Source organism: Pelagibius sp., assembly GCF_965227505.1.
In the GTDB taxonomy this organism is placed as follows: Bacteria; Pseudomonadota; Alphaproteobacteria; order Kiloniellales; family Kiloniellaceae; genus Pelagibius.
The window spans coordinates 3,532,072-3,644,153 of the sequence record NZ_OZ245757.1 but is presented as its reverse complement, the minus strand read 5'-3'; the positions used below and the strand labels follow the sequence as shown (position 1 = coordinate 3,644,153).

General features: G+C 66.6%; 107 protein-coding genes and 1 tRNA gene (2 of these 108 only partly in view). 44 read left to right on the top strand and 64 right to left on the bottom strand.

The features are described 5' to 3' along the window. On the top strand, positions 1-13 hold the 3' end of the coding sequence (locus ACO06P_RS17190; RefSeq protein ID WP_420346450.1) for an NnrS family protein. It extends 1,208 nt beyond the left edge of the window; only the last 13 of its 1,221 coding nucleotides appear in the window; its start codon lies beyond the left edge, outside the window; the stop codon is at positions 11-13. Positions 14-34: 21 nt separating this feature from the next. Here ACO06P_RS17190 and ACO06P_RS17185 read toward each other — a convergent pair whose 3' ends face one another. Next, the gene (locus ACO06P_RS17185) at positions 35-337 is read right to left on the bottom strand and encodes a BolA family protein (RefSeq protein WP_420346449.1); all 303 of its coding nucleotides are present in this window, start codon (positions 335-337) and stop codon (positions 35-37) included. Positions 338-408: 71 nt separating this feature from the next. On the opposite strand from ACO06P_RS17185, the gene ACO06P_RS17180 reads away from it, so the two are divergent. From ACO06P_RS17180 to cobT, 4 genes are all read left to right on the top strand, one after another. Further along, positions 409-1,359 (top strand): DMT family transporter, encoded by a 951-nt coding sequence (locus ACO06P_RS17180; RefSeq protein WP_420346448.1) that lies wholly within the window; start codon positions 409-411, stop codon positions 1,357-1,359. 56 nt (positions 1,360-1,415) lie between these two features. Then, positions 1,416-1,985 (top strand): J domain-containing protein, encoded by a 570-nt coding sequence (locus ACO06P_RS17175; protein ID WP_420349657.1) that lies wholly within the window; start codon positions 1,416-1,418, stop codon positions 1,983-1,985. Between the two features lie 75 nt (positions 1,986-2,060). Further along, on the top strand, positions 2,061-3,065 hold the full coding sequence (gene cobS, locus ACO06P_RS17170) for a cobaltochelatase subunit CobS (protein WP_420346447.1): 1,005 nt from the start codon (positions 2,061-2,063) through the stop codon (positions 3,063-3,065). Between the two features lie 64 nt (positions 3,066-3,129). Beyond that, positions 3,130-5,004, top strand: coding sequence for a cobaltochelatase subunit CobT (gene cobT / locus ACO06P_RS17165; RefSeq protein WP_420346446.1), 1,875 nt, complete (start codon positions 3,130-3,132; stop codon positions 5,002-5,004). A 347-nt stretch (positions 5,005-5,351) separates the two neighbouring features. Here cobT and ACO06P_RS17160 read toward each other — a convergent pair whose 3' ends face one another. Beyond that, complete coding sequence (locus tag ACO06P_RS17160) at positions 5,352-6,119, bottom strand: dienelactone hydrolase family protein (protein WP_420346445.1); 768 nt, start codon at positions 6,117-6,119, stop codon at positions 5,352-5,354. 215 nt (positions 6,120-6,334) lie between these two features. On the opposite strand from ACO06P_RS17160, the gene ACO06P_RS17155 reads away from it, so the two are divergent. Next, a complete protein-coding gene (locus ACO06P_RS17155; protein WP_420346444.1) occupies positions 6,335-7,390 on the top strand; it encodes an esterase-like activity of phytase family protein in 1,056 nt (351 codons plus the stop codon). A 15-nt stretch (positions 7,391-7,405) separates the two neighbouring features. Here ACO06P_RS17155 and ACO06P_RS17150 read toward each other — a convergent pair whose 3' ends face one another. Next, positions 7,406-7,555, bottom strand: coding sequence for a hypothetical protein (locus tag ACO06P_RS17150; protein WP_420346443.1), 150 nt, complete (start codon positions 7,553-7,555; stop codon positions 7,406-7,408). Between the two features lie 327 nt (positions 7,556-7,882). Between ACO06P_RS17150 and ACO06P_RS17145 the strand changes: the two genes are divergently transcribed. Beyond that, positions 7,883-8,266: a hypothetical protein gene (locus ACO06P_RS17145; RefSeq protein ID WP_420346442.1), complete on the top strand. Its 384-nt coding sequence runs from the start codon at positions 7,883-7,885 to the stop codon at positions 8,264-8,266. Between the two features lie 258 nt (positions 8,267-8,524). Here the strand turns inward: ACO06P_RS17145 and rpmB are convergent, their stop codons facing one another. The 3 genes from rpmB to ACO06P_RS17130 all read right to left on the bottom strand — a co-directional run bounded on the left by rpmB (position 8,525) and on the right by ACO06P_RS17130 (position 10,499). After that, positions 8,525-8,818 carry a 50S ribosomal protein L28 gene (gene rpmB / locus ACO06P_RS17140; protein ID WP_299398866.1) on the bottom strand — a complete coding sequence of 98 codons (294 nt, stop codon included), beginning with the start codon at positions 8,816-8,818 and terminating at the stop codon, positions 8,525-8,527. A gap of 211 nt (positions 8,819-9,029) precedes the next feature. Continuing rightward, entirely contained in the window at positions 9,030-10,022 is a 993-nt protein-coding gene (meaB, locus tag ACO06P_RS17135; protein ID WP_420346441.1) for a methylmalonyl Co-A mutase-associated GTPase MeaB, read from the bottom strand. Between the two features lie 42 nt (positions 10,023-10,064). After that, positions 10,065-10,499, bottom strand: a complete 435-nt coding sequence (locus ACO06P_RS17130; RefSeq protein ID WP_420346440.1) for a VOC family protein — start codon at positions 10,497-10,499, stop codon at positions 10,065-10,067. 315 nt (positions 10,500-10,814) lie between these two features. Here ACO06P_RS17130 and ACO06P_RS17125 point away from each other — a divergent pair, with 315 nt between their 5' ends. Beyond that, entirely contained in the window at positions 10,815-11,063 is a 249-nt protein-coding gene (locus ACO06P_RS17125) for a hypothetical protein (RefSeq protein WP_420346439.1), read from the top strand. Then, on the top strand, positions 11,053-11,433 hold the full coding sequence (locus tag ACO06P_RS17120; RefSeq protein ID WP_420346438.1) for a hypothetical protein: 381 nt from the start codon (positions 11,053-11,055) through the stop codon (positions 11,431-11,433). The genes ACO06P_RS17125 and ACO06P_RS17120 overlap by 11 nt, the downstream gene beginning before the upstream one ends. Positions 11,434-11,678: 245 nt before the next feature. Here ACO06P_RS17120 and ACO06P_RS17115 read toward each other — a convergent pair whose 3' ends face one another. The 3 genes from ACO06P_RS17115 to scpA all read right to left on the bottom strand — a co-directional run bounded on the left by ACO06P_RS17115 (position 11,679) and on the right by scpA (position 17,487). After that, on the bottom strand, positions 11,679-12,827 hold the full coding sequence (locus tag ACO06P_RS17115; protein ID WP_420345314.1) for an IS4 family transposase: 1,149 nt from the start codon (positions 12,825-12,827) through the stop codon (positions 11,679-11,681). Between the two features lie 232 nt (positions 12,828-13,059). Further along, on the bottom strand, positions 13,060-14,907 hold the full coding sequence (locus tag ACO06P_RS17110; protein ID WP_420346437.1) for an ABCB family ABC transporter ATP-binding protein/permease: 1,848 nt from the start codon (positions 14,905-14,907) through the stop codon (positions 13,060-13,062). Between the two features lie 423 nt (positions 14,908-15,330). Next, positions 15,331-17,487, bottom strand: coding sequence for a methylmalonyl-CoA mutase (gene scpA, locus ACO06P_RS17105; RefSeq protein WP_420346436.1), 2,157 nt, complete (start codon positions 17,485-17,487; stop codon positions 15,331-15,333). 217 nt (positions 17,488-17,704) lie between these two features. Between scpA and ACO06P_RS17100 the strand changes: the two genes are divergently transcribed. Beyond that, positions 17,705-18,994 (top strand): AAA family ATPase, encoded by a 1,290-nt coding sequence (locus ACO06P_RS17100; protein WP_420346435.1) that lies wholly within the window; start codon positions 17,705-17,707, stop codon positions 18,992-18,994. Then, on the top strand, positions 18,991-19,881 hold the full coding sequence (locus ACO06P_RS17095; RefSeq protein WP_420346434.1) for a hypothetical protein: 891 nt from the start codon (positions 18,991-18,993) through the stop codon (positions 19,879-19,881). The genes ACO06P_RS17100 and ACO06P_RS17095 overlap by 4 nt, the downstream gene beginning before the upstream one ends. A 321-nt stretch (positions 19,882-20,202) precedes the next feature. Here the strand turns inward: ACO06P_RS17095 and nrtS are convergent, their stop codons facing one another. Next, positions 20,203-20,436 carry a nitrate/nitrite transporter NrtS gene (gene nrtS / locus ACO06P_RS17090; protein ID WP_420346433.1) on the bottom strand — a complete coding sequence of 78 codons (234 nt, stop codon included), beginning with the start codon at positions 20,434-20,436 and terminating at the stop codon, positions 20,203-20,205. 82 nt (positions 20,437-20,518) lie between these two features. Next, positions 20,519-20,710: a helix-turn-helix domain-containing protein gene (locus ACO06P_RS17085; protein WP_420346432.1), complete on the bottom strand. Its 192-nt coding sequence runs from the start codon at positions 20,708-20,710 to the stop codon at positions 20,519-20,521. Positions 20,711-20,907: 197 nt separating this feature from the next. On the opposite strand from ACO06P_RS17085, the gene ACO06P_RS17080 reads away from it, so the two are divergent. From ACO06P_RS17080 to ACO06P_RS17070, 3 genes are all read left to right on the top strand, one after another. Then, the gene (locus ACO06P_RS17080; RefSeq protein WP_420346431.1) at positions 20,908-21,267 is read left to right on the top strand and encodes a helix-turn-helix domain-containing protein; all 360 of its coding nucleotides are present in this window, start codon (positions 20,908-20,910) and stop codon (positions 21,265-21,267) included. Between the two features lie 288 nt (positions 21,268-21,555). Next, positions 21,556-22,425, top strand: coding sequence for an AraC family transcriptional regulator (locus tag ACO06P_RS17075; RefSeq protein ID WP_420346430.1), 870 nt, complete (start codon positions 21,556-21,558; stop codon positions 22,423-22,425). A 150-nt stretch (positions 22,426-22,575) separates the two neighbouring features. Next, the gene (locus ACO06P_RS17070) at positions 22,576-22,959 is read left to right on the top strand and encodes a hypothetical protein (RefSeq protein WP_420346429.1); all 384 of its coding nucleotides are present in this window, start codon (positions 22,576-22,578) and stop codon (positions 22,957-22,959) included. 11 nt (positions 22,960-22,970) lie between these two features. Here ACO06P_RS17070 and ACO06P_RS17065 read toward each other — a convergent pair whose 3' ends face one another. The 5 genes from ACO06P_RS17065 to ACO06P_RS17045 form a co-directional block, all read right to left on the bottom strand. Then, positions 22,971-24,146, bottom strand: coding sequence for a YbfB/YjiJ family MFS transporter (locus ACO06P_RS17065; RefSeq protein ID WP_420346428.1), 1,176 nt, complete (start codon positions 24,144-24,146; stop codon positions 22,971-22,973). A gap of 87 nt (positions 24,147-24,233) precedes the next feature. Beyond that, complete coding sequence (locus ACO06P_RS17060; RefSeq protein WP_420346427.1) at positions 24,234-24,821, bottom strand: histidine phosphatase family protein; 588 nt, start codon at positions 24,819-24,821, stop codon at positions 24,234-24,236. A gap of 72 nt (positions 24,822-24,893) precedes the next feature. Beyond that, positions 24,894-26,729, bottom strand: a complete 1,836-nt coding sequence (locus ACO06P_RS17055) for an adenylate/guanylate cyclase domain-containing protein (RefSeq protein ID WP_420346426.1) — start codon at positions 26,727-26,729, stop codon at positions 24,894-24,896. A 42-nt stretch (positions 26,730-26,771) separates the two neighbouring features. Continuing rightward, a complete protein-coding gene (locus tag ACO06P_RS17050) occupies positions 26,772-27,647 on the bottom strand; it encodes a TIGR01459 family HAD-type hydrolase (protein WP_420346425.1) in 876 nt (291 codons plus the stop codon). A gap of 81 nt (positions 27,648-27,728) precedes the next feature. Then, on the bottom strand, positions 27,729-29,090 hold the full coding sequence (locus tag ACO06P_RS17045) for an EAL domain-containing protein (RefSeq protein ID WP_420346424.1): 1,362 nt from the start codon (positions 29,088-29,090) through the stop codon (positions 27,729-27,731). A gap of 299 nt (positions 29,091-29,389) precedes the next feature. Here ACO06P_RS17045 and arsC point away from each other — a divergent pair, with 299 nt between their 5' ends. Further along, on the top strand, positions 29,390-29,737 hold the full coding sequence (gene arsC, locus ACO06P_RS17040; protein ID WP_420346423.1) for an arsenate reductase (glutaredoxin): 348 nt from the start codon (positions 29,390-29,392) through the stop codon (positions 29,735-29,737). Positions 29,738-29,909: 172 nt separating this feature from the next. Here the strand turns inward: arsC and ACO06P_RS17035 are convergent, their stop codons facing one another. Beyond that, on the bottom strand, positions 29,910-31,016 hold the full coding sequence (locus ACO06P_RS17035) for a quinone-dependent dihydroorotate dehydrogenase (protein ID WP_420346422.1): 1,107 nt from the start codon (positions 31,014-31,016) through the stop codon (positions 29,910-29,912). A 17-nt stretch (positions 31,017-31,033) separates the two neighbouring features. Next, on the bottom strand, positions 31,034-31,384 hold the full coding sequence (locus ACO06P_RS17030) for a DUF952 domain-containing protein (protein WP_420346421.1): 351 nt from the start codon (positions 31,382-31,384) through the stop codon (positions 31,034-31,036). 231 nt (positions 31,385-31,615) lie between these two features. On the opposite strand from ACO06P_RS17030, the gene ACO06P_RS17025 reads away from it, so the two are divergent. Both ACO06P_RS17025 and ACO06P_RS17020 read left to right on the top strand, forming a co-directional pair. Further along, positions 31,616-32,158: a S24 family peptidase gene (locus ACO06P_RS17025; RefSeq protein WP_421938135.1), complete on the top strand. Its 543-nt coding sequence runs from the start codon at positions 31,616-31,618 to the stop codon at positions 32,156-32,158. A 144-nt stretch (positions 32,159-32,302) separates the two neighbouring features. Next, positions 32,303-33,148 (top strand): branched-chain amino acid aminotransferase, encoded by an 846-nt coding sequence (locus tag ACO06P_RS17020; RefSeq protein WP_420346419.1) that lies wholly within the window; start codon positions 32,303-32,305, stop codon positions 33,146-33,148. A 55-nt stretch (positions 33,149-33,203) separates the two neighbouring features. On the opposite strand, the gene ACO06P_RS17015 is transcribed toward ACO06P_RS17020, so the two are convergent. The 9 genes from ACO06P_RS17015 to ACO06P_RS16975 all read right to left on the bottom strand — a co-directional run bounded on the left by ACO06P_RS17015 (position 33,204) and on the right by ACO06P_RS16975 (position 42,675). Then, positions 33,204-33,881 carry a response regulator transcription factor gene (locus ACO06P_RS17015; protein WP_420346418.1) on the bottom strand — a complete coding sequence of 226 codons (678 nt, stop codon included), beginning with the start codon at positions 33,879-33,881 and terminating at the stop codon, positions 33,204-33,206. Positions 33,882-34,180: 299 nt separating this feature from the next. Next, entirely contained in the window at positions 34,181-35,776 is a 1,596-nt protein-coding gene (locus tag ACO06P_RS17010; RefSeq protein ID WP_420346417.1) for an ATP-binding protein, read from the bottom strand. Between the two features lie 18 nt (positions 35,777-35,794). Then, a complete protein-coding gene (locus ACO06P_RS17005; RefSeq protein WP_420346416.1) occupies positions 35,795-37,474 on the bottom strand; it encodes an ATP-binding cassette domain-containing protein in 1,680 nt (559 codons plus the stop codon). Then, positions 37,471-38,568 carry a hypothetical protein gene (locus ACO06P_RS17000; RefSeq protein ID WP_420346415.1) on the bottom strand — a complete coding sequence of 366 codons (1,098 nt, stop codon included), beginning with the start codon at positions 38,566-38,568 and terminating at the stop codon, positions 37,471-37,473. The genes ACO06P_RS17005 and ACO06P_RS17000 overlap by 4 nt, the downstream gene beginning before the upstream one ends. A 136-nt stretch (positions 38,569-38,704) precedes the next feature. Then, positions 38,705-39,625 (bottom strand): alpha/beta fold hydrolase, encoded by a 921-nt coding sequence (locus ACO06P_RS16995; protein WP_420346414.1) that lies wholly within the window; start codon positions 39,623-39,625, stop codon positions 38,705-38,707. A gap of 29 nt (positions 39,626-39,654) precedes the next feature. Further along, complete coding sequence (locus tag ACO06P_RS16990) at positions 39,655-40,227, bottom strand: aspartyl/asparaginyl beta-hydroxylase domain-containing protein (protein WP_420346413.1); 573 nt, start codon at positions 40,225-40,227, stop codon at positions 39,655-39,657. Between the two features lie 249 nt (positions 40,228-40,476). Next, complete coding sequence (locus ACO06P_RS16985) at positions 40,477-41,130, bottom strand: hypothetical protein (RefSeq protein WP_420346412.1); 654 nt, start codon at positions 41,128-41,130, stop codon at positions 40,477-40,479. Between the two features lie 274 nt (positions 41,131-41,404). Continuing rightward, the gene (locus ACO06P_RS16980; RefSeq protein WP_420346411.1) at positions 41,405-42,178 is read right to left on the bottom strand and encodes a hypothetical protein; all 774 of its coding nucleotides are present in this window, start codon (positions 42,176-42,178) and stop codon (positions 41,405-41,407) included. Further along, a complete protein-coding gene (locus ACO06P_RS16975; RefSeq protein WP_420346410.1) occupies positions 42,178-42,675 on the bottom strand; it encodes an RNA polymerase sigma factor in 498 nt (165 codons plus the stop codon). Before ACO06P_RS16975 ends, ACO06P_RS16980 begins: the two co-directional genes overlap by 1 nt. A gap of 129 nt (positions 42,676-42,804) precedes the next feature. On the opposite strand from ACO06P_RS16975, the gene ACO06P_RS16970 reads away from it, so the two are divergent. After that, on the top strand, positions 42,805-44,232 hold the full coding sequence (locus ACO06P_RS16970; RefSeq protein WP_420346409.1) for a S8 family serine peptidase: 1,428 nt from the start codon (positions 42,805-42,807) through the stop codon (positions 44,230-44,232). A gap of 34 nt (positions 44,233-44,266) precedes the next feature. Here the strand turns inward: ACO06P_RS16970 and ACO06P_RS16965 are convergent, their stop codons facing one another. From ACO06P_RS16965 to ACO06P_RS16950, 4 genes are all read right to left on the bottom strand, one after another. Beyond that, positions 44,267-44,995 carry a hypothetical protein gene (locus tag ACO06P_RS16965; protein ID WP_420346408.1) on the bottom strand — a complete coding sequence of 243 codons (729 nt, stop codon included), beginning with the start codon at positions 44,993-44,995 and terminating at the stop codon, positions 44,267-44,269. A 144-nt stretch (positions 44,996-45,139) separates the two neighbouring features. After that, positions 45,140-45,910: an isocitrate lyase/PEP mutase family protein gene (locus tag ACO06P_RS16960; RefSeq protein WP_420346407.1), complete on the bottom strand. Its 771-nt coding sequence runs from the start codon at positions 45,908-45,910 to the stop codon at positions 45,140-45,142. Between the two features lie 50 nt (positions 45,911-45,960). After that, a complete protein-coding gene (locus tag ACO06P_RS16955; protein WP_420346406.1) occupies positions 45,961-46,542 on the bottom strand; it encodes a bifunctional transcriptional activator/DNA repair enzyme AdaA in 582 nt (193 codons plus the stop codon). A gap of 103 nt (positions 46,543-46,645) precedes the next feature. Beyond that, a complete protein-coding gene (locus ACO06P_RS16950; RefSeq protein WP_420346405.1) occupies positions 46,646-50,278 on the bottom strand; it encodes an ABC transporter ATP-binding protein in 3,633 nt (1,210 codons plus the stop codon). 151 nt (positions 50,279-50,429) lie between these two features. Between ACO06P_RS16950 and ACO06P_RS16945 the strand changes: the two genes are divergently transcribed. Next, complete coding sequence (locus ACO06P_RS16945) at positions 50,430-51,368, top strand: LysR family transcriptional regulator (protein ID WP_420346404.1); 939 nt, start codon at positions 50,430-50,432, stop codon at positions 51,366-51,368. Positions 51,369-51,596: 228 nt separating this feature from the next. Here the strand turns inward: ACO06P_RS16945 and ACO06P_RS16940 are convergent, their stop codons facing one another. From ACO06P_RS16940 to ACO06P_RS16915, 6 genes are all read right to left on the bottom strand, one after another. Continuing rightward, positions 51,597-52,181 carry a hypothetical protein gene (locus ACO06P_RS16940; RefSeq protein ID WP_420346403.1) on the bottom strand — a complete coding sequence of 195 codons (585 nt, stop codon included), beginning with the start codon at positions 52,179-52,181 and terminating at the stop codon, positions 51,597-51,599. Between the two features lie 98 nt (positions 52,182-52,279). After that, positions 52,280-52,708: a hypothetical protein gene (locus ACO06P_RS16935; protein ID WP_420346402.1), complete on the bottom strand. Its 429-nt coding sequence runs from the start codon at positions 52,706-52,708 to the stop codon at positions 52,280-52,282. Between the two features lie 172 nt (positions 52,709-52,880). After that, positions 52,881-54,464: a lysine--tRNA ligase gene (locus ACO06P_RS16930; RefSeq protein ID WP_420346401.1), complete on the bottom strand. Its 1,584-nt coding sequence runs from the start codon at positions 54,462-54,464 to the stop codon at positions 52,881-52,883. An 87-nt stretch (positions 54,465-54,551) separates the two neighbouring features. After that, positions 54,552-55,040, bottom strand: a complete 489-nt coding sequence (locus tag ACO06P_RS16925; protein ID WP_420346400.1) for a periplasmic heavy metal sensor — start codon at positions 55,038-55,040, stop codon at positions 54,552-54,554. 8 nt (positions 55,041-55,048) lie between these two features. Then, positions 55,049-55,477, bottom strand: coding sequence for a hypothetical protein (locus ACO06P_RS16920; RefSeq protein WP_420346399.1), 429 nt, complete (start codon positions 55,475-55,477; stop codon positions 55,049-55,051). 231 nt (positions 55,478-55,708) lie between these two features. Next, positions 55,709-56,272: an RNA polymerase sigma factor gene (locus ACO06P_RS16915; protein ID WP_420346398.1), complete on the bottom strand. Its 564-nt coding sequence runs from the start codon at positions 56,270-56,272 to the stop codon at positions 55,709-55,711. A 167-nt stretch (positions 56,273-56,439) separates the two neighbouring features. Between ACO06P_RS16915 and ACO06P_RS16910 the strand changes: the two genes are divergently transcribed. Further along, on the top strand, positions 56,440-59,292 hold the full coding sequence (locus ACO06P_RS16910; RefSeq protein WP_420346397.1) for an ATP-dependent DNA helicase: 2,853 nt from the start codon (positions 56,440-56,442) through the stop codon (positions 59,290-59,292). An 18-nt stretch (positions 59,293-59,310) separates the two neighbouring features. Here ACO06P_RS16910 and ACO06P_RS16905 read toward each other — a convergent pair whose 3' ends face one another. Next, positions 59,311-59,850: a PAS domain-containing protein gene (locus tag ACO06P_RS16905; RefSeq protein ID WP_420346396.1), complete on the bottom strand. Its 540-nt coding sequence runs from the start codon at positions 59,848-59,850 to the stop codon at positions 59,311-59,313. 83 nt (positions 59,851-59,933) lie between these two features. Continuing rightward, entirely contained in the window at positions 59,934-60,908 is a 975-nt protein-coding gene (locus ACO06P_RS16900) for an AEC family transporter (RefSeq protein ID WP_420346395.1), read from the bottom strand. Positions 60,909-61,094: 186 nt separating this feature from the next. On the opposite strand from ACO06P_RS16900, the gene ACO06P_RS16895 reads away from it, so the two are divergent. The 4 genes from ACO06P_RS16895 (at position 61,095) to ACO06P_RS16880 (ending at position 64,409) form a co-directional block, all read left to right on the top strand. Next, positions 61,095-61,499, top strand: coding sequence for a tellurite resistance TerB family protein (locus tag ACO06P_RS16895; RefSeq protein WP_420346394.1), 405 nt, complete (start codon positions 61,095-61,097; stop codon positions 61,497-61,499). A 219-nt stretch (positions 61,500-61,718) separates the two neighbouring features. Beyond that, positions 61,719-61,982 (top strand): usg protein, encoded by a 264-nt coding sequence (locus ACO06P_RS16890; RefSeq protein WP_420346393.1) that lies wholly within the window; start codon positions 61,719-61,721, stop codon positions 61,980-61,982. Between the two features lie 232 nt (positions 61,983-62,214). Beyond that, positions 62,215-63,297, top strand: a complete 1,083-nt coding sequence (locus tag ACO06P_RS16885) for a COX15/CtaA family protein (RefSeq protein WP_420346392.1) — start codon at positions 62,215-62,217, stop codon at positions 63,295-63,297. A gap of 23 nt (positions 63,298-63,320) precedes the next feature. Next, positions 63,321-64,409 (top strand): CobW family GTP-binding protein, encoded by a 1,089-nt coding sequence (locus tag ACO06P_RS16880; RefSeq protein ID WP_420349656.1) that lies wholly within the window; start codon positions 63,321-63,323, stop codon positions 64,407-64,409. 14 nt (positions 64,410-64,423) lie between these two features. Here the strand turns inward: ACO06P_RS16880 and ACO06P_RS16875 are convergent, their stop codons facing one another. From ACO06P_RS16875 to ACO06P_RS16860, 4 genes are all read right to left on the bottom strand, one after another. After that, positions 64,424-64,849 carry a hypothetical protein gene (locus ACO06P_RS16875; RefSeq protein WP_420346391.1) on the bottom strand — a complete coding sequence of 142 codons (426 nt, stop codon included), beginning with the start codon at positions 64,847-64,849 and terminating at the stop codon, positions 64,424-64,426. 117 nt (positions 64,850-64,966) lie between these two features. Continuing rightward, entirely contained in the window at positions 64,967-65,116 is a 150-nt protein-coding gene (locus ACO06P_RS16870) for a hypothetical protein (RefSeq protein WP_420346390.1), read from the bottom strand. A gap of 224 nt (positions 65,117-65,340) precedes the next feature. Further along, positions 65,341-65,598, bottom strand: coding sequence for a hypothetical protein (locus ACO06P_RS16865; protein WP_420346389.1), 258 nt, complete (start codon positions 65,596-65,598; stop codon positions 65,341-65,343). A 143-nt stretch (positions 65,599-65,741) separates the two neighbouring features. Then, positions 65,742-69,224, bottom strand: a complete 3,483-nt coding sequence (locus tag ACO06P_RS16860; RefSeq protein ID WP_420346388.1) for a pyruvate carboxylase — start codon at positions 69,222-69,224, stop codon at positions 65,742-65,744. A 290-nt stretch (positions 69,225-69,514) separates the two neighbouring features. Here ACO06P_RS16860 and ACO06P_RS16855 point away from each other — a divergent pair, with 290 nt between their 5' ends. Together ACO06P_RS16855 and ACO06P_RS16850 are read left to right on the top strand one after the other, a co-directional pair. Further along, a complete protein-coding gene (locus ACO06P_RS16855) occupies positions 69,515-70,645 on the top strand; it encodes a serine hydrolase domain-containing protein (RefSeq protein WP_420346387.1) in 1,131 nt (376 codons plus the stop codon). A gap of 161 nt (positions 70,646-70,806) precedes the next feature. After that, positions 70,807-71,226 (top strand): hypothetical protein, encoded by a 420-nt coding sequence (locus tag ACO06P_RS16850; protein WP_299394007.1) that lies wholly within the window; start codon positions 70,807-70,809, stop codon positions 71,224-71,226. A 205-nt stretch (positions 71,227-71,431) separates the two neighbouring features. Here ACO06P_RS16850 and ACO06P_RS16845 read toward each other — a convergent pair. After that, positions 71,432-71,505 (bottom strand) — tRNA-Gly (locus ACO06P_RS16845). A 172-nt stretch (positions 71,506-71,677) separates the two neighbouring features. Here ACO06P_RS16845 and ACO06P_RS16840 point away from each other — a divergent pair. After that, positions 71,678-72,667 (top strand): 2OG-Fe(II) oxygenase, encoded by a 990-nt coding sequence (locus ACO06P_RS16840; protein WP_420346386.1) that lies wholly within the window; start codon positions 71,678-71,680, stop codon positions 72,665-72,667. Positions 72,668-72,676: 9 nt separating this feature from the next. On the opposite strand, the gene ACO06P_RS16835 is transcribed toward ACO06P_RS16840, so the two are convergent. After that, positions 72,677-73,429, bottom strand: coding sequence for an RDD family protein (locus ACO06P_RS16835; RefSeq protein ID WP_420346385.1), 753 nt, complete (start codon positions 73,427-73,429; stop codon positions 72,677-72,679). Positions 73,430-73,787: 358 nt separating this feature from the next. Here ACO06P_RS16835 and ACO06P_RS16830 point away from each other — a divergent pair, with 358 nt between their 5' ends. The 9 genes from ACO06P_RS16830 (at position 73,788) to argE (ending at position 83,472) form a co-directional block, all read left to right on the top strand. Further along, positions 73,788-74,375, top strand: a complete 588-nt coding sequence (locus ACO06P_RS16830; RefSeq protein ID WP_420346384.1) for a c-type cytochrome — start codon at positions 73,788-73,790, stop codon at positions 74,373-74,375. Between the two features lie 244 nt (positions 74,376-74,619). Beyond that, positions 74,620-75,846 (top strand): ABC transporter substrate-binding protein, encoded by a 1,227-nt coding sequence (locus tag ACO06P_RS16825; protein WP_420346383.1) that lies wholly within the window; start codon positions 74,620-74,622, stop codon positions 75,844-75,846. A gap of 61 nt (positions 75,847-75,907) precedes the next feature. After that, the gene (locus tag ACO06P_RS16820) at positions 75,908-77,605 is read left to right on the top strand and encodes an ABC transporter permease (RefSeq protein WP_420346382.1); all 1,698 of its coding nucleotides are present in this window, start codon (positions 75,908-75,910) and stop codon (positions 77,603-77,605) included. Then, positions 77,602-78,303: an ATP-binding cassette domain-containing protein gene (locus ACO06P_RS16815; RefSeq protein WP_420346381.1), complete on the top strand. Its 702-nt coding sequence runs from the start codon at positions 77,602-77,604 to the stop codon at positions 78,301-78,303. The genes ACO06P_RS16820 and ACO06P_RS16815 overlap by 4 nt, the downstream gene beginning before the upstream one ends. A gap of 230 nt (positions 78,304-78,533) precedes the next feature. Beyond that, positions 78,534-79,409, top strand: a complete 876-nt coding sequence (locus ACO06P_RS16810) for an OmpA family protein (RefSeq protein ID WP_420346380.1) — start codon at positions 78,534-78,536, stop codon at positions 79,407-79,409. Between the two features lie 232 nt (positions 79,410-79,641). Then, positions 79,642-80,034 (top strand): Co2+/Mg2+ efflux protein ApaG, encoded by a 393-nt coding sequence (gene apaG, locus ACO06P_RS16805; protein WP_420346379.1) that lies wholly within the window; start codon positions 79,642-79,644, stop codon positions 80,032-80,034. Positions 80,035-80,112: 78 nt separating this feature from the next. After that, positions 80,113-80,742, top strand: coding sequence for a GTP cyclohydrolase I FolE (gene folE, locus ACO06P_RS16800; RefSeq protein WP_420346378.1), 630 nt, complete (start codon positions 80,113-80,115; stop codon positions 80,740-80,742). A 116-nt stretch (positions 80,743-80,858) separates the two neighbouring features. Continuing rightward, positions 80,859-82,304, top strand: a complete 1,446-nt coding sequence (locus tag ACO06P_RS16795) for a TrkH family potassium uptake protein (protein WP_420346377.1) — start codon at positions 80,859-80,861, stop codon at positions 82,302-82,304. 10 nt (positions 82,305-82,314) lie between these two features. Continuing rightward, entirely contained in the window at positions 82,315-83,472 is a 1,158-nt protein-coding gene (argE, locus tag ACO06P_RS16790) for an acetylornithine deacetylase (RefSeq protein ID WP_420346376.1), read from the top strand. A gap of 292 nt (positions 83,473-83,764) precedes the next feature. Here argE and murI read toward each other — a convergent pair whose 3' ends face one another. The 7 genes from murI to ACO06P_RS16755 form a co-directional block, all read right to left on the bottom strand. Further along, complete coding sequence (gene murI / locus ACO06P_RS16785; protein ID WP_420349655.1) at positions 83,765-84,625, bottom strand: glutamate racemase; 861 nt, start codon at positions 84,623-84,625, stop codon at positions 83,765-83,767. Positions 84,626-84,640: 15 nt separating this feature from the next. Then, positions 84,641-85,231 carry a hypothetical protein gene (locus ACO06P_RS16780; RefSeq protein ID WP_420346375.1) on the bottom strand — a complete coding sequence of 197 codons (591 nt, stop codon included), beginning with the start codon at positions 85,229-85,231 and terminating at the stop codon, positions 84,641-84,643. 63 nt (positions 85,232-85,294) lie between these two features. Beyond that, on the bottom strand, positions 85,295-86,230 hold the full coding sequence (locus tag ACO06P_RS16775; protein ID WP_420346374.1) for an Hsp33 family molecular chaperone HslO: 936 nt from the start codon (positions 86,228-86,230) through the stop codon (positions 85,295-85,297). Then, entirely contained in the window at positions 86,215-87,153 is a 939-nt protein-coding gene (argF, locus tag ACO06P_RS16770) for an ornithine carbamoyltransferase (protein WP_420346373.1), read from the bottom strand. The genes ACO06P_RS16775 and argF overlap by 16 nt, the downstream gene beginning before the upstream one ends. Position 87,154: 1 nt before the next feature. Further along, positions 87,155-88,333 carry an aspartate aminotransferase family protein gene (locus ACO06P_RS16765; protein ID WP_420346372.1) on the bottom strand — a complete coding sequence of 393 codons (1,179 nt, stop codon included), beginning with the start codon at positions 88,331-88,333 and terminating at the stop codon, positions 87,155-87,157. Between the two features lie 206 nt (positions 88,334-88,539). Further along, positions 88,540-90,954 (bottom strand): GcvT family protein, encoded by a 2,415-nt coding sequence (locus tag ACO06P_RS16760; protein WP_420346371.1) that lies wholly within the window; start codon positions 90,952-90,954, stop codon positions 88,540-88,542. A gap of 41 nt (positions 90,955-90,995) precedes the next feature. After that, on the bottom strand, positions 90,996-92,459 hold the full coding sequence (locus tag ACO06P_RS16755) for a trimethylamine methyltransferase family protein (protein WP_421938134.1): 1,464 nt from the start codon (positions 92,457-92,459) through the stop codon (positions 90,996-90,998). Between the two features lie 162 nt (positions 92,460-92,621). Between ACO06P_RS16755 and ACO06P_RS16750 the strand changes: the two genes are divergently transcribed. Continuing rightward, positions 92,622-93,530: a LysR substrate-binding domain-containing protein gene (locus ACO06P_RS16750; RefSeq protein WP_420346370.1), complete on the top strand. Its 909-nt coding sequence runs from the start codon at positions 92,622-92,624 to the stop codon at positions 93,528-93,530. Positions 93,531-93,590: 60 nt separating this feature from the next. Continuing rightward, positions 93,591-94,070, top strand: coding sequence for a GNAT family N-acetyltransferase (locus ACO06P_RS16745; protein ID WP_420346369.1), 480 nt, complete (start codon positions 93,591-93,593; stop codon positions 94,068-94,070). On the opposite strand, the gene ACO06P_RS16740 is transcribed toward ACO06P_RS16745, so the two are convergent. From ACO06P_RS16740 to ACO06P_RS16725, 4 genes are all read right to left on the bottom strand, one after another. Continuing rightward, complete coding sequence (locus tag ACO06P_RS16740; protein ID WP_420346368.1) at positions 94,067-95,011, bottom strand: TraB/GumN family protein; 945 nt, start codon at positions 95,009-95,011, stop codon at positions 94,067-94,069. The genes ACO06P_RS16745 and ACO06P_RS16740 overlap by 4 nt on opposite strands. A gap of 126 nt (positions 95,012-95,137) precedes the next feature. Next, positions 95,138-96,061, bottom strand: coding sequence for a TraB/GumN family protein (locus ACO06P_RS16735; protein ID WP_420346367.1), 924 nt, complete (start codon positions 96,059-96,061; stop codon positions 95,138-95,140). Positions 96,062-96,092: 31 nt separating this feature from the next. Continuing rightward, positions 96,093-96,932 (bottom strand): ABC transporter permease, encoded by an 840-nt coding sequence (locus tag ACO06P_RS16730; protein WP_420346366.1) that lies wholly within the window; start codon positions 96,930-96,932, stop codon positions 96,093-96,095. Between the two features lie 24 nt (positions 96,933-96,956). Beyond that, entirely contained in the window at positions 96,957-97,772 is an 816-nt protein-coding gene (locus ACO06P_RS16725; RefSeq protein ID WP_420349653.1) for an ABC transporter permease, read from the bottom strand. A gap of 92 nt (positions 97,773-97,864) precedes the next feature. Between ACO06P_RS16725 and ACO06P_RS16720 the strand changes: the two genes are divergently transcribed. After that, positions 97,865-98,485, top strand: coding sequence for a regulatory protein RecX (locus ACO06P_RS16720; protein WP_420346365.1), 621 nt, complete (start codon positions 97,865-97,867; stop codon positions 98,483-98,485). 10 nt (positions 98,486-98,495) lie between these two features. Here ACO06P_RS16720 and ACO06P_RS16715 read toward each other — a convergent pair whose 3' ends face one another. After that, entirely contained in the window at positions 98,496-99,236 is a 741-nt protein-coding gene (locus tag ACO06P_RS16715) for a sulfite exporter TauE/SafE family protein (protein ID WP_420346364.1), read from the bottom strand. 159 nt (positions 99,237-99,395) lie between these two features. Between ACO06P_RS16715 and ACO06P_RS16710 the strand changes: the two genes are divergently transcribed. Continuing rightward, entirely contained in the window at positions 99,396-100,007 is a 612-nt protein-coding gene (locus ACO06P_RS16710) for a glutathione peroxidase (RefSeq protein ID WP_420346363.1), read from the top strand. A gap of 147 nt (positions 100,008-100,154) precedes the next feature. After that, complete coding sequence (locus ACO06P_RS16705) at positions 100,155-100,631, top strand: tetratricopeptide repeat protein (RefSeq protein WP_420346362.1); 477 nt, start codon at positions 100,155-100,157, stop codon at positions 100,629-100,631. A 21-nt stretch (positions 100,632-100,652) separates the two neighbouring features. Here ACO06P_RS16705 and ACO06P_RS16700 read toward each other — a convergent pair whose 3' ends face one another. Further along, positions 100,653-102,323 carry an adenylate/guanylate cyclase domain-containing protein gene (locus tag ACO06P_RS16700; RefSeq protein ID WP_420346361.1) on the bottom strand — a complete coding sequence of 557 codons (1,671 nt, stop codon included), beginning with the start codon at positions 102,321-102,323 and terminating at the stop codon, positions 100,653-100,655. Positions 102,324-102,539: 216 nt separating this feature from the next. Between ACO06P_RS16700 and ACO06P_RS16695 the strand changes: the two genes are divergently transcribed. Continuing rightward, on the top strand, positions 102,540-102,848 hold the full coding sequence (locus ACO06P_RS16695; protein ID WP_420346360.1) for a DUF1289 domain-containing protein: 309 nt from the start codon (positions 102,540-102,542) through the stop codon (positions 102,846-102,848). A gap of 87 nt (positions 102,849-102,935) precedes the next feature. Here the strand turns inward: ACO06P_RS16695 and ACO06P_RS16690 are convergent, their stop codons facing one another. The 6 genes from ACO06P_RS16690 to ACO06P_RS16665 all read right to left on the bottom strand — a co-directional run bounded on the left by ACO06P_RS16690 (position 102,936) and on the right by ACO06P_RS16665 (position 109,058). Next, the gene (locus ACO06P_RS16690) at positions 102,936-103,367 is read right to left on the bottom strand and encodes a hypothetical protein (protein WP_420346359.1); all 432 of its coding nucleotides are present in this window, start codon (positions 103,365-103,367) and stop codon (positions 102,936-102,938) included. Between the two features lie 198 nt (positions 103,368-103,565). Beyond that, positions 103,566-103,784: a hypothetical protein gene (locus ACO06P_RS16685; protein WP_420346358.1), complete on the bottom strand. Its 219-nt coding sequence runs from the start codon at positions 103,782-103,784 to the stop codon at positions 103,566-103,568. A gap of 308 nt (positions 103,785-104,092) precedes the next feature. Next, positions 104,093-104,554 (bottom strand): hypothetical protein, encoded by a 462-nt coding sequence (locus tag ACO06P_RS16680; protein ID WP_420346357.1) that lies wholly within the window; start codon positions 104,552-104,554, stop codon positions 104,093-104,095. Between the two features lie 126 nt (positions 104,555-104,680). Further along, positions 104,681-105,898: an efflux RND transporter periplasmic adaptor subunit gene (locus tag ACO06P_RS16675; RefSeq protein ID WP_420346356.1), complete on the bottom strand. Its 1,218-nt coding sequence runs from the start codon at positions 105,896-105,898 to the stop codon at positions 104,681-104,683. Positions 105,899-105,941: 43 nt separating this feature from the next. Further along, positions 105,942-108,305 carry an ABC transporter permease gene (locus tag ACO06P_RS16670; protein WP_420346355.1) on the bottom strand — a complete coding sequence of 788 codons (2,364 nt, stop codon included), beginning with the start codon at positions 108,303-108,305 and terminating at the stop codon, positions 105,942-105,944. A 9-nt stretch (positions 108,306-108,314) separates the two neighbouring features. Next, entirely contained in the window at positions 108,315-109,058 is a 744-nt protein-coding gene (locus ACO06P_RS16665) for an ABC transporter ATP-binding protein (RefSeq protein WP_420346354.1), read from the bottom strand. Positions 109,059-109,220: 162 nt separating this feature from the next. Here ACO06P_RS16665 and ACO06P_RS16660 point away from each other — a divergent pair, with 162 nt between their 5' ends. Continuing rightward, complete coding sequence (locus ACO06P_RS16660) at positions 109,221-110,468, top strand: alpha/beta fold hydrolase (RefSeq protein ID WP_420346353.1); 1,248 nt, start codon at positions 109,221-109,223, stop codon at positions 110,466-110,468. Between the two features lie 277 nt (positions 110,469-110,745). Beyond that, positions 110,746-112,082: the 5' portion of an alpha,alpha-trehalose-phosphate synthase (UDP-forming) gene (locus ACO06P_RS16655; RefSeq protein WP_420346352.1), read on the top strand. 70 nt of this gene lie beyond the right edge of the window; 1,337 of the gene's 1,407 nt are visible here — the first part of the coding sequence; the start codon lies at positions 110,746-110,748; its stop codon lies off the right edge, out of view.

Below are 112,082 nucleotides of genomic sequence, written 5' to 3'. Positions count from 1 at the left end.
CCAGAAGCCTTAACCCCGGTCTCAGACCCCGGCCCTAGCCCTTGCGCCGGCGGCGGCCCGCGTCCGCCTCGTCTTCCGAGGGCGTCAGCGTTTTCAGCTGCAGGGCATGCAGGCCGGCATCGATTTCCGCCTTGAGGATCTCGTAAACCCTGCGCTGCCGGGCGACGCGGCTGAGGCCCGCGAAGCTTTCGGAGACCACCTCGACCCGGAAATGGGTCTCGCCGCCTTCCCGGTATCCGGCGTGGCCCTTGTGCTTTTCCGAATCATCAACGATCCTAAGGCGTTGCGGTTCCAAAGCCGCCGTCAGTTTCCGCTCGATAGTCTCTGCAACAGCCAAGGGCCCGCTCCTTCAGGTGGTACGACAACCCTGAAGGTGTGACCGCGCCCACGCTCTGTCAACGTGGCGCCATGTCCGACAGCCCCCTTAGCCCCGCCCGCCTCAGCCCCGCCCCCCTGAGCCCAAACGCCGCCCGCCTGCTGCTGCTGGCCCTCGTCGTGCTCTGGGGCGCCAACTGGCCGATCATCAAGGTCGGGCTGGAATTCATGCCGCCGCTGTGGTTCGCCGCAGCGCGCATGATCCTGGGCGTGCTCTGCTTCTTCGTCCTGCTGGCGGCACTCGGCCGCCTGTCCCTGCCGACGCGCCGGGATCTGCCCGTGGTGCTGTCCATCGGCGTGGTGCAGATGATCGGCTTCGTCGCCCTCATCAACTTCGGCCTGCTTTACGTGGACGCCGGGCGCTCGGCGATCCTCGCCTACACCACGCCGCTCTGGGTCACTCCGGCGGCGGTCTGGCTGCTGGGAGAGGTCCTGAACGGCCGCAAGCTGGTCGGGCTGGCGCTCGGGCTCGGCGGCGTCGCCGTGCTGTTCAATCCCCTGGGCTTCGATTGGGGCGACCGCCAAGCGCTCATCGGCAACGCCTATCTGCTGGGCGCGGCGGTGGCCTGGTCCATCGGCATCCTGCACGTGCGCGCCCACGACTGGGACTCCTCCCCCCTGCAGCTCGCCCCCTGGCAGATGCTGCTCGCCGTCCCGCCCCTGACCGTTCTCTCCTGGCTGCGGGAAGACTGGGGCGCAGTTTCCTGGACGCCCGAGATGCTGGGCGCCCTGATCTACAACGGACCCATCGCGACGGCCTTCTGCTTCTGGGCTTCGGTCGCGGTCACCCGCGCCCTGCCGGCCATCACCACGTCGCTGTCGTTCCTGGCGGTGCCGGTGGTCGGCGTGCTGTCCTCGGCGCTTTTCCTGGGAGAGGCCATGACCGCGACCCTGATCGGCGGGCTCGCCCTCATCCTCGGCGGCATGGCCCTGGTGAACCTGCCGGAGCGCGGCGCAGCCCCCGTTTCGCAAGGCAACCGCTAACTCGGCAACCCTGCCTTGCCTTGCGCCCCGATGACGCCATCTTCATACTTCGCGTGATGATCCAACCGGGCAAAAACAGCGCTTTCGGGCACCAGGACGGCAGCGACAGCGGGCAGCGCCGCTGCGACCGGCCGGGCTGCGAGGCCGAGGGCCTGCACCGGGCCCCGCGTTCGCGCGAGTCGCTGAACAGCTACTACTGGTTCTGCCTGGAACACGTGCGCGAGTACAACCAGGCCTGGGACTATTTCAAGGATCTGAGCGAGGAATCGATCGAACAGATCCGCCGCCGCGACGCGGTATGGCAGCGGCCCTCCTGGCCGTTCTCCGGGCGCGAGAAGGCGCGCAACGGGACCACGGCCGGCCAGTTCCGCGACGACTTCGGCTTTTTTGCGGAGGAGGCGGCGGAGACTGCCGCCAGCAGCGGCCGCTTTCCGCCCAACAGCAAGCAGGCCAAGGCGCTGGCGGCGCTCAACCTGGGGCCAAACGCCTCCCTGCAGGAGGTCAAGGCCCGCTACAAGACCCTGGCCAAGGAGCTGCATCCGGATCGCAACGGCGGCGACAGCGCGGCGGAAGAACGGCTGAAAATCATCAACTTGGCTTATTCGGACTTGAAGGCCGCCTTCTAGTGATGTTCAACAGAGGGGGCGCAGGTCCGACCCCCCAATCTTGCTTTCATGACTGAACGACGGAATTCCTAATTCATGGCGACTGCAGACCCTACGGCCCAGGCTGGCGAAATGCCGGAGCAGGGCCCGGATATCGAGGTTTCGGTGCGGCAGACCTTCGGCATCGACAGCGATATCCAAGTGCCGGCCTATAGCCAGGCCAGCGACTATGTGCCCGACATCGACGAGTCCTACCGCTTCGACCACGACACCACGCTGGCGATCCTGGCCGGCTTCGCCCACAACCGGCGTGTCATGGTCCAGGGCTATCACGGAACCGGCAAGTCGACCCATATCGAGCAGGTCTCGGCGCGCCTCAACTGGCCGTGCATCCGCATCAATCTGGACAGCCACATCAGCCGTATCGATCTGGTCGGCAAGGACGCCATCGTACTGAAGGACGGCAAGCAGATCACCGAGTTCCGCGAGGGCCTGCTGCCCTGGGCGCTGCAGCGGCCGACGGCGCTGGTGTTCGACGAGTACGACGCCGGGCGCCCGGACGTGATGTTCGTCATCCAGCGCGTTCTGGAGGTCGAGGGCAAGCTGACGCTGCTGGACCAGAACCGGGTCATCCGCCCGCATCCGGCCTTTCGCCTCTTCGCCACCACCAACACCATCGGCCTGGGCGACACCACCGGGCTCTACCACGGCACCCAGCAGATCAACCAGGGCCAGATGGACCGCTGGAACATCGTCGCCACCCTGAACTATCTGCCGCACGACGAGGAAACCGACATCGTGCTGTCGAAGTGCCCGGACTACGATTCCACCGAGGGGCGCGAGAGCATTGCCGCTATGGTCTCCCTGGCGGACTTGACGCGCAGCGGCTTCGTAAACGGCGACATCTCCACCGTGATGAGCCCGCGCACCGTCATCACCTGGGCCGAAAACGCCAAAATCTTCGACGATGTCGGCTTCGCCTTCCGGGTCACCTTCCTGAACAAGTGCGACGAGATCGAGCGGCCCGTCGTCGCCGAGTACTACCAGCGCTGTTTCGGCAGCGACCTGCCGGAGTCCGGGGTCAAGGCGACGCTGGCCTAGATGATGTTCGCCTCGCGTCGAGACGGCTCCAGCCCGCGGCAGGGAACGAAGGGCAGGTAGGCCGATGAGTCAGCCGGAAAACCCGCTCGACCTCTTCCGGCGCACCACCGCGGCGACGGTGCGCGCCATTGCCGAGCGCGACGACGTCAACGTGAACTTCGCCCCGCGCGGCCAGGGCCTGGTGGGCAAGGAGGTGAAGGTCACTCTGCCGGCGCGCAACCTGCCGGCGGAGGACGCGGCCCTGGTGCGCGGCGAGGCCGACGCCGCCGCCTTGCGCCTGCGCCACCACGACGGCGGCCTGCATGCCTCCAGCCGTCCGCGCACGCAGGAAGCGCGGGAGATCTTCGACGCCGTCGAGCAGGCGCGCTGTGAGGCGCTGGGCATGCGCCGCATGTGCGGCGTCGCCCAGAACCTGGACGCGGCGCTGACCGAGCAGTACCGCAACCGCGGCCTCAACCGCGCCGCCAGCCGCGAGGACGCGCCGCTCTGCGAGGCACTGCGCCTCCTGGCCCGCGAAGCCATGACCGGGATGCCGCCACCGCCGGCCGCACGCTCCCTGGTCGACCTCTGGCGCCCGGTGCTGGGGCCGGAGATCATCCAGGACATCGCCGAGCTGGCCAGCCGCGCCGAGGATCAGGCGACCTTTGCCGAAAAGGTGCGCGACATGCTGAGCCACCTGGACATCGACATCGGCCTGGAAGACGAGCTGGAGCAGGACGACGACGAGGACCAGCAGCAGCAGGACGAGAGCGAGCAGGACGACAGCGGCACCCAGACCGACGGCGACGAGTCCGCCGAGACGCCGACCACCCTCGACGGCGAGGACAGCGACGGCAGCGAGGCGGAGACCAGCGACCCGCAGACCGCCGAATCCGATGCCGAGATGATGGAGGGCGAGGGCGAGGACGACCCGGGCCGCCCGGGCCAGCTGCCCGAGCTCTTCGGCCAGAACGCGCCGGACAACGAGGCCTATCGTGCCTTCACCCAGGAGTTCGACGAGACCATCGAGGCCGACGAGCTCTGCGACCCGGACGAGCTGACCCGCCTGCGCCAGTTGCTCGACCAGCAGCTTGCGCACCTGCAGGGCGTGATCGCACGTCTCGCCAACCGCCTGCAGCGCCGCCTACTGGCCAAGCAGACCCGCGCCTGGGACTTCAATCTGGAGGAAGGCATCCTCGACACCGCGCGCCTCGCCCGGGTGGTGGTGAATCCCATGCACTCGCTCAGCTACAAGCAGGAGCGCGACACGGATTTCCGCGACACGGTGGTCAGCCTGCTTATCGACAACTCCGGCTCGATGCGCGGGCGGCCCATCACCGTGGCGGCGATGAGCGCCGACATTCTGGCCCGCACCCTGGAGCGCTGCGGCGTGAAGGTCGAGATCCTCGGCTTCACGACGCGCATGTGGAAAGGCGGCCAGTCCCGCGAGCGCTGGATCGCCGCCGGCAAGCCATCGACGCCGGGGCGCCTCAACGACCTGCGCCACATCGTCTACAAGCCCGCCGACGCCCCCTGGCGCCGCGCGCGCAAGAACCTGGGCCTGATGCTGCGCGAAGGAATCCTCAAGGAGAACATCGACGGCGAGGCCCTGCTCTGGGCCCACAACCGGCTGATCGGCCGGCCCGAACAGCGGCGCATCCTCATGGTGATCTCCGACGGCGCGCCGGTAGACGATTCCACCCTTTCGGTGAACCCGGGCAACTATCTGGAGCGCCACCTGCGCGACGTCATCGGCTATATCGAGAACCGCTCGCCGGTGGAACTGCTGGCCATCGGCATCGGCCACGACGTCACCCGCTACTACCGCCGGGCCGTGACCATCGTCGATGCCGAGCAACTCGGCGGCACGGTGATGGAAAAATTGGCCGAACTCTTCGACGAAGAGGGCCCGGCCATCGCCCAGCCCGCCCCGCGCCGCCGCCGTGCGGCCGGACGGTAGGCAAGCCTCCGCGCTGATCTTTCCGCCAACACTGCTTTGTCACGTCAGGGCTTTTTTGTCACGTTAGGGCTTTGCCCTTCCTTGGCTTCTTGGGGGTCGATGGAGCAGCAGCCCGGCATGCTTCGAGACGCACCCTTTACGGGTGCTCCTCAGCATGAGGAAGAGAACGGCCTCACCCTGAGGAGCCGCGCCAGCGGCGTCTCGAAGGGTGGCTGTCCGGAACAAGCCCGGGCATGACTGCAAAGGGTGCGAGAGTCCCCCCACCCTCCCTCTCCCGCACGGGGAGACGGAATGGCAACGGCGGCGCCGCACAATACAAACCCTCTCCCCAGCGGGGAGAGGGGGATCTACCCCAGGTGCTTCTTGAAGAAGGTCAGCGTGCGGCTCCAGGCCAGCGCCGCGTCCTCCTCGTCGTAGCGCGCCGAAGACGGGTTCGCGAAGGCGTGGTTGGCGACGTACCAGTGGTTCTCGAAGGTCTTGCCGGCCTTGGCCATCTCCGCCTCGAAGCCGCCGACCATGGCCTCGTTGATGAAGGCGTCCTCGGTGCCGAAGTGGCCGAGCACGGGGCCGGCCAGATTCTGCAGATCCTCCGCCGGGCGGTTGACCCGGCCATAATAGACCACGGTGGCATCCACCGGGGCGGCGATGGAGGCGTTCAGCGACCAGCCGCCGCCGAAGCAGAAGCCGACGGTGCCGACCTTGCCGGTGCTGTTGGGGTGCTGCTTCAGCCAGGCGATCCAGGAGGTGAGGCTGTCGGTCGCCTCGTCCGGGTCGGTGGCCTGCATGAGGGCGCGGGCGCCGTCCGGATCGTCGGCCAGCTGGCCGCCATAGAGATCGACCGCCAGCGCGACGAAGCCTTCCTTGGCGTACTCCGCCGCCACCGTCTTGATCTGGTCGTTCAGGCCCCACCACTCGTGGATCACCACGATGGTCGGTGCCGGCGTGGTCTCCGGCAGCGCCAGGGAGGCGGTGACTTCGCGGCCGCCCGCGGTGGTGATGGAGACCTCCTCCAGCCCTGCCGCGGCGGCCCGCGCCAGTTGGGGGTTGGCCAGAATGGTCGCCAGCGGAATCCCCGCCAGAGAGGTCAGCACCTGACGGCGCGCAACGGATGGCATGTCTGTTCTCCCTCGATCGATCATGAAATCGCCCAGATCTGCAATTAGCCAGGGGCGGTAGTCGAGCTTGATCTGGCCGCGGTTACCTGAAAAGCGATATAGAGCCGACAGACTATAGATCGAGAGCCCGCTCCGGACGAGCGGCGCTCGCGGCCTTTTGATGGTCCGGATCGGCGATGGCCGGCGCCGTGCAGCAGCCAAGGAAACGATCACGCGTGAGACCTCTGCGTTCCGGCCCCGCGCCGCTGTTCATCGCCCTGGCCCTGATCGCGCCCGTCCTGACTGCGCTCTTCATCGCCGTCCTGGCGCCGCCGCTCGTGCGCCCGGCGGAGGGCGCGGTCGGCGCCCTGAACCTCAGCGTCCGCGCCCTGCCGCTGAACCCGGAGGACAAGGCGCAGCAGACCGTCGGCGCGCTGATCTGGCGCGGCGGCCTGGTGGTCACCACCGACGACCGCGCCTTCGGCGGACTGTCCGATCTGGTGATCGACCCTGCGGGCCGCGAGATCCTCGCCGTCAGCGACAGCGGGCGCTGGCTGAGCGCGACCCTCAGCTATGACGGCACCGGCCATCTCTCCGGCATGACCGCGACGCGCTTCGGGCATCTGCGGGGCGTCGACGGCGCTCCGCTGCAGGGCAAGCGGCGCCAGGATGCGGAAGCGCTGACCCGCCTGCCCGACGGCGGCGGCCTGGTGGTCGGCTACGAACGCGACCACCGCTTCCGCCTCTTTCCGTCCGGCGACGACCTTGTTCGTCCTCCACAGGCGCTCGCCGCGCCGCCGCGCCTCGCCGCTGCCGCTCTCAACTCCGGTGTCGAGGCCCTGGTGGCGCTGGCCGACGGGCGGCTGCTGGCCTTCACCGAGAGCCAGGCGGCGTCGGCCGCCAACGGCGCGGAGAACTACGCCGTCTATCGCTGGAAAGAGGGCAAAGGCTGGGCCGAGTTGGCGCTGAAGCCGGCGGGGCTGTTCCGGCCCACCGGCGCCGCCCTGCTGCCCGGCGGGGACGTCCTGCTGCTGGAGCGGCGCTTCACCCTCCTGGGTGGGGTCGGCATCCGGCTGCGCCTGATACCGGCGGCGGCGATCGGCCCTGGCGCGGTGCTGACCGGCCGGGAAATCGCCGAGCTGCGCCTGCCGCTCACGGTCGACAATTTCGAGGGCATCGCCGTCCACCAGACGCCGGCGGGCGCCACCCGCCTCACCCTCATCTCCGACGACAACTTCAATGCCCTGCAGCGCACGCTGATCGTGCAGTTCGAGTTGGCGGAGACGCCGTAAGGCCGCAGGCGCGACTCAGTCCACCGGCTTGGCGAGGCGGGCGCCGGGGCCCTCGTCGTCGGGGTCGAGAAAGACCACGCCGGCCTCCTGAAAGGTAAACCGCACAAGACGTGCTGTGCTTTCCTTCAGAACACTCCGGCCCAGTTCGAAGTTGCGAATGGTCACGGTGCTTATGCTGGTCCGCTCCGCCAAGTCGCCTTGGCTCCAACGCAAGAGGGCGCGCGCCGCGCGGCACTGTTCACCTGTGATCATCCCCTGCGAGAAATGCCGCCAGCCTGTGGCAAGCGCAAGTGGTTTTACATTATGAGTTCAAACACTGTTTTGAAGAGAAGAAGTGAGTTTTCATTTTCGAAAGAAATAATTCGCTTTTGGAAAGTTTTAACTGAGACGAGCGGTTCTCTCTGCTGCGGATTCTCCCTAAAATCGAATCCAATGCTTGCGTTGCGCGCGACATTGGCAGGTGGGAAGGCCAGACATTGAGGGACGGTAAACATGAGCGAAGACTTCGGACCGCCGGACGGGACGTCGACGGACAGCCACCGGGAGGCGGTGCCGGAGGCAACCGTGGTGGCGCTTTTCGGCGACACCGTTGCAACGGCGGCGGCGGGTATGCAGCCGCCGATGAGCGATGCGGAATTCCTGGAGCGGCTGCGCGGCAAGAGTGCCGCGCAGGACAGACGCCCCATCGGCATCCGCGAACGCCCCCTCAGCGCCGCCGTCCTGGCCGCCGTGCTGCTGCCCCACCCCTTCGAACGGATCGTCCGCTTCCGCCATCAGGCCCAGCGCCAGGGCGTGACGGTGGACGTGGCCTTCTGGGAAGAGGCTCTGCACCAACTTGTCCTCATCACCAGCCCCAGCGGTAGCGAAGAGGATTGAGGACCGGGGCGCGCCGGATGGTTCGAGACGGCGGCTGGGGCGGCCTCCTCACCATGAGGCCCGATAATGCCTCACCCTGAGGAGGGCCAGCGGCCCGTTTCGACCTGCCTTCGCCGAAGCGAAGCCGCTTTGACTTCGCACAGGCGGGAGGGCGAGGCCCTCCTGACCAGCCGCTTCGTGTCCGCCAAACGAAAAAGGCCCGCCGGAGCGGGCCTTTTCTGAACGCTGTAAGCCGGTCGGCTATTACACCGCCTGCTTTCAGGCCGCCTTCTTCTCCAGCGCCTTCTTGATCTGGCGCTTCAGATCGCGGGCCCGCTTGCCGAGCTTTTCCGAGCTGGTCGAGAGCAGGTAGGCGTCGATGCCGCCGCGCTTTTCGATGGTGCGGATGGCGCGGGTGGAGAGGCGCAGCTGCACCGTGGTGCCCAGCGCGTCGCTCAACAGGCTGGTCTCCTGCAGGTTCGGCAGGAAACGCCGGCGCGTCTTGTTGTTGGCGTGGCTCACGTTGTTGCCGGCCTGAACGCCCTTGCCGGTGAAGTCGCAACGTCGTGCCATGATGGTCATCCCAAGGCTGTCAGAAAAAGGTTACCGGGCGGCAGGCCGCCCGGTGCGCCGCAGGTTCTAAGGCAGCACCGCCGGGCAGTCAAGCCGAAAGCCGGGGCTGTGGAAACCGGCGGTCCCCCTCACCCTCCCGCTTTGCGGGCCCCTCCCTCTCCCCCGCGGGGAGAGGGTCGGGGTGAGGGGGAGTCGCAATAGGACTTTTCGCCTATTTTCCCAGAAACAGGCGGATCAGGCGGCGGGCGGCGGCGGTCGGCGGGGTCTGGCCGGCGCGGACCTCGGCCTCCAGGCCGGCCAGCGCGGCGGAGACCTCCGGATGCTCGCGGAACTCCCGCAACAGGCCCTCGCGCACCTCGCTCCACATCCAGGCGCCGGCCTGGGCGGAGCGCTTGGCGGCACGGGCGCCGTTGGCCTCCATAACCGCCCGGTGCTTCTGCACGGTCTCCCAGACCGCGGCGATGCCGGCGCCGGTGAGGGCCGAGCAGCGCAGCACCGGCGGGCGCCAGTTGGGGTTGGGCGCGCGCAGAAGGCCGAGGGCCGCATGATACTCCGCCGCCGCCCGCTCCGCCGCCGCGGCGAGGTCGCCATCGGCCTTGTTCACCACCACCACGTCGGCCAGTTCGACGATGCCCTTCTTGATGCCCTGCAGCTCGTCGCCGCCGCCGGGCAGCAGCAGCAGGAGGAAGATGTCCACCATCTCCGCCACCGCGGTTTCCGACTGGCCGACGCCCACGGTCTCGACGATCACCACGTCGAAGCCGGCAGCCTCGCAGATCAGCATCGCCTCGCGGGTGCGCCGGGCGACACCGCCCAGGGTGCCGCCGGTGGGCGAGGGGCGGATGAAGGCTGCCGGATGGCGGGACAGTTCCTCCATGCGGGTCTTGTCACCGAGGATGGAGCCGCCGCTGACCCGCGAGGAGGGATCGACCGCCAGCACCGCCACCTTGTGGCCGGCGGCGACGAGGTCGAGGCCGAGGCGTTCGATAAAGGTGGACTTGCCGACGCCCGGCACGCCGGAGATGCCGACCCGCACCGACTTGCCGCTGTGGGGCAGCAAGGCCTCCAGCAGCGCCTCCCCCTCCCCCAGATGATCGATCTTGGTCGATTCGATCAGGGTGATGGCACGGGCCAGCGCCCGGCGGTCGCCGGCGCGCACCTGCCCGGCCAGATCGGCGGCTTTCGCGAGAGAGGCATCCGTCATGCCCCGCTTATGGGCCGCTCCGGCGCCTCAAGGCAAGCCCCGTCATGCCTCGACAGGCTTTTCCGCGCCGGGTCCGAGCGGCTGGCCGTAGCTGAACTCGACGAAGTTGCCGTCCGGGTCCTTCAGGCCGCAGTAGTAGCCGACGGGATAGGGCTCCTGGCGGGGCGCCCAGGCGAGGCAGCCTGCGGCCTCGGCCCTGTGGGCGATGGCGTCCACCGCCGCTTTGCTTTCGAGGGCGAAGCCGAAGTGGCTGAAGTCCCCTTCCGCCTGGTCGCGCCCGGGCCCGCCGGGCAGCAGCACGATGATGAACTCGCTCTCCCGCCCCGGCTCCGCCAGCCAGACCACGCGCCCCTCTCCCTTGACGCCGCCGTCGTCACGCTCGTGCACCGTCTTCATGCCGCAGTAGTCGCGGTAGAAGGCGATACAGGCGTCCAGGTCGCGCACGTGCAGCGCCAGGTGGGTAAAGGCGGGTGTCATGGGAGAAGGCTAGCGCGGGTAGCCTCCTCCGTCACGTCAAGGCTTGATCCCTTGTTTCCTGAGGGGTCGTGCATGCAAGCGGCTCAGCATGCTTCGAGACGCGCCCTTTGCGGGCGCTCCTCAGCATGAGGAAGAGAACGGCCTCACCCTGAGGAGCCGCGCCAGCGGCGTCTCGAAGGGTGCATGCCCGAGCCAAACCCGAGCATGACAACCAAGCAACCCCCGACCTCGCGCAAAGGGGAACCGCCGCCCGCTCTGGACATAGCGCTTGATTTAGGGTACATTGGTACATAGATAACATACGAGACGGCAACCATGATCGAACGCGTGCAGACCGGCGTGCGGCTGGAAAGGCGCCTGCTGAAGGTCCTGAAGGGCCTGGCGGAGCTGAAGGACATGAGCCTGGGCGACCTGCTGGAAGGCATCGTCCTCCATGCCTTCGAGGGCAAGGCGCCCTTCGATGCCGACACCCTCAAGGCCGTCGACGACCTGAAGCGGGTCTACGGCCTGGACCTCACCGCCGCCGACAGTCACAAGCTGAAGGAAAACACGCATGACCGATGAAGACTTTCTGCGCCGCCTGGCGGACTGCAGCCTGCCGGTCGAGGCCTTCGACCACCGCGGCCACGTGCGCGCCGCCTATCTGGTGCTCGGCGAGACGGGCAGCTTCGGCGCGGCGCTGGAGCGCATGCGCGCGCTCATCACCGCCTACGCCGCCAGCATCGGCAAGGCCGGGCTCTACCACGAGACCATCACCGTGGCCTTCATGGCGCTGATCAACCAGCGCCGCGCGGAGAGCGGCGGCGCCCTTTCCTGGGAGGCTTTCGCCGAAGCCAACCCCGACCTCTTCGAAAAAGAGATCCTCACCGGCCGCTACGACACCTCTGTTCTGAAAAGCGATCTTGCGCGCCAGGTCTTCGTGCTGCCGGGATAAGGAAGCGAACTCCCCCTCACCCTCCCACTGCGTGGGCCCCTCCCTCTCCCACAAGGGGAGAGGGAACCAAAAAGCACCTCTCCCCTGCTTTTAAATCCCTCTCCCCTGGTGGGAGAGGGTTGCGCAGGCTTGGTGAGCGCAGCGAACCTAGCCAAAGCTGGGTGAGGGGGCTTTGGTTTTCCGCTGCAAGCAGGCAAAGAAACATCGTCATGCTCGGGCTTGACCCACTGGTGTCCGGTTTAGATTCAAACCCATAGCAAGGCCATTTGATTTGGGTTTTCGCGTGGATCGGGTTGGGCGGTTATCAGCCGATCTATACGGCGTCGGTGCATGAGGTTTGCGCGGACGAGACGGGCGAACTTGAGCGGGCTTTGGATGGTTTTCTGGTCGCCCTGAGCCATGCGCAGGATCAGGAAAGCGATGAGGGCGACGGCAATCTGGATGCGTAGGGCGTTCTCGCTGGCTCCGAGGCAGTGGCGGATTTTGAGGGTTTGCTTGACCCATCGGAAGAACAGCTCGATGGCCCAGCGGCGCTTGTAGAGATCGGCGATTTCCCTGGCTGGGGCCTTGAGATCGTTCGAGAGAATGCGCAAGATCTTGCCGGTGTGGGTCTTGACGCGCACCTCGCGAACCGGGCTGCTGAAGGGGTTCTTGCGGCTGTTAGCCTGACGCTGCGGCAACAGCCCGATGCGGTCGGAGAGGATGCTGGTGCCTTCCACTACGTCGAGTTCAACGGCTCCAGCCAGGGGCGTATTGGACTTGAAGCGGGTGACGATGCGGCAACCGGCGGCATCCATCCTGGCCCACCAGCCGTAATCGTAGTAGGCGAGATCGAAGACGTAGGTAGCTCCTGCCTCTATCGGCATCGTCTGGGCGACGGTGATGTCGTTGACCTTGGCCGCGGTGACCGCCGCATAGATCGGCCGGTCAGCGGCGGGATCATAGATGACGTGCGCCTTGGCGCCGCAGGCTTTGGCTGAAAAGTGCGCCCACTCGCAGCCAATCCCGCTGAGGCGGATACTGGTGGAATCAATCAGATAGACCGCCTCACCGACTTTGCGGCGCAGGCCCCGCTGGGCTTGACCAACCATCGCCGCAAAGAGATCGCTGAATACCGCGCTCGGGCGCAGGGCATTGGCGTCCGACAAAGTCGAGCGTGACACTGGTCGCCCACCCAGGTGGTAGAGCCGCCTGGCATGGCTCTCCAGGCCGCCAACGATCTCCCGCAGGCTCGTCGACCCGGAAAGCTGCCCGTAAAGCAAGGCTATAAACTGGCTCTTGGTTGGCAGACGGCGAACCCGATGGTCCGCTCCGTGCTCAGCCACCAGGCGCTCGAACTCTCCCCAGGGAACCCGCTTTAGAAGATCGTGAAAAACGCTATTCTGGTGTCGCACGGTGTTGTTCCTTTCTCGTGTCCCAGGACGTCGCCAAACGCTTGGACACAAGTAGAATCAACACCGTGCGCTCAGTCCACCAAATCTAAACCGGACACCAGTGGGCTTGTCCCGGGCATCCATGTAACCGGAGGTCCCAGACCTCTCCGCCGAGGGTTCCAGCGCGTGGTCCGATGGACCCTCGGGTCAAGCCCGAGGGTGACACCCAAAGAAGCTGGACCGAGGGAACTCGTTACTCCGCCGCGGTCTCGGCCGGCTTGTCGCCGCTTTCGTCCTCGGAGCGCGCGGCCTGCTGTCTCGCCCACATCTGGGCGTAAACGCCGTGCTGGGCGAGCAGGGTCTCGTGCTTGCCGCGCTCGACGATGCGGCCCTGTTCGAGGACCAGGATCTCGTCGGCCTCCACCACGGTGGAGAGGCGGTGGGCGATCACCAATGTGGTCCGATCGCGGGAAACCTCCTTCAGGCTCGCCTGAATCTCCCGCTCGGTCTTGGTGTCGAGGGCCGAGGTGGCCTCGTCGAAGAGCAGGATCTGCGGACCCTTGAGGATGGTCCGCGCGATGGCGACACGCTGCTTCTCGCCGCCGGAGAGCTTCAGGCCGCGCTCGCCCACAGTGGTGGCATAGCCGTCCGGCAGGCCCTCGACGAAGTCGTGGATCTGCGCCAGCTTGGCGGCCCGCACCATCTCCTCCTCACTCGCCTCCGGGCGACCGTAGGCGACGTTGTAGCCGACGGTGTCGTTGAAGAGCACGGTGTCCTGGGGGACGATGCCGATGGCCGCGCGCAGGCTGTCCTGCGTCACGTCGCGCAGGTCCTGGCCGTCAATCTTCACCGACCCTTCCAGCACGTCGTAGAAGCGGAAGAGAATGCGCGAGATGGTCGACTTGCCGGCGCCCGAGGGCCCGACGATGGCCACGGTGTCGCCGGCCTTCACGGTGAAGCTGACGTCCTTCAGGATTGGCCGCCGCGGATCGTATCCGAAGCTCACATGGTCGAAGGCCACTTCGCCGCCCTTCAGTGCCAGGGCCGGCGCGCCCGGCTTGTCGGTCACCTCCGCGTCGGACTTCAGCAGCTTGAACATGGTCTCCAGGTCGATCAGCGACTGCTTGATCTCCCGGTAGACCGTGCCCAGAAAGTTCAGCGGCATGGCCAGCTGCAGCAGGTAGGCGTTCACCATGACGAAGTCGCCCACCGTCATGGTGCCGGCCACCACGCCCTGGGCCGCCAGGATCATCAGGAGGGTGATGCCGATGGCGATGATGATCGACTGGCCGACGTTCAGCAATGAAAGCGAGGTGCGGCTCTTGATGGAGGCCTTTTCGTAGCCCGCCAGCGCCACGTCATAGCGCGCGGCCTCGTGCCCCTCGTTGCCGAAGTACTTCACCGTCTCGTAGTTCAGCAGGCTGTCGATGGACTTGGTGTTGGCGTCGTTGTCCGCATCGTTCATGCGCTTGCGGATTTCGATGCGCCACTCCGTCACCTTGAAGGTGAAGACCACGAAGCCGGCGATGGTGACGAAGGGCACGACGGCGAAGCGCCAGTCGAAGAGCGCCCAGAGAATGCCGCAGGCCAGCAGGATCTCGATCAGCGTCGGTATCACCGAGAAGGCGGTGAAGAACAGCAGGAACTCGATGCCCTTGGTGCCGCGGTCGATGGCGCGGCTGAGGCCGCCGGTCTGGCGTTCCAGGTGGAAGCGCAGGGAGAGGGCGTGGATATGGCGGAAGGTGGCCAGCGCCACGCGCCGGACCGCGTTCTGCGCCACGCGGGCGAAGAGGGCGTCGCGCAGTTCGCCGAAGGCCAGCGCCGCCACCCGCACGGAGCCGTAGGCGAGCAGCAGGCCCAGCGGCAGCACCAGGATCAGGTTGCTGCCGTCCTCCGCCGTCAGGGCATCGACGGCTTCGCGCAGCACCAGGGGCACCGTCACCGTGGCGACCTTGGCGCAGACCAGCAACACCAGCGCCGCAAGGACACGGGTCTTCAGATCCGCCCGCCCTTCCGGCCAGAGGTAGGGCAGAAGGTTGGTCAGCACCTTCAGTTGGCCGAGGGTCGCCTTCTGCCCCGGCTCTATGGTTGTGGCACGCATGGTCTCTCCTGCGCTCCAGGATATAGAGCGCGACGCCGATTGCCCAAACTTTCTGTGGTCCCTGCGGCGCCACCCCCACCCCATCCCTCCCCCATCAAGGGGGAGGGGGGAACAAAGGGCGCCTCGCCCCTGCAGACTTATCCCTCTCCCCTGGTGGGAGAGGGTTGCGCAGGCTTGGCGAGCCGAGAGGCGAGCCTAGCCGAAGCTGGGAGAGGGGGAGCAAACACCGCATACAGCCACGACAGGACAGCCACTGCAGCATCGTCATGCTCGGGCTTGACCCGAGCATCCATGGCTCCGGCAAGCCGGGACGCCGGCACAATAGACCCTCGGATCAAGTCCGAGGGTGACACATGAACAGACGCGACGATCCCGTTTGTGACCCGGCGCAGGGTCGGGATGATGGCGTGTTTGGTTTTCTGCCTAAGCAGCCGCCGTGCGGCGCTGCTGGACGATGCCGAGGATTTCGCTGGCGGCGTGGGGGATGTTGGAGCCCGGGCCGTAGATGGCCGAGACGCCGGACTTCATCAGGAAGTCATAGTCCTGGGGCGGGATCACGCCGCCGCAGACGACGATGATGTCGTCGGCGCCCTGCGTCTTCAGCGCCTCGATGAGCTGCGGCACAAGGGTCTTGTGGCCGGCGGCCTGGCTGGAGACGCCGACGATGTGGACGTCGTTCTCGATGGCCTGGCGGGCGCCCTCTTCCGGGGTCTGGAACAGCGGGCCGACGTCGACGTCGAAGCCGATGTCGGCGAAGGCGGTGGCGATCACCTTGGCGCCGCGGTCGTGGCCGTCCTGGCCCAGCTTCACCACCAGCATACGCGGGCGGCGGCCCTCCTCCGCCTCGAAGGCCTTCACCTCGGCCTGTATCCGCTGGAAGCCCTCGTCGCCCTCGTAGGCCGAGCCGTAGACGCCGGTGACCGAGCGGATGACGGCACGGTGGCGCGTATAGACCTTCTCCAGCGCGTCGGAGATTTCGCCAACGGTGGCACGGGCGCGCGTTGCTTTCACCGCGAGGTCCAGCAGGTTGCCGCTGCCATCCTGCGCCGCGGCGGTCAGGGCGTCCAGCGCCGCGCTGCAGGCCGCCGCGTCGCGGCCGCCGCGGATGGTCTCCAGGCGCCGCACCTGCTGTTCCCTCACAGCGGTGTTGTCGATGTCGAGGATCTCGACCGGGTCATCCTCCTCAGCGACGTACTTGTTGACGCCGACGATGACCTCCTCGCCGCGGTCGATGCGCGCCTGACGGCGCGCGGCTGCCTCTTCGATGCGCAGCTTCGGCATGCCGGACTCGACGGCCTTGGTCATGCCGCCCAGCTCCTCCACTTCGGCGATCAGCTTGCGCGCCTCGGCGACCAGGGAGGCCGTGAGGCTCTCCACGTAGTAGCTGCCGGCGAGCGGATCGGCCACCTTGGTGATGCCGGTCTCCTCCTGCAGGATGAGCTGGGTGTTGCGGGCGATGCGGGCCGAGAAGGGCGTCGGCAGGGCGACCGCCTCGTCCAGCGCGTTGGTGTGCAGCGACTGGGTGCCGCCCAGCGCCGCCGCCAGCGCCTCGACCGCTGTGCGCACCACGTTGTTGTAGGGCGACTGTTCGGTGAGCGAGACGCCGGAGGTCTGGCAGTGGGTGCGCAGCATCAGGGAGCGCGGGTCCTTGGGCTGGAAATGCGTCTGCATCAGATCGGCCCAGAGGAAGCGCGCGGCGCGCAGCTTGGCGATCTCCATGAAGAAGTTCATGCCGATGGCGAAGAAGAACGAGAGCCGCGGCGCGAAGGCATCGACGTCGAGGCCCTTGGAGAGCGCCGCGCGCACGTACTCGACGCCGTCGGCCAGCGTGAAGGCCAGTTCCTGCACGCAGGTCGCCCCCGCCTCCTGCATGTGATAGCCGGAGATGGAGATGGAGTTGAAGCGCGGCATGTTCTGGGAGGTGTAGCCGATGATGTCGGCGATGATCCGCATCGAGGGTTCGGGCGGATAGATGTAGGTGTTGCGGACCATGAACTCCTTCAGGATGTCGTTCTGGATGGTGCCGGAGAGTTTCTCCGGCCCGACGCCCTGTTCCTCGGCGGCGACGATGTAGCCGGCCAGCACCGGCAGCACCGCCCCGTTCATGGTCATGGAGACCGACATCTCGTCTAGCGGGATGCCGTCGAAGAGGATCTTCATGTCCTCCACGGAATCGATGGCCACGCCCGCCTTGCCGACGTCGCCGACGACGCGCGGATGGTCGGAGTCATAGCCGCGGTGGGTGGCGAGGTCGAAGGCCACCGACAACCCCTTCTGCCCGGCCGCCAGGTTGGCGCGGTAGAAGGCGTTGGAGGCCTCGGCGGTGGAAAAGCCGGCGTACTGGCGCAGCGTCCAGGGCCGGCCGGCGTACATGGTGGCGCGTGGCCCGCGGGTGAAGGGCGCGAAGCCGGGCAGGCTGCCGACCGTTTCCAGGCCCTCCAGGTCTTCCGCCGTGTAGAGCGGCTTGACGGCAATGCCCTCCGGCGTCTCCCAGCTCAGGGACTCCGCCTCGGCGCCCTTCAGCTCCTTCGCCGCCAGGGCCTGCCAGTCCGCCAGGGTCTTCTCCGGCCAATCGCTCATCGTCTCCGCCCTCTTCTCATCGCCGGCCAAGCCGGCGCAGGCTGCCATTTCGCAGGTGCAGTATAAGCGGACGAACGGTTTGGGGCAAAGGCGGCGGCTATAGACCAGAAACCCCTAGCATCCAGTGATTTTTAGAAACGATAACTCTTGCAAACTCTAGTTGATTTGGGAAACCTGATATATCGAGCTATCGCCCTTCACATTGAGATCAGAAGATATGCACTTGGTCGACCGCATTCATGTTGAGGGTTTCTGGGATAGCTATGACTTTGAGCTGAAGATCAATCCAGATGTAACGTTTCTTATTGGGGCAAACGGAACTGGCAAAACGACGCTGGTCAATCTTATCGCCGCAGCTCTGTATGTAGATATTCCAACACTGAACAGACTGCCCTTTCGGGCTATCGAGATTGTTCTGCAGCCACTAGCTGGAACAAAGAAGCCTTCAATTCGTGTTTCTAAAGATGCTGACTTCGAAGGCCCACTGGGGGGTGTTAAGTACGAGATTAGACATTCGAGGTCGGGCGATAGGTATCTGTTTGACCTAGACGAGGTCATGGAAAGAACGCTGCTTGTGCGTAGGGACACGCCGTCGAGAGTGATGCGCGACCGACTTAGGCGGAGCATGCCTCAGTTGTATGAGTTGGTTCGAGAACTCATTAGCGTCAGTTGGCTTTCAATTCATCGCACCGAGACTCCTCGACGCGCCAGCGAAGACCGAAGCTTCGAATCGACCGTCGATAGGAAAATCGATGATCTCAGCAACGAGCTTGTTCGGTATTTTTCGACGCTTTCGAGGCAAAAAGACGAGGAGATGCAACGATTCCAGGAGTTTGTATTTCTATCGCTCCTTGATGAAAGGAGCGAGGAGGAATTGTTTGACCCCCGAAGAAAGAGAAAGCTTAAAGAACAACAAGATACCCTTGCTGAGGTATTCGAAGAACTCAACATCAAGAATCAAGGGCTCAATAACAAGATCAGAAGGTATTTTTCTAAAGCAGATCAAACCTTCAACAGGATCGAAAGCGAGAAAGCAACGGAAGTCACGACAGACGAGTTTGTAAATCTATTGGGGGTTTGGCGAATCGAAAGCATTGTTGATCGATGGAACGAGCTCCAGGATAGGCTTTCCGAAATCTTCGAAAGGAGAGACAGGTTCGCGAAGGAAATAGATGAACTGTTTCTCAGAAAGAACATGCACATTGACGAAAGAAACGAAATTTTCTTTCTGAGCCGAACCAACAAAACCCTCAAGCCAACCATGCTATCGAGCGGCGAAAAGCAGCTACTGATTCTCCTTGGTGAGCTACTGCTTCAGAGAAATAGACCATACATCTTCATAGCCGATGAACCGGAGCTTTCTTTGCATGTAACGTGGCAAGAAAGACTCATAACCAGCCTAGTTAATCTGAACGAAAACGCTCAGATTATTGTTGCCACTCACTCTCCGGACATCATTGGGCACAGGTCTGATAATGCCGTGAAAATGGAGAACTTGATTCCATGACGTTGCGCAGAACCACAGGGGGTCTGCAAAGTCTTCATTTGTTCTACGACGCAGAGAAAGTCGTGTTCTGCGAGGGAGGTAAGTCAATAACTTACCGAGACGTTATGTCTGGCCAGGGCGATTCGGAGACTTGTGACACACACTTTTGGGCTACGGTGATTGGCACCTTTGTTGAACTAAACGAAGTCCACTTCAAATCAGTTGGAAGCAAGTCAACCCTCGAAGGGATCGCAAGCGATATTATATCGAACAACATCACAAGTATTATTGTTTGTCTTGACAAAGATTTTGATGATTTCAAAAAAAATATGCTCGAGCACTCAAATGTATTGTATACGCATGGATATAGTTGGGAAAACGATATCCTGTGCATGGAATTCTTGGAAGACTTTTTCTTTACTTACAAAAACAAAAATCCAGGAAATCAAATAATATATGATGTGATTTCAAAGTCAGTATTTAATTTTATTGTATCTTCTAAAAGATATTGTGAATTTGACATTCATTTTGCATTGAAACATTCAGAATTTTATTTTGATCGAGGGCGGCCAACACGACACCTAGAAATTGGGAATCAGACCGTCCCAAAACTGAACGTGTCGGCTTGCCAACTACGGCTCTCAGAACTCGGTTACAAGCGAGGCCCGGTAACCCAAATCAAGCTCGATCAGAGTGAAGTTCAAAGGCATTTGTACGGAAAGCTGTTCGCGAGATTCACTTTCCATTTGATGAAGCACTACCTTGGCAGACCTCCAAAAAAAGTACCTATGCACTTTGAGTCTATGATGAGAGCTGGCATCAAGTTTTTTGGAGGTGCATTGGCCAGCGGGAGCCTTGCAAAACAAGAGAGGTACTACAGGAGCTTGGCGCAAGGTGCATTTGCATAGGCCGGGTGAAGGATTCGCAACTTGGTTCTGCATCTCCATACCTCTGCATTTGCAGATGCGAGATCCTGCCATGCCCCCCTGAATGCTCCTGCATGGCCCAAATCATCTCTTCCTCGTGCTAGTGCGACACCGCATCAGTGCCAAGGGGACTAACCCTCGGCCATTTTCGTCTTCTATGCTCACTTGGTAGTGCCGAGGATCGATGACTACATCATCGACGTGCAAGTCAGTCCTTGGCAGCGCAGGCACGGATAAAGTGAGGTCAGGCAATGCTCAGGATGGCAGCTACAACACCTAGCGGAGGCCGATTAGCGTGCCTCATCAATCACTGCTTCCAGCACCCCCCTGCCCCAGCAGCGCGGAAACAGCACCGTAAGTGGCGACGCAGTAGGGGACGAGGTAGGTGAGCACAGCCTTCATCAGCTCGAGGCCCTGGCCGGCGACGAGGCGGTCGCCCTGGTTGATGGCCACCAGCGCAGTACCGACGACCAGCGCCACCATAGTCGAGCGGCGCACGACGGCGGGGCGCAGGGCGGTGGCGATCCATCGGTTCATTCAACCGCTTCCTTCGTGCTCTCTTCGCAACGGCTCAGTGAAGTAGCTCGCCTTCGACTTGCCGCATATTGAGACGCGTCCGCTAGTCCTTCAGGCGCACGCCGACACCGCCGCCGTTGGCCTCGATGAAGACGATGCCGGCGGCTTCGAGGGCAGCTTGAATGGCCAGAAGATTGTTCTTCAAAGGTTTGCGGGCGCCTGACTCGAAGTCGGCGAGCGTTCGCGGGGCGATCCCGGCTGCGCTGGCGAGTTGGTCGCGCGACATGTCGATCATCGCCCGCGCTCCCTTACACTGAGCTGGAGTCACATCAAATACCACTATGTTGCATGAAATACGTTGACATTTTAGAGGCAAGATTGCATGATCAACGTATATTACTGATCGCTTCCAAACTCGACAAGCGGCGCGTGCGAGTGCGCCAACACCCGCCCGCGCCTGACCACACCCCGACTTGCAATAGGAGTCAGGCCATGGCTGAGCACAGCCTTATCACGGATTCGGCTTCTCCCGACACTCAGGCCCCCGGCAACGGCACCCAGAGCCCCGACAGCGATAGCACGGGCACGCTCCCGGCCCCGCCGGAGCCGGCGCGGATCACCGGCCCGCAGTGCCGCGCGGCGCGGGCCATGCTGGGGTGGAGCCGCGAGGAGCTCGCCGAGCGCAGCAGCCTTCACTACATCACCCTCTGCAACTTCGAACTCGGCCACAACGCGCTGAAGCCGGCGTCGCTGCGGCTGCTGCGCCTTACCTTCGTGTCCGCCGGCCTGCTGTTCATCGACGCCGACGCAGGCGGCGGCCCCGGCGTCTGCCTCGCCAAGGCGGCCCGCTAGCTGCGGTCACTCCTCTCATGCGTCACCCTCGGACCTGATCCGAGGGTCCATGGGGCCGCACGCTGGAGCCCTGTCGGAGAGGCTCAGGTGCGCCGCTGCCGTGGATGCTCGGGTCAAGCCCGAGCATGACGGTTGCTGGATGACGGAGCAGACGATGCGTATTGCTCCTGTCAGCGCGCCCTCACTCTCCCACTTCGCGGCCCTCTCTCAATTCCGCAAGACAAATCAAGCGGGCTTCGGATAGGTCTTGGGGCGCACCCAGAGACCGTGAACAAAGGAGCCCGCCCCATGAGCCAAAGAGAGACCACGCAGCAGGCCTGGCTGGGCCGCTTCGTCCGGGTGAGCGACTACATCACTGCGCATCTGGAGGAGGATCTGGACCTGGACCGCCTGGCCGAGGTGGCCTGCCTCTCGCCCTACCACTTCCACCGCTGCTGGCACGCCTTCACCGGCGAGACCCTGGCCCAGATGGTGACCCGCCTGCGCCTGCACCACGCCGCCAACGCGCTGATCAAGGACGACGACCCGGTCGAGACCGTGGCGCGCGCGGCGGGTTACGGCTCGGCCGCCGCCTTCACCCGGGCCTTCTCCCGCGCCTTCGGACGCAGCCCGGCGGTCTACCGCACCGAAGGGCGGCTCGACCCGCCCATCACCCTCAGCCCCCCGAAAGAAGGAAACGCCGCAATGCATGACGTCCGTATCGAAGAGGTGCAGCCGGTCACCCTGGCCGCGATCCGCCACGTCGGCCCCTACCTGGAGGTCGAGAAGCCCTTCAACCAGGTCTTCGCCTGGGCCATGGGCGCCGGCCAGATGGGACCCTCGACCCGCGTCATCGGCATCTACCACGACGACCCGGGTGCAGTGGCGGAAGAGGACCTGCGCTCCGACGTCGGCATCTCGGTGGAACCCGGCACGCCGGTGAAGCAGCCGATCCAACTGGTGGACGTGCCCGGCGGGCGCCATGCCATCCTGCGCTTCAAGGGTGCTTATGCCGAACTGCTCGGCGCCTACAACTGGTTCTTCGGCACCTGGCTGCCGCAAAGCGGCGAGGAGCCGGGCGATGCCCCCTGCATGGAGTACTACCTCACCAACCCGCGTGAAGTGGCGCCCGCGGACAACATCACCGAGATCCACATGCCCCTGAAGGGCTGTCGCTGAAGGGCTGTCGCCGAAGGGATGGCAACAATGGGCTAGGGAATCCTATCCCCGCAAAACGCTTGATCCGCGTCATGGACGCCCGGCGGGCCGCAGGCAAGACTGCGGCCCGTCCCCTTTTGTGCCGGACCGAACCGTGGGAGGGCCTGCCCAATGGATGTGTCGATACTTCTCGCAAGACTGATGGGGCCGCTGTTCCTGGCCGTGGGCGCAGGGCTGCTGATCAATCAGGACCACTATCGCAAGATGCTGCAGCGCTTTCTGACCGACACTGCGCTCTATTACTTCTCCGGCGCGCTGGCGCTCACCGGCGGTGTGGCGATCCTGCTGTTCCACAATCTCTGGGTCGCCGACTGGCGCGTACTGCTCACCATCATGGGCTGGCTGTCGGTGGCGAAGGGGCTGACGCGGCTGCTGGTCCCGCAGGCGGGGCTGCAACTGGCCGGCAGCCTGGAGTCCCCTGCCCTGATCCGCGGCGGCGGCATTCTGGCCGCCGGGCTCGGCGTCTGGCTCTGCGTTATGGGCTACGCCGTCTGACCCACCCGGCGCTAACCCGCGCGCCGCCAGTCCATGGTGAGGGCGAAGGCGATAAGCAGCGCCGCAGCGGCCACCAGGCTGGGCAGCAGGAAGGACTGGCCGAAGCCGTAGGCATATCCGGCGAAGCTGGGGCCGATCATCTGGCCGAGGCCGAAGGCCGCCGTCATCAGGGCGATGGAGCGGCGCGGATCGCCGGCGGTGAGGCTGCGGGCGTAGACCAGGCCCAGGGCCGTGATGCCCATGAAGGTCCCGCCCAGCAGCGCCGCGGCCAGCAGGACCGAGAGGGCGCCGCTGCCGAGCACGGAGAGCGCGACGCCGAGCCCCTCCGCCAGGCAGGCCAGCGCGAAGCCGCGCGCCTTGCCGAGGCGCCCGGCCACCCAGGTCCAGAAGGCGACCGAAGGCACGGCGGCGAGCCCGACCGTCAGCCAGACGTAGGGCTCCAGCCAGCGGATCTCCGGCGTCAGGCGCACCAGGGTGGAGATAAAGGTCGCGGTGATGACGTAGCCGAAGCCGAAGAGGCCGTAGGCGACGATGAGGGCGACCAGACGGCGGCGGTCGCCGTCCTGCGCGGCGCCGCGCGGGGGCGATGAGGTTCCCTCCGGCTCCGGCGGGATCAGCCTGACCGCCGCGGCCAAGGCGAGCAGGGAGACCGCCCCGCTGGCCAGCCAGAGGCCACGCCAGTCGCTGCCTTGCGCCGCCATCCAGGCCACCAGCACGGCGGAAACGGCGATGCCGCAGCCGACGCCGGCGAAGTGCAGCGCGGAGAACCCGGGCTTCCCCGCCGCGGCGAGGCGGTCCAGCACCAGCGCCGAGGAAAACACCAGCACGAAGGCGCTGGCCACGCCGCCGGCAAAGCGCAGGACGAGGAACAGGATCAGCGCCGTCTCGGCGGCCATGGCCGCCGTCGTGAGCGCCGAGACCGCGAGCGCGGCCAGGAACCAGCGCCGCCGCCCGCCGGGCAGCGCCGCCTTGGCGGCGGCAAGTGCGCCCAGCAGATAGCCGAGGAAATTGGCCGAGGCGACGATGCCGGCCTGCGCCTGGCTGAGGCCCAGGCTCTCCACCATGAAGGGCAGGATCGGTGTGTAGACGAAGCGCCCGATGCCCATGGCCGCGGCCAGCGCGATGCAGCCGCCCAGCGCCACCGCCGCCGCACCCTCTGCCGAAACCGTCCCACTATCGCTGGTCATGGATGCAAGGCTAGCACGCGCGGCAAGGGGCGGAGGTGCAAATCCCGCCGGGCAGGGTCCTGTGATCGCGGGTCGGCGCCCCTCGTTTCAGGGCGCCGTGATCGCGCCGACGACTTCCGGCCGGTCGCTGCCGTTGGGCCGCAGGACCAGACCGCCGCCCGCGTCCACCGCTTCGCGCCCGATGATGTTGAAGGCGTGGGTGTGGCCGACCAGAACCAGCGGCGGACCGTCGCGGGGCGCTTCCAAAGTGACCATGAAACGGCGCAGCGCTTCGTAGACCGCGTCCTTGTCGCCCGTACTCCAATGGTAGTAGTTCAGCGCCGATTCCTCGGTGACTGTGCCGAGGTCCAGCAACTCGGCGGTCTGCAGAGCCCGACAGTACTGGCTGCTGAGCAGCCGCAGTTCGGCGATCCCTGCCGCGAGGAAGCGTTGCTTCAGTTCCGCCGCCTGCTTGCGGCCGGCTGCGCCGACCTGCCGCTGTGTCAGGCAGTCCGCCAGGTCGAAGTCGTCGGAGTCGCTGCCGCCCGCTTTAACATGGCGCAGCAGCACCACATAGCCGCCGTCCTTCAGTTTGGAGAGATCGAAGTCCTCGGCCTGCGCCGGTATGGGACTCAGGGCAAACGACACCACGAGCAGCGCTGCCGCAAGAACACGTGCGAAGAAACCGGCCCCCATATCCCCCACTCCAGTCGTGACTGATTGTCGGGCCCTTTTAGCGCCAATCCCCTGGCAGCGCCACTGCCAGGGCTAGAGGCGCACCCGGCAGTAGGCGACCGGCCGGTCAAAGCCCTTGAGCTTCGTGGTCTCGTGAACGCAGTCCTGATCCTGGAGCAAGGACGCAACCGCGCCCTCCTCGCTGACCGACTGCGACAGGACGAGGTCGCCGCCTTCGCTCTTGCCCTGCAGGCGCGCGGCCATGTTGACCGTGCTGCCGAAGTAGTCGAGGCGGCCGTTCAGGGTGACGGCGATGCAGGGACCTTCATGCACACCGAGCTTGATGACCACCGGCAGGTCCTCGCCCGCGTTGGCCCCTTCGCGTGCATTGAAGGCCGCAACCTCGCGCTGGATCGCCAGCGCCGCCGCGACCGCATCGGCCGGCGCGGCGAAGGCGGCCATGACCGCATCGCCGATGGTCTTCACCACCGCGCCGTTGTGGCGCCGCACGATGGCGCCGAGAAAGGCGAAGTGATCGCGCACCAGGTGATAGGCCGCGGCATCGCCGATGCGCCCGTAAAGCTCCGTCGAACGCCTGAGGTCGGTGAACAGCAGGGCGATGCGCGCGACCGCCACCTCGTCGCCCGGGCGCAGCACCTGATCGGAGAAGAGGTCGCGGAAGGCCTGCAGCGCCGTCACCCGGTCGGCGGTCAGGGCATCGCGCACCCAGCGCCGCTCCTCGACGATCGCGGTCAGCGGCCGATCGGTCCGGTTGTGCAGTTCGATCTGCCCGGCCTGCCCCGCCTGCCCCGCCTGCTCTGCCGGAGCGGCGGCGATGCCGTCATCGCTCAGCGTGACCGTCGGCGGCGCCGCGCCTTCGGCCAGGTCCACCAGGCACTCCGGTCCCGGCTCCAGGGTGCGCAGGGCGTAGCGGCCCGGCGGCAGGTCGCAGGCTTCGCGCAGACTCTCCCCCGGCGCCAGGCTGCGCTGCAGCCAGATGTGCGGTGTCGACATCGGCCCGAAGAGACAGTGCTCGCCGCTGCCCAGGGGGCGAACAGCCGCAGCCGGCTGGAAGCTGAGCTCGACATTGCGCGAGAAGTCGCGGTCGTAGTCGATGTTACAACTGTCGCAGTGGGCGCCCTGCGGCAGGCCGTCCAGCGCCTCCACCGCCGCCTTGGGAATGCGGCAGCGCGGGCAGAGCAGGTCCCAGCGCATGTCGAGCAGGCCGGCGCGCACCGCCTCCAGGCAGAGCTCGATGGCGGCGCGCTCCTCCACCTGCCAGGCCCGGGCCAGGCCGAGCGGGCGCAGGTGGACGAGATCGGCCTCCTGCGCCGTCAGCAGATGCTCGGCCAGGCGCGCGGCGAGACCGTTGCCATGGGGTCCGGCCTCAATCGCGCTCACCAGTTCGGCCACCTTTGTTCGCACCTCAGGGCTTGGAGCCGGCGCCTTGAAGGAAAAGGGCTGGACCGAAAGGCCGCCGGCGAAGCGGTCCGCATCGGCGGCCAGCGTGGCGAAGGTCTTGGCGGTGGACTCGAAGAACCCGGTCTTCAGGATCACGCGGCCGAGCAGGTTTGCCGGGGTCGCCGTAAGGGTATAGTCGCCACGGCACCCCGCGCCGTCCTCGCGGGGTGAGAGCACCAGGCGCGCCGTCAGGTCCTGCAAGGGACCGTTCAGGAATTCGCGGCGATGCTCGAACCAGCGCCCGGCCACCCAGTTCACCGGGATCTCGCGCCAGGCGATGGTGACCGGTCCGCGCTTCATGCGGCCTTCGTAGAGCACCGATCCGTCCGGCTGCGCCGTCTCGCTCACCTCGTAGCGCGGCAGACCGGCGGCCTCGTTGAAGCGCACGGTATCGGCCAGCAGCGGCCAGATGGCCCCGGCCGGGTTGTCGAACTGCCAATGAAAGGTGCGGCTCTGCGGCTGTGCCATCCCTCGGGTCCTCTGGGCGGCAGCGCCGGACGGAACCCGGCCCTACCAGCGCATGAAAGGCATGACCGCGCTGGGCTCGGCCGGCGCGTCCGCGATCATGGCAGCGTAACGTTCGGGATCGATGGTCCCGTCCTTATCTACGCCCAATTCCTCGCCGTGGATGCCGGCGGCGACGAAAATGCAGTCGATTCCCGCTGCCGCGGCACCGGCCACGTCGGTGCGCAGGGAATCGCCGATGGCGGCGATCCGCTCCGGCGCAACCTCCGGCAGCAGCGCAAAGCAGGTCCGGTAGACCTCCGGGTGGGGCTTGCCGTGCCAGCGCACCTCGCCGCCGCGCTGCTCGAAGGCCACGGCGATGGCGCCGGCGCAGATCTCCCGCTTGCCGCCGCGCACCACCACCAGATCCGGATTGGTGCAGATCATCGGCAGACCGAGCGCAAGAGCCTCTGCAATGAAGTCGTCGTAGGTCTCCACGCTGTCGAGCGGGCTCAGGTTGCCGGTGTTGAGGATAAAGTCGGCGTCTTCCAGGCGCTCGACAAAGTCCAGATCCAGCCCCTCGCGCATGCCGTAGTCGCGCTCCGGGCCCAGGTGGTAGCAGCGCCGACCCAGGGCCCGATACCAGGGGTCCGGCCGCTGGTCCAGGTGCTGCCAGGCATCCTCGCCGGAGGACATCAGCGCATCGGGCAGACCGGGGTCGATGCCCAGTTCGGCGTTGCGCGCCACGATGACGTCAGCCCGCCGCGGCGCGTTGGAGAGAATGACCGAACGCTTTCCGGCGGCCTTCAGCGCCTCGAGGGCGGCCACCGCGTCCGGGAAGGCGGCAATCCCGTCGTGCATGACCCCCCAGAGGTCGACGATGAAGGCGTCATAGCGGTCGGCCAGGGCGGCGAGGCCCGGGTAGAAGGACGGATGGGACATGAAAGCTCCGCGAGGCCACTGAGGCGTGTCGGCGCCCTTCTGCCACAGCGGCGGCGCCATGCAAAGGGGATAGGGCGGGCTTTAGGCCGCCGGGCGGGCGAGGCGCGGCTCGCCGAAGAGGTAGCCCTGGGCGCAGTCGATGCCGAGGTCGAGCACCTCCACAAGGGCGTCCTCGTCCTCCACCTTCTCGGCCACCAGGCGGATGCCATGTTCCTCAAGGCCGGCCTGCAGGCGCTCGCCCTTGTCGGGCTCGGCGAGCAGGGCTTCGGCGCGCACCTTGACGAAGTGGAACTGACGCGCCGCCAGGGCGGCCGGATCGATATCCAGGTCGATGACGCCGTCCAGCGAGAAGCGGCAGCCGAGATCGGCGAGACGTTTCAGATAGATCCCGGCACTGGCATCCCAGGCGTTGTAGTCGCTCTGCGAGAACTCAAAGATGAGGTTGCGGGTCAACGCCCGATTGCTGTCCAGGAAGTCCACGAAGTCGGCGAAGAAAACATCGTCGCCCAAGGTCAGGCTGGAAATGTTGCAGAAGAAGTCGAGCTTCTCGTTGCGCCTTTGAATCTTGCGGATGAGCTGGATGCAGCGGATCAGCAGCATGTTGTCGATGGCCGTCACCAGGCCTTCGCGCTCGGCGAGATTGATGTACTGCTCCGGCAGGATCATGAAGCCGTCGGTGGTGCGCAGGCGCGAAAAGCACTCATAGTAGCGGCGCTTGCGCTGGGGCAGCAGCACGATGGGCTGCAGGACGAGGTCGATACGGTCGTCGCGCAGCGCCTGGCGCGCAACCTCCAGCACCGCCGCCTCGTCGAGGCCGAGGGCAACCGGCGGCAGCACGCCGGCCTTCTTCTCAGCCTGGTTGGCGTTGGCGGCGGCCGGTGCAGGCGCCGCGGCGTCTTCGCTGTCCACGTGACTGCTTGCCGGACGCGGGCGCAAGGGATGGGGTTTCGCGGTCAGGCGCCTGACCGCCGCCGCGTCCTGCGCAGCTTCGGCCTCCGTTTCAGACACCGCCGCTTCGGCCACCGCCGCTTCACCCGGCGCCGCGGTCTGGCGGGGCGCTTTGGAAGACTTGGCGAGCCGTGTGATCAGTGACTGCAACACCTTCACTTCGGCGATCACCTCGTCCACCGACTTGCCGGACTTGCTGACGCCGCCGGCGGACTCCAGGGCTTCGCGCAGCACCGCCAGTTCCCGGCGGGTCCAGCTCAGCTCTTCCAGGGCGTCGCCCTGGGCAACCCGAAGGGAGAGCAGCTTTTGCGCCAGGAAGGTCTCGCGGCCCAGGCGCGCATAGACCTCGTGCAGCAGCCCGCCGCCCAGCAGGACTGCCAGCGCCAGGCCGATGGCGCTGCGGACATCGATCAGCGGATGCCAGCCGGGTCCGTAGAGCAGCACAGCCGCCGCCGCCGCGGCGTAGCAGAGGAAGATCGCCAGGTGCCTAAGCATCGCGGCGATCCTACAGTGCTGCAGGCCGCCGGCGGGCGGGCAGGGGGGTGTCGAGGAAGGGCCGATCCATGGCGCCTACTCTGCCGGGCCAGTCTTGAAAGAGGGTTAACGGAGTCTTGCCCCTCCTGCGTGACCCCCCGGGTGCGTGACATCGGGTGCTTGACCCCCGGGATGCTTGACGCAGCACCGTCATCGGATCAGAAAGCTGGACTGCCCCGGGAAACCCGGGGAAGCCTAGGAAAGCCCAGGAAAGCCCAGGAAAGCCAACAGGAGCCCAAAGAAGGCGCGAGGACGGAACAATGACGGTTACCATCTATCACAACCCGCGCTGCAGCAAGTCCCGCCAGACGCTGGCGCTGCTCCAGGAGCGCGGCATCGAGCCCGAGGTCGTCGAGTATCTGAAGGACCCGCCCGATGCGGCAACCCTCGATGCGATTCTGGAGCGGCTGAAGATGGAGCCGCGCGACCTCATGCGCCGCAGGGAGGAACCCTACAAAGCGCTCAACTTGCAGGACGAGGGCTTGAGCCGGCAGGCCCTGATCGCGGCCATGGTGGAGCATCCGATCCTGATCGAACGCCCGATCGTCACCAAGGGCTCGAAGGCGGCACTGGGCCGGCCGCCGGAAAGCGTTCTCGCAATCCTCTAGCACGCCGACCAAAACCGAAGGCAGCGGCACGATGCTTGGAGACGTTCGCTGCGCTCACTCCTCAGCGTGAGGATCAGCCGTTTCACCCTTTCGATCCTCATCCTGAGGAGTGTGCCGGAGGCGCGCGTCTCGAAGGATGGACGGCCGGTAAACCTTACCCTTCAGCAACGTCCTAGCCGCTGTAGCGGTGGTCGGCGCCGACGGCGGCGGAAAGCGAGTCGAAGCCGTCATCGCGCAGCAGGCGGGCGAGTTCCCGCTTGATGCGCGCCACCAACGCCGGGCCCTGATAGATCAGCGCCGTGTAGAGCTGCACGAGGGAGGCCCCGGCGCGGATCTTGCGATAGGCATCGGCGCCGGAAGCGATACCGCCGACCCCGATCAGCGGCAGCCTGCCTTCGGTGAGGCGATAGAGGTCGGAGAGGACTGCGGTGGAGGCGGCAAACAGCGGCTTGCCGGAAAGCCCGCCGCCTTCGGTCTTTGCGGCGCCGCGCAAGCCGTCGGGCCGCGCAATGGTCGTGTTTGTGGCGACGATCCCCGCCACCCCGGCGGCGAGGCAGACGGCGGCGATGTCCTGCTTGTCTTCTTCGGTCAGGTCCGGCGCGATCTTCAGCAGCAGCGGCGGCGCCGGCGCCGGCAGCACCGCCATAACGCGGCCGAGCAGGTCCTCCAGTTCCCCGCGCCCCTGCAGCGCGCGCAGGCCGGGGGTGTTGGGCGAGGAGACGTTGACCACCAGGTAGTCGGCCAGCGGCGCCAGGGCCGCGGCGCCGGTGGCATAGTCGCCTGCCGCATCGACGCTGTCCCTGTTCTTGCCGAGGTTGATGCCGACGAGCCCTGTCGCCCGCCCTGTCGCCCGCCCTGTCGCCCGCCCTGTCGCCGGGGCGGCACGATAACTCTTCAGGCGCTCCACCGCGGCTTCCAGTCCGCCGCTGTTGAAGCCGAGCCGGTTGATGACCGCTGAGTCTTCCGGCAGGCGGAAGATACGCGGCTTCGGGTTGCCGGCCTGCGGGCGCGGCGTGATGCTGCCGACCTCCACGAACCCGAAGCCGAGCGCCAGCATCGGCGCCATGACCTGCGCGTCCTTGTCGAAGCCGGCGGAAAGACCGACCGGGTTGGCGAAGTCGCGCCCCCAGAGCTGCATTGCCAGTACAGGGTCGTCCGGGTCCGTCGCGCGCGGCGCCAGGCCCGCGGCCAGAGCCCTCAGGGTCAGACCGTGGGCCGCCTCCGGATCCAGCAGCCGCAGCCCCGGTCCGATCAGCCGGTCGAACAGAAAAGACGTCACAGCCGGAAGCCCCTGACCTAATCCACCAGAGGTGGAAAGCGATGGCGTCCGTCGGATCCCAACGGCAGATCGTCGACCCGGCGCACAGCCGGCAGGGGGAGCGGCCCGTAAAGGTGGGGAAACAGCGCACCGCCGCGCGAGGGTTCCCACTTCAGCGCCGGGCCGAGGGCTTCGGCGTCGACGGCCAGCAAGACCAGCCCATCCTGGCCGGCGCGGTGCTTGGCGGCCGAGGTCTCGACCTGGGCGGCGGTGGAAAAGTGGATGAAACCGTCGGCCCGGTCCTGGGAGGAGCCCGCATAGCGCCCGCTGGCCTGCGCTTCGGCCCACTCGTCCTTGCGGCAGATATGGAAGATCACTTTGTCCTGCATGGCCGCCAAGGTAGTTGCACAACTGCAGCTTGACCAGCTTCGCCTGAAGCGGGTCTCAAAGCCGCAACATCTTTTCGATTTGACTAGGATTAAGACTATGTTCTTGCTGCATTAGGCGTCGTTTTATAAGACAATGTTCCCATGCTCCAGCATCACAGTGTATGGCACGCAATCGACCGCCTTGCGGCGCGATACGGCCTCTCGCCCTCCGGCCTTGCACGGCAGGCAGGGTTGGATCCGACCACGTTCAACAAGAGCAAGCGGATCACCAAGGAGGGCAAGCAGCGCTGGCCGAGCACGGAATCGCTGGCAAAGGTGTTGAACGCAACCGGCGCCTCGCTTGGGGAGTTCGTCAGCCTGATCGAGGCGCAGGACGGGTCGGCGGGCCTGCGCCGGCTGCCAAAGCTGCGCTTTGCGCAGGCGGCACAGCCCGGCTACTTCGATGCCACCGGTCGCCCGGTGCGCGCGCAGTGGGAGGAGACCAGCTTTCCCGACATTGCCGATCCTCACGCCTATGCCCTGGAAGTCACCGGCGAAGGTCTGTTGCCGGTCTACCGTCACGGCGATCTCGTGGTGGTCTCGCCGGAGACGCGCGCGGCCCAGGGCGACCGCGTGCTTGTCAGAACCCAGCAGGGCGAGATGCTGATCGCCGAATTGCAGGCGCGCAGCGAACACGAACTGCTGCTGAAATCGCTCGGCCGTGAACAGGCCACGCGCAGCCTGGCATCCGGCCAGGTGCAGTGGGTCTCCCGCATCGCCTGGTCGAAGCACTAGTCCGGCAGCGCACCGCTGGGATGGCGGCGCAAGAACCGCCAAGACGTCGCGGCGCGGCGTGTGCTTTCCCTGGTCGTATCGAGCGGCTAGGCTCAGCCGCAGTCTTCCAAGTCAATCCGCATTACAAGAGGGAACCTTCGAGGCATGACACACCCCAAGGCCGTGCACTTCCTGGATGGTGAATGGGTCGAGGGCAATCCGCCCATCATGGGTCCCATGACCCACGCGGCCTGGATGGCCTCGGTGGTCTTTGACGGCGCCCGCGCCTTCGAAGGCGTGACGCCAGACCTGGACCTGCACTGCGAACGCCTGGTGCGCTCGGCGGAGCGGTTCGGCCTGGGCTTCGTGCACAGCGCCGGGGAGATGCTTGAGATCGCCCAGGACGGTCTCGCGAAGTTCGACAGGAACGCAGCGCTCTATCTGAGACCAATGCTCTGGGCCGAACAGGGATTCGTCGACTGCGATCCGGAGAGCACGCGCTTCTGCTTCACCCTCTACGAGGCGCCGCTGCCGTCGGGGGACGGCTTTTCGGTCTGCCTGTCGAGCTTTCGCCGCCCGATGCAGTCGATGGCGCCGACCGACGCCAAGGCCTCATGCCTCTATCCCAATTCGGCGCGCGCCCTGCGCGAGGCCGGCAAGCGCGGTTTCGACAACGCGGTGGTGCTGGACGCCCTCGGCAACGTGGCGGAGCTGGCGACCGCCAACATCTGGATCGCCAAAGACGGTGCCGCCATCACGCCAGCGCCCAACGGCACTTTCCTCAACGGCATCACCAAGCAGCGCGTGGCCAAGCTGTTGGAGCAGGCCGGGATCAAGGTGCACGAGGCGCAGGTGACCTGGAGCGACGTCATGGAGGCCGATGAGGTGTTCTCGACCGGCAACTACGGCAAGGTGGTACCCGTCACCCAGGTCGAAGACCGCAGCCTGCAACCGGGTCCCGTCTTCAGCACGGCGCGCGAGGCCTACTGGTCCTGGGCGCACGGCGGCTGAAGAAAGAACCCGGCAAATCCGGGCCGGAGGGAACGGGGCCTGCCGACGGCCGCGCTTACTTGGCGCGCAGGCGATAGCCGGCACCGCGGACGGTCTGCAGGTCGCTGCCGTGGGTGCCGAGCTTGCGCCGGAGCCGGCCCACGTAGACATCGACGATGTTGGTCAGGGGGTCTTCGCTGGCGCCCCAGACGGAGTTCAGAATGCGCTCACGGGAAAAGACGCGGCCCGGCTTCGACAGAAAGAGTTTGAGGATTTCGCGCTCCTTGGCCGTGAGCTCCATGGGCGCCCCTCCGACGGTCGCTTCCAGGGTTTCCAGATCCAGGGCGATGACGCCGGCTTGCAGCACCGCCGCGGAAGAGTCCTTGGCAAACTGGCGGGAGCGGCGGGCCAGCGCCTCGATCCGTGCGATCAGTTCGTCAAACTCGAAGGGTTTGACCATGTAGTCGTCGGCACCGATCCGCAGCCCCTCGACCCTCTCGTCAAGGGCATCCAGCGCAGACAGGATCAGGATGGGCGTCAGGTCGCTGCGCGCGCGCAGCTTGCGGCAAAAGTCCTGGCCCGGCAGGCCGGGCAGCATCAGATCAAGAACAATCACATCGAAGCTTTCCTGCATTGTCAGTTCAAGCCCCATGTCCGCATCGGCGGCGTGGGTGACGGTCCATCCTTCGGCCCGTAGGCCACGCAGCACGAAATCAGCGACGCGCGCCTCGTCTTCGACCAGAAGTATGTTCATTGGCTTTGCCCCATCCGCGATATGTCTCTACAGAAGTTGTGCCGCTTCGACGGGCCTTGGCCTCTGGAGTGCATGCCGCCGTTCCTGTTGATTGCTGAAATCGTTTGTCAGTAGGACAACGAAGCACGGCATCCGCTATTCCCCTGAAGCTGTGACAAAGTTGAGACGACCCCGGACGTCCCTGCATCTTGTCTGAAGTTTGAACGGGCCGGCAGGACGGCACGCCCAAGCGCGGGCGAAAGACGCCCGGCGCTAAACAGAATCGAAAGAATAAAGCTGCGCGGTTCCCGAGAATCAGATCAGCAGGCCGTTGCGGCCAGGGGCGGGCGGCCCGGCAGGGTAAAGCGCGCCTGCACGCCCTGACCGGGCCGGCTGGTCAGGGCGATGCGCCCGCCATGAGCCTCAACGATGGCCTTGGCCATTGGCAGTCCGAGACCGGCGCCGCTGTCGTAGCGGATCGCCGCGTTGGAGCCGCGAAAGAAGCGCTCGAAAACATGCGCCAGTTCCTGTTCGGTCAGGCCGGGGCCGTCATCAGAAACCGTAACGGCATAGCCGCTCGGCGCCGGGTCGAGGCGCACCCAGATCTCCGCACCGCCGTAGCGCAGCGCGTTTTCAAGCAGGATGGTCATGACCTGGTGGACACGGTTGGGATCGGCGTTCAGCCGCGCGGCATCGACCGCGGACTCGAAGTGAACGGTCTTCACGGTGTTGTCGTCGTTGGCATCGTCCAGGGCGCGGCTGGCGATCACGGCGCGATCGACGATTTCCGCCAGGTCGGTCTCCTGCGGCTGTATGCGGATCTCGCCGCTTTCCTGGCGCGCCACGAAGAGCAGATCGTCGACGATCCGTGCCGTATGGTCGGCTGCCTCGCGCGTGCGCATCAGAACCTCGCGGTATTCTTCCACGTCGCGCTTGGCGCCGCGCAACGCCACATCGGCTTCACCGCGTATGATGGTCAAAGGCGTGCGCAGTTCGTGACTGACATCCGCCAGCAGACGCTTACGGTTGGCTTCGGTCTGGCGCAGCGTCTGCAGCAGTTTCTCGAGCTGCGCAGTGCGGCGCGAGACCTCGCGTTCCAGTTCGCCATGCGAAGCGGCCAGCAGGTCCTGGCGCTCCGCCACCTTGGCGATCATATGGTTGAAGGCCTGGGCGACACGGTCCAGTTCGGTATCGCCAGGCACCTCGATCCGATGATCCAGGTCGCCCCGCCCAACGGCTTCCGCTCCGGCCAGCAGGCGTTGCAGCGGACGCGTCAAGCCGCTGCGCAGCAGATAGGTGCCGAAGATCGCGGTGAAGGCCGCAAAGAGCGCTGCAAAAACGGCGGTGCGCTGAAAGGCGGCGACCGCCGCACGCATTTCCGCTTCCGCTTCCTCGACTTCTTCCTGCTCCTCGGCAAGCGCCTCGGCGATCTTCGCGCGCAGTTCGGCATCGATGCGCTCGTCCAGGATCGCAGCCAGGCGCGCTGTGTACTCCGGCGTTCCGGGTTCGAGAGTCGAAGACTGCAGGCGGGCGAAGTCGCGCAGGATATAATCGATCTTGCGCTCGATCCGCGCGAGAAGGTCGAGTTCCTCGATCTCCTCCTCGCCGACCATCTGGACTTCGGCGCCGATGAGGCTGCGCAGTTCGCTGATGTCTCTGCGGATCTCCGCGCGCAGCAGGGCCTCGCCGGCGCCGCCGTCGCGGTCACCGATCAGAAGGGCATCGCCATACTGCTTGAACAGCTGGTAGGTGTGGGTGGACAGCGACAGATACTGTTCGTGCACCTGGTGCGCCAGGCGGGACCGCTCCAGCAGATACTCGGCCGTGCGCGCCGACCAATACGCAACCCCCGCGCTGAGCAGCGCCATGGCCAGCAGGCCGCCGATGGCGAGATTGAGCTTGGTCAGATAGCGCAAGGCCGGCCTCGCAGAGGGTCACGCCGCCCAACGCGGCGCAAAGAAGCGCGCTGCCGGACCAGACCCGGAGAAGACATCCTCCGGAGTCCCCACCTCGACGATACGCCCGTTTTCGACGAACCAGATTTCATCCATGCGGCGGGCGAGCGCCAGGTTGTGGGTGATCATCAGGGTCGTCGCGTCGGTCTTGCGGATCAGGCTCTCCACCAGAGCCGGCCCGTCGACGTCCAGCGCATCGTCCGGCTCGTCCAGCAGCATGAGGTGCGAACCCGACAGCGCCGCCCGGGTCAGCAGGACACGGCGGATCTCACCGGCCGAGAGGTTGCGGCCGCCTTCGGAGAGCCTGCCGTCGAGGCCGCCGAGGCGTTCCAAGACATCACCCAGGCCAAAGGCTTCGGCCATGGCGGCGACGGCATCGTCGTCCTGCTGCTCGGCAGCCCCCATGGTGAGGGCGCGCCGCAGGCTGCCGGCAAGAATGGGCGAACGGGTGCCCACCAGCGCGATCATGCGGCGGCGTTCGTCCGCCGTGAGGTTGCCGGGGGCGCGGCCGCCCAGGCTCACTTTGCCCTGCTTCGGCTGCTCCAGACCAGCAGCGAGGCTCAGCAAGGTCGACTTGCCGGCCCCGTTGCCGCCGACGATGGCGATCTTGCGGCGGGCCGGCGCTTCGATCTCGATGTCCTTCAGGGCGCCGGCGGACACGCCGGCAAAGCGCAGCGACTGCGGCGCATCGCCCAGCGGCGTGCCTTCGGCCGCGCGGCGGCGCGTCAGGGTCGGCGCGGCGAGCAGGGCGTCGCACTTGTCGCGCGCGGCAACCCAGGCCCGGTGACGGTCCCAGACGCCGGCGAGATCACGCATCGGCTGAATGATCAGTCCGACCGCTGCCATCGCGCCGGCAGCCTCAGGCGCGGCGACGCCAAGGGTCAGGGCCGCGGTAAAGAGGCTGGCTGCGGCAATGCCGGCGACGGCGTCGGGGACGGCGCGCAGCAGCGCGGCACCGCGCGCCCGCGCCAGGGCGGAGGCGATAAGTTTCTCCGTACGGCGCAGCAGATGCGCCTTTTCGGTGCGGATGCGGCCCAGCAGGCGCAGTTCCGGTGCATGAGGGATACGCTCGCTCATATCGGCGGCAAGGCGCGCACGGCGTGCCCGCAGGCGCTTGTGCGCGGGCCCCAGGCGCGGACCGGCAAGGGCCATGACGACAAGGCCGACGGCGATGGGCACGGCGGCGGCAACCCCGAGCCTGGGATCGAGCAGAAACAACACGGCGGTCGCGGTCGGCAAAACGATGCTGGCCGAGATCAGGCGGGCAATCCCCAGGCTGACCCAGCCGCGCACCGCGGCCAGGTCGCCGACGAAGCGCATCGCAAGCCCCCCGCTGCGGCGGTCGGCGACGTCGCGTGCGGACATCTCGGTCAGATGGGCAAAGAGCTTCAGGCGCAGGGAGGCGGCATAGTTCTGACCGACACGCTCGGCGACGACTCTTTCGAAAACACGAAACAGCGCGATGGCAAGACCGGCCGCGGCGACCATCGCCAGGGCGAGAACCGGCAGACTGACGGCATCGTCGCGGAACGCGGCGAAGACGTCGCGCGTCGCAAAGGCCGCCATGCCGGCAGCGGCCGCTTGACCGAGGGCCAGGACCGCGACCAGAGCAATGCTCCGGCCGCGGCCCTCACCCGCTACGCGCGGCAGGCGGCTCATGCGGCGACTCCGACTTCCGAAACTGCGACGGCGGGCTGCGCTGCGTCCCGAGTGCCGGCCAGCTTGCCCAACAGGGCGTTGGCCTGCGCCGGATCGGCAAGCGCGTCGCGGGTGACCACGGAAACACCGGTCGCGGTTTCGGCCTCGGCGGCGCCCAGCGGAGAGCAGCTCACCATGCCGGTGACCGCCGCCGGTTCGATCCCCATACCGCGCAGGGCCGCGCAACCGCCGGCGGCGGCCAGCGCGTCGGGCGCGGCGAAGACAACACCTGCGAAGCTGTCGCGCACATGCGGCTGCTTCAGCAGGTCGGCCGTCTCCTTCTGGAAAACGCCGTCGGCCAGTTCGACCACCGCAACCTCGCAGCCGTGGCGGGCGGCATGGGCCAGCAGGGTTTCGAGGCCGGCCTCGATACGGGCCAGCGGCTGGCGGTAGGTGGACACCATGCCGGCGTCGGTGAAGTCGGCGACATAGCTGGCGCCGGTATCGACAAAGGCATTGAAGTCGCCGAAAGCGCCGGTGCCCGTCGCCTTGATCGCCGCGACCTCGTAACCCGCACGGCTGAGGCCGTGGGCCAGGCGCGCAACGGCGGTGGTCTTGCCGGAGTTCATGGAAGCACCGACGACGCCGATCACCGTCAAGCCCTTCGGGCGCTCGGCCTTGTGCAGGGCGTAGCTCGCCAGGTTGATCACCTTGCCGGACCCATGGGTCAGCAGACCGAGCGGAACGACGCGCGTCGGCGCCGACATGCGGGCGTGGCGATGACGCATGCGGCCCAGGACACCGCCGCCGGCCAGCATGTCGGAACCCTCGGGATCGAGTTCCGCCAGGCCTTCGAATTGATCGGGCGCATAGCGGTCGCCGCAGGCCAGGACCACGAGGTCGCCGACATAGAGTTCAGAGGCGCGGCCTTCGGCCAGCTGGATCTTCTTGTGAGAGCCGATGCGCTCCACACGGCCGAGCACCAGGTCGCCCGACGTGGCTTCGGAGAGGTTGTCACTCAGGCGCACGGCGTCCTTGCGACGCACGCGGCGGGTGGAGAATGCCCACTTCGCGCGGGCCAGGACTTCGGGAGTGATGGGCGTCAGGGCGGTCATTTGTAAGCTCCTCGTGAATACCGTTTGTCGCTGTTGTCTTGTGCGAAATGATGACTGTTGTCGCTAAAGGGCACCTGTCGCCCCGATGAATGGTCGCGTAATGCGAAATGAACGGGTCATGAAGTCCGCTGCGGCATCACAGACCGGCCTGCAGCATCACCTCCCGGCCAGAGAACCCGGCCCCCGCCGCCGAACCGCGCGAGACCGCGGCGTCGACAGGACCAGCTTCTGGTACAACAACGCGGTCGAGGCCTCCGTATTCCACGCAGTCGCGAAAATCGTGGCCGCAGCCCGGCAGAGCCTTGAAGGCCACCTGGGGCGGGATGCCGCGTGCCATCGCCGCCGCGCTGAGCGCCTCGGCCCAGCGCCGGCCCCGCGTCAGGCGGTCCCTGCCCTGCTGGAGGTCGATCTCCGCGCCGCTGCGGGTGTTGGGGTCCTGCAGGTTGTCTTCGGCACCGACGCAGACCTGAATGGGGAGCCTCAGGAACTGGTCAAGGCCGGCGGCCATGCGCGGGCCCCAGTCGCTGCGGCGACCCGGCCGCGCGGCCAGGCCGTAGGGGAAGGCGGCGGTGTCGGGGAAGGTGTACCAGCCGGCCGACGACAGGGTGAGCCGCGAGACGAGTTGCGGATAGAGCATGGCGAAACGATGGGCGAACTGTGCCCCGCCCGAGAAGCCGGCGAGTTCGAAGCTGCGCGTGTTCCAGATCCCGGTCAGCCGCAGTTCGGTCATCAGCGCAAGCAGGGCGTGATCGGCCCGGCCCTTGCGGACGACCTGCTGGTAACGCGGCCAGGCGCGCCGGTCGAAGAGCGGCGCAATGACCGGACGTCCGAGGGCGGCGGCACGGGCGCCGTAGCACTCGGCCTGATCCCTGGCCCGCCGCTGGATGCCGTGAACGGCCACCAGCGGCGGGGCCTTGGGGTCCAGTTCGACCGGCAGCGCCAGCCAGCAGGCGAGGCCCCCGCGGCCCTTGGCGGCGCGCTCCACCAGGGTGAAGGCGGCAGACCGCCGCGAAGCCTTGGGTTGGGAGGGACCGGTCTCGGAAACGTTGCGCAGCATCGTTTTTTTCCTTGGTTCAGATCTTTGGATCAGGCGACCTTGCCGAGGACCTGTTCGGCCCGGGCGGCTGGCAGCAGATCGAAAATCATGTGGATGCGGTCCTGATCGCCGTCGTTGAAGGCTTCGTGGACCTGCTTGTTGTCAAACCACCACAGCTCACCCTCCTGCATGCGCACTTCCTCGTCGCCGGCCTTCAGCCAGGACCCTTTGGCCGAACGCAGGACCAGGTGGTAGCGGTTGCGAACCTTGTAGTAATCGCCGCGGTCGATGTGCGGGTAAACGCGGCGCCCCGCCGGCAGGCAGACGATCTTCGCGCGGCTGAGCAGGCTGTCCTCCTGCCGGGCGATGTCTTTCAGGAAGCGGCGCGCCAGGGGATAGCGCTTCGATCCGGTCGTCCAGCGGCTCTCGTGCACGTCGCGGCGCTTGCGCTCACCAATGGCGGACTTGCGCAGGCCGCGCAGGGGAATGGCAAGCGCTTCGCGCTGGACCTGGATCTTGTCCTGCCTGCCTGTCGAGACATCCCAGGCTCCTTCGACTGCGGCGATCTCGGCCAGCAAGGGGGCCGGATCGATGTCGGAAATGAGGCAACGGAAGTGTTTCATAGTGCTCTCCTCTTGAGGGCCGAAGCGTCCGGCCGGAACCACGATGGTCGGCCGAATTGCTGTCGCCAGCCGGGGGGCGCTGTCCGCGGCTGCGGACAGCCCTTCGTTTGCAAAGTAAATGGGAAGATCCACAGGCATGACAACTAACCTTTTGTTTCTTAATAATTTTCTTGGTTAATCTTCATGTCCTGTTCGGCCGAAATTCACGTCGTTTTCAGCCGATGTTCATCTTCCGGGAGTCCCGGACGCTCAGTCGACCCGGACCCAGGCTTCCTCGACGCCATTGCGGAAGTGCCTCTCGCGATAGGCGATGGGGCCTTCACCCGGCGCGTACCAGGTGGTGCGCAGGCGACGGGTGTCGTCGCACTCCACCACGTAGGCCGGTGTCGCCGCCTGGCCGCTGCGCAGCACTTCCACCGCATCGGTGACCTCGCAGCGGGTTTCACGGGTGTAGCTGCGGCCGCTGTGAGAGACGGCGCTGCGCTGATAGCGGCCGGTGCTGCCGATCTGCAGGGGATAGAGCGAGTCCAGCTCGCGCACCTGGGCCTGGGCGGTGTGCCAGTTCCTGGAGTCGCCGCAGTTGGCCCAGCTGTCCGAGGGCGAGAACCAGTCGCCGGAGCGGGTCCAGACGCATCCGTCGCTTTGGCGGACACGCACGCCGTCGCCGTAGGGGCTCACTGAAAACGTCTTGGCGCTGCCATCCGTCAGGCTGGTGACGGTCATGCTGTCGCTCTGACCGAAGTCGGGCCGGGAGACGGTTTCGATGGGTTGGCTCAAGGCCTGGGTCTCAGGCTGCGTCGGATCGAACAGGGAGGTCACGGAGGAGAAAGACGGCAGTTCGAATCCATCCGTCGAACAGGCTGCCAGCGGCAGAGTGACCAGCAAGGAACAAAGGCGTTTCATCGGTTGATCTCCTGGTGTTCGGCCGAACCAATCGGCCATGTTCACCAGGAGAACGCGCCGGGCAGAGGAAAATTCCCGGCGCCCGCCCGAATTCCGGTTAAAACTATTATCTCAAATAAATCAGGTATTTATAAGGAATCTGGCAGGTGTGGAAAAGCGGCCGAGAGAAGGCGGCCAAGAAAAACGGCCGGGCGACCGGCTTTCGCAGTCACCCGACCGTTTCGATGCTGAGGCAGCCGGGCCGACCCTGAAGACGGGCAGCGCTGCCGGTCTTTCAGCGCCAGCCGCGGTCCAGCAGCCCGGCCTCCTCCGCCGGAGCGATCGCCGGCTGCGCGCCCAGGGCATCCAGCATCGCCTCCAAGGCGTCGGCACCGGGCCCGGAGGCCGGCACGAAGCCGTCCGGCCCGACCTCGCCCTTCGGCGAGGTGACCACGATCTCCACGTCCCAGCGCTGCTGGTCGGTGCGGCAGGCAATCCCGAAGGCCAACTCCTCGGCGCCCTCGGGAATAACCTCGAATTCACGGCAGATCCTCTCCGCCCCGTCGAAGAATGTGAGCATGGGTTGAACGCCCGCGTCCGAGATCCGCCCGCTCGGCAATGCCTCAAGGGCCTGATGCAGCGGGCCTTCGACGGGTGCGGTGCCCACCATGGCGATCTGATCTGCCGGCTGCGGTCCGCCGGGGATCATTACCGAGGTGACGGAAACGCCGATCACCAAGGCGATGCTGGCGGCCAGAGCCATACCCACCCAGGGCCGGCGCGCCTTGCGCACCTCGGCCAGATTCACAACCTCGCCAGGCTGTTCCACCCCCTGGTCAGGGCTGCCCGTAGGGCCCAGGATTGTGGCCCTCAGGTCAGCGGAGACCGGTTCGCGCATCGGCGCTTCAAAAGCCTCGCGCAGCAGCCGGTTGGCCTGCCTCACCTCCTCGGCATAAGCCCTCAGCGCCTCGTCCTGCGCCAGGGCGGCGGCAACCGTCGCGGCCTCCGCCGGATCCAAGCTGCCGTCCACATAGGCGGCAATCTGCTCTTCGCTCACCTTTTCCGGCATTATTCACTCTCCTTCAACAACGGCAGGAGTTTGGACCGGGCGCGGGCCAGACGGCTCATCACAGTGCCCAGGGGCGTTTCCAGGACCTCAGCGGCGGCCTTATAGGAGTAGCCTTCGATCGCAACCAAAGCCAAAACCGCCCGCTGATCCTCCGGCAGTTCGGCCATGGCCGCGCGTACCCGCTCCAGGGTCAGGCGGTCTTCCGCAGCCCGCGCGCCGACCCCATGGTCCGAGATCCGGTCCAGTGCGTCCGGATCGTCCAGTTCTCCCCGCCGCCCGCGGCTGCGGACCCTGTCGATCCAGGTCGTCTGGACGATCCGGAACATCCAGCTGTCAAGCCGGGTTCCCGGCTTGTACTGGTCCAATCTGTCCAGAGCCTTGACACAAGCGGCCTGCACGAGATCCTCTCCTTCATCCTGCGATCTTGTGATCGCGTAAGCAAAACGGCGTAATCGCGGCACCAGAGCGACCATCTCGACCTTAATATCTTCGTACATCGACAGGCGCTCAGCCTCTTTTCGGTTGGACAACGTCGGGCGAGAGTGAATATTCCAAAGGGGTAGGGAATTTTTTTTGCCCCGAGACGTTGTGCCTTCGGAAAGCGCTGTCTTCAAGGATTTCTGCCCATGCGCCTGTTGGCCCTGCTGCTGGCCCTGTTCTTTTTCTCTGCCGTGTCCTTCCAGTCCGGCGGCGACGCTTATCTGTGGTCGGTCGCCAAGGCGGATGACGACGACGATAACGATAACGACAATGACAACGATAACGACAATGGCGGCGGCGGCGGCGGCGGCGGTGGCGGTGGCGGCGGCAATGATAACGGCGGCGGCGATGACGATGACGATGATGATGACGACGACGATGATGACGACGATGACGACGACGACGACGACGATGATGACGATGATGACGATGATGACGACGACGACGACGATGATGACGAAGATGATGAAGAGGATGACGACAACGGTCGCGATGGCCGTGATGACCGCGAAGACATCATCAGCAACGAAATCGTCGGTGTCGGGCTCGACCCCCTGGACATCGCGGCACTGGGCATCGTCGGCTTTCGCGTCGAAACCGAGATTCCGCTCGATTCTCTCGGGATCACCGTCTCCAGCTTAGAGGTGCCCCAAGGGCTCGACGTGGAAGAAGCCCTCGAGCTCGCCCAGACCACCCGTCCCGATGCGCTCTTCGACTTCAACCACGTCTACGCCAGCAACGCAGAGGCCTGTGGCGACGAATGCTGGGGCGCCCGCCTCGTCGGGCTGGAACTGCCTACCGCTGCGACCTGCGCGGCCGGCCGGCAGATCGCCATCATCGATACCGGCATTGACACAAGCCATCCGGCACTCCGCGATGCCGCGATCACGGCCCGCAGCTTTCTACCGAGGAACCGTCAAGCGGCCCCGAAGGAGCATGGCACCGCCATCGCCACCCTGCTCGTCGGCCGGCTGGCGCCGGACAGCCCCGGACTGACCCCGGGCGCAAAGCTTCTGGCCGCGGACGTGTTCTATCTGCGCCGCGACGAAGTCCGAAGCGACGCCGTCGCGATCCTGCGCGGCCTGGACTGGGCCATTCAGTCCGGCGCCGAAGTGATCGCCCTCAGCCTGAGCGGGAACGCCAACCGCGTGCTCGCCCAAGGCATCCGCTCCGCGGCGCGGCGCGTCAACTTCGTTGCCGCCGCCGGCAACGGCGGGCCCCTGGCAGAGCCGGCATTTCCCGGTGCCTTGGGCGATGTCCTGGCGGTCACCGCAATCGATGCGCGCAAGCGCCCCTATCGTCAGGCAAACCGCGGCGACTACATCGAACTGGCGGCCCCAGGTGTGGACGTCTGGTCGGCCGGGGCCCAAGACGGCTACGCCTCCTGGACCGGCACCAGCTTTGCCGTACCCTTCGTCGCTGCAGCCCTGCTGCATGCCCGTGGACTGTCCGACGACGATCCCTTGCGTGCCCGCAAGCTGCTGACCGAAAGCGCCGAAGACCTGGGGGCGGTGGGATATGACGAAATCTTCGGCTGGGGCATGCTGCGCACCCCACAGGGCCGCTGCGAGTAGAACCTCTGCCAAGGAAAGACTTCAGGCAACCGCTTCAGCGCTGCGAGGCAAATCCGCGATCTGTCAGACGGAGCCTACGCAGGTCCAAACCCATCTTCTCAAGCGTCGCGCGGTAAACGCCGTCGCTGAACCGGCGCTGCATGGTGACGGAAGAAGACTGAAGCGTTTGCGCGAGACGATCCAGCAGGACGAAGCGGTACATCGTCAGTTCGTCAAACTCCTGGCGCGCCTCCGATGTCGACAGAGCCGACGCCAGGCGCGTGGTTGCACTTTCCGCAGTGAGACGGGCGCCCGCTTCCTGAGCAGGGGTCACATCGAACTGCAGATTGGCGACCTGCCAGCTGCGCAGCATCAGCGCCGCATAGCTGTGGGCGAGGTTGCGAAACTGGTAGCCGTGGCGCTCGGCAAAGCTGCGGTAGGCGGCGATGAGCCTGCCTTCTGCGATGTCCCGCTCCACCTCTGATGTGGCCGGGGCGTTGCCGCCCTGCCGCATCGCCTGGATGGCTTTCGTCCTTGTCCGCGCCGCCACGTCTGGATCGGGCGTGTAGCTGAAATCGGCGGCGGGCGCGGCAGGAGGCCGGGCTTCAGTTTGGCCGGAAGCCGCTGCCGCGTTTTCCTCCATCAGGAGGCGGTCGGCCTCTATCCGCAGGGCGTCCGCCGTCGTATTCAACAATCCCAGATAAGGGTCGGCGCCGGCGGGCGACGCGGCCAGGACAGCAAGCGCCAGCCAGATCGCAGCGCCTTGCCATGCCCCTTGCAGCATCACCGAACCCGCCTTCGAACGCCATGCCTACGGTCCCTGAACTGTACCACCAGGCTGGGTTACAAGTCGATTACGGCGCGCGGTCGGGGAAGCGGTGCGACAAAGCTGTGACCCCTTGGGAGAAGGGGGGAGCAGGCCTTCCTGTCAGGGACCGGTGGTGACCGCCTGAAACCGTGCGGCGAGGGCTGCCATGGCTTCGACGTAAGGGCCCGGCCCGTAGCTGACGCGCGCAACCCCCAGCGACGCAAGGTCAGCGAGGCTCGGCGCACCGTCCATCATCATGATGTTCACGGGCAGCGCCGCCCGATCGCAGAGCGTTTTGATAAGGACGGGGTCCACCAGCGCCGGCGTGAAGAAGCCGCTGGCCCCGGCCCCCGCGTAGGCTGCCGACCGCGCCGCGGCCTCTTCGAGCAAAGCAGGGTGCCGGCTGCGGTCCTTCTCCTTCAGGAAGAGGTCGGTCCTGGCGTTGATGAAAAGCGGCACGCCGGCGGCGTCCGCCGCGGCGCGCAGGGCCGCGATCCGCTCCGCCTGGACCTCCGGCGCGTGGAGCCCCTCGCCACCGACGACCTGGTCTTCGAAGTTGATGCCGATCGCGCCGGCCCCTATCAGGCGGGACAGGTTCGCCGCCGCTTCTGCCGGCGCTTCCGCGTAGGCGCCCTCGAAGTCCACCGTGACCGGCAGATCCACGGTCGCGGCGATCCGCGAAACGATGGTGAGCACCAGGTCGAGCGGAATCGCCTGACCGTCGCCATAGCCCTGGGCCGCAGCAACCGACCAACTGCCGGTCGCGACCGCCCTTGCCCCTGCCGCGGCGACGGTCTTGGCGCCACCGGCATCCCAGATGTTGTAGAGCACCAGCGGATGGCCCGGCTGGTGCAGTTCGGCAAAGGCTTCGGCTTTCTCGGCTTGGGTCATTGTCTGCTCGCCTTTCATGGCTGTTGGGTCCGGCTATGGAAGATCCCTGTTCACGCCGCCGTCCGCAGCTTCCGTCTGAGGGAAGAGGGCGGGCGTCCATAGAGATCGGAGAACGCTGCGTTGAAGCGGCGCAGGCTGCCGAAACCCGCCTGTTCCGCCACCGCGGACATCGGCAGTGCGGTCTGGTCGAGCAGCCGCTTGGCGCGCTGAAGGCGCAGGGTCTTTGCCACCTGAATCGGCGAGGCGGCGAGATGGCGCCGGAACAGACGCGAGAGGTGGCGCGGCCCGATGCCGAGGCGGGCGGAGAGCGCGGCGACACTGCCGCCATCGAGAGCGCCCTCTTCGATCAGCCGCAGCGCCCGCGCCACCGTCGCTTCGGTGCCCCTCCAGGCCGCCGAAAAGGGGGCGGTTTCCGGCCGGCAACGCAGGCAGGGGCGATAGCCGGCCTGCTCTGCAGCGGCGGCGCTAGGGTAGAAGCTGACATTGCGGGTGAGCGGCTGGCGCACCCGGCAGACCGGACGGCAGTAGACCATGGTGGTTCTGACCGCGACGAAGAACAGTCCGTCGAAGGCCGGGTCGCGGCGCAGGCGGGCGGCGTTGCAGGTTTCGAAATCCAGCGGCGGTACCAGCATGGACCTGACCTATCACGTCACCCGCGCTGCGGCGAGACGTGACGAAGGATCAGGTCCGAAAGCGGCCAGCCAGAGACTGTCGCACCAGAGACTATCCCGCCCGTCAGCTCGCGGCGCTTGCGCGGGCGGACGGGCCGCCGGCACTTCCCTGCTGGCGGCGCACGAGACGTGCGTAGAGGCCCCCGCGGGCCATGAGTTCCTCATGGCGCCCGACCTCCACCACGCGTCCCGCGTCCATCGCGACAATGCGGTCGGCCCTGCGCACGGTGGAGAGGCGGTGGGCGATGACCACCGTCGTGCGTCCTTGCTGCAGGCGGTCGAGGGCGCCGCGCACGAGCTGCTCGTTCACCGCATCGAGATGGGACGTCGCTTCGTCCAGGATCAGCAGCGGCGCGTCCTTCAGAAAGGCGCGGGCGATCGCCACCCGCTGGCGCTGGCCGCCCGAAAGGCTGGCGCCGCGCTCCCCCACCGGGGTGGCCAGGCCCTGCGGCAGCGATTCCACCAGCTCGCCCAAAGCCGCGTGTTCGATGGCCGCCTTCAGGTCCTCGGGGCTTGCATCCGGGCGCGCGATGCGGATGTTGGCCTCCAGGCTGTCGTTGAAGAGGTAGGTGTCCTGCGCCACCAGGGCGACGCGTTCGCGCAGCGCGTCGAGCCTGTATTGGCGCAGGTCGTGGCCGTCCAGCCGGATGACGCCACCGTCCGGGTCCCAGAAGCGCATCAGCAGTTGGGCCGTGGTGGTCTTGCCCGCACCGGAGGGACCGACCAGGGCCACGGTCTCGCCCGGCCGCGCTTCGAAGGAGACATCCGCGAGCGCGCGCCCCGCGGTCCCGGGATAGCGGAAGGCGGCGGATTCCACCGACAGTGTGACACCGGCGCCTTGCGTTTCGCGCGCCGCTGTGCCCGGGCCGTCGTCCACCACCGGAACTTCGCGTTCAACCGCATAGATGCGCCGCGTCGCCCCCAGAGTATCGGCAAGCTGGCGGCCGATTTGGGCGATCTCGGAGACCGGCAAAAAGGCGGCCAGCGCCAGCAGGGTCAGCAGCGGCAGCAGCCCGGCATCGACGCTGCCCGCCGAGACCTGCCACGCCCCCGTCGTCACCACGGCCAGACCGCCGAGGCCGGTCAGCACCTCCAGAAGCGAATGCTGTGCCGTCAGCTCGCGGAAGAACGGCATGCGCAGCGCGACGTGGCGGTCGGTCAGCCGGTCGAGCTCCGCGGCCCGGTTGCGCTCCTGCCGGTTGGCGACGACCTCACCCAGACCCTGAACGGAGTCGACCGCATGGGCGGCCAGTTCGCCCGCCGCCTCGCGCGCCTGCGAGCCGAGCCGGTCGACCCGGCGGCGCATCAGCCAGGGGCTGAGCCCCACCGCCAGCAGGAAGGGCAGCAGCGCCGCCGCCAGCCAGGGGTTGGCCCAGGCCAGAGTCCCCAAAACCAGCGCCGGGACCAGCACCGCGACGAATGCCGGCGCGACGGTATGGGCGAAGAAGTACTCCACCAGCTCGACGTCCTGGGTCGCGATGCCCATCAGGTCGCCGGTGCGCCGCCGCACCAGATAGGCGGGGGCCAGCCTGTCGAGCTTGTCGAAGAGCGCCATGCGCATCTGTGCAAGGAGACGGAAGGCCACGTCATGGGCGAGCCAGGATTCAGCCCAGTGCAGAATACCGGCCAGCGGCGCCGCGATGAAAAGCCAGGGCAGCAGCGCGGTGAAATCGCGGCCTTCCTTCAAGGCCAGGACGATCAGCGCGGAGATGACGCCGACACCGATGAAGGCGAGCACCCGCAGCACGCCGAAGACGAAGGTGGCGGTCATCTTGCCTTTCCAGGGCGCGATCATGGCGAAGAGAATCCGCACAAGCCTGGCCCAACCGAGACCCTCCGCTGCGACGATGCCTTCCGTCGGCGCCGCCGGCGCGACCTGCGGCTGGAGGGCCATGGGGGACGCAGCGGGGGCCGCCTGCCCATGCGGCGTCTGGGACGGCGTTTCGTCGAGGGCGCGGTCCGCCGTTACCTGACCGGCGTCGCGTACCTGTTCGGCCATCAGCGTCGCGTAGATTCCGCCCCGGGCCATCAGTGCCTGATGCCCGCCTTCCTCGACGACCTGCCCGTCGTCGACCACCAGGATGCGGTCGCAGCCGATGACACTGGAGAGACGGTGGGCCAGGACCAGGGTGGTGCGGCCCCGCATCAGGCGGTCCAGCGCGTCCTGGATCACCGCCTCGTTCTCGGAGTCCACGGCGGAGAGCGCCTCGTCCAGGACCAGGATCGGCGCGTCGCGCAGCACGGCGCGGGCGATGGCCACGCGCTGGCGCTGGCCGCCGGAAAGCTTGATCCCCTTCTCGCCGATGGGCGTGTCGTAGCCCTGCGGGAGGGCGCTGATGAAGTCGTGAATGTTGGCCGCCTCGGCAGCCGCGACGACAGCCTCCTGATCGGCATCCGGGCGGCCGAGGCGGATGTTCTCGCCGACGGTGCCGTGAAACAGAAAGGCGTCCTGCTGCACCACGGCAATGCGGCTGCGGATGGCCTCGAAGGGCAGGCCGCGCAGATCCTCGCCGCCGATCCGCACGCGGCCCTCGTCCGGATCGAAGAAGCGCAGCAGCAGGCGGACGATGGACGACTTTCCGGCGCCGGAGGGCCCGACTACGCCGACCCGCTCACCCGGCTTCACCGTAAAGCTGAGGCCGCGATGCACATCGCGCCGGGAGCCGGGATAGGCGAAGGTGACGTCCTCGAAGGCGATGCCCGGTGCAAGCGTTTCGACCGTCCTGGTCGGGGCGTCGGCCACCGGCGCGGTGGCATCGAAGAGCCGGTAGAGGCCCTGAGCCGAGGAAAGACCGACCATGCCTTCATGCAGCACGCTGCGCAGGTCCCGCATGGGCCGGAAGATCTCCACCCCCATCATCAGGATCATCAGCAGGGCGGCGAGGTCCATCGCCCCGGCCTCGACCCGGTAGGCGCCGAGCGCCAGGGCAGCGGCCGCGCCAACGGCGATGGCAGTGTCGGTGATGCCGCGCGACAGCGTGTTGGTGCCCAGCACCCACATGGTGGTGCGGAACAGGTAATCCGCCTTTTCCGCCAGCACTGCGGCGCGCTCGCGCGAACGGCCGAAGGCCTTCAGGGTCGCCAGCCCCTGGATCGAATCCAGCAGCTCGGCCGCGAAATCGCCGTAAGCCCTCTGGCGGTCCTTGGCGTTGCGCCAGTCGCGCTTCTGCCAGGCCGCCGGCGCGAAGAGGGCGATCAGCGCGAAGGCCAGCAGAACGGCGGCGACCGGCAGGTCGAGAAAGGCGACGAAGACGAAGATCAGGACCGGTGTCAGCAGCGAGACCAGAAGCTGCGGCAGGTACTTGCCGAAGTAGGTCTCCAGCTGTTCGACCCCGTCGATCATGGTGAGGGTCACGTCTCCGGAGCGCTGCACCCCGGCATAGGCCGGCCCCAGATCGCAGAGCTTCTCGAAAAGCGCGCGACGCAGGCGCTTCTGCACACGAGCGGCGGTTTCGTGGGCGACCATGGCGCGCCACTGCTCGAACCAGCCGCGCAGCACCATCACCACGGCCACCACGATCACCGGCAGCACCAGATCCGTAAGGGTGGCCCCGGCGAAGACCTGGGCGATGAGCCAGCCCAGCAGCGCCAGGCGGGCGACGCCGAGCCCGACCGCGACCAGACCGATGGCCACGGCATAGGCGATGCGGCCGCGCAGCCCCTTGGTGAAGGCCCAAAGACGGGGTTCCAAATGCATCGACTTCACTCCTGTGCCCGGTTACGCCGGCCCGATTGGCGGGATAATCCATCCTATGGCAGAACGTTTTCGTTCGTCTCTAGACGAATTCGAAGAATCGTTGTAAATATCTGTACAGACATCGGCGCAAGGATAAAGAGGCTCACCAGGCATGATCGGCGATTGGGACAACCTCCGGGTCTTCGTGGCCCTGGCCGAGGAAGGCAGCCTGACGGCGGCCGCCAAGCGCCTGCAGGTCAGCCATCCCACCGTCGCCCGGCGCATCAAGGCGCTGGAGGACGCGGTCGGCGCCAAGCTGTTCGACCGGCTGCCGGACCGCTTTCAGCCGACGGAAACCGCCCTCGAACTGCTGCACGACGCCAAGGAGATGGAGCGCGCCTCCCAGTCCATCGACCGCCGGGCGGCGGGGCTGTCGGGCTCCCACCTCGGCACCGTGCGCATCTCGGTCGACGAGACCATGGCCGCCTTCGTGACCCGCCACCTGCGGTCGCTGCGGGAGAATCATCAGTGCATCGAGTTCGAGATCTCGGTGACCCACATCTCGGCCAACCTCTCCAAGCGCGAAGCCGACCTGCTGATCCGCTTCCACGCGCCCGACCTCGCCAGCATCGTCGGGCGCAAGCTCGCCACCTTCGCCTATGCGGTTTACGGGACGGCGGACTTCGCGCGGCAGGCCGACGGCAGCGAGGAGACCCTGCGCAGTCTGCCCTGGGTCGGCTTCGACAGCGAGCACATCTACATGCCCGGCCAGACCTGGCAGGCGGACTTCCTGGGTGAGCGGCGCCCGGCGGTGCGCACCAACAACGGCATCGTGCTGGCCAACGCCATCCGCGGCGGCAACGGCATCGGCGTCCTGCCCTGCTTCCTGGGCGATGCCGACCCTGCCCTCACCCGGCTGACGCCGATCCTGGACGCGGCCCGCGTCGACCACTGGCTGCTGGTCCACGCCGACCTGCGCAACGTCCCGCGCATCCGCATCGTCATGGACGCCCTCGCCCGCCTCTTCGCGGACTGCCGCAAAGAGATTGAGGGGGACCTGGAAGACTCCACAGTGGTGCCTTTGGCGCGACAGGCCGAGGCCGGCGACTAGCCGATCCGGTCATGCTTGGGCTTGACCCGAGCATCCATGACTTTGTCAGACACCTTGATCCGCCGATCTTCTCCCGTGCTGCGGATCGATGGACCCTCGGACCAAGTCCGAGGGTGATGGCCGTGCAATTGGAAGCCGACTTGCAGCCGACAGAACACCTCGGCTCACGTCTCTGCCAGTGAAGAGACCGGGTGAGCACCAGTCGGTTCGCGCACGAAGATCAACTATTCACGTCAGGTGTTGGAGACGCACCCTCTCATAGAGATGTCGAACCTGCCCCAGCGGTTCTTGAGAACACAGGCGCTCGCGGGCGTCCCTGCAAACCACGATCCAATAGGACCCTGCAAGTCCGCCGCCCCAATAAACCGATACATAGTCCTTGGTCGCCGAGATCGTCGGAGACCGCTGTCCGACTGCGAGAATCGGATGCGTATTCACCCACGACCGATAGAGGTCTTCTTGCTGATCATCCAACTGCGTGTCAGGCGTCAGTTCGTCGAGTTCGAGACGTGCAAGCTGCTGCTGTGCGTCCTGCAACAGCTGATCATAGTCACTTTGATGAAATTGGTTCATCCGGAACGCAAAGGCATCGAAGCTTTTCGGGAGCCCCGGAGTGAAGGGGTGTAGGAAGAGCCCGAAGACCGCGACGGCAGCAAGAGATAGAACGCGTCGGTCCCTTGGCCCAAAAGCCAGCCTTGCAACGTAAAAAACGAGAAGGCTCAGGCAAACAACGGAAACCGGAAGAGTCACAAAGGGCGAGAAGTGGCCGAGCAGCGCTGGGTCTGCGAAGTATCCCTGGGTAAGCGTGTGCACCCATAGCAGGGCGCTACCGACAACCGAAACAGCTATAAGGTTACGGTGCGTTCGGCGTTGCACTGGGGAACCCTTGGATTGCAGCCTGCTGACTCCACCTACTGCCGATAGCGTTTGGGTGGCTGGGGGTTGTTGGCGGGGTTGGTGTCGTGCTTGGAGAGATGGGTGACGATGGCGCCGCCGACGAGCGGCTGCAGGTCGGCTTCCAAAGCCTCGGCCAGGTCGCGGGCGTAGACCTCCGCTCCGCCGACGTAGAGCGTGAAGGACTTGATGTACTTGGCTTCCTTGGCCGGATTCTCGATGGTCGCCTTGGTCCAGGCATAGAGCGGATAGTTCTCCGTGCCCTTCGCCTCGGCTTCGGCGACGTAGCCCGCGAAGGCATCGAACTGGCAGCTAAGCCTGGCATCGTGCTTGCGCAGGACCGCGGCGAGCGGCGCCAGCGCCGGGTCGTCGGGATCGCGCCGCGCCACGGGCGCAAAGGCATCGTCGAGCGTGATGCGGATCTGGTAGTCCCAGGTTTCGCTCACCGCGAACCTCCTCTCAGAAAACGAGTCCTGCTACCCATCCTTCGAGACGCCGCTGGCGCGGCTCCTCAGGATGAGGCTGACACTCTGTCCGCCGCTACTCTCTCCTCACCCTGAGGAGCTTGCGCAGCAAGCGTCTCGAAGGGTGCGATTGCGTAGCGACACGCGATCCGCTCTACGACCCCGTCAGGCTCTGACCTTCCAGCGCCTGGTCGATGAGGGCCAGGCTTTCCGGCAGGCCGTAGAGCGCCATGAAGGAGCCCATGCGCGGGCCCTGGTCCTGGCCCAGCAGGATCTCGTAGAGCGCCTTGAACCAGTCGCGCAGATTCTCGAAGCCGTGCGCCTTGCCGACGGCATAGACCTCGGCCTGGATGGTCTCGCCGTCCGCATCATCCGGCAATGCGCGCAGCCGCCCGGCCAGGTCGGCCAGGACCTTGCGCTCCTTCTCGTCGGGCGCGCGGTAGCGCTTGGAGGGCTTCACGAAGTCCTTGTAGTAGCGCAGCGCAAAGCCGACCAGATGGTCGAGGAAGGCATCGCTCTCGGGCGAGGCCTCCGGCGCGTAGCGGGAGATGAAGCCCCAGAGCACCGCCGGGTCCTCGGTGTTGCAGACGCTGGCCAGGTTCAGCAGCATGGCGAAGCTGAGCTTGGTGCCCGGCAGCGGCGGCTGGCCGTTGTGGATGTGCCAGACGGGGTTTTCCAGGCGCTTCTCGTCCTGGCCGTTGTAGGCCTGCAGGTGCGAGAGGTAGTCGTCGACCGCGCGCGGAATGACGTCGAAGTACAGCCGCTTGGCCGCCCGCGGCTTCTGGAACATGAACAGCGAAAGCGATTCCTGCGGGCCGTAGGTCAGCCACTCCTCGGCGGAGAGGCCGTTGCCCTTGGACTTGGAGATCTTCTTCGCCTCCTCGTCCAGGAACAGCTCGTAGGTGAAGCCCTCCGGCGGGCGGGCGCCGAGGATGCGGCAGATCTGGCCGCCCAGCTTCACCGAGTCGATCAGGTCCTTGCCGGACATCTCGTAATCGACGTCCAGCGCGTACCAGCGCATCGCCCAGTCGGCCTTCCATTGCAGCTTGCAGTGCCCGCCGGTCACCGGCGTCTCCACCCTGCTGCCGTCTTCATCCTGGTAGACGATGGTGCCGGCCTCCGGGTCGGTCTCCAGGACCGGCACCTGCAGCACGCGTCCGGTCCTGGCGCAGACCGGCAGGAAGGGGCTGTAGGTTTCGCGCCGCTCCGGCCCCAGGGTCGGCAGCACCACGTTCTTCACCTTGTCGTAGTGGCGCAGCACCTGCAGCAGCGCCGCGTCGAAGCGGCCGGAGGTGTAGAACTCGGTCGAGGACTGAAAGTCGTAATCGAAGCCGAAGGCATCGAGGAAGCCACGGAGGCGCGCGTTGTTGTGGTGCCCGAAGCTTTCGTGCGTGCCGAAGGGATCGGGGATCTGCGTCAGGCGCTTGCCCAGATGCTCGGCCACCATCTCCTTGTTGGGGATGTTGTCCGGCACCTTGCGCAGGCCGTCCATGTCGTCGGAGAAGCAGAACAGCTTGGTCGGGATGTCGCTCAGGCGCTGAAAGGCCTGGCGCACCATGGTGGTGCGCGCCACCTCGCCGAAGGTGCCGATGTGGGGCAGGCCCGAGGGGCCGTAGCCGGTCTCGAAGAGGGCATAGCCCTTTTCGGGCGTCTTGCCGCCCAGGCGCTTCACCACCCGCCGTGCCTCTTCGAAGGGCCAGGCGCGCGCGCCCTCGGCCAGTTCCCGCTCGTTTGCCATGAGATGTCTCGTCTAACCTGAACGCCGGACAGCGCTGCCGCGGCAAGCGCCTTTCGCTCCGGAACCTAGGCTTGGCTCAGGCGGGCGTCAACGCTGCTCCCGCGGCGGCCAGAGCAGGTTGCGCAGGAACTCCCGGTCCCGGGCACGCTCGAGAAAGGCCGCCTTCTGCTCCGGCGAGAGCGTGGCGAGATAGCCGTGGAGGTCTTCGGTGGTGTCCAGCACCACCGTGCCCATGCGCGCCCGGCGCTCCTCCATCTGCTGCATCAGGCCACCCCGGTCGAAAGCCGGCTTGGCCAGTTCCGTCAGCAGAAGGGCGCGAAAGCTGCCGCTGGTGCCGCCGGTAGCCTCGCGCCGCTCGGCGGTGCGCTGGCGCAAAGCTTCGAGGCCGGCGACCTGCGCCGCAGAGAGCTCCAGGTCCTCTGCCACAGCCGCCACCGGGTCCGCCGCGGCGGTATCGGAGGGCTCAGGCGCGCCCATCAGCTGTGGATAGACCAGCCCGGCCAGGAAGAAGAGGTTCACAGCCACCGAGGCGGCCAACAGGAACCACAGAGGTTTCTTGCCCATCACCTTGCCCATGACAGCCCCTAGATGAAGTCATCGAAGGTGAGGGGGCCGGGACCCCGCTGATCGGCCAGGGCGCTGGCCTCCTGCAGCAGGATGCGCTCGGACTGGTAGCGGCCCAGTTCAAAGGCGCCGGCACAGGCCAGAACCACCGTGAGCACGGCAAAGGCCGGCACCGCCGGGCGCAGCCAGCCGGCGAAGACGCCGTACCATGGTGGAGCCGCGCTTTTGCGTTCGGCCCCGATTTCGCTTTGGGCGGACGCGCGCAGGGCCTTGGCGCGGGCGACCATGGAGGCCGGCGCCGATTCGGGTGACGCCCCTGGGCTCTCCGCCAAGGCCTGGCGCAGATCGAGCAGTTGGTCGAGCAGCGCCGACTCCGCCATCAGCCGGGCTTCCAGGGCTTCGGCCTCCGGCCCGTTCAGCCGGCCGTCCAGATAAGCGGCCAGCAGCATGGGATCGGGTTCCGGAAACTCTGTCGAACCGGGGTCATCCCCAGAGTCCGCTGCAGAACCCGCTGCCGACCAGGATTCGCGGGCTTTTCGCCAGAGCGTGGCGCCCTCTTTCGTCGCGCCCTCAATTGTTGGGCCGTTCTTCGTTCTTTCATCCGTCATGGTTTCAGTCTTTTCTTCCCCTTACAGGTCACACCCCTGACCCATGTCCGTTATACGGGCAATCACAGGCCGTTATCCCCCGTTGCGCCCCTCCGCCAGGTCGATTTCCGCCTGAAAATGTGCCCGCAGCTTCACCAATGCCTTGTGGTGCATGGAGCGCACGGTCTGCGGGTCCACGCCCATCACCGCGCCGGCCTCCGCCGGGGTCATATCGCGTCGATAAAGCAGTTCGAGAACCAGGGCCTGGCGGGGCGAAATCACGCCCTCGGGGATCTTCACCCGCTCCGGCAGCACCGGGTCCACCGACAGCACCGCCTCCGGCTGGGCCTCCAGGTCTTCCGTCCGGCGCTTCAGCCGGCGCAGATGGTCGATGGCCGCCGAGTTCGCCACCACCGTCAGCCAGGTCGTCATCCTGGCACGGCCGGCATCGTAGCGCCGCAGCAGGGCAAAGTCGTTGCGGCAGAGACGCAGGAAAACGTCCTGCACCACGTCTTCCGCGTCGGCATTGCGCCCGGCGGCGATCAGGCGCCGGCGCACGGCGGCGAAGATCACCCCCGCGTGGCGCTCCACAAAGCGGTCCCAGGCTTGCTTGTCCCCCGCCAGCAGGGCGGAAAGATCCGCCTCCCCGTCAGCCACGCAGTTGTGCTCGGCCGCCCCCACGCGGCCCCGGTCGGTCCCTCACCATGGCCCCAGCATAGCGCAAGGCCCCCGGCATGGCATCGTGGTAAGGACGGGACGGTGAGAGCGGCGGAACACCAAGCTGCGCATGGCGCCGCCGCCCGGCGGCGGCTATAGTCCGGCGCATGGGTTCCCCCTCCGTTCCATCCCAGGCAAAGGCCGATTCGGCACCCGCTCCGGCGCCGCTGAGGCTGCCGGCGGCGCCGGTTCTGCTGGGCGCGCCCGGCCGCGTGGTCTGGATCGACCGGGACGGGGAGGTTCTGAGCCTTTCGGTCGCCGAGGCGGCGCTGCGCGCCCGCAGCGAGCCTCCAATCGTCTGCCATGGGCCGGGGCTGGCGCGGCGCCTGGGCTGCGATCCCTTTCCCGCCTTCGACCTGCTGGAGCTCTATGCCTTCGTGCGGCCGGCCAGCTTCTGCCCGCCCAGTCCCTACGGCCTGGCCGCCGTGCTGGGGTTCCCGAAGCCAAGCGAGCCGGAGGCGGCCGCGGCGCTGCTGCCGCAGGCCGCCGCCACCCTGCTGCAGGAACTGGCGGCGCGCGGGACCTCCTCTTCCGGGGGCGATCGCGACGCAGCGGGCATCGCCTGGACCATGGCCCAGGCCGGCTGGCCCTGGGGACCCTTCGTCATCGCCGCGCTGGGCTATGGCGAGGGCGGCAGCACCCTGCCGCGGCGCTCTCTGGGGCTGCGGGTCTGGGAGCGCCTGCCGGACTGGGAGGAACGGGCGCCGCGCGGTGCGCCGGGCAGCCGGCCGGTGCTGCCGGAGGAAAGCCGCGCCCGCCTTGCCGAGGTCCTGGGCCAGATGACCGCGGCGGAGGCCGAGCCGCGCCCGCAGCAGGCCGACTACGCCGCCGCGGTCAGCGCCGCCTTTGCGCCCCGCGCGACCGAGGACGCGCCCGAGGTGGTGCTGGCCGAGGCCGGGACCGGCACCGGCAAGACCCTGGGCTATCTGGCGCCGGCCAGCCTCTGGGCCGAGCGCAACGATGCCGCCGCCTGGATCTCCACCTACACCCGCAACCTGCAGGGCCAGGTGGACGAAGAACTGGCAGCGCTCTATCCGGAGCCGCGCGAGAAAGCTGCCAAGGTGGTCATCCGCAAGGGGCGGGAAAACTATCTCTGCCTCCTGAACCTCGCCGAGGCGGTGGGCCAGCTTCCCGCCCGTCCGCAGGATGCGGTGGCTCTCGGCCTCATGGCACGCTGGGCGCTGCGGACGCGCAACGGCGACATGGTGGGCGGCGACTTCCCCGGCTGGTTCGTCGATCTCTTCGGGCCGGCGCGCACTCTGGGGCTCGCCGACCGCCGCGGCGAGTGCATCTATTCCGCCTGCCAGCACTACAAGAAATGCTTCATCGAGCGTTCGGTGCGCAGCGCCCGCCAGGCCGACATCGTCATCGCCAACCATGCGCTGGTGATGATCCAGGCGGCCATGGGCGGCGGCGACGACGGACAGCTGCCCAGCCGCTACGTCTTCGACGAGGGCCATCACCTCTTCGAGGCGGCGGACAGCGCCTTTGCCGCCCACCTGAGCGGCCTGGAGGCGCGCGAACTGCGCCGCTGGCTGCTGGGGGCCGAGGGCGGGCGCAGGGGCGCCGGCGGGGCCAGCCGCATGCGCGGCCTGCGCCGCCGCCTGGAGGATCTGCTGGGCGCCGACGAGGCGGCCCTGAACGCCCTGGAGCGGGCGCTTGGCGCCGCGAAGGTGCTGGCCGGGGAAGGCTGGCGGCAAAGAGTGGAGGAGCAGCGTGCGCAGGGCACCTGCGAGGCCTTCCTGGCCGTGGCCGCGCAGCAGGTCCTCGCCCGCGCCGGCGGCCAGGACCAGCCCTACAGCCTGGAAGCCCCGGCCCAGCCGCCTCTCGAAGGCCTGCTGACCGCCGCCGAGACCCTCGCTGCCGATTTGGGCGACCTTGTCGCGCCGCTGAAGGAGCTGCGCCGCCTCCTGCTGGCGCGCCTGGACGACGAGGCCGAAACGTTGGACAGCGACAGCCGGCGCCGCATCGAAGCCGCGGCCCGCGGGCTGGAGAGCCGCGCCCTGCTGCCCCTGGCCGCCTGGCGCGACATGCTGCGCGCACTGGCCGAGGACACGCCGCCGGAGTTCTGCGACTGGCTGGCCATCGAGCGCATCGACGGGCGCACCCTCGACATCGGCCTCTACCGCCACTGGATCGACCCCAGCCGCCCCCTTGCCGAAAGTCTGGGCCGCTCCGCCCACGGCCTGCTCATCACCTCCGCCACCCTGGCCGACCAGAGCTTCGCCGAACCAAGCAGCAACAAGGCCGCAACCGGCAGCGCCGAGGAACCGCCGGTCTGGCGTGCCGCCGATGCCCGCCTGGGCATCGCCCACATGGCCGCCCGGGTCTCCCGCGTCAGCCTGCCCTCGCCCTTCGACTACGCCCGCCAGACCCGCGTTTTCATCGTCCACGACCTGAAGCGCGGCGACCTGGGCCAGTTGGCCGCCGCCTACCGCGCGCTCTTTCTCGCCGCCGGCGGCGGCGCGCTGGGCCTCTTCACCGCCATCGCGCGCCTGCGCGCGGTGCAGAAGCGCCTCGCCCCCGCGCTGGCCGAGGCGGGCCTGCCGCTTTACAGCCAGCACGTCGACGGCCTGGACACGGGAACCCTGGTCGACATCTTCCGCGCCGAGGAGGACTCCTGCCTGCTCGGCACCGATGCGGTGCGCGACGGCGTCGACGTGCCCGGCCGCTCGCTGCGGCTCATCGCCTTCGACCGCGTGCCCTGGCCCCGGCCGGACATCATCCACAAGGCCCGCCGCGCCGTCTTCGGCGGACGCGCCTACGACGAACAGCTCACGCGCCTGAAACTGCGCCAGGCCTTCGGGCGCCTGATCCGCCGCGCCGACGACCGCGGCGTCTTCGTGCTGTTGGATCCGCTGCCCTCGCGCCTCCTGAACGCCTTTCCGGAGACGGTGACCGCCGAACGCGTCGGGCTTGCAGACGCCGTGGCCGGCGTGAAGGACTTCCTCGGCCGCTGACGCGCCCGGCCAGGGCAATCACACCGGCTTGCCGTAGACCCTGATCACCTCCAGGAACTCGTGCAGGGCGTTCTGCTTCGCGCTGTCCACCATCATCAGCATGGTGACGCTCTCGCCGTCGGCGGAGAGCGGCAGAATGATGCGCGCGTAGGAACGCTGCTTGATGTTGGTCTGCAGCGCCAGTACATGCGCCAGAGGGCCGCGGCCTTCCACCGCGGCGCAGTAGTGCTCATGGACCATCTGCCCATAGGCCGGCGGACTGAGGTCACGCGGATGCAGGCTGGTCAGGTTGTAGCCGTGGACATCGCAGATGCCGGTGCCGCTCAGGCGGTAGAGGAAGTCGAGACCGCCGTCGTCCGCCGTCACGACATCGGCCAGCATCACCCGCGGCAGCAGTGCGGCGATCTCGGTCGGGTCGATGTCCTCGCGCGCTGGCGCAAAGCGCGCCCCGCACTTGCCGCGCCAATAAGCCAGCGCCTGAACCAAATCCGGATAGAGTGCCAGGCCGGTCTCCAGATCCAACTCGGCCGCGCGGATATCCTTCAGGACTTCCGTCATGGCTCGATTGTCGAACCCTGCGCCTCGCCGCACAAGCACGGCGTTCGCATACCCTTCTTTGCGCAGGGTCCGAGCAGTCCCGCTCAGCCGATCCCCAGGTAGACGAAGAGCGCCGAAAGCGTCGCCAGCGAGACGACAGTGGAGATCATGATGACCGCCGTGGAGCGCTGGATGTAGATGCCGTACTGCTGGGCGAGGACGAAGACCAGGGCGCCGGTGGGCAGGGCCGACTGGATAAGGGCACCCGCCGCCCAGATCGGGTCCATGGTGAAGACCTGGAAGGCGAGCCACCAGGTCACCAGGGGCTGCACCGCCAGTTTCAGCAGCACCAGCCAGCCGACCTCCGTCATCCCGGCGGTGAAGGACTTGCCCACCATGAAGAGGCCGATGGCGAAGAGTGCGCAGGGGCCGGCGGCGGCGCCCAGGATGTCGCAGAAGGTGGCCAGCGCCTGGGGGATCGGCAACCCGAGGGCGGAGGCGCCGAGGCCGAGCACGGCGGAGATCGCCAGCGGCGAGCGCAGGATTCCGCCGAGCACGCCGCGCAGCACCGTCACCGCCCCCTTGCCCTGGTGCACGTCCAGTTCCAGCAGCGCGATGCCGAGGGCCATGATCACTGCGCCGTTCAGAATGGTGGTGATGATGGCCGGCAGCATGCCCGCTTCGCCGAAGGCCAGCATCAGAAGCGGAATGCCCATGTAGCCTGTGTTCGAGAAGATGGCGGAGAGGCCGCCGAGCCCCAGGGCGCCCAGGCGGTTGGGAAAAGCAAAGCGTGCGACGACAAAGGCCAGCACGAAGGTGAAGGCCACGCCGCCGCCGTAGGCCGCCAGGAACGGCAGGTTGAAGACCTGATCGAGGGAAACCCTGGCCATGGAGATGAAGAACAGGGCCGGCAGGGCGATGTAGTAGACGAAGCGGTTCAGCGCCTCGCTGCTCTCGTTCCCGAGAATGCGGAAGCGCCCGGCCAGATAGCCGGCAAGCATGATACCGAAGACCGGGAAGACAACGTTCAGGATGGGCCCCATGGCGCGGACCTTGCCGCCGCACCTGGGGCTTGCCAAGCGCTAAAACCGCCTGTCTGCCCCGCAGACGTTGCAGGCTTGACCTCGCCGCTGCCGCCTGACTAGTCTTCGCCGCCGCCAGGGCCGGTTCGCCGGAGCCGGGTTCGGTTCGCCAGAGAAAGTCCGTTCCGCCTCACAACGCCGTCATCCAGGTTCCGCACAGCAGAGAGCAAAAAGCGAAGCGCAATGTCCGATCATCACACGGCCCTCGTCTACACCATGGTTCTCGTTTCCGCCGCCGACCGGGATATGACCGACTCTGAGTTGCTGACCATCGGCGACACGGTAAAGCACCTGCCGGTCTTCGCAGACTATGATCTGAATGAGCTGCCGAAGGCCGCCCAGGCCTGCGCCGAGATGCTGGGCCAGGAGAACGGCCTGGAGGCGGTTCTGGGTTTCATCACCGGGCACCTGCCGGGCAAGCTCTCCGAGACCGCCTACGCGATCGCCCTGGACGTGGCCGCCGCCGACAGCGCGGTGACCCAGGAGGAGCTGCGGCTGCTGGAGATGCTGCGCCACCGTCTGCAGGTGGGCCGCCTGCCCGCCGCCGCCATCGAGCGCGGCACCCGCGCCCGCAACATGCGGCTGTAGCGCCCGCCGCTCTTCCCCTCTTCGCCGATCCCACCCGTCTGCCCAGCGGCCGCCCCCGGCCGGCGCCGGGGCTTGCCCTCCTGCAAACGACATAGCAGCACTCCTCACGAGAGGCTGCTAAGTTATTGTTTTCTTAACGTTATTTTGTTGAGATTTCAATGACAGGTGGGCAAGCTTGATCCCTATCGGGTCCCAAGGGACGGTGAGATAGGAGGGAAGATGAGCGATCTTGCGCTGCAGATGAACGACTATCGGCTGACGACGGCCGAGATTCTCTACCACTTGCCGGATCACCCGGCTCTGCTGCAGACCTATATCTGGCAGGAATACGACCTGGCGCCGAACTACCCGGAACTGCATAAGTTCCTGGCCTTCTGGGAAAAAAATCTGGACGGCCCGCTGCACTCGGTGAAGGTCGCCAATATCCCGATCATCCGGGCCCCGGACACCCGCTTCGCCGCCTGCTGCCTGACCCTGCAGTAGAGACCTACGAGAGCCGGCCCGCCGGCAGCCGAACCCCTGGGCCAGGTCCCCTGGGACAGGTCCACGACGGCGTAGCTCCCCCAAGATCCAGCGCCCTGGAGCGCCGGCCCTGCAACGTCTGCAGGCTTTGACCGCGCAGCGGCGCGACAGAAGGTCGCGCGCCGCCACGGCTCTCTCCGCGAAAGCTTTCCCGGTCTTGGCGCAAGGGCCCGGGGCCACTAGGTTAGCGCCAATGACAACCACGACGCCCGTCAGCTTCGCCGCTCCCCGCACGGCTTCGACCGACCGTGCGGTGGGGATCTGGCTGCTCGGCTGCTGCGCCATGATCTTCGCCATGGCGGTGATCGGCGCCATCACCCGCCTCACCGAGTCCGGCCTGTCCATCATGGAGTGGGCGCCGATCAGCGGCGCGCTCCCGCCGCTGAGCACTGGCGAGTGGCAGCGCCTCTTCGATCTCTACCGGCAGATCCCCGAGTATCAGCAGATTAATGCCGGTATGAGCCTGGCCGAGTTCAAGACCATTTTCTGGTGGGAGTACATCCACAGGCTCTGGGGCCGGCTGATCGGCGTCGTCTTCGCGCTGCCCTTCCTCTGGTTCTGGTGGCGAGGACGGCTCGACCGGCGCATGACGATGCTGCTGCTGATCGCGCTTGCCCTGGGCGGCCTTCAGGGCCTGCTCGGCTGGTTCATGGTGGCCAGCGGCTTCGGCGACCGCACGGATGTCAGCCAGTACCGCCTGGTGGCCCACCTGGGTCTGGCACTGGCGATCTACGCCTATCTGTTCTGGCTGGCGCTCGGCCAGTTCTGGCCGCGGCCGGAGCGCAGCCGCGACCCGGGCGCCGCCGGGCTGCGCCGCGGCGCCTTCGCCCTGCTGGCCCTGGTCGCAGTCACCATCCTCTCCGGCGGCTTCGTCGCCGGCCTGAACGCGGGTCTGGTCTATAACACCTTTCCCCTGATGGACGGCGATCTGGTGCCGGCCGGCTATGGGATGCTCGCACCCTGGCCGCTGAACCTCTTCGAAAACCACGCTGCCGTGCAGTTCAACCACCGCCTGCTCGCTGTCGCCACGGTGTTGGCCTGTCTTGCGATCTGGCTGTGGTCGCTGCGCCTGGATCTGGCTCCTGCGGCCCAAGGCGGCTTCGCGCTTCTCGCCATCGTGGCGCTGCTTCAGCTCGCGCTCGGCATCGTCACCCTGCTGCTGGTGGTGCCGATCTGGGCGGCGGCCCTGCATCAGGCCGGCGCTATCCTGGTGCTCACCGCCGCGCTCTGGTGTCTCTATCATCTGCGGGCGCGCCGAAAGGCCGCCAGAGCGTGATGGCGGAACCCAATGGTCAGCCCATGAACGACGCACCCAAAGCCGCGCAGGACGAACTGGACATCCCGGAAGAACCGCTGGCCGTTTCGGTGCTCACGGGTTTCCTCGGCAGCGGCAAGACCACGCTGCTGCGCCATCTGCTAGCCCACCCGGCGATGGAGGAGACCGCCGTCATCGTCAACGAGTTCGGAGAGATCGGCCTGGACCACCTGCTGGTCGAACAGGCGACCGAGGACACGGTGCTGCTCAACAGCGGCTGTCTCTGCTGCACGGTGCGCGGCGACCTCGTCGCCGGCATGCGCGATCTCTTCAGGCGGCGGGTAAACCGCGAAGTGCCGCCCTTCAAACGCCTGGTGATCGAAACCACGGGCTTGGCCGACCCGGCGCCGATCCTGCAGACCCTGATGACCGACCCGCTGCTTTCCAACCGTTTTCGTCTGGATGGTGTCATCACCACGGTGGACGCGGTCAACGGCTCGGCGACGCTGGACAGCCAGATGGAATCGGTGAAGCAGGCGGCTGTGGCGGACCGCATTCTGCTGACCAAGAGCGACATCGCCGATGAGAATGCCTGCAAGGCGCTGGAAGAACGCCTGCGCCAGTTGAACCCCGCAGCGCCGATCTATCCGAGCGTCCAGGGCGCGGTGTCGCCGGACCTGCTGTTCAATGCCGGGCTCTACGACCCCGAAAAGAAGACCGCCGACGTGCGGGCCTGGCTGAAGGCCGAGGCCTACGAACACGACCATGCTCACCATGGGCATGACCATAACCATGGGCACGACGTGAACCGCCACGACGCCTCGATCCGGGCCTTCTGCCTGACCTACGACAGGCCGCTGGACTGGGACCGTTTCAACTCCTGGATCGAGATGCTGATCACGCTTTACGGAACCAACATCCTGCGCATCAAGGGGCTCTTGAATGTTGCGGAGGTCAAGCAGCCCATCGTGATCCACGGCGTGCAGCACGTCTTCCACCCGCCGGTGCGTCTGGAGGCCTGGCCCGACGACTCACGGGACTCGCGCCTGGTCTTCATCGTGCGCGACCTGAAGCAGGAGCTGTTCGAGCATACGCTGCGGGCCTTCAACGAGGACTCTGCCGCGCCCCTCTAAAGAACGGCCCCGCGCTACTCTTCGCGCCACTTGCGGGCGAGGTGGGCGTTGCGCCGCACGAATGCCGTGAACCACTCGTCGAAGGCCATGCGGTTGCCGCCGCGCCAGCCGTCGGTCTGGATGTGGGGCACCCCCTCCTCGCGCAGGATCTGTACCGAGACGACGGCGGGATGAGCGGCGTGGCCAGGCTGCGTGAAGAACCAGACCTTGCCGTCGGTCGCGATCTCGACACGGGTAATGCCGCCGTCCTCGGCTGCAACGGCGCCCTCAAGGGCGCTCACCTCCTCCAGCATCTTCTGGAAGGAGTCGGCGTCGATCTGAGTCACCTCACCGGTCCGTGCCGAAGGCCGGCCGGCCGTCGCCGCCGCGCCGGAGACCTCCGGCACGGCGAGCACGGCGAGCAACGCCAGCGTAGCTGCGAGTTTGGCGGCACCCATCATCTGGGAATGATCTCCCGACTGATCCTAGTCATATCGACTATCAGCCGAACCTTGAGGAAAGATGAAAGCTGGAATTTTAGGGAGTTAGCCGAAGGACGGAGGCTCCGCCCGGCGCTGTCAGTAGGGGTTGTACCAGCGTCCGCTGACCGGGGTGCCGTCGGCGTTGTGCGCCGTGCAGGTGTCGGCGGAGTGGCAGAATGCACCCAGGGCGCGACCGATCTGCGCCGTGCTGCATCCGGCCAGAAGCAGGCCGCCGAAGAAAACCAACGAGAGGGCGGTCCAACTGGAGCGGGCGGGAAGTCTTGGCGATGGCGGCAAAGGAGAAATCCCGGTTGCTTGCGGTGCGGTCAGGCTAGCAGGAACCTTCGCAGGGTTCGATAGCTACCGTTCCTGCCGGTCCACCGGCACGCCACGATACGCCGGTGAATAGCAGGGATCGGCCCCCCGAATTCGGAACCACCAAGAATGGCAGCCCGACAGGGGGAGGGCAGCTACTTGCTCGTGTTCGACCGTGTTTGGAAGTAGAATTGCGGGGAGTAACCGTTTTTCAAATCCGGCTGCTCGACCCGGATTTCCTGGTTCGGCTCCTGGCTTTTGTCCTCTTCCTTTGCGGGGCGCTCGCCCTTAACCACGATGGGCTCCATGGTGCAGTGATCACAGGGGCCTTTGTCGATGGCGGAGGCCAGGGACGGGGTGAGTGCCGATGCGGCCAGAAGGGCGGCAAGGACAAGGCTTGGGGTTTTGGACACCGTCGGGTCTCCTTTTCTCGAACCGTTGCTGAGGGGTGATTACCTCTTTGTCGCAACCGTTTAGAAAAGGTTCAAAAGAACACGCAAAACAGCCAGCCGGACTGCCGGCGGCCAGTCCTGGCGTCGTCCGGAGCAAGCGGCACTTAACCCGGCTCCAGCACCACCACCAGGTCGTGTGGCTCGACGCGGCTGCCGGCCGCGGCCACCACCTCGCCCACCTTGCCGGCGGTCTCGGCATAGACGGCGGTTTCCATCTTCATGGCTTCGATGGTGAAGAGGCGGTCGCCGGCGGCCACCCGCTTGCCGACATCGCAGATGTTGACGATCAGGCCCGGCATGGGCGCCCCCACCTGGCCGGGGTCTGATTCGTCGGCCTTGCGGCGCACCTTGCCGGAGGCAGCCAGGACCTTGTCCAGCACCTTCACCGTGCGGGGCTGGCCGTTCAGTTCGAAGAAGACGGTGCGCTGGCCTTCTTCGTCGGGATCGCTTAACGCCAGGTAGGAAATGATGAGCGTCTTGCCGCGCTCGATATCGACGGCGATCTCCTGGCCCGGCTCCATGCCGTAGAAGTAGACCGGCGTCGGCAAGGCGGAGGTGTCGCCATAGGCACGGCGGTGCTTGGCGTAGTCGACGAAGACCTCCGGATACATGAGGTAGGAGGACAGCTCGCGCTCGCCGATGTGGCGCCGCGCTTTCTTTTCCGCCTCTTTGCGCAGAGCCGTCAGATCCGCCGGCGGCAGGGTCGCCCCGCGGCGCTCGCTGAGCGGTGCTTCGCCCTTCAGCACCTTTTTCTGGAGGGCTTCCGGGAAACCACCGTAAGGCTGGCCCACTTCGCCGCGGAAAAGCGCGATGACCGAGGCCGGGAAGGCCACCTCCCGCGCCGGGTCCATCACGTCCTCCGGCGTCAGGCCGTTGGAGACCATGTAGAGCGCCATGTCGCCGACCACCTTGGAGGTCGGCGTCACCTTGACGATGTCCCCGAACATCTCATTCACCTGGGCATAGGCTTTCTCCACCGCCCCCCACTTGCGCGCCAGACCCAGGGCGCGGGCCTGTTCCTGCAGGTTGGTGAACTGGCCGCCGGGCATACCGTGCTCGTAGACCGAGGAGGCGCCGGCGCGCATCTCGCTTTCGAAGCCGGCGTAGTGGCGCCGCGCGCCCTCCCAGTAGGCGTTGATCTCGCGCAGTGCCTCCCGGTCCAGGCCGGGATCGCGCGGGCTGCCGGCCAGCGCCGCGGAGATGGAGCCGAGGTTGGGCTGGGAGGTGAGGCCGCTCATCGCGTCCATGGCCGCATCGGCGGCATCCACCCCCGCCTCCGCCGCCGCCAGCACCGAGGCGGCGGAAATGCCGGAGGTGTCGTGGGTGTGGAAGTGGATCGGCAGACCGGTTTCCTGCTTCAGCGTGGTGACCAGCAGACGCGCCGCCGCCGGCTTGCAGAGCCCGCCCATGTCCTTGATGCCGAGGATGTGGGCGCCGGCGGCTTCCAGTTCCTTGGCGAGGCCGACGTAGTACTTCAGGTCGTACTTGTCTTCGCCGGGGTCGGAGAGGTCGCCGGTGTAGCAGATCGCCGCCTCGCAGAGCAGGCCGGTCTCGCGGATGGCGTCGATGGAGACCCGCATGTTCTCCACCCAGTTCAGCGAGTCGAAGACGCGGAAGAGATCGATGCCGGCATCGGCGGCCTGGGCGATGAAGTGGCGCACCACGTTGTCGGGATAGTTCGAGTAGCCGACGCCGTTGGAGCCGCGCGTGAGCATCTGCAGCAGCGTGTTCGGCACCGCCTCGCGCAGGGCCGCCAGACGCTCCCAGGGATCTTCCTTCAGGAAACGCAGGGCGACGTCGAAGGTGGCCCCGCCCCAGCATTCCAGCGACAGCAGTTGCGGCAGCAGGCGCGCATAGGCCGGCGCGATGGCAACCAGATCGTAGGAGCGCATGCGCGTGGCGAAGAGCGACTGGTGGGCGTCGCGCATGGTGGTGTCGGTGAGCAGAAGCTTGTTCTGCTCCAGCATCCACTTCGCGAAACCCTCCGGCCCCAGTGCGTCGAGGCGCTGCTTGCTGCCGGCAGGCGGGTCCTGCAGCAAGCTGGCGGGCGGGATCTCCGGCAGGATCGCCGGCGTGGCGGGCGACGGCAGGGGCCGTCCCTCGACCTCCGGATTGCCATTGACGATGACGTCGCCGATGAAGGTCAGGAGGCGCGTTGCGCGGTCGCGGCGGCGGTGGAAGTCGAAGAGCTCCGGCGTCGAGTCGATGAAGCGGGTCGTCGCCTCGCCGCTCTGGAACTTGGGATGGCCGATGACCGCTTCCAGGAACCAGAGGTTGGTCGCCACGCCGCGGATACGGAACTCGCGCAGTGCCCGGTCCATGCGCGCCGTCGCCTCCGCCGCCGTCGGCCCCCAGGCCGTCACCTTCTCCAGCAGCGAGTCGTAGAAGGGTGTGATGAGGGCGCCGGAATAGGCGGTGCCGCCGTCGAGGCGGATGCCGAAACCGGTGGCGCCGCGATAGGCGGAGATGCGTCCGTAGTCCGGGATGAACTTGTTCAGCGGGTCTTCGGTGGTGATGCGGCACTGCAGGGCATGGCCGTCGAGGGAAAGCTGGTGCTGGGCCGGCACGCCGCTTTCGGACTCGCCGATGCGCGCGCCGGCGGAAATGCGGATCTGCGCCTTCACCAGATCCACGCCGGTGACCTCCTCGGTCACCGTGTGCTCCACCTGAATGCGCGGATTGACCTCGATGAAGTAGAGCGCGTCGGTTTCCGCATCCATCAGGAACTCGACGGTGCCGGCGCACTCATAGCCGGCGGCGCGGGCGAGCCGCACGGCGGCGTCGCAAAGCTCGGCGCGCTTGGCCTCGCTGAGGTAGGGCGCCGGCGCGCGCTCGACGATCTTCTGGTTGCGGCGCTGCATGGAGCAGTCGCGCTCGAAGAGGTGGATGACGTTGCCGTGGGTGTCGCCGAGGACCTGCACCTCCACGTGGCGCGCCTGGCGCACCAGCTTCTCCAGGAAAATCTCGTCGTTACCGAAAGCGGCCTTGGCCTCGCGCCGGCCCGCCGCCACCTGTTCGTGAAGCTGTCCAGCATCTTCGACGACGCGCATGCCGCGCCCGCCGCCACCCCAGGAGGCCTTGGCCATGATGGGATAGCCGATGCCCTCGGCCAGCTTGGCCGCCTCCGCCTCGTCGTGGGGCAGCGCGCCGGTCGCCGGCATGACGGGAATGCCCGCTTCCTCCGCCAGGGCCCGGGCCTCCACCTTCGATCCCAGGCGGCGCATCACGTCAGGCTTGGGGCCGATGAAGGTGATGCCGGCCTTGGCGCAGGCTTCCGCGAAGTCCGGGTTTTCCGAAAGAAACCCGTAACCGGGATGAATGGCGTCGACCCGCGCCTCGCGGGCGATCCGAAGGATGTCGTCGATGTCCAGATAGGCGGCCACCGGCTCCTTGCCCTTGCCGACCTGGAAAGCCTGGTCCGCCTTGAAGCGGTGCAGGGCGAAGCGGTCCTCGTGGGAGTAGATCGCCACGGTGCGGATGCCGAGTTCGTTCGCCGCGCGCAGCACACGGATGGCGATCTCGCTGCGGTTGGCGACGAGCAGCTTACGGAACGGCGGCCGCGCGCCGCCGACTCGGGATGGGCTCATCCTCTCAATTCCCCCAGTTGGCCCCTAGTTGGAGTATCGTTAAGCGCGCGCAATTGCTGCGCTGCACTATAAGCCGCCAGCCGGCGCATCGCCATGGCCTTTCCGCGGCTGCAGACCGCGGCGGGGCAGTGGACGGACGGGGACCGGCACGGGCCTTAGGGCGACAACGCGCCGCCTTCCGGGTCTATTCCCGAAAAACAAGCGTGCCATACAAAAATTCACTGGTCGGGCGCGCGCCGCGACGGCAACTTGAGCGCGATCCTTTCCGAACTGGCAAATGAGACTGTGGAATGCCACACCGCCTCGTCCGCTGCCTTCTGCTCGCCGGAGGCCTGCTCCTGTCCTTCACCCCCAGCGCCATGTCCCAAACCGCCACGACCCCAAGTGCCGCGGCCGACGCCTGGCAGACGGCGCCCCTGACCGAGTCTGGCTTTGCCGCCGAGACCGGCGATCTGCTGGACGCGCTTTACCGGTCCGGCGAACTGCCCAACCTGCACGCCGTCGTCGTCGCACGTCACGGCAAGCTGGTGCTGGAGCGCTACTTCGAAGGCGAGGACGAGATCTGGGGCAATCCGCTGGGCAGCGTGACCTTCGGGCCGGAGGTGATGCACGACCTGCGTTCGGTCTCCAAGAGCATCGTCGGCCTGCTCTACGGCATCGCCCTGGCCGATGGCACGGTCCCGGCGCGCGAGACGCCGCTGGTCGAACTGTTCGACTATGCCGACCTCGCCACCGATCCGGCGCGGCAGAAGATCACGGTGGAACACGCGCTCACCATGACCATGGGGCTCGCCTGGGACGAGACACTGCCCTACAACGACCCGCGCAACAGCGAGGTCGCCATGGAGCGGTCGGAAGACCGCTACCGCTACATTCTGGAGCGCCCCATCGTGGCGGAGCCCGGCAGCCAGTGGACCTACAGCGGGGGCGCGACGGCGGTGCTCGCACACCTCGTGTCCCGCGGCAGCGGAAAGCCTCTGATCGACTACGCGCGCGAAAAGCTCTTCAGGCCCCTTGGCATCGATCAGAGCAGCTGGACGCCGGGCTTCAACGGAGAGGCCGCCGCCGCCTCCGGCCTGCGGCTCACCGCCCGCGACCTCGCGCGCATCGGCCAGATGGTGCTGAACGGCGGGCGCTGGGACGGGCAACAGGTGGTGCCGGAGGCCTGGCTGAAGGACTCCTTCGTCAGGCACGCCGCGTCCGAGGGCGACCTATTCTACGGCTACCAATGGTGGCTCGGCCAGGGCCGGCGCGACGGGCGCGCCTGGATGGCCGGCTTCGGCAACGGCGGCCAGCGTCTCGTGGTGATCCCCGATCTGGATCTGGTCATGGTGGTCTTCGCCGGCCAGTACAACCAGCGCGACGCCTGGCGGCTCTCGGTCCGCATCCTGACCGAAGTCCTCTTCCCCTCGCTCCGTTGATCTTGAACCACTTTCCCGGCTGCTTCAGCATACGCGGACCGTCATCCCGGGCCTGACCCGGGATCCATAGGCCCGCTCGCACGGGCTTCGCTCGCAAGGGTGGGATCCGCTTCCGGCATGCACCCCGGATCACGTCCGGGGTGACTTAGGGAACAAACGACTTGAATGAGCACATTGCGGTTAAGATCAGAATGGCTGATGGCGCTATCGCCAGTGCCCAGTTGGCGATTCGAGCGGACCCGCAGGCCTTGTCTTATGAGATCACACTCGACGGAATCGAAGCTGAAACAAGAAGGTTTGTGAGCAGCGATCTCTTTGAGGCGATGATCGAGCTCAGAAAGGTCCTTGAAAGCAAGGGAGCACGATTGCTGTGCGCCGGCGCGCGGCCCGAAGTCTTCCCATCCGGAATGGCCCGCGACATGGGTGGCGGGCGCAAGGCCTATGTCACCCGGATCGGTGAGCCTGCGAGATCGGAGGATCTGGTCGACATCTTCCACTATGCGGCCCCAGGGACGGTCGGAACGGTGGACGAACAAGCTGACTTCCACGCGAACTGGGTTGAGAGCTTGTCCGGTCGCTGACCGAGGGTCTCTATCCCTTGATCCGAGCCAGCCCACACGGGCCGTCATCCCGGGCCTGACCCGGGATCCATAGGCCCGCTCGCACGGGCTTCGCTCGCAAGGGTGGGATCCGCTTCCGGCGTGGACCCCGGATCACGTCCGGGGTGACAAGCGGGGCGGCGGCAGACGGCACGAAAAAAGGCCCCGAACGGAGCCTCAAAGCGGTTGGAGCGGGTAGCGGGAATCGAACCCGCGCGTTCAGCTTGGGAAGCTGACAGGCTACCACTACATCATACCCGCTCAGGTCATGCGTGCCGTGGCTGCTGACGGGCACGAAGGTAGAAGGTCTGCCACGGCAAGGCAAGCCGCCCCCGATCACAAGCCAGCGGCGCAAGCAGAAGCGCAAGAATCGGATGTCGGCGGCGTCCTTTTCCGGTCTATGACCGTCATGACGGTCAAGGAGGCGGAAGCAATGGACGACACAGGGCTTTTGGATGCGGATGCGGCGATGGACGAGGCCCGCTGGGCAGCGGTGGAGCGGCGCGATGCCGCCATGGACGGACGCTTCGTCTACGGCGTGCTCAGCACCGGCATCTACTGCCGGCCGAGCTGCCCCTCCCGCCCGGCCAAGCGCGAAAACGTGCGCTTTTTCCCGGACCCTGCCGCGGCGGAAGCCGCGGGTTTTCGCGCCTGCAAGCGCTGCCGGCCCGAGCAGATGGCGGGGACGGGAACCCCGGCGCCGCAGATCGCTCGGCGCATCGCCGGCCTCAACTGGCCGCGGATCGAGGGCGACCTGAACGATCACGGTGTCGCCCGGCTGGGGCCGATCCTGACGCCGGGGGACTGCGCCGCCCTGACCGGCCTCTACGATCAGGACGCAGCCTTCCGCAGCCGCGTCATCATGGCCCGCCACGGCTTCGGGCGCGGCGAGTACAAGTACTTCGCCTATCCCCTGCCGCCGGTCATCGCCGCCCTGCGCAGCGCGGTCTACCCGCATGCGGCGCGCATCGCCAACATCTGGCGCGGCCTGCTCGGCGAAGACCCGGTGTTTCCCGCCAGCCACGCGGCCTATCTGAAGCGCTGCCACGCGGCGGGACAGAAACGCCCGACCCCCCTGCTGCTGCGCTACGGGCCCGGCGACTACAACTGCCTGCACCAGGACCTCTACGGCGACGAAGTGCTGCCGCTGCAGATGGTCATCCTGCTGAGCAAGCCCGGCGCGGACTTCGACGGCGGCGACTTCACCGGCGGCGAGTTCGTGGTGACCGAACAGCGCCCGCGCATGCAGTCGCGCGTCGAGGTGGTGCCGCTGCTGCGCGGCGAGGCGGCGCTCTTCGCCGTCAACGAGCGTCCGCGCCAGGGCGCGCGGGGCTACCACCGGGTGAAGCTGCGCCACGGCGTCAGCCGCATCCACGCCGGCGAGCGCTTCGCCGCCGGCATCATCTTCCACGATGCCCAGTAGCGTCGGAACCTATCGAACGTTCCGGGTATCGAACACTAGGTCATGCCACATCCGTCGATCTTCGCGCACCAAAGCGACGAAGAGGCCGATGAAGAACAGGGACAGAGTCAGAAACCCTAGGAGCGCATGGCCAATTGACCTCAACAAGCTTGGACGCTTGGGCCACCGTTGCTCAATCCCCATCAACAGATCCCCTGCCGACTGCCGACCCGCCGCCGCTGGCCAGCAATAGGCACAGAGCCACGCGACAACGGTGCCTGGAAAGAAGAGCATCGTCATCAAGGTATGAAGCCAGCGGCCCAATGCCTCCGGCATCAGGCCGAGAAGAGGTGCCCGCAAACCTTCCAGCAACAACGCGAGCAATATGAAAGGCATCATAAGCAGCACGAAACAAACAAAGCAGTCGATGTTGAGGGCGAAATAGCGCCGAATGATCCCGGCAGGCCTTTCCTGGTTTGTCTGCAGCGGTCCGGTAACTCTAGGGAGAAAGAATGCTGCCGTGCCAAAGAGCCAAGATACGATATGTGCCGGATGATAACTGACTTCCAAATGATAAGGCGGCGCGCCATGCCTGCTTATGCCCCCTGAGCCGCCAATCGCGAGCGAAAAGACCATTCCGACGAGCAACAAAAACAGGACCAATCGGCCGCCGTTGTTGTCGATGAGTTTGCGGTCTGTCGTTACCAAGATTGTAGACATGGAAGAAGGTTCACGACCGAAGTCTCGGCAGATCGCAATAAGCTCAAACTGCCGGAACTTCATACGCGCAATGGTTGCTCACTCAATCGCAGTGGTAAAGTCGTACTTTCACTGGAATCAAGGCCCTCTTCGCCGGTCCAGCTAGTCTTCCCGAGCCCCCCGGAGATACCCTGGTGCGCCTGAGAGACCTCATCCTGACCTTGCTGCTGATCGCGGCCGCCTCACGAAAGCGGAGGTGGTGGTGATCGTCGAGATGCTGCACAGCCAGTTGACGTCGGCAGACCCATGAGGAGGGCCCGGGTCCCTCCTGTCCCCTGACCTCCTCGGTTCCTTGACCTGTTCCGCCCTTGACTTGGGTCATGGCCAGGCGGACCCGCGGCGGCTACCCCTGGTGCAACAGACCGCCAAGGGAGCCTCCCTCATGTCATTGTTCCACCCTTTCCCGCTGCGCGCCGTCCTCGGCACGATTGCCGTGACAGCGCTGCTGGCCTTCGCCCTGCCGGCCGCCCTGGCCCAGGGCGGTGCGGCGGAACCGGAGGACAGGCTCACGATCATCCCCGGCCTCGATCCCTGGAACGTGGAGATCGACCGGCTGCCCGAGTGGGATCTGGAGAACAGCCCGCCGAAGCTGGAAGACCGCGCCGCGCGCCATCGGGAATTCATTCAGGCCGGCGTCCCGCTCGAGTACCGCAGCCGCCGCAGTCCCTTCCCCAACAGCCCGGGTGCGATCGCCGGAGGCGGAACGGTGTATCGGGCCAACTGCGCGGAGTGTCACGGTGCCAAAGGCCGTGGCGACGGGGACGCCGGGCTCGACCTGCTGCCCTCCCCAGCGCTTCTGGGTCAGCTCATGGACAAGCAGGGCGCCGTGGACGAGTACCTGCTGTGGTCGATCGCAGAGGGCGGCGGCGCCTTCGGCACCGCCATGCCGGCCTATAAAGACCGGCTGTCGGAAGACGCTATCTGGCGGGTCGTCGCCTACATGCGTGCGGGCTTTCCCGCAGCCGAATAAGGGGCGCCGTAACGGTTCACGAAACCGGACCATCCAATAAAAGCCCTGTGATCGCCGGCCCCTGACGGATGACAGGGCCTGGGCACGCCTGTAGGCTGCCCCCATCTAAGCCAAGGGACGAGGCGGCCCGAGCCTTCCCCGGGCCGTTGGCCCTGGCGGGGCAGCTATCCCGGCCCGCGCGGCCCTGGCATCGGCCGGACCCAGGGCCCAAGATGGGATTCGAGCAACGATAGGAGATCAGCATATGCGCCGCCGGATTGCGCTCCTGCCGCTTTTGGCCGCCGCCCTGGCCACGGCCCTCGGCCTGGCAGGCAAAACCGCCATCGCCGCCGAGGAGCGCCCCTGGGAAGAGATCGTCGACGCCGCCAACGGGCAGACGGTCTACTGGAACGCCTGGGGCGGCGACGAGCGGATCAACGCCTACATCGCCTGGGTCGGCGAGCGGGTCTGGGACGACTACGGCGTGATGCTGCGCCACGTGAAGCTGGCCGATACCGCCGATGCGGTTTCCCGCGTCCTGGCCGAGCGCGCCGCGGGGAAGACGGAGGACGGCTCCATCGACCTCATCTGGATCAACGGCGAGAACTTCGCCACCATGAAGGACAACACCCTGCTTTACGGGCCCTTCACCGAGGCACTGCCCAACTTCCAGCTGGTCGACTTCGAGGAGAAGCCCTCGACCCTCGTGGACTTCACCGTGCCGACCGAGGGGCTGGAGGCGCCCTGGGGCATGGCCAAGCTGAACTTCATCTACGACTCGGCCCGCGTCGCCGAGACGCCGGGGTCCATCCCGGCCCTGCTCGACTGGGCCCGGGCCAATCCCGGGCGCTTCACCTATCCGACACCGCCTGACTTTCTGGGCAGCACCTTCCTGAAACAGGTGCTGATCGAGTTGGCGCCCGATCCGGCCTTTCTGCAGCAGGCGGTGGTCGACGACTCCCAGGTCGAGCAGGTTGCGCAGCCGCTGTGGGAGTTCCTCGACGCCCTGCACCCCCATCTCTGGCGCGGCGGCCAGACCTTCCCCGCCAGCGGCCCGGCCCAGCGCCAGTTGCTGGACGACGGCGAGGTCGACATCACCCTCTCGTTCTATCCCTCGGAAGCGTCGTCGGCCATCGCCAACGGCCTGCTGCCGGAGACGGCCCGAACCTTCGTGCTGGACCGCGGCACCATCGGCAACACCCACTTCGTCGCCATCCCGTTCAACGCCAGCGCCGCCGAGGGCGCGATGGTCGTCGCGAACTTCCTGATGGGCGCGGAGGCGCAGGCCGAGAAGCAGAACCCGGAGGTCTGGGGCGACGACACCGTGCTGGCCATGGCCAAGCTCGAACCGGCCGAGCGCAGGCGTTTCGAGGAACTGCCGGCGGGCGTGGCCACCCTCGCGCCGGAGGCCCTGGGCCCGACCCTGCTGGAGCCGCACCCCTCCTGGATGGTGCGTATCGAAGCGGAATGGCAGCGCCGCTACGCGCGCTAGGCAGGAAGACGGAAACGGCTGACAGAAGAGCCGCGGAAGCGACACCGCAAGGCACGACAGCATGACCCGCCGCGATCTTCTCGCTTACCTGCCGGGCGCAACCCTGCTGCTGTTCCTGACGCCGGTGGCGGCCGGGCTGATCGGCACCTGGCTGCCGGCCTTCGGCTACTTTCCGACCCTGGGCGGCGAGGGCTTCACGCTCGACCCCTGGGTGATGCTGTTCGACCATCCGGGCCTCCGCGAATCGCTGCGTCTGACCCTGGTTTCCGGCCTGCTGGCGACGGTCATCTCCTTCTCCCTGACCGTGTTCTTTCTCGCCGCCTGCCATGGTTGCCGGATCACGCTGGCGATCCGCGGCCTGATGGCGCCGCTGCTGGCCGTGCCGCATGCGGCCATGGCGCTGGGCCTGGCCTTTCTCATAGCGCCCAGCGGCTGGCTGGTAAGGCTGGTGTCGCCCTGGGCCACCGGCTGGGACCTGCCGCCCGACGTGGCCACGGTGCAGGATCCCAACGCCCTGGCCCTGACCCTGGGGCTGGTGATGAAGGAACTGCCCTTCCTGCTGCTGATGACCCTGGCGGCGCTGGAGCACAGCCGCGCCGAGGAACGCCTGGCGATCGCCCGCTCGCTCGGCTACGGGCCGGTCATGGCCTGGCTGAAGACGGTGCTGCCGGCGATCTACCGCCAGATCCGCCTGCCCGTCTATGCCGTGCTCGCCTATTCGCTTTCGGTGGTGGACATGGCGCTGATCCTGGCGCCGCTGTCGCCGCCGCCGCTGGCGGTGCAGGTGTTCCGCTGGTTCAACGACCCCGACCTGACCATGCGCTTCGTCGCCGCGGCGGGTGCGGTGCTGCAGTTGCTGGTGGTGGTCGGCGCGATCGCGCTCTGGCGTCTGGCGGAAGTGCTGGTCGCCCGCCTGGGCCGCCTGTGGATCGCCGGCGGGCGGCGCGGCGGCAAGGGCCGGGTTCTGCGCGCCGCAACGTCATCCCTGGTGCAGCTCCTGGTGGCCATGGCGGCCGCCGGCCTCCTGGCCATGGCGCTGTGGTCGGTGACCCGCCGCTGGCGCTATCCCGACGCGCTGCCCACGGCGCTCAGCACCGATATCTGGGCGCGCCAGGGCCACGACCTGCTGTGGACCACCGGCACCACGCTGATCAGCGGCCTCGCCGCCGCCTTCATCGCCGTGGCCCTGGTCCTCGGCTGCCTGGAGAACGAGCAGCGGCGCGGCCTCACCATCTCCACCCGGGCGCTCTGGCTGCTCTACGTTCCCCTGCTGGTGCCCCAGGTCGCGTTTCTCTTCGGCAGCCAGGTGCTCTCGATCCAGATCGGCATCGATGGCACCTGGATCGCGTTGGTCTGGAGTCATCTGCTCTTCGTATTGCCTTATGTGTTTCTGTCTCTCGCCGATCACTACCGCGCACTGGACGAACGCTACAGCCGCACCGCGCTCTGCCTGGGGGCCAGCCCCAACCGGGTGTTCTGGCGCGTCAAGCTGCCGATGCTGCTGCGCCCGGTGCTCTTTGCCGCGGCGGTGGGCTTTGCCGTCAGCGTGACCCAGTACCTGCCGACGCTCTTTGCCGGGGCGGGCCGCTTCGTTACCCTGACGACGGAAGCCGTAAGCCTCTCTGCCGGGGGAGACCGCCGAGTGATGGGCGTCTTTGCCTTTCTCCAGGCCGCCTTGCCGTTGATTGCCTTCGCCGCCGCCTTGGCCCTGCCGCGGCGGCTGGCCCGCAGTCGCATCCTGCGGGAGCAGCGGGCATGACCGTGATCTCGGTGACCAGGGACTACGGCCTGGCGCTGCGTCAGGTCGAACTGGCGCATGGCGGCGGACGCTTCCTGGGCCCGCTGAGCCTGACCGTCGCGCCCGGCGAAGTGGTGACGGTGATGGGCCCCAGCGGCTGCGGCAAGTCGAGCCTTCTTGCCTTCGTCTGCGGCACTCTGGACCCGGCGCTTACAGGCAGCGGGCGCATCCTGCTCAACGGCGAGGAACTGGCCAGCCGCCCGCCGGAGGAGCGCCGCATCGGCATCCTGTTCCAGGACGATCTTCTGTTCCCCCATCTCTCTGTGGCCGGCAATCTTGCCTTCGGCCTGCCGCCGGACATCCGCGACCGCAAGGCGCGGCGCGCGCGCATCGAACAAGCCCTGGCGGAAGCGGACATGAGTGCCTTTTACGACCGCGATCCGGAAACCCTCTCCGGCGGCCAGCGGGCGCGCATCGCCCTTTTGCGGACCCTGCTGTCCGAGCCCTGCGCGCTGCTGCTGGACGAACCCTTCGCCAAGCTGGACGTGACCCTGCGGGCACGCTTTCGCTCCTTTGTCTTCGAACACGCCCGCGCCCAGGCTCTGCCCACCCTGCTGGTCACGCACGACCCCGCGGATGCGGCCGATGCCGGCGGCCCGGTCCTGGAGATCGATGCCGGCGGCCAGGTCATGGCGCGCCGGACCGCACATCTCGGCTAGAGCGGCGCTGCAGGCGTCCGCCCGCCGCCGCTTCCCGGAATAACTTCTCACACCAGCGGTCTTAAGCAGCAACGGTCCCGGTTGACGGTCCGGATTGCCGATCCGGACTTCGGGGCGGCTGTCTGGCGGGGGCCTGCAGGGGGATAGTCCACAAAAACACAACTCTCACCTGCCTATGCCACCACAGCCAAGAGGCGGGTCCGCATTCAATGAGAGGGAGATGTTCACAAATGATTCTCACGAGAGTTTTGGCTTTCGGGGTCCTGACCATCGCGGTCAGCGGCTGTGTCGCCGGCTACAATGTCGACAAGATGCGCACCGCAGAAGCGACCGGCACCCCCTTCACCAGAGCCCTGACCGCGGAGTACCGCGACCTGACCGAATTCGAGGCCGACGAGATGGTCGACTGGCATTCCGCCGATCTCTACGCCAGAAAGGGCCTCATGACCGCAGAGGGCAGCGAGGTGCAGCCGGAAGCCGTCGGCGACTGGCGCATTCCCGAGGCCATGGTCCCGGAGTTCTCCGACGGCCGGGCGCGCCTTGTCGGTCTGCTCGACGCCAGCGCCAGGACCAAGGCGCCGGAGGATGCCGCCATCGCTCAGACACGCTTCGACTGCTGGCTCGAACAGCAGGAAGAGGGCCATCAGCTTGACCATATCGCCCGTTGCCGCGACGAATTCTATGCCGCTCTGGACCGGCTGGACGGGGCCATGGCGGAGGCGCCGCCGCCGGCCCCTGCACCCGCGCCGGCCCCGGCCCCGGCTGCACCGGTCGCGCCGCAGACCTTCGTGCTGTTCTTCGACTTCGACAGCGACATCATCACCCCGGCCGGCGCTGCGGCGATCGACGACGCCATCGCGTCCGCGGGCAGCGGCGGCTTCACAGAGTTCTCCGTCACCGGGCACGCCGACCGGGCCGGAGCGGAAGACTACAACCTCGATCTCTCTCTGCGCCGGGCCAATGCGGTGCGCGATGCGCTGACCGGCCGCGGCTTCGATCTCGACGGCATCTTCGTGGCCGGCCGGGGTGAAGCCGAGCCGGCGGTTCCCACGGCCGACGGGGTGCGCGAACAGGCCAACCGACGAGTCGAAATTATTCCACAATAACAGTACATTAAACCTTATCGGGGCCGGCGGTGCGAAGACGCATTGCCGGCCCTTTCTTGTCGACGCTTCAGGGCGTAGACTGCGGAGGTTCAGGTGTTCTCGGGCGGCTGCCCTCAGGCGTTCACAAGCAGGGGCCGGCCGCACCAAAGCGGTCCGTCAAGGCGGGCCGGGTCCGTGACATCTGTTCACGCTTTGGCAATCCCTGCCGGCGAAGAAGGGACCCGCAGAGACCATGTACAGCGCGACCACCCACTCGATCAGCGTGACGGTCAAGCCGATATACCTGGACGAACAGTCCTCGCCCACCGAGGGACACTATGTCTGGGCCTATCAAGTGACGATTGAGAACACCGGGCCGGAAACCGTGCAGTTGCTGAACCGCTATTGGCGCATCACCGACTCCCTGGGCCGCGTGCAGGAGGTGCATGGCGCCGGCGTGGTGGGGGAGCAGCCGACCCTGCAGCCGGGCGAGAGCTTCGAGTACACCAGCGGCACACCGCTTTCCACGCCCTCCGGCATCATGGTCGGGACCTACGAGATGGAAGGCGCCGACGGCAGGCGCTTCGACGTTGATATTCCGGCCTTTTCGCTGGACAGCCCCCACCAGCCCGTGCAACTCAACTAACGCTGCCGGGTCCTGTGCCGGCTGCCGCCGGGGGGTTCGGGCAGGCGTGGGAGAGAACGAAGAGGGGAAGACAGGCGCGTGGAGGAGAGCCACACCATAACGCCCATTGCCGCCGGCCAGCGGCCAAGCCGCCAGGAAACCTTGAAGGCGGTCGAGACGCTGATCCGCTGGGCCGGCGATGACCCGGAACGCGAGGGCCTGCGGGGAACGCCGGAGCGGGTGGTGCGCGCCTACGAGGAGTTTTTCTCCGGCTATTACAGCGACCCTGTAGAACTGCTGCAGCGCACCTTCGAAGAGGTCGAGGGCTACGATGAGATGGTGCTGCTGCGCGACATCCGCTTCGAGTCCCACTGCGAACACCATATGGCGCCGATCATCGGCGTTGCCCACGTCGCCTATCTGCCGAAGAGCCGCGTGGTCGGCATCTCGAAGCTGGCGCGCGTTGTCGAGGCCTATGCCAGCCGCCTGCAGATCCAGGAAAAGATGACCGCGCAGATCGCCAATACGATCCAGGAGGTTCTGAGCCCCAAGGGCGTTGCGGTGGTCGTGGAAGCCACGCATCAATGCATGACAACCCGCGGGGTGCATAAGCCCGGAACCTCCATGGTCACCAGCCGCATGCTCGGGCTGTTTCGCAGCAACGCGTCGACCCGCCGCGAGTTTCTCGCCCTGGTCGGCAACCCCGCCCAGAGCGGCAGCGCCCGCTAGCCAGTCGTCATCCCGGTCTCCTTGTCTGACATGATTCAGGTTTTCAACAGGGTCTCGCGGACGCGCGGAGGAAGCGGGAGCGGCGCGGCAGCCCGCGCAGCCGGGGAGCCAGGGTCGTGATCGAGCTGCGGCCGGTTCTCTTCATCAACGGCATCCTGATCACCGTTCTGGCCATCGCCATGGTCATCCCGGCCGTGGTCGACGCGGCGGTCGGGCATCCGGACTGGCTGGTGTTTTCCAAAGCCGCCGCCGTCACCCTGTTCATCGGCGTGTCGATGATGCTGACGACGCGCTCGCCCCTCGGCAACTTCTCGCTGCGCCAGGCCTTTGTCATGACCAACCTGGCCTGGATTGTCATCGCGGTCTTCGGTGCCCTGCCCTTCACCTTTTCCGAGCTGGAACTGAGCTTCACCGACTCCTTCTTCGAGTCGATGTCCGGGGTCACCACCACCGGCGCCACGGTGATCGTCGGTCTCGACTTCGCGCCGCCGGGGATCCTGCTCTGGCGCGCCATCCTGCAATGGCTGGGCGGCATCGGCATCATCGTCATGGCGGTCGCCATCCTGCCCGTGCTGCAGGTCGGCGGCATGCAGATGTTCCGCGTCGAGGCCTTCGACACCGACAAGGTGCTTCCGCGGGCGGCGCAGATCGCCGGCGGCATCTCGATCATCTACGTCTTCCTCACCGCGGTGGCGGCAATCATGTTCTGGTCGGTCGGTATGTCCACCTTCGACGCCGTCGCCCACGCCATGACCTCTATCGCAACCGGCGGGTTTTCCACCTACGACGCTTCGGTCGGCCACTTCGCCAATCCGGCCGTAGACTGGACCATGAGCGTGGTCATGGTACTGGGTTCCATTCCCTTCGTGCTCTATCTGCGGGTCATTCGCGGTGACCTGAGGCCGGTCTTCGCCGACACCCAGGTCCGCTGGTTTCTCATCATCCTCGCAGCGGCCATCGTGCTGACGGCGATCTGGCTGGTGATGCAGTCCCTGATGGAGCCGTTCCAGGCCCTGCGCTATGCGACCTTCAACGTCATCTCGGTGATGACGGGCAGCGGCTTCTCTACCGCCGACTACAACGCCTGGGGCAGCTTCGCGGTCTCGCTGCTGTTCGTGCTGATGTTCGTCGGTGGCTGCGCCGGCTCGACCACCTGCGGGGTCAAGATCTTCCGCCTGCAGGTGCTGTACTCGACCGCCAAGGCCCAGCTCCAGCGTCTGATGCAGCCCAACGGCGTGTTCTTCGCCTACTACAACAAGAAGCCGATCCCGGAGGCCGTGGCCGCCTCGGTGATGTCGTTCTTCTTTCTTTTCGTCACCTGCTTCGCGCTCCTGGCCATCGGCCTGGGCATGACCGGCCTGGACTTCATCACCGCGGTCTCCGGCGCCGCCGCGGCCATTGCCAACGTCGGCCCGGGACTGGGCGATGTGATCGGTCCGGCCGGCAACTATGCCACCCTGCCGGACAGCGCCAAGCTGCTGCTGTCCATCGGGATGCTGCTGGGGCGCCTTGAGCTTTTCACGGTGCTGATCCTGCTGGCCCCTGCTTTCTGGCGCGGCTAGGAGCATTGCCATGATCCGAGCATCCTCCCGTGAAATGATCGAGCGCCTTGTCGGATTCGATACCGTCTCCGCCAAGTCCAACCTGGCGCTGATCGACTTCGTGCAGGACCACCTGGAAAGCCAGGGCGCGCGCTGCCGCCGCATCGGAAATGCCGAGGGCACCAAGGCGAACCTGCTGGCGAGCCTGGGCCCCGACGAGCCTGGCGGCGTCGTGCTCTCCGGCCACAGCGATGTGGTCCCGGTCGAAGGTCAGCCCTGGGAGACCGACCCCTTCACCGTCGTCGAGAAGGATGGCCGGCTCTACGGGCGCGGCACCGCCGACATGAAAAGCTTCCTGGCCGTCGCCCTGGGGCTGGTGCCGGAGATCACCGCGCAGCCGCTCGCCCGGCCGATTCACCTCGCTTTCTCCTATGACGAGGAGGTTGGCTGCACCGGTGTGGCCTCGCTGATCGACACAGTCTCGCGCCACCTGCCGGACCCGGCGCTGGTGATCGTCGGCGAGCCCACCTCCATGCAGATCGTCAACGGTCACAAGGGCTGCTTTCTCTTCGAGACCGAGATCAAGGGACAGGCGGCCCATTCCAGCCTGCCACAGCTCGGCGCCAACGCCATCACCGCGGCCGGCAAGATGATCGCCCACATCGCCAGCCTGGCGGCGGAAAAGCGCGCCACTGCGGACCCCGAGAACCCCTTCGATCCGCCCTATACGACCTTCAACATGGGCGAGATCAACGGCGGCAAGGCGATCAACATCGTCGCCCAGGATTGCCGCTTCACCTGGGAGTTCCGGCCCGTTCCCGGCGAGGACACGGAGGCGATCATCGCCGAGGTCGGGCGCTTTGCCATGGAGGAGGTCCTGCCGGAACTGCAGGAGTTCGCGCCCCACGCCAGCATCGAAATTCGGCGTCCGGCCACCGTGCTGCCGCTGGCGCCGGAGAAGGACGGTGCGGCGGAGAGCCTGGTGCGCCGCCTGACCGGCGCCAACGACAGCGCCGTCGTCTCCTTCGGCACCGAGGGTGGGCTGTTCCAGGCCGCCGGCCTGTCGACCGTCGTCTTCGGCCCCGGCTCCATCGATCAGGCGCACCAGGCCAACGAGTTCATCGCGCTGGAACAGGTGGCCGCCTGCGAGGCCTTCCTTCTGAAACTCTGCGACTGGGCGCGGAGCTGATGCAAAGCAACCGCCAAAGCTGACTGGCTTCAAGCGAACAACGTGCGCAGGGGCTCACCCCCACCCCAACCCTCCCCCATCAAGGGGGAGGGGGTCTCTTTGAGCCTGCCTACAAAGTCCCCGCCCCCCTTTGATGGGGGGAGGTCGGGAGGGGGGTGACTCCCTCTCCCTGCAAAGCCGCGTGTGGCCTGGGCGTCTGTTTCCGAATCGCGGAGCAAAGCAGATCCGGCACGGGCATGCCGCCGGAACAGGTCCGTGGTGACGGCGGGCGCTTGCCGCCACGAAGAGCCGCTTAGATCCTGTCGAGTTCCTTGGCCGAGTGGAAGGCAAGCTCCGCACCGAAGAAGCGGCTGGCGAAGGCCGAGACCCTCTCGGGGTCGCCTGATGTCAGGAAGCGGGCGCCGCTCAGGCTGCCGGGCGTCGCAGCGAAGCGGGGATGGCGATCCAGATAGTCCGCCAGGCTGGCGGCGACGATGCCGGGCTGGTCCATGAGGCGTGTCGTCTCCGGCAGCGCCTCGGCAAAGTGCTCGGCCACCAGAGGGTAGTGGGTGCAGCCCAGCACGGCGGCGCCCGGGGCCGCACCGCCGGTCTTCTCCAACATCTCGGCAACGTAGCCCGTAACCATGGACTTCAGCCGCGTCTGCGGCTCCTGCGCCTCGATCGCCGCGACAAGCTGCGGGCAGGCCTGGGCGACGACGCGCAGCTGCGGCGCGCGCAGAGAGATCTCCAGCGGATAGGCCCCGGACAGCACGGTGCGCTGGGTGGCGAAGACGGCAACCAGGCCGCCCTCGGCGACCCTGCCCGGCAATGGCAGTCCATCCCGCCAGGAGGTCGCCGTCAGCGCCTCCACCATGGGAACGAAGACGCCCAGCACGCGGTGATTGGGGGCGTTCTGCGGCAGCCAGTCCTGCTGCATGCGGCGCAGGGCGACGGCGGAGGCCGTGTTGCAGGCCAAGAGGACCAGGCGGCAGCCATGCTGGAAAAGCCGCTCCACCGCCTTCAGGGTCAGACCGTAGATCTCCTCCGGATCGCGGCGCCCATAGGGCGCATGCGCGTGGTCGCCGAAGTAGACGAAGTATTCCTGCGGCAGGCGCTCGATGAGCCGGCGCAGAACCGTCAGCCCGCCGTGACCGGAATCGAAGACCCCGATCATCGCCGACACGACGGGTTAGAGAATGATGTAGGGGAAGAAGGCACTGCGAACGGTCTCTTCAAGCTGGGTATTGAGATCCTGCATGGTCTCTTCCGTCAGCTTGTACCAGACCTGCTCGCGTTCCTTAAGGCTGATGTCCTCCGGCACGGTGATGGAGCGCCGCGCCTCGGCGTTGGCCGTCGCCTGGACCTGACGGCCGTCGAGGATCTGCATGTCGACGACGATGCGCGCCTCATAGCGCTCCGACTGGTCGGTTGTCAGCAGGCCCCTGACCCCGCTCTCCGTGGCCAGTGCCGTCTCGGTCACCGAGGCCTCGCGCACGATGTAGCGGAACACCAGGCGGTCGCCGTCGGCTTCCAGCCGGTCCTGCGCCCAGCGCGTCGCGGCATCGTGCGGGCGGACCGGAAAGCGGTGCTCTACGTTGGGGTCCTTGCCAGGCATAATGTAGGCCTGCTCGATGCGCACATCGCCGACGTCCAGACGGATCTCGCCGAGGTGGCTGTAGGTGAGGTCGGCGAACTGGTTCTGCGGGTCGTCGATGGCGCAGGCCGCAAGAAAGCCGCCAAGGGCAAAGATGACAAAGAAAGGCCTCAGTAAGGCAGACATGCCGGCAATCCCTGGATGGTCAAGACTGGGGACGCCCAGGCATAAGCGGAGAATTGGGCAGGATCAAGGCGCGTAGATACGCTCCAGATCGTCTTCGTCAAAGCGGTAGACCCTGGTGCAGAACTCACAGGTCACTTCAACCGCGCCATTGACCTTGAGATCTTCAATCTCCGGTCTTGGCATCGCCGCCAGAACCGTTTCCAAGCGCTCGCCGGAACAGCGGCAGGCCTCGGAGAGGGGGCGCGGCTCGAAGACCCGCACGCCTTCCTCGTGGAACAGCCGGTACAGCAGATCGTTGAGCGGCAGGCGGTCGTCCAGCAGTTCCTCCGGCCTGACGCTGGCCTGCAGCACCATCGCGCGGCGCCAGTCGTCCGCGTCGTCGATGTTGTGAATATGCTCTTCCGGCAGGCGTTGCAGCACCAGGGCGGCGGAAACCCAGGCGCCGCCGCGCCGGTCGGCGGCCAGGACGATCCCGCTCTGCAGTTGTTCGGACTGCATGAAGTAGTGCTGCAGGCAGTCCGCCAGGGTATCGCCGTCAAGCACGACGATGCCCTGGTAGCGCTCGCTGTGGACACCCTGGTCGACGGTGAACGCAAGCGATCCCTTGCCAAAGAGCGCCGGGACCGTCGGCTCGGACCCCAGCTCCGCGACGACCTGCTCGAGCTTCTCCTTGTCGAAGCTGGCATAGCCGCGCATGGCGCCCTCGGCGGTGACGTCGACCACCATGAGCCGGACGGCGCCATCGCCGCTGGCCTGCAGGGTGAAGACACCCTCGTACTTCAGCATCGCGGCAAGACCGCCGCAGAGCGCCAGCATCTCCGCCAGCAGGCGGGCCACCGGCTCCGGATAGTCGTGGCGCCGCAGGATCTCGCTGCTGACCTGCTCCAGCCGCAACAGCCGCCCCCGGATGTCGGAGGATTCGAGCAGGAAGGGCTGGACATGGTCGGCTTCGATGCGGGCGTCCGGACTGTCGCCGTCGGGCATCAGGTCAGACACCACGCGAGAATACCTTTCTGCGCATGGAGGCGGTTTTCCGCTTCATCCCAGACCACCGACTGCGGGCCGTCGATCACTTCGGCGGTTACCTCGTTGCCGCGGTGGGCGGGCAGGCAATGCATGAAGATGGCATTGGGCTTCGCCAGCGCCATGACCCTTTCATCCACCTGATAGGACCGCAGCAGATTGTGGCGGCTTTCGCCGTCGTCATCGCCCATGGAAACCCAGGTGTCGGTCACCACCGCATCGGCGCCGCCCACCATCGCGTCGACATCGGAGGAGACGACGATCTTGCCGCCCTCTGAAGCCGCCCAGTCCAACACGTCCTGCGGCGGCCGCAGCGGCTCCGGACAGGCCAGCCGCAGCTCGAACTTGAAGCGCACGGCGGCATGGATCCAGGAGGCCGCCATGTTGTTGCCGTCGCCGCACCAGGCCACCACCTTGCCGTCGATGCGGCCGAGGTGTTCCTCGAAGGTCATCACGTCGGCCATGAGCTGGCAGGGATGGGTGATATCGGTCAGGCCGTTGATCACCGGCACCGTGGCATGCTCCGCGACCTCCAGGAGGATCTCCTCCTTGGTGGTGCGGATCATGATGGCATCGACATAGCGCGACAGCACCCGCGCCGTGTCGCCGGCGGTCTCGCCACGGCCCAACTGGGTCCCGCTGGGCTCCAGCACCACGGCCTGGCCGCCGAGCTGGTGCGCCGCCACCTCGAAGGAGACTCGCGTGCGGGTCGAGGGCTTCTCGAAAATCATGGCCAGCGTCTTGCCGGCCAGCGGCTTGGCTTCGCCGTTGGCCGCCTCGCCGCGCTTCATGCGCGCGGCGTCGTCGAGCATGGCGCGCAGTTCCGCTGTCTCCAGGCGATCGAGGTCGAGGAAATGCTTGGGCCGATTGTTGGCCGGCGCCTTGGGCTGTGCTGTCATGTCAGGCCGCCTTCGCCCAGGTGGCGCAGGCCCGCTCGATCGCCTGGACCGCCTCGTCGACGTGGCGCTCCTCGATGATCAGCGGCGGCAGCAGGCGGATGACGTTCTCCGCCGCCCCCACCGTCAGCAGGCCCTCGTCGCGCAACTTGGCGATCAGTTCGGTGTTGGGCACGACGCACTCCAGTCCCAGCATCAGGCCGGCGCCGCGCACGCCCTTCAACACCTTCGGATGGCGCGCCGCGAGCTCGGTGAGCCGCTCCCGCAAGAGCCGGCCGGTCGCTTCGACCTGCTCCAGGAAGCCTTCGCCCAGCATCACGTCGAGCACCGCGTTGGCGACCGCCATGGCCAGCGGGTTGCCGCCGAAGGTGCTGCCGTGGGTGCCGGGCTGCATGGCCGCCGCTGCCTTTTCTGTCGCCAGGATGGCGCCGACCGGGAAGCCGCTGCCCAGGCCCTTGGCCAGGGCCATGACGTCCGGTTCGATCCCCGCCCACTGGTGGGCGAAGAGCTTGCCGCTGCGGCCCATGCCGCACTGGATCTCGTCCAGGATCAGCAGCAAGCCGTATTCGTCGCAGACCGCCCTGAGCGCCCGGAGATATTCCAGATCGGCGGCACGGATGCCGCCCTCGCCCTGGATCGGCTCCACCAGGATGGCGGCGGTCTCCTCGGTGATGGCGTTGCGCAGCTCGTTCATGTTGCCGAAGGGCACGTTGTCGAAGCCTTCGGAGGCCGGGCCGAAGCCATCCAGATACTTCGGATTGGCGGCGGCCGAGAGCGCGGTCAGCGTGCGCCCGTGGAAAGCGCCGGAGCAGGAGATGACCCGGGTCTTCTCCGGGTGCCCGGCGGCATAGTGATAGCGGCGGGCGACTTTCAGGGCACCCTCGATGGCCTCGGCACCGGAGTTGGAGAAGAACACGCGGTCGGCAAAGCTGTTGGCCGCCAGGCGCCCGGCCAGGCGCTGCCCCTCCGGAATGGTATAGAGGTTGGAGACATGCCACAGCTTGCCGGCCTGCTCCTGCAGGGCGGCGACCAGGTGGGGGTGGCTGTGGCCCAGGGCGTTGACCGCGATGCCGGCGGCAAAGTCCAGGAATCGTCGCCCGTCCGCCGTGTAGAGATAGGGGCCTTCGCCGCGCTCAAAAGCGAGGTCGGCGCGCGCATAGGTCGGCATCAAGGCGTCGCTCACGGACCAAACTCCTATATTCAGGACCAAAAGTACCGGGTCGCCGGGAACGGCCCGGACGGGACAACTCCTCAAATTCACTTAGCTTCGGGCTGAAATACAAGCCTTTTCAAAGCCGATCGGGCTTTGAACGGAGCCGCAAAGGGCCGACACTATTGGCGGAACGCCGCGCCCTGTCAACCGGACCCCAGATCGCCCGACCGCTGCGCTCAGGCGCGCATGCGCGCGCCGGCGGGGTCGTAGAGGGGCTGGCCCTGGATCGCGGCGGGATAGAGCCTGCCGTTGATCTCCACCTCCAAGGCCTGCCCGTCCGCCGCCAGCTCGGTCGGCACGTAGCCCAGCGCCATGGAGCGCCCGACGTGATGGGCATAACCGCCGGAAGAGACATAGCCCAAGGCCTCCCCGGCATGCAGGATCGCCTCGTCGTTGCAGACGTCGATATCGTCGGTTTCGATGGTCAGGGTCACCAGCCTGCGGGCCGGGCCGTTGCCACGCTCCGCCACCGCCGCGGCCTTGCCGATAAAGTCCTTGTCCCACTGGATGAAGGCGTCCAACCCGCTTTCCGCCGCGGTGAAGTCGGGCCGGTAGTCCAACGTCCAGGCGCCCCAGCCCTTTTCCAGCCGCAGGCTCATGAGCGCCCGGGCCCCGTACCAGCGCAGCCCCAGGTCGCTGCCGGCCTCCTCCACCGCCTCGGCCATGCGCAGCAGATAGGGCGGGGCCACATAGATCTCGTAGCCCAGTTCGCCGGAGAAGGAGATCCGCGCCAGGACCGCCGGCACCCCGGCCACGAAGGTCCGGCGGATGTCGCGGAAGCTCAGCGCCTGCGCTGAAACATCGTCGCGGCAGATCCGGGCGAGAAGCTCGCGCGAGCGCGGGCCCGAAAGGGCAAGGCCGTGCAGGCTGTCGGAGAGGTTCTCGTAGCCGACGCCCTCTTCCGGCAGCTGCGCTTCGAACCAGCGGCGGTGCGCCTCCTGCATGGCGCCGGAACCAAAGAGCAAGAAATGGTCGTCATCCAGGCAGGCGACGGTGAGGTCGCCGTAGAGCTTGCCCTTCGGGGTCAGCATGGGGGTCAGGGAAAGCCGACCCGGCTTCGGCAGACGCCCGGCGAGCAGGCGGTCCAGGAACCGCCGCGCGGCAGGCCCGCGGAAGCGGTGCTTGGCGAAGTTGGCGATCTCGATGCAGCCCACGGCCTCGCGCACCGCCTTCACCTCGCGGGCCACGTAGCTATGGGCGCGCGAGCGGCGGAAGGTCGGTTCTTCGTGCGCGTCGCCCGGCCCGTCGGCGAACCAGAGGGCGTGCTCCAGGCCGAAGCTCTGGTCCATCACCGCCCCCTTGGCAACCAGCCGGTCGTAGAGCGCGGTGGTCTTCTGCCGGCGGCCCTTCGGCAGGGTTTCGTTGGGAAAGGTCATGACGAAGCGGCGCTCGTAGTTCTCCGCCGACTTCACCGTGCCCCAGTCCGGGCTGGCGAAGGCGCCGAAGCGGGCCACGTCCATGGCCCAGACGTCGATGGAGGGTTCGCCGTCGATCATCCATTCGGCCATGCAGAGCCCGACCCCGCCGCCCTGGCAGAAGCCCGCCATGACGCCGACGGCGACCCAGTAGTTTTTGAGGCCCGGCACCGGGCCGATCAGCGGGTTTCCGTCGGGCCCGAAGGTGAAGGGCCCGTTGATGATGTTCTTGATGCCGGCTTCCTGCAGCGCCGGAATGCGCTCGAAGCCCAGCTCCAGCCGCTCGGCGATGTTGTCGAGCTTCGGCTCCAGCAGCTCGTGGCCGAAGTCCAGCGGGGTGCCCGCCACCGACCAGGCGGTGGCCCGCGGTTCGTAGGTGCCCAGCAGCATGCCCTTGCCCTCCTGGCGGAAGTACATGTTGCCTTCATAGTCGATGCCGGCGGGCAGGCGTTCCGCGCCGCGCTCGGCAATGGCCGGGATCTCCTCGGTGATGAGGTAGTGGTGCTCCATCGGCTGGACCGGCAAGTCGAGGCCGGCGAGCCGCCCGACCTCCCGCGCCCAGAGACCGCCGGCATTCACCACCCTCTCGGCGTTGATGGTGCCTTTGGGCGTCACCACGTCCCAGCTGCCGTCGGGGCGCTGCTTGGTCTCGATGACCGGGGTGTGGGTGTAGACCTTCGCGCCGTGCACCTTGGCCGCCTTGGCATAGGCATAGGTGACGCCGGAGGGATCGATGTCACCATCCAGCGGATCCCAGAGCGCCGCGATGTAGCGCGACGGGTCGATCAGCGGATGGCGGCGCGCCGCCTCCTCCACCGAAATGAATTCCTGGTCGAGGCCCATGGTGCGCGCCTTTGAACGCTCGCGCTTCAGATAGTCGTGCCAGGTCTCGTTGGAGGCGAGGTAGAAACCGCCGGTGGCGTGCAGGCCGATGGACTGGCCGGAAAGCTCCTCGATCTCCTTGTAGAGATTGATGGTGTAGCCCTGCAGCCGCGAGATGTTGGGATCGGAGGAGATGGTGTGGATCTGCCCGGCCGCATGCCAGGAGGAGCCGGAGGTGAGTTCCTGGCGTTCCAGCAGGACCACATCCTTCCAGCCGAACTTGGCGAGGTGAAACAGGATCGAACAGCCGACCACGCCGCCGCCGATGATCACCACCTTTGCATGACTCTCCAAGGTCTCCCCTCCTTCTCGTTCCTCGCGCCGCGCCGAAACTCTCAGTACCAGGCGTCCGGCAGCTCGCGCTTGCGCCGCGCCACGTAGTCCTGCAGGGCCTCGTCGACCGCAGGATCGATGGGCGGCGCTTCATAATCCTTCAACAGCGCGTTCCAGCGCGCAAAGGCGCGGCGCTGCATGTCCTGGCTGCCCCGTTCCTCCCAGCTTTCCACGTTCTCGCTGTCCGACAGCGCCGGCTCGTAAAAGGCCGTCTGGTAGTTGCGCAGGGTATGGGCGCAGCCGAGAAAATGCCCGGCCGGTCCGACCTCCTCGTAGGCGTCACGCGCCAGCGCCTCGTCGTCTGCGGCCATGCCGGAAAGCAGCAGGCGATAGGCGCCGAGGCGGTCGGCATCCATCACCAGCTTCTCGTAGCCGGTGCAGAGCCCGCCTTCCAGCCAGCCGGCGGACTGCAGCACGAAGTTGGCGCCGGCCAGCGCCGTCGAGTGCATGGAATCCGCACTTTCGTAGGCAGCCTGGGCATCGGCGACTTTCGAGGCGGTCAGCGAGCCGCCGCAGCGCAGCGGCAGGCCGAGACGGCGGGCAAGCTGGCCGATGACGTAGTGGGAGATCACCGGCTCCGGCATGCCGAAGGTGGGCGCCCCGGACTTCAGGCTCATGGAGGAGAGGAAGTTGCCGAAGATGAAGGGCGCGCCGGGGCGCACGATCTGGCTGTAGGCGCAGCACATCATCGCCTCCGCCAGGGCCTGGGCGACCGAGGCGGCGGTGGAGACCGGCCCCATGGCCCCGGCGAGGATGAACGGGGAGACGATGATCCCCTGGCCGGCGCCGCAGTAGACACGGATCGACTCGGTTACCACCTTGTCCACCAGCAGGGGCGAGTTGGTGTTGACGTTGCCCAGGATCACGCAGTTCTGGTCGAAGGTCCGATCACCGTGCAGCAGGCGCGCCATGGCAACGCAGTCCTCCGCCCGGCTCTTTTCCGTGATGGCGCCGAGGTGCGGCTTGTCGCTCCAGCGCATATGGGCGTAGAGCATGTCCAGGTGCCGTTTCGAAACCGGCACGTCGCAGGGCTCGCAGACGACGAAACCGCCGTGGTGCAGCTCCGGCAGCAGATAGGTGAGCTTCACCAGCTTCTCGAAGTCGGCCATGGAGCCGTAGCGGCGGCCGCCTTCGAGATCGCGCACGAAGGGCGGTCCATAGACCGCGGCGAAGACCTGGTGGGGGCCGCCGATCCGCACCGAGCGCGCCGGATTGCGGGCCAGCTGGGTGAATTCGGAGGGCGCCGTCCGGCAGAGCGCACGGATCAGATCGGCCGGCGCCCGGACCCGCGTTCCGGTCACTTCGGCGCCGGCGCGGCGCCAGTCCTCCAGCGCCTCGGGGTCGTCACGGAACTCCAGACCGACATCCTGGATCAGCCAGTCGGCCTGGGCCTCGAGCCGCTGCAGGCCCTCTTCTCCGAGATACTCGAGATAGGGAACCTGGCGGGTCACATAAGCCGGAACCACCCCTTTGTGGGATCCTCCGGCCCGCATCCCTCCCCGGGATCGGCGTGTGCGTGCGGGCATAGCCATGGATTTATGCCTCTCTTGAGACGAACAATCTCAAATAGGCGAAGTTTCCGGCGCTGTGACCTTCAAAAAAGCTGAGCCATTCCATAAACTATACTTATGGACGAAGTTCAGGACCTGGTGCATTCCCTGCATCACCTCAGAGTCTTCGAGGTGGCGGCGCGGCACCGCTCCTTCACGCGGGCGGCCGAAGAGCTGAACGTTTCCCAGCCGGCGGTCAGTCTGGCGGTGCGCCAGCTCGAGCAGGCCCTCGGCGTGCGGCTCTTCGCCCGCGGCCACCGGTCTGTCAGCCTGACCCAGGCCGGAGAGATGCTGTTTGCCGACGTCTCCGCCGGCCTCGGGCTGATCCTGGAAACGGCACGCCTGCTGCGGCGCCAGGGCCGGCAGAGCCATGTCACGCTCTCCGTCTCCACCGCCTTCGCCAACTACTGGATGGTGCCGCGCCTGGCGGACTTTCACCATCAACACCCGGGCATCGACCTGCGCCTGCAGACCACAGATAAGGACCTGGACCTGACCCAGGAGGGCGTGACCCTGGGGGTGCGCCGCGGCGACGGCAACTGGCGCGGCTACGCCGCCGCAAAGATCGCCGAGGAGGAACTGATCGCCGTTGCCAGTCCCCGATCGCCGGCCGCCCGGGCCGAGATCGCCACCCTGGACGATCTGGCGGCCCAGCAGCTGATCCATCTGGAGGAGCCCTTCCGTCCGCGGCCGGGCTGGCGCGAGTGGTTCACGGCCCTCAGCGGCGAGTACAGCGACCGCGGCGGCGGCTTGCGCCTCAACGACTATGCCCTGGTGCTGCAGGCCGCCATGGCCGGAGAGGGGATCGCCCTCGGCTGGCGTCATGTCACCGCAGGCCTGCTGCGCCAGGATCTGCTGGTCCAGGTCGGCCCCTGGTGCTGGCAGACCGGGGCCGCCTTTCACCTCATCTGGTCGCGCGAGGCGGAACTTCCCGCACAGGCCGAGGCGGTGCGCGACTGGATCATCGAGACCGCCCAACCCGACTAGGTGGTGAGCCGGGCAGACTGCACCGGCCTTTCCATGCTATCCCGGCGGTCCAAGGAGAACATGGTAAAGGTTCATCGAATGCAGATCAGGTTCGTCGAAAGCGAGGCGGAGATCGCCCTCTGTCTGGACCTCAGGCGCAAAGTCTTCATGGGCGAGCAGGGCGTCAGCGAAGACGAAGAGATCGACGGCCTCGATCCGATCTGCCGTCACGTCCTCGCCGTGGACAACGGCGGTGCAGTGGCGGCGGCCCGGGTAAAGACCTCGGGCGATCTCGCAAAGATCCAACGGGTCTGCGTCTCTGCATCCCATCGCGGCCAGGGGCTGGGGGCGCGCATGATCGAATACATCCTGGACCGCCTGCGCGGCGAAGATACGGTTTCGCAGGTCAGACTCGGTGCGCAGATCCATGCCCTGAAGTTTTACGAAAGGTTTGGGTTCCGTCCGGTGGGCGAGACCTACCTTGACGCCGGCATCCCGCATCAGGATATGGAACTGGCGCTGCGGCAGTTTCGTCCCGCAGCCGGTGAAAAAGCCCCTTAGTAGACCCGCGTCACCCGGTAGCCCTGCTGCTCAAGCAGATGGAGGATGCCCTGGTCGCCGGGCATATGCAGGGCGCCGACCGCGATGAAAGCGCGGCCCTGTTTCAGCAACGGGATCATGCGGTTCACCATGGTACGGTTGCGGGCGTCGAGGAACTGTTCCTTGAAGACGCGGGCGCCCGGTTCCTCGTTTTCCTGCGCCATGCGCTCGACGAGCTGATAGACCGGTGACATGTTCCCGGCGAGGTAACTGTCGATGAGATCGCCGCGGCCGTTCGGCCGCTCCTCCAGCTTCACCAGGACCTGGCGCAGCATTTCCGCTTCCTCCTCCAAGGAGGTATCGGCGAGCAGAGAGAGCTGCTCTTCGATGTGTTCCAGGGCGACCACCTGCATCCCGAGATCGTAGGCATACTGGATAAGCCAGGCATCCAGGACCAGATCGCCATCGAGCTGGCGCCGGAACTCCTCCGGCGTGATCTGGAACAGGAACGCCAGGGAAGACGGCCGCAGGCGCTCGACGGCCTCCTCGGAAAGGCCATAGCGCTCCGCCCGCTTTACCGCCTTGTCGTAGGTCTCGCGGCCCAGGACGGCAGCCAGCGAGCGCCCCTCGGGCAGGCGCTTGCTGGTGGTGATCTCCTGGCGCTCCTCCGGCCCCACCAGCAGTTCGAACGCAGCCCGCCTGGAGGATTTGAAGGCCCGCAGGATCGGTCGCGGCAGGTCGCGCACCCGCGGATCGGCGATATGGATGGTGCCCATGATGTGGCTGGGCGGCGCGCCGCTGCGCTCGATGCGCCACAGGCGGCCCTCGCCATGGCGCACGGAATGCGCATCGACCGCGGCGGCGATGCCGGACCACAGCACCAGAACGACCGCAAAGAGGGCGAAGCCCAGGGTCGGGCGCAGGGGTGACTGGAAAGAAAGGCGCGTGCGCGGCGCTGTCATGACGGCATCCCGGGTTGGCGTTGCGTCCAGGACCGGCCTGCCCAGCGCGGGGGTCAATCGCCGGTTGCGCGCCAGTCTGGCCTGGAAATCTTAAGATTCCGGCAAGCCCAAACCGGGAACTCCGTCTCAATAAACCCGGGTGATGCGGTAGCCCTGCCGTTCCAGGAGGTCGAGCACGCCCGCCTCGCCGGGCAGATGCAATGCACCGATGGCGACGAAGGTATTGCCACGCCGGAGGAAAGGCTCCATCCGCGTGGCCATGATCGCGTTGCGATCGAAGATCAGCCGCTGCAGGAACTTCCGCGCTGCTTGCTCATCGTTCACGCCGGACATGTCGGTGAGCAGAGTGAAAACGTTTCCGAGTTCGCTCTTGAGATAGGCATTCAGAACACGTGCCTGCTGGGCCTCTATCTTGGCGTTGTCGGCGACCAGATCCGTCACCATAACGACCTGGTCTGCTTGGGACATACTGTCAAAGAAGGCAATGCGCTCCTGGTAGCTCTCCAGCCCATGCACTGCTTTCCCGCGGCGTTGCGCAGTATCCATCAGCCAGTCATCAAAGACCTGCGCGCCGCTCCTGAGACGCGCGAACTCTGTCGGCGAAAAGGCGAGGAAGGTTCCCAAAGCCCAGGGCTGCAGACCCCGCAGTGCCTGAGGATTCAGGCCGTAGCGCAGGGCCGCTTGCGACACACTTCCAAAAAGCGCATCACCCAAAATGCGCTCAAGACCGATGTCGCCCTGCAGCATCATGGCGCTGCTGAAGGCCGCCGCACCCTCAGGGTCCTGCGGCAACTCGAAGACGACGTCGCGGGCACTCACAAAAGGCTGACGGATCTGTTCGGGAAGCTCGCGCAGGCGCGGATCGGTGGAGTGCACCACCCCTAGAACAAAGCTCTCCGGCCCGCCGTCGCGCTGCACCTTCCAGAAGATGCCCTCGGCGTACTTTGCGTCCCTGGCCGCCGCCGGTACTGCCATCGCGGCCGCCAGCAGGACAAAGACGACAAGCTGCAGGGCCGCCCGGCCCGCGAAGAGGAGCGGCAGTTGTCTCATGACAGGGCCTCCGGAAGTGTCGGCGGCCCCGTCAGGGCCGGATCTTGTAGCCGATGGCGAAAAGCCGCCAGCCAAGCAGCGCAAGCAACGCGGAAAGCCCCAGCAGCAAGCCGATCCCCAGGGCCTGCGAGGACTCCGCATAGCCGATGAGCCCGGCACGGAAGCCGTCGATGGCGTAGAAGACCGGGTTGAAATAGATCCACTCTCTAAAGGCCTCCGGCAGGCGTTCGACGGAGAAGAAGGTCCCTGACAGCAGACCAAGAGGCGCTATGACGAAGCCTTCCACCGCGGAATAGTGGTCCCAGCGCTCGGCCCAGAGCCCCACAACGGTCCCCAGGAGACCGAAGAAAAGGGCCGTGGCACAGGCGAAACCGATCACCAAGCTTGCATCGAAGTATGAAAAATCCACAAAGATCGCCGCTGCGATGGCAAGCAGTACACCCACCGAAAGCCCGCAGGTCGCCGACGAGAGGGCATAACCGGCAACCAGTTCCAGGGGGCTGAGCGGTGCCATCTGCACGTCGCTGATCATGCCCTCCATCTTCTCGAAGACCAGCATCGCAGCGGCATTCTGAAAGGCGGTGTGGGCGATGGCGTAGAGAATGATGCCCGGCGCAATGAAGGCGATGAGGCCGACGCCCGGCACGATGGTGCTGCGCTCGTTCTGGGCCACGGCGAAGACGAGAATGAACAGCAGGCTGGAGACCAGCGGTCCGACCAGCAGCTCCAGGCCGAAGCGGTAGAAGCGCAGGACGCCGCGATAGTAGTAGTGCGTCCAGAAGCCCCGCGCGTTGAAGCGGCGAAAATGCAGCGGCCGCCAGCTGCGGAACGCCAGCATGCCGCGCGGGGGAACTGTCTGGCGCAGGCTCATCGCTCCCTCACACTCATCGTTCCCTCACGGCTTCAGGCGGTATCCGGTGGCGAACATCCGGTGAGTCACCGTCCAGAGAAGGACGTTGAACAGGGCCATGACCACCATGCCGATGACGATCGATCCGTCCGCGTGGCCGATGAAGCCATAACGGAAGCCGTCGATCATGTAGAAAAACGGATTGAAGTGGGCCACCGTCTGCCAGATCGGCGGCAGCCGCTCGATCGAATAGAAGGTGCCGGAGAGGAACGAGAATGGCGTGATGACGAAGTTGGTCACCGCGGCGATGTGATCGAACTTCTCGGACCAGATGCCGCCGATCATGCCCAGGAGCGCCAGCATCAGCGAGGCCATGACGGCGTGATAGACAATAAAATGCGGCGCGTGGATCGGGATCGGAACGAAAAGCCACATGCCGAGCCCGACGGCCAGCCCCACCATCACTCCGCGGGTCACTCCGCCGGCGGCGATGCCGAGGGTCAGTTCTCCGGGAGACAGCGGCGGCATCAGGATGTCGACGATGTTGCCCTGCACCTTGGCGATCACCAGCGAGGAGGAGGTGTTGGCGAAGGCGTTTTGAACCATCGCCATCATGATCAGGCCCGGCGCCAGGAACACGGCGAAGTCGACGCCGCCCACCTGGCGGCCGCCGCCACCCAGCGCCAGGGTGAAGATGGCCAGGAACAGCAGGGTCGTGACCATCGGCGCCAGCAGCGTCTGGGTAAAAACGTTGAGGAAGCGGCGCACTTCCTTCATGTAGAGGGTCCACAGGCCGCGCCAGTTGACCGGCCCCATGCGGCGCACCGAGGCTGCGGCGAGCGAGACGGTTTGATGTTTCATGATGGATGCATAGTCCCAGGCGCCGAGCGGCGCAAGCAGGGCGCGGAAAGCCACGCTGAGCGCGCGCTCCCTCGGGCCACGGAGACGCTGGCGTGAGCGAAGCGGGCAGCAAGCCGGAGCGCGGGCCTGCTGACGGCGCGGCGAGAGGGCAGCGCCGCAGGCGCAAGCGCCAGCCCCTAAAGGCCAGTCCCGAGGCGCTGGAGCGGGCGGCGCTGCGCTATCTCGACCGCTATGACGCGGCCTCCGGCCACCTGCGCCGTCTGTTGATGGGCAAGGTCACGCTGTCGGCCCGCGTGCACGGCACGGATGCATCCGCCGGCGCGGCCGCAGTGGACCGTCTGATCCAGCGCCTCGCCGCCGCCGGTGTGCTCAACGACGCCCGCTTTGCACGCGAACGCCTGCGCAGCCTGCGCGCCAAGGGCTGCTCCCTGGCCATGGTCCGGGCCCGCCTCGCCGCCAAGGGCCTCGCCCAGGACCTTATCGAGACCACCCTGGCCGAAGCGGATGAAGACGCGGTCGGCACGGACCTGGCGGCCGCCCTGACCTACGCCCGGCGCCGCCGCCTCGGGCCCTTTCGCAGCGAGGCGCGGGCGGAACGGCGCGACCGCGATCTCGCCGCTCTGGGGCGCCAGGGCTTCGACTACGAGACCGCCCGGCGCGTCATCGACTGTGACGATCCGGCGGCCCTGGCGGCGGACGCGGACAGCGGTTAGAAAAGGGCCCTCACGCGAAGAGGGACCGCAGGGCGAGATAGAGGCCCAGCGCCAGCAGGGTGACCAGAAACCAGATGCGGAAACTGGCCGGGTTCAAGCGCCGGCGGATGATCTGGCCGAGCCACAGCCCCAGGGTCACCGCCGCCAGCGCCCCGACGACGGCGGGCCCCAGCGACCAGGTGAGAGCCTCGACGGAGGCCAGATTGATGGCCAGCGCCACGCTCGATACCGTGAACGAAAGGCCCATGGCCTGGATCAGGGCGTCCTTCTCCAGCCCGATGGCCTGCATGTAGGGCACCATCGGCATGGAAGAGACGCCGGTGGCGGCGGTCACCAGACCGGTCAGGCCGCCAGCCAGGGCGCCAAGCCAGCCTTGCTGAGATCGGCCGATCACCACCTGGATGGAGACAAGCCCGCTGGCCGCGTAAGCCGCAAGGACGAACCCCAGGATGATGGTGCCGACGCGCGCGTTTTCCTCCGTCAGCCAGTCGGCCCCGACCAGGGTGCCCGCGAAAGCGCAAAGCAGCAGCGGCCAGACGCGCCGCAGCAAAGGGCGCAGGTGCGGCCCCCGCAGCATCTGCCAGGCGTTGGTGAAAAAGGCCGGGATGACCAGCAGAGCAGCGGCCTCCACCGGCGGCATGACGATGACCATGAAGCCCATGGCAATCGGCGGCAGGCCGAGGCCGACCGCGCCCTTCACGGTGCCCGCCAACACCAGCGCGGCAGCCACGAAAACGGCGGTCAGCTCCATGCGGGCGGCTCCAAGGGAAAAAGGCGCAGAAGGGGGTAGGCCTTGCGGTCCGGCCAAGGCCCGACGCCACGGCATCCGGCTTGCCCCCGCTTTCGTAAGCGCTACATAGGAGATTGTCCACCGACACCACCACAGACCTGCCGAGGAGGCTCTCGGGTCATGGCATTCCGCAGACTCGCCCTGGTCGTCCTGGCCGCCGCCGGCCTGGCGTTTACAGGCGCCGCCGCCGCAGAACCGCGCACGGCCCATGATTTCCGCTTCACCTCGATCGAGGGGCAGCCCCTGGCCCTCTCCGACTACGCCGGCAAGGCCGTACTGGTGGTGAACACCGCCTCGCGCTGCGGTTTCACACCTCAGTATGCAGACCTGCAGGACCTCTGGGATCGCTATCGTGACCGCGGCCTCGTCGTTCTGGGCGTGCCCTCCAACGATTTCGGCGGCCAGGAGCCCGGCAGCGAAGCGGAAATCAAAGAGTTCTGCGAGGTCCAGTTCGGCATCGACTTTCCGATGACCGAGAAGCAGCAGGTCATCGGCGCGGAGGCCCATCCGCTCTACCGCTGGTTTGCAGCGGAACTGGGCCAGGAGGGAACGCCGCGCTGGAACTTTCACAAGGTTCTGATCGGATCCGACGGCGCGCTGGTCGCCGGCTGGCCGTCGCGCATCCGCCCGGTCTCAACGGAGATCCTCTCGGCGGTGGAGCGGGTCCTACCGCCCGGCCAGTCCGGCCTTCATCAGCAAACGGACATACAGCCACAAAGCGCAGCCCGATAGCGCCGCCGACAGGCCAATCAACCGCTTTTGACTTGGTCGTCGTCGGGGTGGCGATCATAGTAGGTTCCGCGCCGTGGTAATGAGTTGTCCGGGCCGGTCGCTGTCCAAGGTGACCGCCGGGATACAGCGAGGAGGATTGGAGACAAGATGCAGACGCTGACCCGACTTTTCTTTCCCGCGGCTCTTGCCTTTATCGTCGCTACGGGGCCGGCCCTGGCCGACAGCAGCGCGTCGTCGGCCGCCAACAAGGCAAAGGCCGACCCTGCTTACGCTCAGGCCGAACAGCTGGTCGAGGATGGCAAGTACGAGGCCGCCATCCCTGTGCTCGAGGGGATCGTCGCCAAGGACCAGGAGAATGCCGACGCCTTCAACCTTCTCGGCTACAGCCACCGCCAGCTCGGCAGCATCGATGTCGCCCTCGGCCACTACGAGACCGCGCTGAAGCTGGAGCCGCGTCATCGCGGCGCCAACGAGTACCTGGGCGAGCTCTATCTGAAGATGGACGATCTGGCAAAAGCGGAGGAGCGGCTGGACGTGCTCGACAGTGCCTGCTTCTTCGGCTGCAAGGAATACACCGAACTGAAGAACGCCATCGCCGCTTACAAGGCCAGGGCCGGCAGTTAGCGTCTCCTGCGCTGCCGCACCTCAGTCCTCCGGCACCAGTGCGGGAAGGGACTGGGCGTTTTCCAGAACGTGGATGTCCAGCGGGGCCGAACGGCCGCGCAGGTCTATCTGGTGCTTGGGAAAGGTGCTGAGATCAAGCCCGGCATGGGCGGCCAACGGGGCCGAGACGATGAGCTGGGCTGCGTAGTCCTTGGTCAGCGCCTCCAGACGGCTGGCGGTATTGACCGCATCGCCGATCGCCGTCACCGAGGTTGCGCGCCCATACCCCATTTCGCCGACGATCGCGGCGCCGGAGTGAAGGCCGATACCGATCCGCAGGGGCTGTTGCAGATCCGAGGCGAGACTGCGGTTTAGCTCGTCGAGGGACTTGGCCATCAGGCGGGCGGCCTCCATGGCGTTTCGGCTGCCAACGGCGACTCCTTTTTCGATGCCGAAGAGGGCCATCACGCCGTCGCCGATGAACTTGTCGATGCGCCCGCCAGCCTGCTCGACCGCCGTGCCCATGGCCGTGAAATAGCGGTTGAGAACGAAAACCACGTCGTAGGGCAGGCGGTCTTCCGAGAGTGTCGTAAAGCCGCGAAGGTCGGCAAAGAGGATGGCGATTTCCCGTTCGTCGCCCTGCAGATAGCCAGGCCTCGGCCGCGCCGCGCGGGGACCGCTGGCCGGCGGCAGCAGCGGCGTCACCTCGCAATCGGCCAGGACGGCGGTCTGGCAGGCGAGGCGCACGTTGGGGGCCGCGCCGACGCGTGCCAGAACGCGGCGCTCGTCGGTGCTGGGAGGCGGCAACAGGGCGCCCCCGCGGCCGACCCGCACCCGGCAGGTCGAACAACGCCCGCGGCCGCCGCAGACCGACGCGTGGGCGATGCCCCCCAGGCGGCTGGCATCCAGGACCGTGGTGCCCTTGGGAACGGTCACCCGGCGGACGCCCGGATAGGTCAGCCGGACCATGCCGCGGCGGCGTTTCCAGATCCGCCAGAGCAGGCGCGCCACGAGGGTCAGGGCCAGCAGCGCAAAGAACCCGATCACCAGACCGTCGCGCAGGACCCCGATCTCGGCGATCGCCTCGGAAGAGGGAACGTTGGCCTGGCGCAGGACCTGCTCCACCCAGTCGGGGTCCTCCGCCAGGCGCAGCACCTCGCGCGCGGCGAAGAGGTACCCGCCCAGGGAAAGGGTAGGGAGCAGAATGGCCAGAGCAAGCGCATAGGAAACGATGCGTCCGTACCACGGTTTCAGCCGGAGCCAGAGATGCAGCCCGATGCAGCCGTGCAGCCACACCACCACCACAAGGGCCGCTTGCTGAATGGCGATGGTGACATCGAAAACCACCTGGACGGTGACGATGTAGAGATAACTGTCGTCGAGGCCATAGACCGCGTGCGTGAAACGCGTCCCCAGCACGTGCAGGGCTGCCAGCGGAACGATCAGCACACCCATCAGATAGCGCAGCGCTTCGGCCGGCGGCATCACCAGACGCTCTCTGGCGAAGATGGCCACCAGAGCCAGCGCCAGGTGGGCGAGCAGTGCGCCGTACAGCAGAACCGTCAGCGGCCAGGAGCGCCAGAAGGCGGAGAAGACCGCGACGCCGGCCTCCAGCGCCTCGAAGGAAATCAACCCCAGGGAATGGTTCAGCAGGTGCGTCAGCACGTAGCCGAAGAGCACCAGACCACTGATCAACCGCAAGCGCCGGACCATGCCGATCCCGTGACCCCTTCCAACACGCGCCCGCAGCTTCGCCCTCCGCAAGCGCTCCTCACCGACTCTGCATCCCGGCAGCCCCCGCCAGGCGCCAGCGCTGCGCAATCATAGGCGTGCCGCCACCGCTTGCAAAACACCTTTGCCCTCTGCTAAGGCCCGTTACGGGGTTGATCGGCAACGCCGAAACCCCGGCGGAAAACAAAGGAACCGACCTTGAGCCCTGAACGCCAGCCCGACGACGCAGCAAGGAAAGGCCAGGCGCCTGACGCCGAAGAGCCCGCTGTCGAGGACCCCGCAGCAGCCCGCGCGGCCCGGCGCGCCCGGCGGCGCAAGCGGGCCGCCAGGGTGTTTGACACCTCCGTCCCCTCACCTTGCATCCAGGTCTGCCAGGTCGACCCGAAGAGCGACTGCTGCATCGGGTGCGGCCGCCATATCGACGAAATCCGCGACTGGCCCATCCTGTCGGCCGAGGAAAAGAAGGCGGTCCTGGCACTGTTGCCCGAGAGGACCCAAAAGCGATAGAGGGGCAGTGCCGGCGACCGGCGAAGCGGCGGCTGGCGAGGCGGCACGGTCCCGGTCAGGCCTGCAACCGGTCAGGCCTGCAACCGTTCAGGCCTGGAGGCGCGCCTCTTCGCGCAGCGGCTCGTCTTGACCGGTCTTTGCCGTATCGAGCGGCGCGCAGGCGCCGCAGCCGGCGGCCCGCGCAAAGATCGCCGTCATGATCTGTTCCTGGATCCGCATATCCATGTGTGTGAAGACCCCGGCGATCTCCCGGCGGTCGCGATCGACCCAGACCACCACCGCGCGGCAGGCAAAGACCAAAGGGTCTTCGGCAAGATCGACCCGCACCGACATCTCTATCTTGTCGCCGGGATAGTGCCCGGCGCGGTACCCGGTTGCGGAGAACCCGCGCCGCGACCAGTCCTTCAAGGGATACTCACAGCCATCGATGGAGATGAAGCCCTTCAAATGCGAACCGCGCGGTTCAACGCGGCGCTCTTGGCGGGGACTGGAAAGGCGCGACAGGAAACCGAAAATCATGCCCCAATAATGTCGCAACAGCCTGAAGCATTCGTTAATGATCGCCGCAAACCAGGGTAAATCCCGGTTAATGCCGTGGCGGTACGACCAGCCGCTCGCTTCGGTCGGGCGGCGCTGCCGAGCCGGGATGGGCCAGGGCGGACCAGCCGGGGCGAACGAGCCGGGGTGAACGAGCCGGGGTGAACCAGCAGGAGCGGATCAGCCGGAGCCGAGCGGCCTGAAACGACTGCGGTCCATGAGGACGGAGCACGACAACGTCACACGGCGCGACGGGTCCAGGGTGTCACGTAAGGACACGTGGTTCACCGCGCGGGCGTCGGTGAAAAACGACTCTACTTCCCACTGGCGGGCGGTGGCCCGCATCTCCTGAAATCGCTCGCCGACGCGCACGGCGGCGCCGGCCAATGGTCGAGGCATGTCCCTATCCCCTTTCTGTGCCGGGCCCTCTCAACGCACCGGCTCAGGGCTTCACGCAGCGTGGCCCTTGCTCGCCTCTGCGGACGATTGATGGGATTTATTATCCTGGCCGCCGGGTGCCGTTCAACTCCTCCCGGCCTCCAAAAGCGTGTGAAAAAAGGGGCCTCAGCGGCGCTCAACCGCTGGCTCTGCCTCGATCTTGGAAATTCCCCGCCGTGACGCGTCAGCGGTCAAAAAAAGACACCTCATGGGAACACTGCTGTCCGATTTCGGAACAGCAATGTGCCATCAAAGGGCGCCCGGCCGGATCAGTGTCCGACCAGCGTCTTGCACAGCATCACGTGATCCGGCGCGTGCCCGGCCGCCAACAAGGGCGCGTGCAGAGACCGTTCCGGATGGCCTTCCCCACCGGCGCCGAAGTGCGTTTTCAGGGCCATGCAACGCTTCTCGCGCGCCAGCCGCTCGGTTGCCTGAACCAAGGCGGCGACCGCCGTGCTGCGCGTGCAGTGCAGGGGTGCAGCGGCGATCACCTCGCGGGCGATCAGCGCCCGGCCATGATCGAGATCCGGGTCGATGGTATAGGCAAGCAAGGCGTAGATCGTGCCCTGGTCATCCTCCGCCGTCAGGATACCGCGTTCGAGCGGCAGGGCCGGAGCGAGATGCAATGCAGCGAACTGCGTCCAGGCCTCCAGAGAGAGCTGTGGATGACTTAGCTGAGCCAGCGGATAGGCTTGGCTGATCTTGCCGTTTGTAAGTGGCAGAACTCTCATCGTTCGACTGCCTGTCACGAAGTACAAAAACGGCCGTCAGCTTCCAGGACTAAGGCGGCAACGTCGTTGAGGTACATCAAGGGACCGAACAATTGGCCGGCACGGGCGGCCCCTACGGCAATCAGCTCATTCAGCGTGATCGCGCGCCGTCAGACCGACTCCCTCGACAACCCGGTCGCTCGGGTAGAGGACCACGCGGACACCCTCCTCCAAGCCGTCGAGAATCTGCGCCTCGAGGTCCGTGCGCCGGCCGGCTGTAACCGCCTGGCGCCGCGCCCGGCCGTCGTCCTCGACGAATACGGCCCAGTCGTCGCCGTTGCGGAACAGCGCGGTAAGCGGAACTTTCAGCACCGACTCACTTTCCCAAAGCACGATGCGAACCTCCACGCGGTAGCCGTGACCTAGGCGGGCCCAGGCCTCGGGCGGGTCGGTGATATCGATGATCACGTTTACCCGCTGCTCTTCGATGCCCAGCGCCGAGACTTTTGTAAAGCCGGTCGGCTCGATGCGTCGGACACGGCCCTGCAGGTCCTCAGGGCCGCCCCAGTCCTCGATGATCACGCGTTGGCCGGCTTCGACTTTCACAGCATCCTCGGACAGCAGATCGACGACGATCTCCAGATCCCGTGGATTGCCGATGTCGATCAGCGCCTGGCCGGAGGTCACCACGCCTTCGCTTTCCTGATGGATGCGCAGGATCTGCCCGCTGACCGGCGATGTCATCACCACACAATCGCAGGCATCGTAGCTGCGCTGCGCGGTGGCGGGGGAGACCAGTTCCGCGCGGGCGCGTTCCAGTTCCCAGTCGCGCATGCGCAGCGCCGCCTCGGCGGTCGACAAGGCGGCTCTCTTGGTGCGGAAAACCCGCTCCGCATCGTCGAGGGCGCGTTCGGAAATGGTGGCGGAAACGATCAGCCGGCGCGCGCGTTCGAGCTCGGCCTGGGCGAAGTCGAGTTCGGCAGCCGCCATCTCCACCTCCGCGACCGCCAGGCTGCGGGCCGCCTGGGCCGCTTCGACCTCGGCTTCGGCCTGGGTGGCGCTGCGCACGTCGAGAAACGTCGGATCGATCGGCTCGATCTGCGCGACCTCGGTCAGCCTCGCCTCCAGCAGATCGCCGACGTCGTGTTCTATACGACGCATGTAGCCGGTCACCGGCGCGGAAAGCACGAAGACGTCGCGCACACGGGTCTCGCCCTCATCGCCGACGGTCACCACCAGCGGTCCTTTGCCGGCGAGGACGAAATCCACGGAAACCGGGCGCGGCCAGAAGGCATAGGCAAGCCCGGCGCCAAGCAGCACGACGAGGGACCCCCAAAGCACCGCGCGGCGTCCTTGTACCGTCATGCCAGTCTGCTCCTCTGCGTCATTTTTATCACTCTCGTGTGCATCACTCTCGGGTTTTCAACACGGCGATCAGATCGAGCCCGTCGAGCCGTTCGCGCACCAGAAGACCGGAGACCGCGGCGGCCAGCACCACGGCTACCACCGCCAGACCGAAGGTCGAGGGATCGATGATCAGTGGAACGCGGTAGAGCTCTGTTTCGAAAGCGCTGGTGATCAGCCAGGTCAGGCCGAAGCCGGCCAGGCAGCCGAGCGGCAGACCCAGAAACACGATCAGCCCGACCTCGCCCAGAAGGATGTAAGAAATCTCCCACCGGGTGAAGCCCAGAACACGCAGCGTCGCCAGTTCGCGGCCGCGCTCCGACAAAGCGATACGCGCGGTGTTATAGACGACACCGAAAGCCAGGGTGCAGGAGAAGGCGCTGAAGAAGGACACGAAGATCATCAAAGTGCGCGCCAGGGTGTCGTGAAAGGTATCGACCGCCGCGCGCCGCATCATCACCGCCGAGACCTCGGGCAGGTCCTTCAACTCGGCAAAGAGCGCCGACTGCTCGGCCTCGTCGATCAACAGACCCAGGAACTGCGTGCGCCGCGGCTCCAGAAGGCTGCGGTTGAGCGCCTCTTTGTCGATGTAGGCCGGCATACCGAGATAGGTTTCGAAGACAGCCGCGACCGGAAACCGCAGTGTTGGACGGCGCCCCTCCAGAACCTCGACCCAAAGGTGGTCGCCGGGCGCGACCGCAAGCTTGTCGGCCAGCATGCTGGACAGGACCAGACCGCTGGATGGCAGATCGACCACCCGGCCGGACGTATCGTAGATCGGCTGAAGCCGGGCATCGGGCAGGATCCCGGTCAGCGAACCGCGATGCATGCGCGTGCCGGAGCGGAACACCGCAGTTACGATACGCTGCGGTTCGACAGCGAGGACCCCGGGAAGGGCGGCCAACTCCCGCGCCACCGACTCATGCTCCGCCTCGACCAGACCGATCGTGGCGTCCTGGTGCTGCGCCTCGAAGAAATTGACGTGAGCCATGTGATCGATGGAGTCGTACCACTGCAGCGTCGAGATCATTACGGCAACGGCCATGGCGATGCCGGAAGCCGTCAGGAAAGCGCGCAGCGGCCAGCGCAGAATCTGCCGGAAGATCATGCGCGTCGGCTGATCCAGAACCGACGCGATCCGGCTCTTTGCCATCGCGCCTCTATGAAAGCTGGGCGGCGCGGGCGGGCGCATGGCTTCCGCCGGCGCCAGGGTGACGGCGCCGCGCACGCCACCCACCGCCCCCAGCAACGCGGCCGCCATGCTGACGCCTGCAGCGACCGCAAAAGAGCCGGGGCCGGGACGAAACAGCAGAAAGGGAAAACGGAACTGCTCGGCGTAGACCTGGGTGTTCATCTGACCCAGGCCGTAGCCCAGAGCCCAGCCCAGCAGAACGCCGAGACCGGCCATCACCATGACCAGCTTCGCGTAATGCCAGGCAACGGCGAGGTTGCTGTAGCCGAAAGCCTTCAGAAGACCGATTTCGGTGCGCTCGATGGCGATCAGGCGGGCCAGCACCATGTTGGTCAGAAAGGCCGCTACGCCCAGGAAGATGGTCGGCAGGATGGCCGACATGCTGCGCAGCTGTTCCAACTCGCTCATGATGAACCAGTTGGAGATCTGGTCCTTACGGGCATAGGCGCCGACCCCGCCGTAATCTTCCAGCAGGTTGTCGAGACGCTCGATCACCCCCGTCGGTTCGGTGCCGCGCAGCAGCGAGAGCACGACGTCGTTGAAGGAGTCCTCCAGGTCATAGGCCGCCGCCAGGGCTTCGCGCCCCATCCAGAAGACGCCGAAACGCTCTGAATCCGGCATCAGGGCGCCTGGGCCGATGGCGTAGACGAACTCCGGCGACAGGGCGGTGCCGACCACGGTGAGGGTGCGCTTGTTGCCTCGCAGCACCGCCTGAAAGCTATCCCCTGGCATCAGGCCATGCGCCTCCGCAAAGGGCTCATTGACGATGACCTCGTCGACCCGCTCCGGCGCGATCCAGCGTCCGCTGCGCAGGGCCAGCCTGTTCAGAAGTGGCTGACCGCTCTCCGGAACAGAGACGAATTGGCCGATGATCGGCTCTTCGAAACCCTCGACATCGACTACGGCGAACTCCGCTATGCGGGTTTCGACCGCCTGGACCCCGGGCAGATTGGCGATCTTCGCCTCCAGCGAACGGGGCGCCCGTTTCACTTCGGCGAAAACCTGGGCGAAACGGTAGCGCTCGTAGTAGGCCTCGGCGGTCTCGCGCAGCGCCTCGTGAGAACTCAGCGACATGATGAGCACCCCGACCCCGGAGGCGACGATGAGAGCGATGGCGAACATCTGCCCGCGCAGCCGCCAGAGATCCCGCCGCAGTTTGCGATTGAGCGCCGTCAACGCCGCGGCCTACCAGGTCATCTCGGCAGCCCGGCGCTTCGTTGGGTTCTCGCGGGTCTCCGAGATATGGCCGTCGGCGAAAGAGATCACACGGTCGGCCATCTCGGCAATGATGGCATTGTGCGTGATCAGGGCCGTGGTCGTTCCCAGTTCCTCGTTCACCCGCTGGATCGCCTCGAGCACTATGGTGCCGCTCTTGCTGTCCAGCGCCCCGGTCGGCTCGTCGCACAACAGGATGCGCGGCTGCTTGGCGATTGCGCGCGCAATGGCGACACGCTGCTGCTCGCCGCCCGAGAGCTGCGCCGGGAAATGATCGAGGCGCTCGCCGAGGCCGACAAGGCCAAGCGCCTCCTCGGGCGTGATCGGCTGCGGAGCGATCTCCGTCACCAGGGCGACGTTCTCGCGTGCCGTCAGGCTGGGAATGAGGTTGTAGAACTGGAAGACGAAGCCGACGTAGTCGCGGCGGTAGCGGGTCAGCGTCGATTCGTCGAAGGCGGTGAGTTCCTCGCCATCGAAGAACACCTGGCCTGCCGTCGGCCGGTCGAGCCCGCCGAGGATGTTCAACAGGGTCGACTTGCCGCTGCCCGAAGGCCCCAGCAGCACCACCAGTTCCGACTGATAAAGCGTCAGGTCCACGCCCCGCAGTGCGTGCACCTCCACCTCGCCGGTGCGATAGACTTTGGTCAGTCCCTTGGCGGTGATCGACGGACGCCGCAAACCATCGTCAGCCGCAAGGCTTGGATCGGCCTGCATGCCGTTCCTCCGGTCCCCATTGTTTGCCCAACTCCACGAGTCTTGAGGAGAGACTATGGGCGCTGCCGCGTCTCAGCCTTGACCCAGATCATCACGGCGTCGGAAGCTGATGCCATGCCAAGACCGTAGCGTTGGCGGCGCACATCATAACCAGCGAGAGTCATGACTGCACATCGCCCTCCGCGGACACGAGTCCTAATTACTGGGGCGCCCAGGAAACAAATCGTCGCGGCGTTTTTCGGCCTGATCTTCCTCACCACACTGCTGGGCGGCTGCGTCTCACGGCAAAGCTGGGAGGCGACGCGCCTGCTGCAGGACATCGATGCGGGAAGCCGCCCTTCGGCGCTGAAGGAGAAGACACCGCGGCCGAGCCGGACAACCCTGCGCTACGAGGTCGACGGAACCGCGGCGCGTGCCGACCTCTACGAACCGAATCAGCCGATCGGCGGCGCGCTGGTTCTGGTGCCCGGCTTCACCCGCGACGGCAAGGACGATGCGCGGGTCGTCAATCTGGCAACCAGCCTGGCGCGGGCGCGCTTTCTGGTTCTGGTGCCCGACGTCCCCGGCTCGCGCCAGCTGCGGGTGCGCCTCGAGGACAGCAGGGATATCGGGGCGGCGATGGTTCATCTGGCCGATCTGCGCCCAGCAGCCGCCGAGCAGGGTGTCGCCGTCGTCGCCATCTCCTATGCCGTCGGGCTGGCGGCCATCGCCAGCCGGGACGTGCGCGCCCAGGCCCCTCTGCATTTTCTCGTCGGCATCGGCGGCTATTACGATACGGCCGCCGTCGTGACCTACGCCACCACCGGGCGCTACCGCCTGGCAAAGACAGGGCCGTGGCGGGTCGGCAAACCGCTGGAGGCCGCCAAATGGGTCTTCCTGGCCAGCAACGCGGTCGTGCTCGACAGCCCGACCGACCGCGCGATCCTGGAGCGCATCAGCGAGCGCTGCTTCGAAGGCTGCGATGAAGGGACAGAAGTCCTCTTGCGCAACGCGCGCGCCGAAGGCCTGGGGCCGGAGGGGCTGGCGCTGTTGCGGCTGATCACCAATCGCGACCCCGACAGGGTCGCCGAGCTGCTGGCCGCACTGCCCCCAAGCGTGAAAGCCCAGCTCGAAGGGTTGTCGCTGCGCGGCGACGATCTCGACGTGCTCGAGGGCCGGCTGGTTCTGGTTCATGGCCGCCTGGACCCGATGATTCCCTACAGCGAGAGCCTGGCACTGGCCACCACGGTGCCGGACAGCGAGGTTTTTGTCATCGACGGGTTCTCCCACATAACCCCACGCGATGTAGGGTGGAGCGGAAAACTGCAGTTGATCGACGCGATTCAGGCGGTCCTGAGCCGCCGCAGTGCACCCCCCGAGGCCACAGCGGCGAAGGCGGACAAAGGGGCGGACACGCAGGCGGAACGCTGAGGCCGGCGTCACAAACCGCAGGCCGCCGCCATGGGCCGGCCGCGGATTATTTGTCATCGCCCGGACCCTTGCGCCAGATCAAGGCAGACCCAACGTAAACGCGCGATAGGTTGATCAATTCGTCACCCGAACAACGCCATGCGCAACGATCGCCTAAAGAACAAAAGCAGAGGTTCATCGCGGCTTGGCTGGCGTCCCCGTTCCGGCGGCAGGTCCGTGCCTTTTGGCAGCGGCCCGGCGCTGACGGAGGCGTCCAGAACAGGGAAAGCAACCCCCCATGGAACGTCTGGTCATTGTCTCAAATCGTGTCCCTACACTGCGTTCACAGGATCCCGCCGGCGGACTGTCGGTGGCCCTGAAAGCCGCCCTGGAGGAAAGCGGCGGACTCTGGTTCGGCTGGAGCGGCAAGGTTACGGAAGCCCCCGGGTCCGACTGGCGGGTCAACCAGCACGAGGGCTTCTCGCTCGCAACGCTTGATCTCTGCCGCGCCGAACTGCGCGGCTACTACGAGGAATTCTCGAACCGCACCCTGTGGCCGGTTTTCCACGGCCGCCTCGATCTCTGCCGGCCGGAGCGCCAGGCCTTCGACACCTACCGCAGCGTCAACCGCCGCTTCGCCGAGGTTCTGGTTCCGCTCCTGAAAGACGGAGACACAATCTGGGTGCAGGACTACCACCTGATCCCCATGGGCAAGCACCTGCGGCATATGGGCGTCGAGGGGCCGCTGGGCTTCTTCCTGCACATCCCCTTTCCGCCGCCGCAAACCTTCGCCGCCCTGCCCTGCTACCGGGAACTGCTGGCGGACCTCTGCTTCTACGACCTGGTCGGCTTCCAGACCGCCGCCTGCGCCGAGAACTTCCGGCAGGCCGTGGCGGCGTTCCTGGACGCGGAACCGGGGGTGGACGGCAGTCTCAGGATGGGGGACCACATCACCCAGGTCGGCGATTTCCCCGTCAGCCTCGACACGGCGGCCTTTGCGGAAATGGCGCAGTCCGCGGAAGTCGAGGACACGGCCGACCAGCTGCGCGACTTCATGGGCGACCGCCAGTGGATCTGCGGCGTCGAACGGCTGGACTATACAAAGGGCCTGGCCGAGCGGCTGCGCGCCTTCTCCACCGCCCTCGACCGCACGCCGGCGCTGCGCGGACATGTCTCCCTGATCCAGGTCGCCGCGCCGTCGCGGGAATCGGTCGCCGAGTACCGCGAAATGCGCAGCCAGCTGGAAGCACTGTCCGGCAGCATCAACGGCCGCTTCGGAAGCTTCGACTGGACGCCCATTCACTATCTCAACAGAACCTTCAGCCAGAAGCAGCTGGCCGCGCTCTACCGGGTCAGCCGTGTCGGTCTGGTCACCCCGTTGCGCGACGGCATGAATCTGGTCGCCAAGGAATACATCGCGGCGCAGGACCCCGAGGATCCGGGCGTACTCATCCTCTCGCGCTTTGCCGGTTCCGCCCAGGAGCTGACCGAGGCGCTTCTGGTCAACCCTTTCGATATCTCCTCGACTGCCGAGGCGATACAGGACGCCCTTGAGATGCCGCTGGCCGAACGGCGGCGCCGCTGGCGTCAGATGAAGCATCATCTCGACACACACGACGTTCATGCCTGGCGCAA

Coding starts and splice junctions, on each gene's coding strand:
- ACO06P_RS17180 (WP_420346448.1), top strand. CDS start 409: ATGTCCGACAGCCCCCTTAGCCCCGCCCGCCTCAGCCCCGCCCCCCTG.
- ACO06P_RS17175 (WP_420349657.1), top strand. CDS start 1,416: ATGATCCAACCGGGCAAAAACAGCGCTTTCGGGCACCAGGACGGCAGC.
- cobS (WP_420346447.1), top strand. CDS start 2,061: ATGGCGACTGCAGACCCTACGGCCCAGGCTGGCGAAATGCCGGAGCAG.
- cobT (WP_420346446.1), top strand. CDS start 3,130: ATGAGTCAGCCGGAAAACCCGCTCGACCTCTTCCGGCGCACCACCGCG.
- ACO06P_RS17160 (WP_420346445.1), bottom strand. CDS start 6,119: ATGCCATCCGTTGCGCGCCGTCAGGTGCTGACCTCTCTGGCGGGGATT.
- ACO06P_RS17145 (WP_420346442.1), top strand. CDS start 7,883: ATGAGCGAAGACTTCGGACCGCCGGACGGGACGTCGACGGACAGCCAC.
- rpmB (WP_299398866.1), bottom strand. CDS start 8,818: ATGGCACGACGTTGCGACTTCACCGGCAAGGGCGTTCAGGCCGGCAAC.
- meaB (WP_420346441.1), bottom strand. CDS start 10,022: ATGACGGATGCCTCTCTCGCGAAAGCCGCCGATCTGGCCGGGCAGGTG.
- ACO06P_RS17130 (WP_420346440.1), bottom strand. CDS start 10,499: ATGACACCCGCCTTTACCCACCTGGCGCTGCACGTGCGCGACCTGGAC.
- ACO06P_RS17125 (WP_420346439.1), top strand. CDS start 10,815: ATGATCGAACGCGTGCAGACCGGCGTGCGGCTGGAAAGGCGCCTGCTG.
- ACO06P_RS17120 (WP_420346438.1), top strand. CDS start 11,053: ATGACCGATGAAGACTTTCTGCGCCGCCTGGCGGACTGCAGCCTGCCG.
- ACO06P_RS17110 (WP_420346437.1), bottom strand. CDS start 14,907: ATGCGTGCCACAACCATAGAGCCGGGGCAGAAGGCGACCCTCGGCCAA.
- scpA (WP_420346436.1), bottom strand. CDS start 17,487: ATGAGCGATTGGCCGGAGAAGACCCTGGCGGACTGGCAGGCCCTGGCG.
- ACO06P_RS17100 (WP_420346435.1), top strand. CDS start 17,705: ATGCACTTGGTCGACCGCATTCATGTTGAGGGTTTCTGGGATAGCTAT.
- ACO06P_RS17095 (WP_420346434.1), top strand. CDS start 18,991: ATGACGTTGCGCAGAACCACAGGGGGTCTGCAAAGTCTTCATTTGTTC.
- nrtS (WP_420346433.1), bottom strand. CDS start 20,436: ATGAACCGATGGATCGCCACCGCCCTGCGCCCCGCCGTCGTGCGCCGC.
- ACO06P_RS17085 (WP_420346432.1), bottom strand. CDS start 20,710: ATGATCGACATGTCGCGCGACCAACTCGCCAGCGCAGCCGGGATCGCC.
- ACO06P_RS17080 (WP_420346431.1), top strand. CDS start 20,908: ATGGCTGAGCACAGCCTTATCACGGATTCGGCTTCTCCCGACACTCAG.
- ACO06P_RS17075 (WP_420346430.1), top strand. CDS start 21,556: ATGAGCCAAAGAGAGACCACGCAGCAGGCCTGGCTGGGCCGCTTCGTC.
- ACO06P_RS17070 (WP_420346429.1), top strand. CDS start 22,576: ATGGATGTGTCGATACTTCTCGCAAGACTGATGGGGCCGCTGTTCCTG.
- ACO06P_RS17065 (WP_420346428.1), bottom strand. CDS start 24,146: ATGACCAGCGATAGTGGGACGGTTTCGGCAGAGGGTGCGGCGGCGGTG.
- ACO06P_RS17060 (WP_420346427.1), bottom strand. CDS start 24,821: ATGGGGGCCGGTTTCTTCGCACGTGTTCTTGCGGCAGCGCTGCTCGTG.
- ACO06P_RS17055 (WP_420346426.1), bottom strand. CDS start 26,729: ATGGCACAGCCGCAGAGCCGCACCTTTCATTGGCAGTTCGACAACCCG.
- ACO06P_RS17050 (WP_420346425.1), bottom strand. CDS start 27,647: ATGTCCCATCCGTCCTTCTACCCGGGCCTCGCCGCCCTGGCCGACCGC.
- ACO06P_RS17045 (WP_420346424.1), bottom strand. CDS start 29,090: ATGCTTAGGCACCTGGCGATCTTCCTCTGCTACGCCGCGGCGGCGGCG.
- arsC (WP_420346423.1), top strand. CDS start 29,390: ATGACGGTTACCATCTATCACAACCCGCGCTGCAGCAAGTCCCGCCAG.
- ACO06P_RS17030 (WP_420346421.1), bottom strand. CDS start 31,384: ATGCAGGACAAAGTGATCTTCCATATCTGCCGCAAGGACGAGTGGGCC.
- ACO06P_RS17020 (WP_420346419.1), top strand. CDS start 32,303: ATGACACACCCCAAGGCCGTGCACTTCCTGGATGGTGAATGGGTCGAG.
- ACO06P_RS17015 (WP_420346418.1), bottom strand. CDS start 33,881: ATGAACATACTTCTGGTCGAAGACGAGGCGCGCGTCGCTGATTTCGTG.
- ACO06P_RS17005 (WP_420346416.1), bottom strand. CDS start 37,474: ATGAGCCGCCTGCCGCGCGTAGCGGGTGAGGGCCGCGGCCGGAGCATT.
- ACO06P_RS17000 (WP_420346415.1), bottom strand. CDS start 38,568: ATGACCGCCCTGACGCCCATCACTCCCGAAGTCCTGGCCCGCGCGAAG.
- ACO06P_RS16995 (WP_420346414.1), bottom strand. CDS start 39,625: ATGCTGCGCAACGTTTCCGAGACCGGTCCCTCCCAACCCAAGGCTTCG.
- ACO06P_RS16990 (WP_420346413.1), bottom strand. CDS start 40,227: ATGAAACACTTCCGTTGCCTCATTTCCGACATCGATCCGGCCCCCTTG.
- ACO06P_RS16985 (WP_420346412.1), bottom strand. CDS start 41,130: ATGAAACGCCTTTGTTCCTTGCTGGTCACTCTGCCGCTGGCAGCCTGT.
- ACO06P_RS16980 (WP_420346411.1), bottom strand. CDS start 42,178: ATGCCGGAAAAGGTGAGCGAAGAGCAGATTGCCGCCTATGTGGACGGC.
- ACO06P_RS16975 (WP_420346410.1), bottom strand. CDS start 42,675: ATGTACGAAGATATTAAGGTCGAGATGGTCGCTCTGGTGCCGCGATTA.
- ACO06P_RS16970 (WP_420346409.1), top strand. CDS start 42,805: ATGCGCCTGTTGGCCCTGCTGCTGGCCCTGTTCTTTTTCTCTGCCGTG.
- ACO06P_RS16965 (WP_420346408.1), bottom strand. CDS start 44,995: ATGCTGCAAGGGGCATGGCAAGGCGCTGCGATCTGGCTGGCGCTTGCT.
- ACO06P_RS16960 (WP_420346407.1), bottom strand. CDS start 45,910: ATGACCCAAGCCGAGAAAGCCGAAGCCTTTGCCGAACTGCACCAGCCG.
- ACO06P_RS16955 (WP_420346406.1), bottom strand. CDS start 46,542: ATGCTGGTACCGCCGCTGGATTTCGAAACCTGCAACGCCGCCCGCCTG.
- ACO06P_RS16950 (WP_420346405.1), bottom strand. CDS start 50,278: ATGCATTTGGAACCCCGTCTTTGGGCCTTCACCAAGGGGCTGCGCGGC.
- ACO06P_RS16945 (WP_420346404.1), top strand. CDS start 50,430: ATGATCGGCGATTGGGACAACCTCCGGGTCTTCGTGGCCCTGGCCGAG.
- ACO06P_RS16930 (WP_420346401.1), bottom strand. CDS start 54,464: ATGGCAAACGAGCGGGAACTGGCCGAGGGCGCGCGCGCCTGGCCCTTC.
- ACO06P_RS16925 (WP_420346400.1), bottom strand. CDS start 55,040: ATGGGCAAGGTGATGGGCAAGAAACCTCTGTGGTTCCTGTTGGCCGCC.
- ACO06P_RS16920 (WP_420346399.1), bottom strand. CDS start 55,477: ATGCTGCTGGCCGCTTATCTGGACGGCCGGCTGAACGGGCCGGAGGCC.
- ACO06P_RS16910 (WP_420346397.1), top strand. CDS start 56,440: ATGGGTTCCCCCTCCGTTCCATCCCAGGCAAAGGCCGATTCGGCACCC.
- ACO06P_RS16905 (WP_420346396.1), bottom strand. CDS start 59,850: ATGACGGAAGTCCTGAAGGATATCCGCGCGGCCGAGTTGGATCTGGAG.
- ACO06P_RS16895 (WP_420346394.1), top strand. CDS start 61,095: ATGTCCGATCATCACACGGCCCTCGTCTACACCATGGTTCTCGTTTCC.
- ACO06P_RS16890 (WP_420346393.1), top strand. CDS start 61,719: ATGAGCGATCTTGCGCTGCAGATGAACGACTATCGGCTGACGACGGCC.
- ACO06P_RS16885 (WP_420346392.1), top strand. CDS start 62,215: ATGACAACCACGACGCCCGTCAGCTTCGCCGCTCCCCGCACGGCTTCG.
- ACO06P_RS16880 (WP_420349656.1), top strand. CDS start 63,321: ATGAACGACGCACCCAAAGCCGCGCAGGACGAACTGGACATCCCGGAA.
- ACO06P_RS16875 (WP_420346391.1), bottom strand. CDS start 64,849: ATGATGGGTGCCGCCAAACTCGCAGCTACGCTGGCGTTGCTCGCCGTG.
- ACO06P_RS16860 (WP_420346388.1), bottom strand. CDS start 69,224: ATGAGCCCATCCCGAGTCGGCGGCGCGCGGCCGCCGTTCCGTAAGCTG.
- ACO06P_RS16855 (WP_420346387.1), top strand. CDS start 69,515: ATGCCACACCGCCTCGTCCGCTGCCTTCTGCTCGCCGGAGGCCTGCTC.
- ACO06P_RS16840 (WP_420346386.1), top strand. CDS start 71,678: ATGGACGACACAGGGCTTTTGGATGCGGATGCGGCGATGGACGAGGCC.
- ACO06P_RS16835 (WP_420346385.1), bottom strand. CDS start 73,429: ATGAAGTTCCGGCAGTTTGAGCTTATTGCGATCTGCCGAGACTTCGGT.
- ACO06P_RS16830 (WP_420346384.1), top strand. CDS start 73,788: ATGTCATTGTTCCACCCTTTCCCGCTGCGCGCCGTCCTCGGCACGATT.
- ACO06P_RS16825 (WP_420346383.1), top strand. CDS start 74,620: ATGCGCCGCCGGATTGCGCTCCTGCCGCTTTTGGCCGCCGCCCTGGCC.
- ACO06P_RS16820 (WP_420346382.1), top strand. CDS start 75,908: ATGACCCGCCGCGATCTTCTCGCTTACCTGCCGGGCGCAACCCTGCTG.
- ACO06P_RS16815 (WP_420346381.1), top strand. CDS start 77,602: ATGACCGTGATCTCGGTGACCAGGGACTACGGCCTGGCGCTGCGTCAG.
- ACO06P_RS16810 (WP_420346380.1), top strand. CDS start 78,534: ATGATTCTCACGAGAGTTTTGGCTTTCGGGGTCCTGACCATCGCGGTC.
- apaG (WP_420346379.1), top strand. CDS start 79,642: ATGTACAGCGCGACCACCCACTCGATCAGCGTGACGGTCAAGCCGATA.
- argE (WP_420346376.1), top strand. CDS start 82,315: ATGATCCGAGCATCCTCCCGTGAAATGATCGAGCGCCTTGTCGGATTC.
- murI (WP_420349655.1), bottom strand. CDS start 84,625: ATGATCGGGGTCTTCGATTCCGGTCACGGCGGGCTGACGGTTCTGCGC.
- ACO06P_RS16780 (WP_420346375.1), bottom strand. CDS start 85,231: ATGTCTGCCTTACTGAGGCCTTTCTTTGTCATCTTTGCCCTTGGCGGC.
- argF (WP_420346373.1), bottom strand. CDS start 87,153: ATGACAGCACAGCCCAAGGCGCCGGCCAACAATCGGCCCAAGCATTTC.
- ACO06P_RS16750 (WP_420346370.1), top strand. CDS start 92,622: ATGGACGAAGTTCAGGACCTGGTGCATTCCCTGCATCACCTCAGAGTC.
- ACO06P_RS16745 (WP_420346369.1), top strand. CDS start 93,591: ATGGTAAAGGTTCATCGAATGCAGATCAGGTTCGTCGAAAGCGAGGCG.
- ACO06P_RS16740 (WP_420346368.1), bottom strand. CDS start 95,011: ATGACAGCGCCGCGCACGCGCCTTTCTTTCCAGTCACCCCTGCGCCCG.
- ACO06P_RS16735 (WP_420346367.1), bottom strand. CDS start 96,061: ATGAGACAACTGCCGCTCCTCTTCGCGGGCCGGGCGGCCCTGCAGCTT.
- ACO06P_RS16730 (WP_420346366.1), bottom strand. CDS start 96,932: ATGAGCCTGCGCCAGACAGTTCCCCCGCGCGGCATGCTGGCGTTCCGC.
- ACO06P_RS16725 (WP_420349653.1), bottom strand. CDS start 97,772: ATGAAACATCAAACCGTCTCGCTCGCCGCAGCCTCGGTGCGCCGCATG.
- ACO06P_RS16715 (WP_420346364.1), bottom strand. CDS start 99,236: ATGGAGCTGACCGCCGTTTTCGTGGCTGCCGCGCTGGTGTTGGCGGGC.
- ACO06P_RS16710 (WP_420346363.1), top strand. CDS start 99,396: ATGGCATTCCGCAGACTCGCCCTGGTCGTCCTGGCCGCCGCCGGCCTG.
- ACO06P_RS16705 (WP_420346362.1), top strand. CDS start 100,155: ATGCAGACGCTGACCCGACTTTTCTTTCCCGCGGCTCTTGCCTTTATC.
- ACO06P_RS16700 (WP_420346361.1), bottom strand. CDS start 102,323: ATGGTCCGGCGCTTGCGGTTGATCAGTGGTCTGGTGCTCTTCGGCTAC.
- ACO06P_RS16690 (WP_420346359.1), bottom strand. CDS start 103,367: ATGATTTTCGGTTTCCTGTCGCGCCTTTCCAGTCCCCGCCAAGAGCGC.
- ACO06P_RS16685 (WP_420346358.1), bottom strand. CDS start 103,784: ATGCCTCGACCATTGGCCGGCGCCGCCGTGCGCGTCGGCGAGCGATTT.
- ACO06P_RS16680 (WP_420346357.1), bottom strand. CDS start 104,554: ATGAGAGTTCTGCCACTTACAAACGGCAAGATCAGCCAAGCCTATCCG.
- ACO06P_RS16675 (WP_420346356.1), bottom strand. CDS start 105,898: ATGACGGTACAAGGACGCCGCGCGGTGCTTTGGGGGTCCCTCGTCGTG.
- ACO06P_RS16665 (WP_420346354.1), bottom strand. CDS start 109,058: ATGCAGGCCGATCCAAGCCTTGCGGCTGACGATGGTTTGCGGCGTCCG.
- ACO06P_RS16660 (WP_420346353.1), top strand. CDS start 109,221: ATGACTGCACATCGCCCTCCGCGGACACGAGTCCTAATTACTGGGGCG.